This is a genomic window from Streptomyces sp. NPDC096048 (assembly GCF_044763415.1).
Lineage (GTDB): Bacteria > Actinomycetota > Actinomycetes > Streptomycetales > Streptomycetaceae > Streptomyces.
On sequence record NZ_JBIWGG010000001.1, the window covers coordinates 800,246 to 912,396 of the forward strand.

Annotated in this window: 103 protein-coding genes, 2 tRNA genes and 3 pseudogenes (2 of these 108 running past the window's edge); 58 read left to right on the top strand and 50 right to left on the bottom strand. The window is 71.5% G+C overall.

Annotated features, from left to right (window positions below):
- From ACIQ6R_RS03830 to ACIQ6R_RS03840, 3 genes are all read left to right on the top strand, one after another.
- On the top strand, positions 1–620 hold the 3' portion of the coding sequence (locus ACIQ6R_RS03830) for a zinc-binding dehydrogenase (protein ID WP_404218498.1). The gene continues 346 nt to the left of window position 1, outside the view; only the last 620 of its 966 coding nucleotides appear in the window; the start codon falls outside the window, past its left edge; the stop codon is at positions 618–620.
- An 81-nt stretch (positions 621–701) separates the two neighbouring features.
- Complete coding sequence (locus ACIQ6R_RS03835; RefSeq protein ID WP_121749540.1) at positions 702–911, top strand: helix-turn-helix domain-containing protein; 210 nt, start codon at positions 702–704, stop codon at positions 909–911.
- Positions 911–1,477, top strand: coding sequence for a Clp protease N-terminal domain-containing protein (locus ACIQ6R_RS03840; protein ID WP_404218500.1), 567 nt, complete (start codon positions 911–913; stop codon positions 1,475–1,477). The genes ACIQ6R_RS03835 and ACIQ6R_RS03840 overlap by 1 nt, the downstream gene beginning before the upstream one ends.
- Positions 1,478–1,543: 66 nt before the next feature.
- On the opposite strand, the gene ACIQ6R_RS03845 is transcribed toward ACIQ6R_RS03840, so the two are convergent.
- Together ACIQ6R_RS03845 and ACIQ6R_RS03850 are read right to left on the bottom strand one after the other, a co-directional pair.
- Positions 1,544–2,611, bottom strand: coding sequence for a helix-turn-helix transcriptional regulator (locus tag ACIQ6R_RS03845; RefSeq protein WP_404218502.1), 1,068 nt, complete (start codon positions 2,609–2,611; stop codon positions 1,544–1,546).
- Position 2,612: 1 nt separating this feature from the next.
- A complete protein-coding gene (locus ACIQ6R_RS03850) occupies positions 2,613–3,563 on the bottom strand; it encodes a DUF4097 family beta strand repeat-containing protein (RefSeq protein ID WP_404218504.1) in 951 nt (316 codons plus the stop codon).
- 136 nt (positions 3,564–3,699) lie between these two features.
- Between ACIQ6R_RS03850 and ACIQ6R_RS03855 the strand changes: the two genes are divergently transcribed.
- Positions 3,700–4,512: a hypothetical protein gene (locus tag ACIQ6R_RS03855; RefSeq protein WP_404170290.1), complete on the top strand. Its 813-nt coding sequence runs from the start codon at positions 3,700–3,702 to the stop codon at positions 4,510–4,512.
- Between the two features lie 311 nt (positions 4,513–4,823).
- Here the strand turns inward: ACIQ6R_RS03855 and ACIQ6R_RS03860 are convergent, their stop codons facing one another.
- From ACIQ6R_RS03860 to ACIQ6R_RS03880, 5 genes are all read right to left on the bottom strand, one after another.
- On the bottom strand, positions 4,824–5,009 hold the full coding sequence (locus tag ACIQ6R_RS03860) for a DUF6104 family protein (RefSeq protein ID WP_010061466.1): 186 nt from the start codon (positions 5,007–5,009) through the stop codon (positions 4,824–4,826).
- Between the two features lie 165 nt (positions 5,010–5,174).
- A complete protein-coding gene (locus ACIQ6R_RS03865) occupies positions 5,175–9,005 on the bottom strand; it encodes a multifunctional oxoglutarate decarboxylase/oxoglutarate dehydrogenase thiamine pyrophosphate-binding subunit/dihydrolipoyllysine-residue succinyltransferase subunit (RefSeq protein WP_404218506.1) in 3,831 nt (1,276 codons plus the stop codon).
- A 283-nt stretch (positions 9,006–9,288) separates the two neighbouring features.
- On the bottom strand, positions 9,289–10,413 hold the full coding sequence (locus tag ACIQ6R_RS03870) for a sensor histidine kinase (protein ID WP_404170296.1): 1,125 nt from the start codon (positions 10,411–10,413) through the stop codon (positions 9,289–9,291).
- A complete protein-coding gene (locus tag ACIQ6R_RS03875) occupies positions 10,410–11,150 on the bottom strand; it encodes a response regulator transcription factor (protein ID WP_404170299.1) in 741 nt (246 codons plus the stop codon). The genes ACIQ6R_RS03870 and ACIQ6R_RS03875 overlap by 4 nt, the downstream gene beginning before the upstream one ends.
- Before the next feature lie 113 nt (positions 11,151–11,263).
- Positions 11,264–11,962, bottom strand: coding sequence for a spermidine synthase (locus ACIQ6R_RS03880; RefSeq protein ID WP_404218508.1), 699 nt, complete (start codon positions 11,960–11,962; stop codon positions 11,264–11,266).
- A gap of 188 nt (positions 11,963–12,150) precedes the next feature.
- Here ACIQ6R_RS03880 and lon point away from each other — a divergent pair, with 188 nt between their 5' ends.
- Complete coding sequence (gene lon / locus ACIQ6R_RS03885; protein WP_404170305.1) at positions 12,151–14,574, top strand: endopeptidase La; 2,424 nt, start codon at positions 12,151–12,153, stop codon at positions 14,572–14,574.
- Between the two features lie 79 nt (positions 14,575–14,653).
- Here the strand turns inward: lon and ACIQ6R_RS03890 are convergent, their stop codons facing one another.
- Positions 14,654–15,481: a lysozyme gene (locus tag ACIQ6R_RS03890; RefSeq protein ID WP_404170308.1), complete on the bottom strand. Its 828-nt coding sequence runs from the start codon at positions 15,479–15,481 to the stop codon at positions 14,654–14,656.
- 239 nt (positions 15,482–15,720) lie between these two features.
- On the opposite strand from ACIQ6R_RS03890, the gene ACIQ6R_RS03895 reads away from it, so the two are divergent.
- Positions 15,721–16,215, top strand: a complete 495-nt coding sequence (locus ACIQ6R_RS03895) for a MarR family winged helix-turn-helix transcriptional regulator (protein WP_404170310.1) — start codon at positions 15,721–15,723, stop codon at positions 16,213–16,215.
- A gap of 112 nt (positions 16,216–16,327) precedes the next feature.
- Here the strand turns inward: ACIQ6R_RS03895 and ACIQ6R_RS03900 are convergent, their stop codons facing one another.
- Positions 16,328–17,119: a protein phosphatase 2C domain-containing protein gene (locus tag ACIQ6R_RS03900; protein WP_404218510.1), complete on the bottom strand. Its 792-nt coding sequence runs from the start codon at positions 17,117–17,119 to the stop codon at positions 16,328–16,330.
- A gap of 440 nt (positions 17,120–17,559) precedes the next feature.
- Between ACIQ6R_RS03900 and ACIQ6R_RS03905 the strand changes: the two genes are divergently transcribed.
- Genes ACIQ6R_RS03905 through ACIQ6R_RS03925 form a run of 5 tightly spaced genes read left to right on the top strand, consistent with a single transcriptional unit; the run spans position 17,560 to position 23,450 of the window.
- Complete coding sequence (locus ACIQ6R_RS03905) at positions 17,560–20,607, top strand: nitrate- and nitrite sensing domain-containing protein (protein ID WP_404218512.1); 3,048 nt, start codon at positions 17,560–17,562, stop codon at positions 20,605–20,607.
- Entirely contained in the window at positions 20,604–21,113 is a 510-nt protein-coding gene (locus ACIQ6R_RS03910) for a roadblock/LC7 domain-containing protein (protein WP_404170318.1), read from the top strand. Before ACIQ6R_RS03905 ends, ACIQ6R_RS03910 begins: the two co-directional genes overlap by 4 nt.
- Positions 21,110–21,550: a DUF742 domain-containing protein gene (locus ACIQ6R_RS03915; protein WP_375910784.1), complete on the top strand. Its 441-nt coding sequence runs from the start codon at positions 21,110–21,112 to the stop codon at positions 21,548–21,550. The genes ACIQ6R_RS03910 and ACIQ6R_RS03915 overlap by 4 nt, the downstream gene beginning before the upstream one ends.
- Positions 21,531–22,172: a GTP-binding protein gene (locus ACIQ6R_RS03920; RefSeq protein ID WP_404170321.1), complete on the top strand. Its 642-nt coding sequence runs from the start codon at positions 21,531–21,533 to the stop codon at positions 22,170–22,172. Before ACIQ6R_RS03915 ends, ACIQ6R_RS03920 begins: the two co-directional genes overlap by 20 nt.
- Positions 22,173–22,187: 15 nt before the next feature.
- Positions 22,188–23,450, top strand: coding sequence for a styrene monooxygenase/indole monooxygenase family protein (locus tag ACIQ6R_RS03925; protein WP_404170324.1), 1,263 nt, complete (start codon positions 22,188–22,190; stop codon positions 23,448–23,450).
- On the opposite strand, the gene ACIQ6R_RS03930 is transcribed toward ACIQ6R_RS03925, so the two are convergent.
- From ACIQ6R_RS03930 to ACIQ6R_RS03975, 10 genes are all read right to left on the bottom strand, one after another.
- Entirely contained in the window at positions 23,414–24,571 is a 1,158-nt protein-coding gene (locus ACIQ6R_RS03930; protein WP_404218515.1) for an NlpC/P60 family protein, read from the bottom strand. The two genes, ACIQ6R_RS03925 and ACIQ6R_RS03930, sit on opposite strands and share 37 nt — an antisense overlap.
- Before the next feature lie 103 nt (positions 24,572–24,674).
- Positions 24,675–25,001 carry a hypothetical protein gene (locus ACIQ6R_RS03935; RefSeq protein ID WP_404218518.1) on the bottom strand — a complete coding sequence of 109 codons (327 nt, stop codon included), beginning with the start codon at positions 24,999–25,001 and terminating at the stop codon, positions 24,675–24,677.
- A gap of 73 nt (positions 25,002–25,074) precedes the next feature.
- Complete coding sequence (locus tag ACIQ6R_RS03940) at positions 25,075–25,728, bottom strand: TetR/AcrR family transcriptional regulator (protein WP_404218520.1); 654 nt, start codon at positions 25,726–25,728, stop codon at positions 25,075–25,077.
- A gap of 62 nt (positions 25,729–25,790) precedes the next feature.
- On the bottom strand, positions 25,791–26,729 hold the full coding sequence (locus ACIQ6R_RS03945) for a diiron oxygenase (RefSeq protein ID WP_404170336.1): 939 nt from the start codon (positions 26,727–26,729) through the stop codon (positions 25,791–25,793).
- A gap of 311 nt (positions 26,730–27,040) precedes the next feature.
- Positions 27,041–28,498 (bottom strand): penicillin-binding transpeptidase domain-containing protein, encoded by a 1,458-nt coding sequence (locus ACIQ6R_RS03950; protein ID WP_404218522.1) that lies wholly within the window; start codon positions 28,496–28,498, stop codon positions 27,041–27,043.
- A 16-nt stretch (positions 28,499–28,514) separates the two neighbouring features.
- The gene (locus ACIQ6R_RS03955) at positions 28,515–29,897 is read right to left on the bottom strand and encodes an FtsW/RodA/SpoVE family cell cycle protein (RefSeq protein ID WP_404170342.1); all 1,383 of its coding nucleotides are present in this window, start codon (positions 29,895–29,897) and stop codon (positions 28,515–28,517) included.
- Between the two features lie 43 nt (positions 29,898–29,940).
- A complete protein-coding gene (locus ACIQ6R_RS03960) occupies positions 29,941–30,390 on the bottom strand; it encodes an SH3 domain-containing protein (RefSeq protein ID WP_404170344.1) in 450 nt (149 codons plus the stop codon).
- A gap of 119 nt (positions 30,391–30,509) precedes the next feature.
- A complete protein-coding gene (locus ACIQ6R_RS03965) occupies positions 30,510–31,754 on the bottom strand; it encodes an ATP-binding protein (protein WP_404218524.1) in 1,245 nt (414 codons plus the stop codon).
- The gene (locus ACIQ6R_RS03970) at positions 31,751–32,563 is read right to left on the bottom strand and encodes a hypothetical protein (protein WP_404218526.1); all 813 of its coding nucleotides are present in this window, start codon (positions 32,561–32,563) and stop codon (positions 31,751–31,753) included. Before ACIQ6R_RS03970 ends, ACIQ6R_RS03965 begins: the two co-directional genes overlap by 4 nt.
- 98 nt (positions 32,564–32,661) lie before the next feature.
- On the bottom strand, positions 32,662–33,168 hold the full coding sequence (locus ACIQ6R_RS03975) for a dual specificity protein phosphatase family protein (RefSeq protein ID WP_404218528.1): 507 nt from the start codon (positions 33,166–33,168) through the stop codon (positions 32,662–32,664).
- Between the two features lie 108 nt (positions 33,169–33,276).
- On the opposite strand from ACIQ6R_RS03975, the gene ACIQ6R_RS03980 reads away from it, so the two are divergent.
- Positions 33,277–34,080: a nuclease-related domain-containing protein gene (locus ACIQ6R_RS03980; RefSeq protein WP_404218530.1), complete on the top strand. Its 804-nt coding sequence runs from the start codon at positions 33,277–33,279 to the stop codon at positions 34,078–34,080.
- 15 nt (positions 34,081–34,095) lie between these two features.
- On the opposite strand, the gene ligD is transcribed toward ACIQ6R_RS03980, so the two are convergent.
- Positions 34,096–34,977: a non-homologous end-joining DNA ligase gene (ligD, locus tag ACIQ6R_RS03985; RefSeq protein WP_404170357.1), complete on the bottom strand. Its 882-nt coding sequence runs from the start codon at positions 34,975–34,977 to the stop codon at positions 34,096–34,098.
- A gap of 77 nt (positions 34,978–35,054) precedes the next feature.
- Here ligD and ACIQ6R_RS03990 point away from each other — a divergent pair, with 77 nt between their 5' ends.
- Positions 35,055–36,197, top strand: coding sequence for a Ku protein (locus ACIQ6R_RS03990; protein ID WP_404218532.1), 1,143 nt, complete (start codon positions 35,055–35,057; stop codon positions 36,195–36,197).
- 121 nt (positions 36,198–36,318) lie between these two features.
- Here ACIQ6R_RS03990 and ACIQ6R_RS03995 read toward each other — a convergent pair whose 3' ends face one another.
- Positions 36,319–36,924 (bottom strand): hypothetical protein, encoded by a 606-nt coding sequence (locus ACIQ6R_RS03995; protein ID WP_404218534.1) that lies wholly within the window; start codon positions 36,922–36,924, stop codon positions 36,319–36,321.
- An 88-nt stretch (positions 36,925–37,012) separates the two neighbouring features.
- Positions 37,013–37,528, bottom strand: coding sequence for a nitroreductase family deazaflavin-dependent oxidoreductase (locus ACIQ6R_RS04000; RefSeq protein ID WP_404170366.1), 516 nt, complete (start codon positions 37,526–37,528; stop codon positions 37,013–37,015).
- Between the two features lie 176 nt (positions 37,529–37,704).
- Between ACIQ6R_RS04000 and ACIQ6R_RS04005 the strand changes: the two genes are divergently transcribed.
- On the top strand, positions 37,705–38,241 hold the full coding sequence (locus ACIQ6R_RS04005; protein ID WP_404170369.1) for a MarR family winged helix-turn-helix transcriptional regulator: 537 nt from the start codon (positions 37,705–37,707) through the stop codon (positions 38,239–38,241).
- Between the two features lie 12 nt (positions 38,242–38,253).
- Here the strand turns inward: ACIQ6R_RS04005 and ACIQ6R_RS04010 are convergent, their stop codons facing one another.
- The 10 genes from ACIQ6R_RS04010 to ACIQ6R_RS04055 form a co-directional block, all read right to left on the bottom strand.
- Entirely contained in the window at positions 38,254–39,000 is a 747-nt protein-coding gene (locus tag ACIQ6R_RS04010; RefSeq protein ID WP_375910728.1) for a DUF4142 domain-containing protein, read from the bottom strand.
- Between the two features lie 220 nt (positions 39,001–39,220).
- Complete coding sequence (locus tag ACIQ6R_RS04015) at positions 39,221–39,655, bottom strand: PPOX class F420-dependent oxidoreductase (RefSeq protein ID WP_404218536.1); 435 nt, start codon at positions 39,653–39,655, stop codon at positions 39,221–39,223.
- Positions 39,656–39,759: 104 nt separating this feature from the next.
- Positions 39,760–40,686: a DUF3152 domain-containing protein gene (locus tag ACIQ6R_RS04020; protein WP_404218538.1), complete on the bottom strand. Its 927-nt coding sequence runs from the start codon at positions 40,684–40,686 to the stop codon at positions 39,760–39,762.
- 273 nt (positions 40,687–40,959) lie between these two features.
- On the bottom strand, positions 40,960–41,295 hold the full coding sequence (locus ACIQ6R_RS04025) for a TcmI family type II polyketide cyclase (RefSeq protein WP_055417864.1): 336 nt from the start codon (positions 41,293–41,295) through the stop codon (positions 40,960–40,962).
- A 125-nt stretch (positions 41,296–41,420) separates the two neighbouring features.
- Positions 41,421–41,900: an SRPBCC family protein gene (locus ACIQ6R_RS04030; RefSeq protein ID WP_404170378.1), complete on the bottom strand. Its 480-nt coding sequence runs from the start codon at positions 41,898–41,900 to the stop codon at positions 41,421–41,423.
- 1 nt (position 41,901) lies between these two features.
- Positions 41,902–42,171, bottom strand: a complete 270-nt coding sequence (locus tag ACIQ6R_RS04035) for an acyl carrier protein (RefSeq protein ID WP_404170379.1) — start codon at positions 42,169–42,171, stop codon at positions 41,902–41,904.
- A gap of 74 nt (positions 42,172–42,245) precedes the next feature.
- On the bottom strand, positions 42,246–43,529 hold the full coding sequence (locus ACIQ6R_RS04040; protein WP_404218541.1) for a ketosynthase chain-length factor: 1,284 nt from the start codon (positions 43,527–43,529) through the stop codon (positions 42,246–42,248).
- Positions 43,526–44,797 (bottom strand): beta-ketoacyl-[acyl-carrier-protein] synthase family protein, encoded by a 1,272-nt coding sequence (locus tag ACIQ6R_RS04045; protein ID WP_404170384.1) that lies wholly within the window; start codon positions 44,795–44,797, stop codon positions 43,526–43,528. Before ACIQ6R_RS04045 ends, ACIQ6R_RS04040 begins: the two co-directional genes overlap by 4 nt.
- Positions 44,794–45,261: a cupin domain-containing protein gene (locus tag ACIQ6R_RS04050; protein ID WP_404170387.1), complete on the bottom strand. Its 468-nt coding sequence runs from the start codon at positions 45,259–45,261 to the stop codon at positions 44,794–44,796. The genes ACIQ6R_RS04045 and ACIQ6R_RS04050 overlap by 4 nt, the downstream gene beginning before the upstream one ends.
- A gap of 181 nt (positions 45,262–45,442) precedes the next feature.
- Positions 45,443–46,675, bottom strand: a complete 1,233-nt coding sequence (locus ACIQ6R_RS04055; RefSeq protein ID WP_404218543.1) for a SchA/CurD-like domain-containing protein — start codon at positions 46,673–46,675, stop codon at positions 45,443–45,445.
- A gap of 265 nt (positions 46,676–46,940) precedes the next feature.
- Here ACIQ6R_RS04055 and ACIQ6R_RS04060 point away from each other — a divergent pair, with 265 nt between their 5' ends.
- A complete protein-coding gene (locus ACIQ6R_RS04060) occupies positions 46,941–48,719 on the top strand; it encodes an FAD-dependent oxidoreductase (protein WP_404218546.1) in 1,779 nt (592 codons plus the stop codon).
- Between the two features lie 118 nt (positions 48,720–48,837).
- Positions 48,838–49,677, top strand: a complete 840-nt coding sequence (locus ACIQ6R_RS04065; RefSeq protein WP_404218548.1) for a patatin-like phospholipase family protein — start codon at positions 48,838–48,840, stop codon at positions 49,675–49,677.
- A gap of 118 nt (positions 49,678–49,795) precedes the next feature.
- On the opposite strand, the gene ACIQ6R_RS04070 is transcribed toward ACIQ6R_RS04065, so the two are convergent.
- A tRNA-OTHER gene (locus tag ACIQ6R_RS04070) sits at positions 49,796–49,865 on the bottom strand.
- Between the two features lie 108 nt (positions 49,866–49,973).
- Here ACIQ6R_RS04070 and ACIQ6R_RS04075 point away from each other — a divergent pair.
- Positions 49,974–50,903: a phosphotransferase enzyme family protein gene (locus tag ACIQ6R_RS04075; RefSeq protein WP_404218550.1), complete on the top strand. Its 930-nt coding sequence runs from the start codon at positions 49,974–49,976 to the stop codon at positions 50,901–50,903.
- A gap of 48 nt (positions 50,904–50,951) precedes the next feature.
- On the opposite strand, the gene ACIQ6R_RS04080 is transcribed toward ACIQ6R_RS04075, so the two are convergent.
- Positions 50,952–52,196 carry a hypothetical protein gene (locus tag ACIQ6R_RS04080; RefSeq protein WP_404218552.1) on the bottom strand — a complete coding sequence of 415 codons (1,245 nt, stop codon included), beginning with the start codon at positions 52,194–52,196 and terminating at the stop codon, positions 50,952–50,954.
- A 414-nt stretch (positions 52,197–52,610) separates the two neighbouring features.
- Between ACIQ6R_RS04080 and ACIQ6R_RS04085 the strand changes: the two genes are divergently transcribed.
- From ACIQ6R_RS04085 to ACIQ6R_RS04095, 3 genes are read left to right on the top strand one after another with little or no spacing between them, the layout of a single operon-like run.
- A complete protein-coding gene (locus tag ACIQ6R_RS04085; protein ID WP_404218554.1) occupies positions 52,611–53,138 on the top strand; it encodes a bifunctional DNA primase/polymerase in 528 nt (175 codons plus the stop codon).
- The gene (locus ACIQ6R_RS04090) at positions 53,138–53,458 is read left to right on the top strand and encodes a hypothetical protein (protein ID WP_404218556.1); all 321 of its coding nucleotides are present in this window, start codon (positions 53,138–53,140) and stop codon (positions 53,456–53,458) included. Before ACIQ6R_RS04085 ends, ACIQ6R_RS04090 begins: the two co-directional genes overlap by 1 nt.
- Positions 53,459–53,462: 4 nt before the next feature.
- A complete protein-coding gene (locus ACIQ6R_RS04095) occupies positions 53,463–53,783 on the top strand; it encodes a hypothetical protein (protein ID WP_404218558.1) in 321 nt (106 codons plus the stop codon).
- 381 nt (positions 53,784–54,164) lie between these two features.
- On the opposite strand, the gene ACIQ6R_RS04100 is transcribed toward ACIQ6R_RS04095, so the two are convergent.
- The gene (locus ACIQ6R_RS04100; RefSeq protein WP_404218560.1) at positions 54,165–55,412 is read right to left on the bottom strand and encodes a hypothetical protein; all 1,248 of its coding nucleotides are present in this window, start codon (positions 55,410–55,412) and stop codon (positions 54,165–54,167) included.
- A 402-nt stretch (positions 55,413–55,814) separates the two neighbouring features.
- Here ACIQ6R_RS04100 and ACIQ6R_RS04105 point away from each other — a divergent pair.
- A pseudogene (locus ACIQ6R_RS04105) lies at positions 55,815–56,504 on the top strand (tyrosine-type recombinase/integrase); the annotation flags it as partial.
- A 259-nt stretch (positions 56,505–56,763) separates the two neighbouring features.
- Here ACIQ6R_RS04105 and ACIQ6R_RS04110 read toward each other — a convergent pair.
- Positions 56,764–56,835 (bottom strand) — tRNA-Arg (locus ACIQ6R_RS04110).
- Between the two features lie 190 nt (positions 56,836–57,025).
- Between ACIQ6R_RS04110 and ACIQ6R_RS04115 the strand changes: the two genes are divergently transcribed.
- The 26 genes from ACIQ6R_RS04115 to ACIQ6R_RS04240 all read left to right on the top strand — a co-directional run bounded on the left by ACIQ6R_RS04115 (position 57,026) and on the right by ACIQ6R_RS04240 (position 85,312).
- Entirely contained in the window at positions 57,026–57,505 is a 480-nt protein-coding gene (locus ACIQ6R_RS04115; RefSeq protein ID WP_404218562.1) for a response regulator, read from the top strand.
- A 151-nt stretch (positions 57,506–57,656) separates the two neighbouring features.
- Positions 57,657–58,769, top strand: a complete 1,113-nt coding sequence (nrtL, locus tag ACIQ6R_RS04120) for an ArgS-related anticodon-binding protein NrtL (RefSeq protein ID WP_404218564.1) — start codon at positions 57,657–57,659, stop codon at positions 58,767–58,769.
- An 18-nt stretch (positions 58,770–58,787) separates the two neighbouring features.
- Complete coding sequence (lysA, locus tag ACIQ6R_RS04125) at positions 58,788–60,179, top strand: diaminopimelate decarboxylase (RefSeq protein WP_404218566.1); 1,392 nt, start codon at positions 58,788–58,790, stop codon at positions 60,177–60,179.
- Between the two features lie 213 nt (positions 60,180–60,392).
- Complete coding sequence (locus ACIQ6R_RS04130) at positions 60,393–61,685, top strand: homoserine dehydrogenase (protein WP_193776523.1); 1,293 nt, start codon at positions 60,393–60,395, stop codon at positions 61,683–61,685.
- Between the two features lie 6 nt (positions 61,686–61,691).
- Positions 61,692–62,750 carry a threonine synthase gene (thrC, locus tag ACIQ6R_RS04135; RefSeq protein WP_404170455.1) on the top strand — a complete coding sequence of 353 codons (1,059 nt, stop codon included), beginning with the start codon at positions 61,692–61,694 and terminating at the stop codon, positions 62,748–62,750.
- Between the two features lie 285 nt (positions 62,751–63,035).
- Positions 63,036–63,965, top strand: a complete 930-nt coding sequence (gene thrB / locus ACIQ6R_RS04140; protein ID WP_404170457.1) for a homoserine kinase — start codon at positions 63,036–63,038, stop codon at positions 63,963–63,965.
- Between the two features lie 419 nt (positions 63,966–64,384).
- Entirely contained in the window at positions 64,385–66,484 is a 2,100-nt protein-coding gene (rho, locus tag ACIQ6R_RS04145) for a transcription termination factor Rho (RefSeq protein WP_404218568.1), read from the top strand.
- A gap of 207 nt (positions 66,485–66,691) precedes the next feature.
- Complete coding sequence (locus ACIQ6R_RS04150) at positions 66,692–68,476, top strand: trypsin-like serine protease (RefSeq protein ID WP_404218570.1); 1,785 nt, start codon at positions 66,692–66,694, stop codon at positions 68,474–68,476.
- A 343-nt stretch (positions 68,477–68,819) separates the two neighbouring features.
- Entirely contained in the window at positions 68,820–69,968 is a 1,149-nt protein-coding gene (locus tag ACIQ6R_RS04155; protein ID WP_404218572.1) for an LCP family protein, read from the top strand.
- Positions 69,969–70,092: 124 nt separating this feature from the next.
- Positions 70,093–70,317 (top strand): 50S ribosomal protein L31, encoded by a 225-nt coding sequence (rpmE, locus tag ACIQ6R_RS04160; protein ID WP_003973638.1) that lies wholly within the window; start codon positions 70,093–70,095, stop codon positions 70,315–70,317.
- A gap of 111 nt (positions 70,318–70,428) precedes the next feature.
- Complete coding sequence (gene prfA / locus ACIQ6R_RS04165; RefSeq protein ID WP_386316729.1) at positions 70,429–71,505, top strand: peptide chain release factor 1; 1,077 nt, start codon at positions 70,429–70,431, stop codon at positions 71,503–71,505.
- A gap of 102 nt (positions 71,506–71,607) precedes the next feature.
- Positions 71,608–72,447, top strand: coding sequence for a peptide chain release factor N(5)-glutamine methyltransferase (gene prmC, locus ACIQ6R_RS04170; RefSeq protein WP_386316731.1), 840 nt, complete (start codon positions 71,608–71,610; stop codon positions 72,445–72,447).
- A 49-nt stretch (positions 72,448–72,496) separates the two neighbouring features.
- Complete coding sequence (locus tag ACIQ6R_RS04175; RefSeq protein ID WP_404170469.1) at positions 72,497–73,144, top strand: L-threonylcarbamoyladenylate synthase; 648 nt, start codon at positions 72,497–72,499, stop codon at positions 73,142–73,144.
- Positions 73,141–73,821 carry a protein-tyrosine-phosphatase gene (locus ACIQ6R_RS04180; RefSeq protein WP_404170472.1) on the top strand — a complete coding sequence of 227 codons (681 nt, stop codon included), beginning with the start codon at positions 73,141–73,143 and terminating at the stop codon, positions 73,819–73,821. The genes ACIQ6R_RS04175 and ACIQ6R_RS04180 overlap by 4 nt, the downstream gene beginning before the upstream one ends.
- 81 nt (positions 73,822–73,902) lie before the next feature.
- Positions 73,903–75,159: a serine hydroxymethyltransferase gene (gene glyA, locus ACIQ6R_RS04185; protein WP_404218574.1), complete on the top strand. Its 1,257-nt coding sequence runs from the start codon at positions 73,903–73,905 to the stop codon at positions 75,157–75,159.
- Between the two features lie 130 nt (positions 75,160–75,289).
- Positions 75,290–76,612 (top strand): MraY family glycosyltransferase, encoded by a 1,323-nt coding sequence (locus ACIQ6R_RS04190; RefSeq protein WP_404218576.1) that lies wholly within the window; start codon positions 75,290–75,292, stop codon positions 76,610–76,612.
- Between the two features lie 289 nt (positions 76,613–76,901).
- Positions 76,902–77,336, top strand: a complete 435-nt coding sequence (locus ACIQ6R_RS04195; protein WP_376675126.1) for a hypothetical protein — start codon at positions 76,902–76,904, stop codon at positions 77,334–77,336.
- A gap of 210 nt (positions 77,337–77,546) precedes the next feature.
- Entirely contained in the window at positions 77,547–78,386 is an 840-nt protein-coding gene (atpB, locus tag ACIQ6R_RS04200) for a F0F1 ATP synthase subunit A (protein WP_375914501.1), read from the top strand.
- A gap of 75 nt (positions 78,387–78,461) precedes the next feature.
- Complete coding sequence (gene atpE / locus ACIQ6R_RS04205; protein WP_030545783.1) at positions 78,462–78,686, top strand: ATP synthase F0 subunit C; 225 nt, start codon at positions 78,462–78,464, stop codon at positions 78,684–78,686.
- A 38-nt stretch (positions 78,687–78,724) separates the two neighbouring features.
- The gene (locus ACIQ6R_RS04210; protein ID WP_375914505.1) at positions 78,725–79,285 is read left to right on the top strand and encodes a F0F1 ATP synthase subunit B; all 561 of its coding nucleotides are present in this window, start codon (positions 78,725–78,727) and stop codon (positions 79,283–79,285) included.
- The gene (locus ACIQ6R_RS04215) at positions 79,282–80,097 is read left to right on the top strand and encodes a F0F1 ATP synthase subunit delta (RefSeq protein WP_404170481.1); all 816 of its coding nucleotides are present in this window, start codon (positions 79,282–79,284) and stop codon (positions 80,095–80,097) included. The genes ACIQ6R_RS04210 and ACIQ6R_RS04215 overlap by 4 nt, the downstream gene beginning before the upstream one ends.
- A 155-nt stretch (positions 80,098–80,252) precedes the next feature.
- Positions 80,253–81,842 carry a F0F1 ATP synthase subunit alpha gene (atpA, locus tag ACIQ6R_RS04220; RefSeq protein WP_404170483.1) on the top strand — a complete coding sequence of 530 codons (1,590 nt, stop codon included), beginning with the start codon at positions 80,253–80,255 and terminating at the stop codon, positions 81,840–81,842.
- 21 nt (positions 81,843–81,863) lie between these two features.
- Positions 81,864–82,781 (top strand): F0F1 ATP synthase subunit gamma, encoded by a 918-nt coding sequence (locus ACIQ6R_RS04225; protein ID WP_404170486.1) that lies wholly within the window; start codon positions 81,864–81,866, stop codon positions 82,779–82,781.
- Positions 82,781–84,217 carry a F0F1 ATP synthase subunit beta gene (atpD, locus tag ACIQ6R_RS04230; protein ID WP_404170489.1) on the top strand — a complete coding sequence of 479 codons (1,437 nt, stop codon included), beginning with the start codon at positions 82,781–82,783 and terminating at the stop codon, positions 84,215–84,217. The genes ACIQ6R_RS04225 and atpD overlap by 1 nt, the downstream gene beginning before the upstream one ends.
- A 130-nt stretch (positions 84,218–84,347) precedes the next feature.
- The gene (locus ACIQ6R_RS04235) at positions 84,348–84,722 is read left to right on the top strand and encodes a F0F1 ATP synthase subunit epsilon (RefSeq protein ID WP_404170492.1); all 375 of its coding nucleotides are present in this window, start codon (positions 84,348–84,350) and stop codon (positions 84,720–84,722) included.
- A gap of 143 nt (positions 84,723–84,865) precedes the next feature.
- Positions 84,866–85,312 (top strand): DUF2550 domain-containing protein, encoded by a 447-nt coding sequence (locus ACIQ6R_RS04240; RefSeq protein WP_310871210.1) that lies wholly within the window; start codon positions 84,866–84,868, stop codon positions 85,310–85,312.
- Positions 85,313–85,347: 35 nt separating this feature from the next.
- Here the strand turns inward: ACIQ6R_RS04240 and ACIQ6R_RS04245 are convergent, their stop codons facing one another.
- From ACIQ6R_RS04245 to ACIQ6R_RS04255, 3 genes are all read right to left on the bottom strand, one after another.
- Complete coding sequence (locus ACIQ6R_RS04245; RefSeq protein ID WP_404218578.1) at positions 85,348–87,174, bottom strand: glycosyl hydrolase family 18 protein; 1,827 nt, start codon at positions 87,172–87,174, stop codon at positions 85,348–85,350.
- Between the two features lie 133 nt (positions 87,175–87,307).
- Positions 87,308–87,949 carry a response regulator gene (locus ACIQ6R_RS04250; RefSeq protein WP_404170497.1) on the bottom strand — a complete coding sequence of 214 codons (642 nt, stop codon included), beginning with the start codon at positions 87,947–87,949 and terminating at the stop codon, positions 87,308–87,310.
- The gene (locus ACIQ6R_RS04255) at positions 87,946–89,142 is read right to left on the bottom strand and encodes a sensor histidine kinase (protein WP_404218580.1); all 1,197 of its coding nucleotides are present in this window, start codon (positions 89,140–89,142) and stop codon (positions 87,946–87,948) included. The genes ACIQ6R_RS04250 and ACIQ6R_RS04255 overlap by 4 nt, the downstream gene beginning before the upstream one ends.
- Before the next feature lie 152 nt (positions 89,143–89,294).
- Here ACIQ6R_RS04255 and ACIQ6R_RS04260 point away from each other — a divergent pair, with 152 nt between their 5' ends.
- Both ACIQ6R_RS04260 and ACIQ6R_RS04265 read left to right on the top strand, forming a co-directional pair.
- A complete protein-coding gene (locus ACIQ6R_RS04260; protein WP_404170503.1) occupies positions 89,295–89,882 on the top strand; it encodes a hypothetical protein in 588 nt (195 codons plus the stop codon).
- Entirely contained in the window at positions 89,879–90,070 is a 192-nt protein-coding gene (locus ACIQ6R_RS04265; protein WP_404170506.1) for a DUF5708 family protein, read from the top strand. The genes ACIQ6R_RS04260 and ACIQ6R_RS04265 overlap by 4 nt, the downstream gene beginning before the upstream one ends.
- Here the strand turns inward: ACIQ6R_RS04265 and ACIQ6R_RS04270 are convergent.
- Positions 90,067–90,639 carry a cob(I)yrinic acid a,c-diamide adenosyltransferase gene (locus ACIQ6R_RS04270; RefSeq protein ID WP_404170509.1) on the bottom strand — a complete coding sequence of 191 codons (573 nt, stop codon included), beginning with the start codon at positions 90,637–90,639 and terminating at the stop codon, positions 90,067–90,069. The two genes, ACIQ6R_RS04265 and ACIQ6R_RS04270, sit on opposite strands and share 4 nt — an antisense overlap.
- 16 nt (positions 90,640–90,655) lie before the next feature.
- A pseudogene (locus ACIQ6R_RS04275) lies at positions 90,656–90,823 on the bottom strand (ABC transporter permease); the annotation flags it as partial.
- Between ACIQ6R_RS04275 and ACIQ6R_RS04280 the strand changes: the two are divergent.
- The 4 genes and pseudogenes from ACIQ6R_RS04280 to ACIQ6R_RS04295 all read left to right on the top strand — a co-directional run.
- Positions 90,821–90,946: pseudogene (locus tag ACIQ6R_RS04280) on the top strand (TetR/AcrR family transcriptional regulator); the annotation flags it as partial. The pseudogenes ACIQ6R_RS04275 and ACIQ6R_RS04280 overlap by 3 nt on opposite strands.
- Before the next feature lie 136 nt (positions 90,947–91,082).
- The gene (locus ACIQ6R_RS04285) at positions 91,083–91,931 is read left to right on the top strand and encodes a 3-hydroxyacyl-CoA dehydrogenase family protein (RefSeq protein WP_404170512.1); all 849 of its coding nucleotides are present in this window, start codon (positions 91,083–91,085) and stop codon (positions 91,929–91,931) included.
- A gap of 172 nt (positions 91,932–92,103) precedes the next feature.
- A complete protein-coding gene (locus tag ACIQ6R_RS04290; protein WP_003973611.1) occupies positions 92,104–92,427 on the top strand; it encodes an STAS domain-containing protein in 324 nt (107 codons plus the stop codon).
- Between the two features lie 279 nt (positions 92,428–92,706).
- Positions 92,707–95,367, top strand: a complete 2,661-nt coding sequence (locus ACIQ6R_RS04295; protein WP_404218582.1) for an ATP-binding protein — start codon at positions 92,707–92,709, stop codon at positions 95,365–95,367.
- Between the two features lie 88 nt (positions 95,368–95,455).
- On the opposite strand, the gene nucS is transcribed toward ACIQ6R_RS04295, so the two are convergent.
- Positions 95,456–96,127: an endonuclease NucS gene (nucS, locus tag ACIQ6R_RS04300; protein ID WP_375914539.1), complete on the bottom strand. Its 672-nt coding sequence runs from the start codon at positions 96,125–96,127 to the stop codon at positions 95,456–95,458.
- A gap of 279 nt (positions 96,128–96,406) precedes the next feature.
- On the opposite strand from nucS, the gene ACIQ6R_RS04305 reads away from it, so the two are divergent.
- On the top strand, positions 96,407–96,799 hold the full coding sequence (locus tag ACIQ6R_RS04305) for an SCO5389 family protein (RefSeq protein ID WP_055421911.1): 393 nt from the start codon (positions 96,407–96,409) through the stop codon (positions 96,797–96,799).
- A gap of 79 nt (positions 96,800–96,878) precedes the next feature.
- Here the strand turns inward: ACIQ6R_RS04305 and ACIQ6R_RS04310 are convergent, their stop codons facing one another.
- Entirely contained in the window at positions 96,879–97,907 is a 1,029-nt protein-coding gene (locus ACIQ6R_RS04310) for an LLM class flavin-dependent oxidoreductase (protein ID WP_404218584.1), read from the bottom strand.
- Between the two features lie 255 nt (positions 97,908–98,162).
- Between ACIQ6R_RS04310 and ACIQ6R_RS04315 the strand changes: the two genes are divergently transcribed.
- A complete protein-coding gene (locus ACIQ6R_RS04315) occupies positions 98,163–98,495 on the top strand; it encodes an ATP/GTP-binding protein (protein ID WP_404170520.1) in 333 nt (110 codons plus the stop codon).
- A 6-nt stretch (positions 98,496–98,501) separates the two neighbouring features.
- Here ACIQ6R_RS04315 and ACIQ6R_RS04320 read toward each other — a convergent pair whose 3' ends face one another.
- The 7 genes from ACIQ6R_RS04320 to mce form a co-directional block, all read right to left on the bottom strand.
- Positions 98,502–99,371 (bottom strand): ABC transporter permease, encoded by an 870-nt coding sequence (locus ACIQ6R_RS04320; protein WP_404170523.1) that lies wholly within the window; start codon positions 99,369–99,371, stop codon positions 98,502–98,504.
- The gene (locus ACIQ6R_RS04325; RefSeq protein WP_404218586.1) at positions 99,368–100,654 is read right to left on the bottom strand and encodes an ABC transporter ATP-binding protein; all 1,287 of its coding nucleotides are present in this window, start codon (positions 100,652–100,654) and stop codon (positions 99,368–99,370) included. The genes ACIQ6R_RS04320 and ACIQ6R_RS04325 overlap by 4 nt, the downstream gene beginning before the upstream one ends.
- Before the next feature lie 141 nt (positions 100,655–100,795).
- Entirely contained in the window at positions 100,796–101,572 is a 777-nt protein-coding gene (locus tag ACIQ6R_RS04330; protein WP_404170529.1) for an ABC transporter permease, read from the bottom strand.
- Complete coding sequence (locus ACIQ6R_RS04335) at positions 101,569–102,558, bottom strand: ABC transporter ATP-binding protein (RefSeq protein ID WP_404218588.1); 990 nt, start codon at positions 102,556–102,558, stop codon at positions 101,569–101,571. The genes ACIQ6R_RS04330 and ACIQ6R_RS04335 overlap by 4 nt, the downstream gene beginning before the upstream one ends.
- A gap of 96 nt (positions 102,559–102,654) precedes the next feature.
- Positions 102,655–103,590 (bottom strand): cellulose-binding protein, encoded by a 936-nt coding sequence (locus ACIQ6R_RS04340; RefSeq protein WP_121749238.1) that lies wholly within the window; start codon positions 103,588–103,590, stop codon positions 102,655–102,657.
- Between the two features lie 207 nt (positions 103,591–103,797).
- Positions 103,798–107,781: a polarized growth protein Scy gene (gene scy, locus ACIQ6R_RS04345; protein ID WP_404170535.1), complete on the bottom strand. Its 3,984-nt coding sequence runs from the start codon at positions 107,779–107,781 to the stop codon at positions 103,798–103,800.
- 234 nt (positions 107,782–108,015) lie between these two features.
- Positions 108,016–108,456, bottom strand: a complete 441-nt coding sequence (gene mce / locus ACIQ6R_RS04350) for a methylmalonyl-CoA epimerase (RefSeq protein WP_382812958.1) — start codon at positions 108,454–108,456, stop codon at positions 108,016–108,018.
- A 149-nt stretch (positions 108,457–108,605) separates the two neighbouring features.
- Between mce and ACIQ6R_RS04355 the strand changes: the two genes are divergently transcribed.
- The 3 genes from ACIQ6R_RS04355 to ACIQ6R_RS04365 all read left to right on the top strand — a co-directional run.
- Entirely contained in the window at positions 108,606–109,829 is a 1,224-nt protein-coding gene (locus ACIQ6R_RS04355) for an acetyl-CoA C-acetyltransferase (RefSeq protein WP_404170538.1), read from the top strand.
- Positions 109,830–109,884: 55 nt separating this feature from the next.
- Positions 109,885–110,841, top strand: coding sequence for a methylmalonyl Co-A mutase-associated GTPase MeaB (meaB, locus tag ACIQ6R_RS04360; protein ID WP_404170541.1), 957 nt, complete (start codon positions 109,885–109,887; stop codon positions 110,839–110,841).
- A gap of 158 nt (positions 110,842–110,999) precedes the next feature.
- Positions 111,000–112,151, top strand: the 5' portion of a protein-coding gene (locus tag ACIQ6R_RS04365) for an MFS transporter (protein ID WP_404218590.1). 147 nt of this gene lie beyond the right edge of the window; only the first 1,152 of its 1,299 coding nucleotides appear in the window; it begins with the start codon at positions 111,000–111,002; the stop codon falls past the right edge of the window.

Sequence of the window (112,151 nt, forward strand, 5' to 3'; positions counted from 1 at the left end):
CCTGGAACATCCTGCCCAAGCCGAAGGAACTGTCCTTCGAGGAGGCGGCCTGTCTGCCGACCGCCTGGCTGACGGCGTACCGGATGCTGTTCACCAACGCCGGGGTGCGTCCGGGGGACTCGGTGCTGGTGCAGGGCGCCGGCGGCGGGGTCGCCACGGCAGCGATCGTGCTGGGCAAGGCGGCGGGACTGCGGGTCTTCGCCACCAGCCGGGACGAGGCCAAGCGGAAGCGCGCCCTGGAGCTGGGCGCCGTGGAGGCCGTCGAGCCGGGCGCGCGGCTGCCGCAGCGGGTCGACGCCGTCATCGAGACCGTGGGCGCCGCGACCTGGTCCCACTCGGTGAAGTCGCTGCGGCCGGGCGGCACGCTCGTCATCTCCGGCGCCACCAGCGGCGACCGGCCCTCGCACGCGGAGCTGACCCGGGTCTTCTTCCTGGAGCTCAAGATCGTCGGATCCACGATGGGTACCAAGGACGAGCTGGAGGACCTGCTGTCCTTCTGCGCGGCGGCCGGTGTGCGTCCCGTCATCGACGAGGTGCTTCCGATGGACCGGGCCCGCGAGGGCTTCGAGCGGATGGCCTCCGGAGGACTGTTCGGCAAGATCGTGCTCGCCGGTTCCTGACGCGTCCCCGCGTGCCTCCGACACCCCGGAGTGTGTCAACTGTGGTTGACGCACTCCGGGGTGTCAACCTATGTTGACTTCATGAGCGAAGCAACCGATCTCGCCGCGCGTGCCGGTGATCGCGACCCTCGGGTCGGGCTGCGGGCCGTCGCCGCGCTGCGGATGCTGCTGGAGCAGCTGGAGGCGGTGCAGGTGCGCAGCGCGCGCAATCAGGGGTGGTCGTGGCAGGAGATCGCCACGGAACTCGGAGTCAGCAGGCAGGCCGTGCACAAGAAGTACGGGAGGCATTGATGTTCGAGCGATTCACGAAGGACGCCCGGGCCGTGGTGCAGGGGGCGGTCGAGCACGCCGAAGGGGCGCGGGCGCAGACCGTCGACGCCGAGCACCTGCTCCTCGCCCTGCTGGACCGTGAGGGCAGCCGCGCCTCCTTCGCGCTGTCGGCGCTCGGGGTCGGGGAACGCGAGGACGCGGTACGGCGGGCACTGGCGGAGGCGCGACGCCGTGCCGGGCTGACGCGGGCCGAGACCGACGCCCTCGCCGGGCTGGGGATCGACGTCTCCGAGATCGTCGCCCGGGTGGAGGAGGCTCACGGCGTCGGCGCTATGTCCGGGGAACGGACCGGCAAGCGTTGGTGGTCCGGGCAGCACCGCAGCTTCGGCAAGGGCGCCAAGGAGGTGCTGGAGCTGGCCCTGCGGGCCGCCGTCGCCCGGCGCGACCGGAGTATCGGGGACGAGCACATCCTGCTCGCCCTCACCGTCCGTCCCGGTGTGCCCGCCGAGGTGCTCGCCGACCACGGGGTGACCCACGAGTCGCTGACCAGGGTGCTGGGCGGCGGTGCGGGGGAGGCCTGCGCCTGACCTGCGCGGCCTCGCCCCCCGGCCGGGCGTTTGCGGTGCTGGGCCGGGGGAGCCGCGCGCGAGGGCTCAGGCCTTCGGGGTGCGCAGTATCGCCCCGATGTGCGCCGCCGCGGTCGACAGCTGGAGGCGGGCGTCGCGGAGCTGGTCGGCGGTGACGCCGTGGTCCCGGGCCGCGTCGCGGATGTCGTCCCGGAAGCGGTCGAGCAGCCGGTCCAGGTCTCGCGCCGGGTCGCCGGTGGCCTCCGCGGCGTCCTCGTGGGCCCAGGCCGGTGCGTAACCGGCCGGGAAGTCCTCGGGGGTGGCGGAGTACTCGGGCCGGTGGGCGGACTTCTCGGCGTCGGTGCGGCCGAAGCCCCAGTCCTTGCCGAACTCCTTTCCGAAGTCCTTCCCGAAGTCGCCGACCTCCTTGGCCAGTTCGCTCAGGCCCTCGCGCAGACCTGTCGGCCAGTCGCCCCGCGCGAAGTGGTCCTGCACCTGTTCCTGGACCCGCTGGGCGATGCGCTGCACCTCCTCCTGCGCCTGCACCCGGGCCCGCTCCTGGGCCTCCTTGGCCTGGCGCCGGGCCCGCTGGGCCTCCTCGCGGGCGCGGCGGCTCTCGTCCTTGGCGCGGCGGGCCTGCTCCTTCCACTCCTGCTTGACGCGCCGCATCTCCTCCTTGGCGGCGCGCCAGGCCTCCTTGTCGTCGGCGTCAGCGGTGCCGGTGGCGGAGCCGCTGCCCTCGTCGTGCGCTCCCGCGCCGGTGCCCCGATGGGCCGCGCTGGCCGCGGCCCGCATCTCCCGGCGCAGATCGCCCGCGGCACCGCGCACGTCGGCCCGGATCTCGGCGGCGAGTTCGGCGACCGACTCCCGGATCTCCAGCTCCAGATCGGCCAGTTCACCACTGCGGTCGGACAGCTCGGCGCGGCCGGCGTCCGTGATGGCGTACACCTTGCGGCCGCCTTCGGTGGTGTGGGTGACCAGGCCCTCGGCCTCCAGCTTGGCCAGGCGCGGGTACACCGTGCCCGCCGACGGCGCGTACAGGCCCTGGAAACGCTCTTCGAGGAGCCGGATCACCTCGTAGCCGTGGCGCGGGGCCTCGTCCAGGAGCTTGAGGAGGTAGAGACGGAGGCGGCCGTGGGCGAAGACGGGGGACATGTCAGAGCACCTTCTTGTCGGTCGTGCCGTCGGCCGGGGCGCCGGCGGCGCCGTGGTCCCGGCCGGAAGCGGAATTGTCCCCCGAGTCGTCCTGAGCGTCGCCCGCCGGGCCGGTGCTCCGCGGTTCCCGCTCCCACGGTGTGTCCTGCGCCGCCGGACGGCGCAGCAGGGCGATCGAGCCGGAGACCGTCGTGGCCTTCAGGCGGCCGTTGCCCGCGCCGAGCCGGCCGGTGATCCGCTTGGCGCCCCACTGGCCGCCCACCCGGAGGTCCTCGAAGGCGCTGGAGACGGTGCCGCTGGCCGTGTTCGCCTCCACCTCCGCGTCGGCCGGCTGGGGCAGCCGGATGGCGATCTCACCCGAGACGCTGGTCAGGCTGATGTCGGTGGGCCCGCCGGCGGAGTCCAGGTCGACGATCATCGAACCGCTCACCGAGTCGGCCCGGACGGACGAGCCCGCCTCGACCACCGTCAGGTCGCCGGAGACGGAGTTGAAGCGCAGGTCTCCGGTGAGGGCCTGCGCCTCCACGTTCCCGGAGACGGTGTCGGCGCGGACCGGGCCCGCGAGGCTCACCAGTGTGGTGTCGCCGGAGACGCCCCTCACCTCGGCGCGCCCGTCGAGCCCGGAGACCACGGCCGCGGCGCTGACCACGCCCACCTCCAGGCGGGTGCCCGTCGGCACGGCCAGGGAGACCACCGCGCTGCGGCGCCAGCCCTTGCGGTCGAGCCACTTGAGGAAGCCCTTCCAGGGCAGGTCCTCGTAGGCCACCGTGAGCACGCCGTCCTGGTGGGTCACGACCAGGGGCGGCCCCTCGATCTCCGAGACCTCCAGGCGGGCGGAACCCTCGTCCGTGCCCACGACGTTCACTGTTCCATTGACGATGCGTACGTGGAGCTCGCTCACGGACTCGTCGAAGGTGAGTTTCCTGGGCTCCGCGACGGACCACTCGGACATGGTGAGACCTCCTCGACCGAACGCGCCATATCGCGTCCTCCGTGATTCACGATATATCGCGGGCGCGGAAAGTCAAGACACCCGTTCTGGTGACCAGTGATCGGCCGAAGGGGCTGAATTGCCCTAGCTTGAGAGCATGTCGACGGAAGAGTCCGTGTCCGATCCCGCTGCCGGTGCGCTGCTGCTGTGCCGCGCGGAGCCGGACTCCGTCGCCGCCGTCGCCCCGCTGCTGGGCGAACGCATGCCGCTGGTCCGCGCCGGCGAGGAGTGGAGCGTGCTCGTTCCGGAGGGCAGGCCCTGGCGGCACGGCGACGAACCGGTCGACCGCGTACTCACGGGCTGGGCCGGGGCCCTCGCCGTCGGCGCCCCGTGGCCCGTACTCGCCCTGTGGTGGGACGCCGACCGGGCCGGTTACACCCTCGCGTCCGGATTCCGCCGCCCTGTCGGCTACGTGTGGCTCGCGGGCGGCACCCCGGCCGGCGAGGACGAGGCGATGCGGACCTTCGCGGCCCGCCTGGGTCTGGACCCGGTCCTGGACGTCCAGTCGCTGGACCGGCTGACGAAGCCGGACCCGGGGGCCGACGCCCGTACCAGGCTGCGCGGACTGCTCGCGGTTCTCACGCGTGCGGGGGTCGCGCTCCCCGCCGGACTCGACCCCGGCGAACCCGCCGACCGCCTTGGCGCGGCCGCCCGCGCCCTGCCCGACGCCCGGCGGACCGAGGCCGCCGGACGCCACCCCACCGCCGACGAGAGCCGACTCGCCCCCTGGATGCCCTGGGTGGGCGGCCCCGGCGCCCGCGCCCTGGCCGCGGCCCAGATGGCGGCCGGCCTGTCGCTCACCGCCTGGGGCCTGCGACACCGTGCCGGCGGCTGGACCACCGCGGGGGCGCTGCTGGTCGCGCACGGCGCGCTGGGGGTGACGTACGGGCTGGCACGGCGGCGGCCGTGACAGCGCGGGAGCCGAAGCGGCGCGCCCTCTCCGAAGCGGCACGCCCTCTCCGAAGCGGCGCGCCCCCTTCGCAGTGGCGCGCCCTCTCCGAAGCGGCGCGCCCCCTTCGCAGTGGCGCGCCCCCTCCGCGGGGGCGTGCCACTCCGTAAGGGCCGTGGCGGTGCGCTCCTGGGGGCCGCGCCAGTCCGTGCGGGCCGTGGTGGTGCGCCCCCGAGGGCCGTGCGCCACTCCGTACGAGCCGCGGTGGCGCGCCCCCGCGCCCCCCGTGGCCGTGACAGCCCCGGAGCCGAGGTGGCGCGCCCCCGGTGGAACTACTCGTCCTCGTCGTCCTCGTCGTCCAGCCGCGCCAGCCACGTCGCCAGCCGCTCCACCGGTACCTCGAAGTCCGGGTTCAGGTCGACGAAGGTCCGCAGCTGCTCGGCGAGCCACTCGAAGGTGACCTCCTCCTCGCCGCGCCGCTTCTCCAGTTCCTCGATGCCGCGGTCGGTGAAGTACAACGTGCTCTCCGTCGGATGGTCGGTCGGGCCGGGTGGGCCGGACAGGGTCGGATGCTGCGGAAACCGCTGGTCCCAGGATAGGCAGGCCCAGCACGCCGAGGGCCCGCCCCCCGGTCTCCCGGGGGGCGGGCCCTCAGACGTCGGGCCGTCAGGCCGTTCGGAGGCTCAGGCCTCGAACACCTCACGCACCAGCTGCTCCTGCTCGGCCTGGTGCCGCTTGGCGGAACCGACGGCCGGGGACGAGCCGTGCGGACGCGAGATGCGACGCAGGCGCTCGCCGTGCGGGACGTCGGCGCCGACCGCCAGGTCCAGGTGGTCGATCAGGTTGAGCGCGATGAACGGCCAGGCACCCTGGTTCGCCGGCTCCTCCTGGGTCCACAGGTACTTCTCGGCGTTCGGGTACTTGGCGATCTCCGCCTGGAGCTCGGCACCCGGCAGCGGGTACAGGCGCTCGATGCGGATGATGGCCGTGTCCGTGATGCCGCGCTTCTTCCGCTCGGCGTCCAGGTCGTAGTAGACCTTGCCGGCGCAGAAGACGACCTTCCTGACCGCGGCCGCGTCGACCGAGTCGTCGCCGATGACCGGGCGGAACTGGCCCGTCGTGAACTCCTCCGCCTTCGACGCCGCGGCCTTGAGGCGCAGCATCGACTTCGGGGTGAAGACGACCAGCGGCTTGTGGTGCGGGTTGTGCACCTGCCACCGCAGGAGGTGGAAGTAGTTCGACGGCAGGGTCGGCATCGCGACCGTCATGTTGTTCTGCGCGCAGAGCTGCAGGAAGCGCTCCGGGCGGGCCGAGGAGTGGTCCGGGCCCTGGCCCTCGTAGCCGTGCGGGAGCAGGAGCGTCACGCCGCTCGTCTGGTTCCACTTCTGCTCGGCCGACGAGATGAACTCGTCCACGACCGTCTGGGCGCCGTTGACGAAGTCGCCGAACTGCGCCTCCCACATCACCAGCGCGTCGGGGCGGGCCAGCGAGTAGCCGTACTCGAAGCCCATCACCGCGTACTCGGAGAGCAGGGAGTTGTAGACGTTGTACCGGGCCTGGTCCTCGGACAGGTACAGCAGCGGCGTGAACTCGTCGCCGGTCTCGCGGTTGATGAGCACCGCGTGCCGCTGGCCGAAGGTGCCGCGCTGCGAGTCCTGGCCGGACAGCCGGACCGGGACGCCCTCCAGGAGCAGCGAGCCGACGGCGAGGGTCTCGCCCATGCCCCAGTCGATCGTGCCGTCCTCGACCATCGCCGCCCGGCGCTGCAGCTGCGGCAGCAGCCGCGGGTGCACGGTGACGTGGTCGGGGATGTTGACCTGGGACTCGGCGATCCGCTTGACGGTCTCGGCGGTGACCGCGGTGTTCACGGCGACCGGGAACTCGGCCTGCGGGTCCGAGGGCTCCGCGGCGGACGGCTGCGAAGCGGCCTCGCGGACCTCGGTGAAGACCTTCTCCAGCTGGCCCTGGTAGTCCTGCAGCGCCTGCTCGGCCTCTTCCAGGGTGATGTCGCCGCGACCGATGAGGGACTCGGTGTACAGCTTGCGCACCGAGCGCTTCTTGTCGATCAGGTCGTACATCAGCGGCTGGGTGAAGGCCGGGTTGTCGGTCTCGTTGTGACCGCGGCGGCGGTAGCAGATGAGGTCGATCACCACGTCCTTGTTGAACGCCTGGCGGAACTCGAAGGCCAGCCGCGCCACGCGGACGCAGGCCTCCGGGTCGTCGCCGTTCACGTGGAAGATCGGGGCCTCGATCATGCGGGCCACGTCCGTCGCGTACATGGAGGAACGCGACGACTCCGGGGCGGCGGTGAAGCCGACCTGGTTGTTGATGACGACGTGGACCGTGCCGCCGGTGCGGTAACCGCGCAGCTGCGACATGTTCAGGGTCTCGGCCACCACGCCCTGGCCCGCGAAGGCCGCGTCGCCGTGGATCGCCACCGGCAGGACGGTGAAGTCCGTGCCGCCCTTGTTGATGATGTCCTGCTTGGCGCGGGCGACGCCCTCGACGATCGGGTCGACCGCCTCCAGGTGGGAGGGGTTCGCCACCAGCGAGACCTTGATCTGCTCGCCGTCCAGGCCGGTGAAGGTGCCCTCGGCGCCCAGGTGGTACTTCACGTCACCGGAGCCGTGCATCGACTTCGGGTCGAGGTTGCCCTCGAACTCGCGGAAGATCTGCGCGTACGACTTGCCGACGACGTTGGCCAGCACGTTCAGCCGGCCGCGGTGGGCCATGCCGATGACGACCTCGTCCAGGCGGGACTCGGCCGCCGAGTCGATGACCGCGTCCAGCAGCGGGATGACGGACTCGCCGCCCTCCAGGGAGAAGCGCTTCTGGCCGACGTACTTGGTCTGGAGGAACGTCTCGAACGCCTCGGCGGCGTTCAGGCGGCGCAGGATGCGCAGCTGCTCCTCGCGCTCCGGCTTGGTGTGCGAGCGCTCGATGCGGTCCTGGATCCACTTGCGCTGCTTCGGGTCCTGGATGTGCATGAACTCGACGCCGGTGGTGCGGCAGTACGAGTCGCGCAGCACGCCGAGGATGTCGCGCAGCTTCATCAGGGACTTGCCGGCGAAGCCGCCGACCGCGAACTCGCGCTCCAGGTCCCACAGGGTGAGCCCGTGCTCGGTGATGTCCAGGTCGGGGTGCTTGCGCTGCTGGTACTCCAGCGGGTCGGTGTCGGCCATGACGTGGCCACGGACCCGGTAGGAGTGGATCAGCTCGAAGACACGGGCGGCCTTGGTGACGTCGTCGTCGTGCGAGGCGTCGATGTCCTTGAGCCAGCGGACCGGCTCGTAGGGGATGCGCAGCGCCTCGAAGATCTCGTCGTAGAAGCCGTTCTCGCCGAGGAGCAGGTTGGCGACCTGGCGCAGGAACTCGCCGGAGGCGGCGCCCTGGATGACCCGGTGGTCGTAGGTCGACGTGAGCGTCATGACCTTCGAGATGCCGAGCTTGTTCAGGGTGTCCTGGCTGGTGCCCTGGAACTCCGCCGGGTAGTCCATCGAGCCGACGCCCATGATGACGGCCTGGCCGGGCATCAGGCGCGGCACCGAGTGGACGGTGCCGAGGCCGCCCGGGTTGGTCAGGGAGACCGTGACGCCGGAGAAGTCGTCCATCGTCAGCTTGCCGTCGCGGGCGCGGCGGACGATGTCCTCGTAGGCCTGCCAGAACTCGAAGAAGTTCAGCGTCTCGGCCTTCTTGATCGCCGCGACGACCAGCTGGCGGTCGCCGTTGGGCTTGACCAGGTCGATGGCGAGGCCGAGGTTGACGTGGGCCGGCTTGATGAGCGTCGGCTTGCCGTCCTTCTCGCCGAACGCGTAGTTCATCGTCGGCATGGCCTTGATGGCCTGCACCATCGCGTAGCCGATCAGGTGCGTGAAGGAGATCTTCCCGCCCCGGGCGCGCTTGAGGTGGTTGTTGATGACGATGCGGTTGTCGAACAGCAGCTTCACCGGGACCGCGCGCACGGACGTGGCCGTGGGCAGCTCCAGCGAGGCGTTCATGTTCTTCGCGACCGCGGCGGCCGGGCCGCGCAGCGTCACCATCTCGGGGCCCGCGGGCCCCTCCGTGGCGGTGGCGTCCTTGGCGGGCGCGGCGGCCTTCGCCTGCGGCTTGGCGGCGGGCTTGGCCGGGGCCGGCTCGGCGGCCGGAGCCGCCGGGGCGGCAGCGGCGGGCTGCGCGGCCGGCCTCGCGGGTGCGGCGGCCGGCTGGGAAGCCGGCTGGGCCGGGGCGGGAGCCTGCTGCTGCGCCCGCGGCGCGGGGGCGGCCTGGGGCGCGCTTCCGGAGTCCGTGCTCGCGGCACCGGAGGCGGACTGGGCCGCGGCCGCTCCTGGCTTGTAGTCGGCGAAGAAGTCCCACCAGGCTCGGTCAACGGAATTCGGATCCTGGAGGTACTGCTGATAGATCTCGTCGACGAGCCATTCATTGGCACCGAACGCGGCCGCGGGGTTCTTGCCCGCGTTGCCCGCTTGGTCGGTGTCGGTCGAGATGCTCGAGTTACTGGGGGACTGTGGCGACACGGCGAGAACCGCCCTCTTCCGCTTCTTCACAAGATGGTGGACAGCGGGAATCAAGGCTACGCCTCCTGGACCCGGAAGGTCAGACCGGGCCCGTTCATCGTCGCGTAAGTCACATCGCGGACCGCGTTTCGGCGCTGGAAATGGCGGGAAACAAGCGAGGTTCTGCTGTGCGTGGGAAGGGGAGACCGGGACCCGGCGCGGAGAAAACGCGGGCCTGTGCCTGATCACACGTGTCCGCCAGCGCGGACGCAGTGGATCTTGACGCTCCGCTTCGAACCCTACGTCAACTCGACGCCGACGGCAGGCCCGGAAGGGTGATCAGGATTCGGCAGCCCCGCTCGGATTCGGCCACGCCGATCCGGCCGCCGTGCAGATCCACCGCCCAGCGTGCGATCGCCAGGCCGAGCCCGGTGCCGCCGTCGCTGCCCGGACCGTGCGGCCGGGACACCGAACCCCGGTTGAACCGCTCGAACACCCGGCGCCACTCCGAACGCGGAATGCCGGGGCCCTCGTCGAGAACCTCCAGCTCCAGCGACTCCGGCAGCTCCCCGCGCCGCGCCCTGACCGTCACCCGGCCGTGCGGCGGGCTGTGCTTGACCGCGTTGTCGATGAGGTTGGCGACGACCTGGTGGATGCGCTCGGGGTCGGCGTGCGCGGTCAGCTCCGGCGGGAAGACGTCGAGGGCCAGATGCACGTCGGTGCGGGTGTGGTTGCCGGAGCCGGACGCGAGGCCCGCGCGCGCCGAAGCGACCATGTTGGCCTCCTTCAGTACGCCGGACAGGTACGGCCACACCTCGAAGCGCCGCTTGCGCAGCGGTATGACGCCGTTGTCCAGGCGGGAGAGGTCCAGCAGCGTCTCCACCAGCCGGCCGAGCCGCTCGGTCTGCCCGAGCGCCGTGCGCATGGTCTCCGGGTCGGCCTCGGTGACGCCGTCGACGATGTTCTCCAGCACCGCGCGCAGGCCCGCGATCGGGGTGCGCAGCTCGTGCGAGACGTTCGCCACCAGCTCCTTGCGCTGGAGGTCCTGGGCCTCCAGGTCGTCGGCCATGCGGTTGATGGTGACGGCCAGGTCGCCCAGCTCGTCGCGGCGGTTCTCGCGCACCCGGCGCGTGTAGTCGCCGTGCGAGATGGACCGGGCCACCGCGTTCATCTCGTCCAGCGGCGCGGTCAGCGAGTGCGCCACGAACTGCGTGATCAGCAGCGTGGCGATCATCGAGAAGACCGTGATGAAGCGCAGCTCCGTCTTGGTGTGCACCGCTATCACCGAGAGACCGGTGGTGATCAGCACCGACGTGACGACCAGCGCGCCCAGCTTGGTCTTGATCGAGAACGGGCGTACGCCGCCCCAGGGTTCCCCGGTGCTCCGGGGGCCGGGGCTCCTCCGTGCGGCCTCCCGTCCTCGGCTCATGGCGCAGGTGTCTCCAGCGCGTAGCCCACGCCGTGCACCGTGCGGATGCGCTCGGCCCCGATCTTGCGGCGGAGCGCCTTGATGTGGCTGTCCACGGTCCGGGTGCCGGAGGCGTCCGCCCAGTCCCACACCTCGGCCAGCAGCTGCTCACGGGAGAGCACCGCGCGCGGGGTGTTCGCCAGGCAGACCAGCAGGTCGAACTCGGTGGGGGTGAGGTGCACGTCCTCGCTGCGCACCCGCACCCGGCGCTGCGCGTGGTCGATCTCCAGTTCGCCGAGGCGGAGGATGCCGCTGCGCGGCGTGGAGGCGGCCACCACGGCCCGCTCCACCCGGCGCAGCAGCACGTGCACGCGCGCCGCCAGCTCGCGCATGGAGAACGGCTTGGTCATGTAGTCGTCGGCGCCCACGCCGAGCCCGACCAGCATGTCCGTCTCGTCGTCGCGCGCGGTGAGCATCATCACCGGCACCGGGCGCTGGGCCTGGACGCGCCGGCAGACCTCAAGACCGTCGAAGCCCGGCAGCATGATGTCGAGGATCAGCAGGTCGGGCTGCCAGGCCTCGGCGGTGTCGACCGCGGACGGACCGTCACCCGCCGTCTGCACCAGGAACCCCTCGGCGCGCAGGCGGGTCGCGATGGCGTCCACGATCGTCTGGTCGTCCTCGACCACCAGCACCCGTCGCTGTGCGCCCGGAGTAGCCGTCGCCGTGCCGTTGTGGGAGGTCTGTGTCTGCTCCATCGCCCGCCCCTGAAGTGTGCTTTCCGGAATCCGTGGGGTGATCCCATGGCTGCGCTTGACGCTTGAATGATCCGCGTCAGAGCAGCAGCGTACGGGGAGTCGCCGCGCCTTTGCTATCCAGGCCCGACGCCGAGGTGGACGACGTCCGGAACGCCCCGGGCAACGGGGATCTCTTCGGTACGCACCTGCTGGAACCCGGCATTACGCAAGGTTTCTTCGAATTCCGGAGAGGGCTGCGCAGACCATACGGCAAGCACCCCGCCGGGCCTCAACAACCGTGCGCAGCCCGCCAGTCCGGCCGGCGCGTACAGCCCGTCGTTGCCCTCGGTGACGGTCCAGCCGGGGCCGTTGTCGATGTCGAGGCAGAGCGCGTCGTACGTGTCGGATGTCTCATTGACGTATTCCAGGAGATCCGCTTCCACGATCCTCGTGCGCGGATCGGCCAGCGCTCCGCCGGACAGCGCGGCCAGCGGTCCGTCCCGGTGCCAGTCGATGACGGCGCGCTCGCGCTCGACGACCGCGATCCGGCCCCAGCGAGGGTCGGCGGCCGCGTGTGCGAGCGAGAAGCCGACGCCGAGGCCGCCGATGAGCAGGTGGGGCGCGCTCCGTCCGCCGGAGGCGGTGAGCGCTTCGGCCGCCGCGTCGACCAGCCGCCGCTCCGAACGCCCGTCGGAGGTGTCCATCAGGAAGCAGCCGTTCGCGATGATCTGCAGCAGTGCCCCGTGCCGGCGCAGGACGACCTCGCCGTGCGGGCCCTCGCGACGGTCCAGTACTTCGGGGATGTCGTAGGAGTCGTGGGATGTGGTGGGCATCGGCCCATCCTGGCAGGGAATGCCGGAGCGTCCGGCCGTGCTCCCGCATGGGGGCCGCAGCGCCTCCGCCGTCGCCGCCGCCCTCGCCTCCGCTCTTGATCGCTCAGAGCGAACACCCCCCGGGGAACAATCGAGGGCTCCCTTACATTGAGTCGATGTAACTCAACTTGACTGCCGAAGGGGAGATCATGGCTGCTGAGTCCGAAGCCTTCACACCGCTCACCCTGCCCGTGCTGCCGCTCGATGACGAAGTGGTCCTGCCCGGCATGGTCGTCCCCCTGGACCTGAGCGACGCCGAGGTGCGGGCCGCGGTGGAGGCCGCCCAGGCCGCTGCCAGGTCCGAGCCCGGCAAGCCCCGGGTCCTGCTCGTCCCGCGCGTCGACGGCACCTACGCCGGGACCGGCGTCCTCGGCACGGTCGAGCAGGTCGGCCGCCTCGCCGACGGAGACCCGGGCGCCCTGATCCGCGGCCGGCACCGGGTGAGCATCGGCGCCGGCACCACCGGCCCCGGCGCCGCGCTGTGGGTCGAGGGCTCCCGCGTCGACGAGACCGTGCCCGAGCCGCTGCCCGGCCAGGTCGCCGAGCTGGTGAAGGAGTACAAGGCGCTGGCCACCGCCTGGCTGCGCAAGCGCGGCGCCTGGCAGGTCGTCGACCGCGTCCAGGCCATCGACGACGTCTCCGCGCTCGCCGACAACTCCGGCTACTCCCCCTTCCTCACCACCGAGCAGAAGGTCGAGCTGCTGGAGACCGCCGACCCGGTCGCCCGCCTCAGGCTGGCCGCCCAGCAGCTGCGGGACCACCTCGCCGAGCAGGACGTCGCCGAGACCATCGCCAAGGACGTCCAGGAGGGCGTCGACAAGCAGCAGCGGGAGTTCCTGCTGCGCCGTCAGCTCGAAGCCGTGCGCAAGGAGCTGCGCGAGCTGAACGGCGAACAGGAGGGCGAGGAGTCCGACGACTACCGCGCCCGCGTCGAGGCCGCCGACCTGCCCGAGAAGGTCCGCGAGGCCGCCCTCAAGGAGGTCGACAAGCTGGAGCGGTCCTCCGACCAGTCGCCCGAGGGCTCCTGGATCCGCACCTGGCTCGACACGGTTCTGGAGATGCCGTGGAGCGAGCGCACCGAGGACGCCTACGACATCCAGGGCGCCCAGGCCGTGCTCGACGCCGAGCACGCGGGCCTGGAGGACGTGAAGGAGCGCATCACCGAGTACCTCGCCGTGCGCAAGCGGCGCGGCGACCGGGGTCTCGGCGTCGTGGGCGGCCGGCGCGGCGGTGCCGTACTGGCCCTGGTGGGCCCGCCCGGCGTCGGCAAGACCTCGCTCGGCGAGTCCGTCGCCCACGCGATGGGCCGGAAGTTCGTCCGCGTCGCCCTCGGCGGCGTCCGCGACGAGGCCGAGATCCGCGGCCACCGGCGTACGTACGTCGGCGCGCTGCCCGGCCGGATCGTGCGGGCGATCAAGGAGGCCGGGTCCATGAACCCGGTCGTGCTCCTCGACGAGATCGACAAGGTGGGCTCCGACTTCCGGGGCGACCCGGCCGCCGCACTGCTCGAAGTCCTCGACCCGGCGCAGAACCACACCTTCCGGGACCACTACCTGGAGGTCGAGCTGGACCTGTCCGACGTCGTGTTCCTCGCCACGGCCAACGTCCTGGAAGCCATCCCGGAGGCCCTGCTCGACCGCATGGAGCTGGTCCGCCTCGACGGCTACACCGAGGACGAGAAGATCGTCATCGCCCGTGACCACCTGCTCCCGCGCCAGCTGGAGCGCGCCGGGCTCGGCGAGGACGAGGTCACGGTCGACGAGGGCGCGCTGCGCAAGCTGGCCGGCGAGTACACCCGCGAGGCGGGCGTGCGCACCCTGGAGCGGTCGATCGCCCGGCTGCTGCGCAAGGTGGCGGCCCAGCACGAACTGGGCGAGCGGGAGCTGCCCTTCACCGTCACCGAGGGCGAGCTGCGCGCCCTGATCGGCCGGCCGCACCACGTGCCCGAGTCGGCCCAGGACCCGGCCGAGCGCCGCACCTCGGTGCCCGGCGTGGCCACGGGCCTCGCGGTCACCGGCGCCGGCGGTGACGTGCTGTACGTCGAGGCGTCGCTGGCCGACCCGGAGACGGGCGCGGCGGGACTGACCCTGACCGGTCAGCTGGGCGACGTGATGAAGGAGTCGGCGCAGATCGCGCTGAGCTTCCTGCGCAGTCGCGGTGCCGAGCTGGAGCTGCCGGTGGCCGACCTGAAGGACCGGGGCGTGCACATCCACTTCCCGGCGGGCGCGGTCCCCAAGGACGGTCCGAGCGCCGGCATCACGATGACCACGGCGCTGGCCTCCCTGCTCTCCGGGCGGCTGGTCCGCACCGACGTGGCGATGACCGGCGAGGTCTCGCTGACCGGCCGCGTGCTGCCGATCGGCGGGGTCAAGCAGAAGCTGCTCGCGGCGCACCGGGCGGGCGTCACCACGGTGATCATCCCCAAGCGCAACGAGCCCGACCTGGACGACGTCCCGGCGGAGGTGCTGGACAAGCTCGACGTCCACGCCGTCACCGACGTCCGCCAGGTCCTGGAACTGGCGCTCGCACCGGCGACGAACGGTGCGGAGTCGGAGGTTCCGGTCGCGGCGTGACGGACGAAGGCCGGACGAGGCGAAGGCCCGGGTCCCGTGAGGGAGGCCCGGGCCTTCGCCCGTAGAAATAGGGGGACCGTCAGCCGTTCGCGAGTGCCCGGACGCGGTCCAGGGCCCCGTTGAACTTGTTGTGGTCCCCGACCGTCGGCCCGGACGAGGTGTACTGCCACATCGTGTAGAAGCCCCAGCCGGCCGGCAGCGTGCCCACCGTCGAGGCGTACCGGGCGATCCACAGCGGGTTGTTGGCCGCGAAGCCGCCGTAGTTGCCGGTGCACTGGGTCCACCAGCTGGTGGCCGTGTAGATCACGGCGTCGCGGCCGGTGCGCGCCTTGTAGGTGTTCAGGAAGTCGCGGATCCAGGAGACCATCTGGCTCTGCGTCTTGCCGTAGCAGGTCGCCCCGTACGGGTTCCACTCGATGTCCAGCGCGCCCGGCAGGGTCTTGCCGTCGCGGGACCAGCCGCCGCCGTGGTCGACGAAGTAGTTGGCCTGGGCGGCGCCGCTCGTCGTGTCCGGGGTGGCGAAGTGGTAGGCGCCGCGGATCATGCCGACGTTGTACGAGCCGTTGTACTGCTGGGCGAAGTAGGGGTTGGTGTAGTACGTCCCCTCGGTTGCCTTGACGTAGGCCCACTTGACCCCGCTGTTCCACAGGGTCGACCAGGCGACGTTGCCCTGGTGGCCGGAGACGTCGACGCCCTCCGTCTGGGTGGCGTCGCCCGGGACGGGGGTGCCGTGCCGCCCGTCGTGCTCGACGACGCCCATACCCATGTGGGCGGAGCCGCGCGGTGGGATGTCGGCGGCCGACGACGCGTGGGCGGGGAGGGTGGCTACCAGGGAGAACGCGGCGAGCAGGATCCCGGTGACGGCGAAGCGCCGCTTGCGGGCCGAGCCGGATCTGTGCACGGGCATGACGTGCCTCCGATGGTTCGGTGGTGCTCGGTGGGGGATGCGCGAGTGGGGAGAACCCGTGAGTGGCGTGAGCATGCCATTCGCGGGTCCGGTGAAGACGCTACGCACGTAGAACGAGGGGTGGGAAGAGGGTCCGGAGTCTGCCGTTGGTCTAAGCCTGCGAAATACTTGCCGAGCTGCGGTGATGACGGCCCGTGGCGGAAACTTTCAGGACCGGGAAAATCGAGGCAGGGGCTGACGTGCACGAAGGCGGGAACGGCGGCGGTCGCGGAGTCGAATTCGACGCGTCCGGCAGTGGTGTGAACCAACCGGAGTTCCTGGCGCTGGAGCGGGAGTTGACGGTCCTGCTCCGGCGTGCACGGGCCAACCAGGGCGAGATGGCCCGCGAGGTTCACCCCGACCTGGAGTCGTCGGCGTACGGCCTTCTCGTGCGGCTCGGCGAGTGCGGCGGACAGCGCGCCACGGAGCTCGCCGCCTACATCGGCGTCGGCAAGGCGACGATGTCCCGCCAGCTGCGCGCCCTGGAGGACCTCGGCCTCGTCGCCCGTGAACCCGACCCCGCCGACGGCCGCGCCTGGCTGGTCACCCTGACCCCGGAGGGCCAGACGCGCGTCAGCCGGGTGCGGGAGGCACGCCGCGCACGGTACGCCGGCCGGCTCGCCGACTGGGACCCGCGCGAGGTCACGGAACTCGCCCGGCTGCTGCGGCAACTGAACCGGGGGATGGAGAGGTAGGACAGCGGCTCACGGCGTTCAGGGTTCCGCGTACGCCGGTGTCAGGGCTCCCTGTGCGGCGGCGTTCAGGGTTCCGCGTACACCGGTGTCAGGGCTCCCTGTGCAGCGGCGTTCAGAGTTCCGCGTACACCACCGTCGCGTCGTCGTGCACCTTGGCGCGCCCCAGGAACGCCCGGGCACCCGCGGCGTCCGCCCGCTCCAACTCCCGCACCCGGTCCACCAGCGCCTGCGCGCCCTGCTTGCGCACCAGCGCGAGGCAGTCCGTCCAGTCGCCCTCCCGGAACGTCTCCACCCACCGCGCCGCCCCGTCCGTCAGCGCTGCCAGCGTCCGCACCTCGCCGCGCGGCAGCACGCCCGTCACCGCCCGAGCCGCCACCGCCGGGTCGGCCGCGGCCGTGAAGAAGCCGCCCTCCTTGTTGCGGAGGTCGGCGTCGATCATCGCGTCCGTGGCCAGGGCCGACCGGGGCAGCCGGGCCAGCCGGTCGTCCAGGACCGCCGCGACCGTGCCGTCGGGGGCCTCCACCAGCAGGGCCGAGTCCGACAGGACCAGGTACTCGACGGCGGTGGGGGACCAGCGGGCCAGGACCACGGTTGCCTGTGGGGTTCGTGGGTGAGAAAGGTCACAGGTTTCCGCGTGTGCCGCCGAGGTACGAGCGAGGGCGCGGGACAAGGCTTCGGCGAGGGGGATATCCGGCAGTGAAACGGTCAGTTCGGTCAGAGCGCCACCGAGGCGCGCGGTGAACCAGGGCACGGAATGCAGACACCCCGTCGCACCCCGCGGCGGTGTCACGCCGTCCAGTACGACGAGCGAACCACCCTGTCCCGAGGCCGGTAGTCCGACACTCGCGAAGTCCTCGTTGGGGTGGTCGGTGAGGCCGGGTTCCGAGACGAGTTCCGTGCGCATCCAGCCAGTCTGCACGACCTCTTCACGGCATCCACAAAAGGCCGGCAGGTGCCTCGGGATCGACGCAGGGGCGCAGGTCAGGCGCCGGTTTTGGGCTGGAATTCGGCACTCCGGCAACGCGTGGCGGCACATAGTGCCACCGCCCGTCGCAGACGTCCAACCGACGCGCCGCGCAGGCGCGTCGCACGAGCCGGGGGAACTTGCTCCCCAACTCCCGTCCGGGGTTCACTCCTTCGGGTGGCGGGTCGGATGATGCGCGCCCACCGCCCACTGGCACTGGGAGGGTCGGGATCCGGTGGGGTGCCTGCCCCGCTCACGCGGTCTCCCCGTCCGACGCGCGGTCGGCGGCCGAGGAGCAGTCCAGAGCGTGGCGGAGGGTGCACGCGCCGACCGGCCAGTTGACGGAGCGCCACCCGGGCCCACGGGTACACGAGTCAGGAATGCGAGCACCGGTGCAGAAGACGCGGCCTCGTCGCACAGGCAAGCAGACGGCCCCCGCGGGGAGCGCGGAGCGCAGCCCCGGCACCTCCATCCCGGAGCCGCCCCAGGTCCCCGTCGGCAAGGGCCGTCCGACCCACGTACGCAACCGCCTCATCGCCGCCGTGGCGGTCGTGGCCGCCGCCATCGCCGGGGCCGGAGCCCCGTCGGTCGTGGCCGCCTCCGGGCAACTGCACGACTCCCAGGAACTGGTGACGCTCGCCGAGCAGACCCAGGGCGCGCTGACCCTCGCCCACTCCCTCGCCGACGAGCGGGACGAGGTCACCCCTTACATCGCCGCCGGCCGCCCCGAGTCCAAGGCGCCCTCCGAGCAGCGCAGCGCCCGCGTCGACCGTCAGGTGGAGGAACTGCGCGCCGACACCGACACGCCGGCCTCCCTGCGCGAGGACCTCGACGCCGTCGCGGCACTGCGCCGCGCGGCGCTCACCGGCAAGAGCACCGCTCTCCAGGCGCACGAGGCGTACTCGGAGGCGATCACCGAACTCCACGCCCTCGCCGAGGAGCTGGCCGAGCGGATGCCGCCCCGCGCGGGCGCCGGCGCCTACGCCCTGGCGGAACTGGACACCGCCGTCCAGCAGGCCGCCGCCACCCGCGGTCTGCTGCTCGCGGCCCTGAACGTGCCGAGCAGCACCGAGACGGTCATCGACCCGGTCACGGGCCTGCCGACCGAGACGACCACGTCCTCGGACGCCGACGCCAAGCAGCGCGACGAACTCGCCGCCGCCGCCCAGCAGGCCCGAGTGCGCTCGGACGCCGCCCTCGCCGACTTCCGCGAGGGCGCGCCCAAGGAGGCGCGCGGCAGCTTCGACGCCACGGTCGCGGGTCCCGAGGTCAACTCCGCCGACAAGTACCTCGCCGGTCTCACGGACGAGCCGACGCTCTCCGACGACGACCTCGGCACCAGCACCAAGAGGCTGGACGCCGCGCTGTCCGCCCGCGTCGACGCCATGCGGGGCGCCGAGTCCGCCCTCTACGAGAAGCGCACCACGGCTCTGGAGAAGCTGCGCGACGACGACGTCACCGCGCTGGAGATCCGGATCGCCGCCCTCGGCGCCCTGATCCTGCTGGCCGTCGGCGTCGCCACCGCCATGGCCCGCACCCTCACCCGCCCGCTCTCGGTGCTGCGCCGCGGCTCGGCCCGGCTCGCCGGAGCGGAGGACCCGACGGCCGAGGAGCCCGTCGCCTTCACCGGCCGCAACGACGAGTTCGCCCAGGTCGTCCGCTCCGTCAACGCCCTGCACACGCACGCCGCCACGCTCGCCGACCGCGTCAACACGCTGGAGGCCGACCGTAAGCACCTCGTCGGCCAGCGGCAGAAGATGGCCGACGCCCGCGAGGAACTGCGCGCCGAACTCGCCGAGTCCGCCGCCCAGCTGGAGGTCGTGCGCAAGAGCATCGGCTCCACCTTCGTCAACCTCGCGCTGCGCACCCTCGGCCTGGTCGAGCGGCAACTCGCGGTCATCGAGAGCCTGGAGGAGCGGGAGCAGGACCCGGACCGCCTCTCCACGCTCTTCAAGCTCGACCACTTCGCCACGGTCATGCGCCGGCACAGCGAGAACCTCCTCGTCCTCGCCGGTACCGAGCACGTCCAGCACAGCGCCGGACCGGTACCGCTGGTCGACGTGGTCCGGGCCGCGGTCAGCGAGATCGAGCGGTACGAGCGCGTCCGTATCGCCGCGCTGCCGCCGCACGCGCACGTGGCCGGGTTCGCCGCCGACGACCTCTCCCACCTGCTCGCGGAGCTGATGGAGAACGCCACCTCCTTCTCGCCGCCGGACCTGCCCGTCGAGATCTCCGGCTGGCTGCTGGAGAACGGTGAGGTGATGCTCTCCGTCCAGGACGAGGGCATCGGCATGGCCACCGAGCGGCTCCAGCGGCTCAACGCCCGCCTCACCGACTTCGACCCGGAGGCGCCCTACGACCAGGAGGGCGAGGACGGTCTCGGGCTCGGCCTGTACGTCGTGGCCCGGCTCGCCCACCGGCACGGGGCGCGCGTGCGGCTGCGCGAGCAGAAGCAGGGCGGTGTCGCGGCCGTCGTGGTCCTCCCGAGCACCCTGCTCGCGGCGGCCCCGCCGGCCGCACTCGCCCCGACCGTTCCGATGTCCGACGGCACGGGCTCCTTCTCCCTGCCGGGCGCCGACGCGGAGGCCAACTCCAACGTCCTGCACGGCCGCGCGGAGAAGGGCACGCGAGAGGGCGCCGACCCGCTGGTCGCCTCGGCGGAACAGGCCGTACGGCGCGCTGAGGCCGACGCGGCGGGGCGCGAGGAGACGGCTCCGCAAGAGGCTCTGGAGACCACCCCGGCTCCGGCCCCGGCACCGGCCCCGGCTCCGGAGGCGGAGGCGGAGACGGAGCAGGCACGGGAAGACAGCCTGGCCTCGGGCTCGGGCTCGGGCTCGGGCTCGGGCTCGGACCCGGAGTCCGTCCCGGACCCGGAGGGCGCCCAGTCGTCCCTCCCGGGCCGCGACCTCCCCGACGACAGCACGATGGCCCTCCTGCTGCCGGTCCGGACCCCGGCGCCGGAGGAGTCCACGCCGGAGCCGGCCCCGCAGGAGCCCACCGCGCCCGGACTCCCCGGACAGCGCACCGCCGGCCCCTACGCCATCGGCCCCGACACCCACGACCGCACCCCGGACGAGGGCACCGCGCGGGCCGAGGAATCCGGTACCACCGCAACCACCGAGACCACCGGGACCACTGAGACGACCGGGCCGGCCGAGACCGCCGAGCCCGTCACCGAAAAGGGCCTGCCCAAGCGGACCCCGAAGCTCAGCACACCCGCGGCGGCCTCACGGCCGCGCACGGCGGGTTCCGTCGACGCCGACGCACTCCGCCGCCGCCTGGGGGGATTCCGCCGGGGGGCGGAGGCCGGCCGCCGCGACGTCGAGGCGGAGATCGCCGACCGGACCGCTCGGACCGAGGCGCCGACCGGCGCAGCAGGGACAACCGAAGAAGCCACGGGGGGCACTGTCGAGGAGGCAAGTAGTTGACCGCGCCCAGTACCTTCGGACTCAGCAGTGAAGCCCGCAATCTGCACTGGCTGCTGACCAACCTGGTCGATGAGGTGCCCGGCATCCTCTCGGTCGCGGTGGTCTCCTCCGACGGCCTCCTGCTGCTCTCCTCCGACCAGGACCGCAACGACGCGGCTCGCGACGCCCAGGCCGTGCGCCGTACCGGCCCGCGTGGTTCCGCCGCCGATCTCGCCACCGTCGTCTCCGGCGTCGGCAGCCTCACCATCGGCGCCGCCCGGCTGATGGACTTCGGCAACGTGAAGCACACGATGGTCGCCATGGACGAGGGCAGCCTGTTCGTGATGTCGATCAGCGACGGCTCGCTGCTCGGCGTGCACGGCTCCGCGGACGCCGACATGAGCGTCATCGCGTACCACATGGCGCTCTTCGTCGGCCGCGCCGGCCATGTCCTGACCCCCGAACTCCGCAGCGAGCTGCGGAAATCCCTGGAGACCGAGTCGACCTCGACGGGGAGTACCCGATGAGCAGCAGCCCCAGGAAATCCCCGAAGAACCTCCCCGTACGCGGTGCCGACCGCAAGCCCGCCCGCGTACGCCCCTACTCGCTCACCGGCGGCCGCACCCGCTTCGGCCACGTCCTGCTCGTCGAGACGTTCGTCGGCGCCACGGCCGGCACCGCCGCGCTGGAAGCCGCCGAGGAGCGCAAGGAACTGACGAACGGCTCCCTCACCTCCCGCGTGATGCCGGAGATGCGGGCCATCGTCGAACTGTGCCGCCGTATGCGTACGGTGGCCGAGATCGCCGCGTTGCTGAAGATGCCGCTCGGCGTGGTCCGCGTGCTCCTCAGCGACCTGGCGGACCAGGGAAAGATCCGTGTGTACGGCACCGGAACCGGCCACGGCACAGGCCGCCCGGACCGCGCTCTGCTCGAAAGGGTGCTCAGTGGACTCCGTCGTCTCTGACGCCGCCGCCTACGGCGTCTCCCCACTCGTCGACCCCGACGAGCCCATGCAGCCCTGGCAGACGGACGGCACCCGTGCGCCCATAGCCACGAAGATCGTGGTGGCGGGTGGTTTCGGTGTCGGCAAGACCACGCTGGTCACCGCCGTCTCGGAGATCACGCCTCTGCAGACCGAGGCGCTGATGACCGAGGCGAGCGAGGAGACCGACGATCTCACCGCCACCCCGGGCAAGCTCACCACCACCGTGGCCATGGACTTCGGCCGCATCACGCTCGACGACGATCTGGTGCTCTACCTGTTCGGCACGCCGGGCCAGCAGCGGTTCTGGTTCATGTGGGACGACCTGGTGCGCGGCGCGATCGGCGCCGTCGTGCTGGCCGACACCCGCCGTCTGAAGGACTGTTTCCCGGCCCTGGACTACTTCGAGAGCTGCGGACTGCCGTACGTCGTCGCCGTGAACCACTTCGACGGCAGTGAGCTGTTCGAGGCGGAGGACGTGCGGGAGGCGTTGACGATCCCCGCGCACATACCTGTAATGATCATGGATGCGCGCCGCCGGATCTCGGCCATCGAGACCCTCTTGTCCCTCGTGGGCCACGCGCTCGACGAAACCCCCGAGTAGGAGACGGAACACCGCATGCGGAAGATACTCGTCGTCGGAGCCGGCCAGTCCGGCCTCCAGCTCGCCCTCGGCCTCCAGTCGCACGGCTACGAGGTCACCCTGATGTCCAACCGGACCGCGGACGAGATCCGCACCGGCCGGGTGATGTCGACGCAGTGCATGTTCCACACGGCACTCCAGCACGAGCGCGATCTCCAGCTGAACTTCTGGGAGTCCCAGGCCCCGAAGATCGAGGGACTCGGCGTCTCGGTGGCGGCCCCCGGCTCCTTCGACCCGGGCCCCTCGCAGCGCGCGATCGACTGGCTGGGGCGCCTCGACGGCATCGCGCAGTCGGTCGACCAGCGGGTGAAGATGGCCGGCTGGATGGAGACCTTCGCGCAGCGCGGCGGCCAACTGGTCATCCACGGCGCGGCCGTCGGCGATCTGGACTACTTCTCCCGCGCCTACGACCTCGTGCTCGTCTCGGCGGGCAAGGGCGAGCTGGTCCAGATGTTCGGCCGCGACGCCTCCCGCTCCCCGTACAGCGAGCCGCAGCGCGCCCTCGCCGTCGCCTACGTCCACGGGATGGGCCCGCGCCCGGAGCACCCGGAGACGGAGGCCGTCCGCTGCAACCTGGTCCCGGGCGTCGGCGAGATGTTCATCATGCCGACCTTCACCACCTCGGGCCGTGCCGACATCCTGTTCTGGGAGGGCATACCCGGCGGCCCGCTGGACGCCTTCAAGGACGTCAAGGACCCGGCGGAGCACCTCTCCCTGACCCTGGAACTCATGGAGAGGTTCCTCCCCTGGGAGTACGCGCGGGCCACCAAGGTCGAACTGACCGACGCCGGCGGCACCCTCGCCGGCCGTTACGCCCCCACCGTCCGCCACCCCATCGGCCGCCTGCCCGGCGGCGGCCTGGTCCTCGGCGTGGCCGACGTGGTCGTCGCCAACGACCCGATCACCGGCCAGGGCTCCAACTCCGCCTCCAAGTGCGCCGCCTCCTACCTCGCCTCCATCCTGGAGCGGGGGGAGGAGGAGTTCGACGAGGCCTGGATGCAGCAGACCTTCGACCGCTACTGGGAGACGGCCCAGCACGTCACCAAGTGGACGAACGCCATGCTCGCCCCGCCGCCGGAGCACATCCTGAACCTGATCGGCGCCGCCGGCCAGCTCCAGCCCGTCGCCGACCGCTTCGCCAACGGCTTCAACGACCCGGCCGACTTCGAGAACTTCTTCTACGACCCGGCGAAGACCGAGGGCTACCTGATGGAGGTCTCGGGCGCGGCCGGCGCGTAGGCGTCCGCGTACCCCGCGTCGGACCCGTCCGTCGCCCCCTCGGGGAGCTTCGGTGGCGTGTACCGCCGCAGAGGCTCCCCGCCGGGGTCGGGCCGTACGGCGCCCAGGACCGGGTTGGCCGTGATCGGTGACACCTTGACCTCGGCGCCGGGGCGCGGTGCCTGGACGACCATTCCGTCGCCGAGGTACATCGCCACATGGGTGGCCTCGGGGAAGTACACGACCAGGTCACCGGGGCGCAGCTCGCCCAGCGGGACGTGGTCCAGCCGCGCCCACTGCTCCTGGCTGGTCCGCGGGATCGGCGTCCCGGCCCGGCCCCAGGCCACCGAGGTCAGGCCCGAGCAGTCGTACGACGCGGGGCCCTCCGCGCCCCACTCGTACGGCTTCCCGAGCTGCTCCACCGCGAAGCGCACCGCGCGGTCGCCCTCGGCGGAGGGCTTGCCGTCGTCGCCGAGCGCCCCGGAGGCCATGAACCGCTCCTGCTCCTCGGCGATCCCGCTCGTCTCGAACTCCGCCAGCGCGGCCAGCTCTTCGGGGGTGAGCGAGGCGAGGAGTTCCTCGACGGCGTGCAGCCGGTCGCGGACGTCGTCGCGCTCCTCCTCCTGCCGCTTCGCGAGGGCGACCTGCTCGTCCAGGGCCTTGCGCGCCCGCCCCGCCAGCTCGTCGGCCTTCTTCTCGACGCCGGTCAGGCGGCCCACCGTATCGGCCCGCTCCCGGGCCAGCCGCCCGATCACGTGCCCCTGGTCGAGGGCGTGCCGCGGGTCGCGGGCCAGCAGCAGCCGCAGATAGGGGGAGAGGTCGCCGCTGTTCCGGTACTGCTGCCGGGCCAGTCGTCCCGCCGCGCCGCGGCTGTCGTGCAGGGACAGCCGGGTCCGGGCCAGTTCGGCGTCCAGCCGTCGCACCTCGGCCCGCTGCTCCTTCAGCCGCTCCTCGGTGCCGTTGTAGGTCTCGGTGGCCTTCTCCGCCTCCCGGTACAGCCGCTGAAGATCCGTCAGCAGCTCGGCCACGGAGCGTTCGCCGCCGGCGTCGGGCTCGGGTTCGGCCGCGGCGGGTACGGGCGACAGGACGATCCCGGCCGCCACCGCCGCCGTACACACCAGACGCAGAAGCCTTCCTGACACGCCATCACCTCCCGGGCGGGGCGGCGGGTCCGCTCCGCACGGTGAGCATGTGACGTGTTCCGGGGCTCCGCGCGCCGAGTGTGCGCGGTTCGGCGCAACGGGGTCACCCGTGGGCGTCGTCCGGCTTGCCACCCGGCGTGGCGTCTGGATCGGGGGCGGGCCCGGGGTCCGGCCTGGACCAGGGCCACTTCCGCCCGCTGCCCTTGCGGCCCTCGGCGTCGTGGACGTACTTCCAGCGGGCGAACCGCAGCCCGCCCCGGGCGTCGCCCCGGGGCACCCTCCGGTACACGAGCACGGTGGGCGGGCCGCCGTCCGGGCCCGGTACGGGGATGCGGTACGTCTTCGGCGGGTGCCCGGTCATGCCGACCAGCACGGGCAGCACCCGCCCGTCCATCGGGCCGCCCTCGAAGGGGGTGTCTTCGCTCTTCACGGCACCAGTGTCAGCGATCCGGGCACCGGTGTCAGATCTCCCGGCACCGTTGTCGGGCGCCCCCGCACCGGTGTCAGACGTCCACCGCCAGCGCCTCGACCAGCGTCGCGGTCTGCGGGTCACGGCGGGCGGTGACGGTCAGCACGGCGAGGAACTGATCGACGAGCCAGTCCCGCAGCTCGTCGACGGGCGGCTGCTTGTCCTCGTCCAGCCAGATCAGCGAGGCCGCCTCGACCGCGGTGATCCACATCCGGACGGTCATCCGCAGCCGCGGGCCGGGCCCGGCGACGTCCAGGTGGCTCATGATGTGCTCGGCGGCGGCCCGGCGCACGCCGTCCACGATGGAGGAGGTCCGGGAGGTCTCCGCCACGCTGCCGCCGCGCAGCAGGGCGCTGAAGCCGGTGTCGTGCTGGTCGACGAAGGTGAGGTAGCGGTCCAGGGCGCGGGAGAGCCGGGCCAGCAGCGGGCCCTCGCGGGGCTCGTCGAAGCACAGCCGCAGCTCGTCGGCGGCCGACCTGAGCGCGGCCTCGTACAGCTGCTGCTTGCCGCCGGGGAAGTACCGGTACACCAGCGGCCGCGAGACCCCGGCCTGCTCCGCCACGTCGTCCAGGGAGACCTCCTCCGGCGGCCGGTTGGCGAAGAGGGCGAGCGCCGCGTCGAGCAACTGGACGCGGCGCTCCTCGACACTGAGCCGGCGGTAGGCGGGGGTGGGGGCCTGCGGGGTCATGAACCGCAGCGTAACCCGCACACCCCCGCGGCCTCCTACGCGAGCGGACCGGACCGTCCCGTCTACGCCAGCAGCCCCGATGACCTCCACAGTTTCCGGCCGACGCCCCGCAGCACGCCGATGTCGTCCAGGAAGTCGGTGAGGCGCTTCGCGCCGGTCTGCATGATCTCCTTGCGGTGGCCGCTGGCCTTCACCTGGGCCAGGGCCTCGCGCCTGTCCAGGCCGACGTTCGTGTACACCTCGGGGTTGATGAAGGCGATGGAGAAGACGCGGGCGAACTCGCCGGAGGTGATCCGGGTGAACTCCTGCGACCACTTCGGGGCCGTCACCATCTGGCGGCGCAGCTCCTCGCGGGCGTAGCGCACGTGGCGGGCCTCCTCCACGACGTGGATGCGCGTGACCCCCCGGATCAGCGGCTGGACCCGCTCGTCGGGGAAGGTCAGCCGCTGCATCCAGTCCAGGACCTCCTCGCCGAGCAGCGTGGCGGTGAAGGAGCCGGGCGTGGTGGAGATCGTCTTGAACAGGCGCCCCAGGTGCTGGTGGACCGGGCTCACCGGGTACCACGGCGTCTCCCCGCGGGATATCAGCCGGGCGAACATCTTCGAGTGCCGGCACTCGTCCTCGATCTCGGTCAGCGCGTAGCGCACGTGCGCGCTCGTGGCGGCCTTGTCGTAGATGTGCCGCACCAGCAGCTGCATGAGGATCAGCTCGAACCAGATGCCGAGCGAGGCGAGCGCCGCGGCCTCGTGCTGGGAGAGGGCGATGCGCTGCTCCTCGCTCATCCGCTTCCACAGCGGGGTGTCGTACAGCGACACCAGCTCCGGCGGCCAGAACCACTTGCCGTCCTCGAAGGGCGCGTCCCAGTCCAGCTCCTTGTCCGGGTCGAAGGAGTGCTTGGCGGAAGAGTCGAGCAGCCGTTCGGCCACCTGCTCCCGGTCCTTGAGCAGGCCGAGCGCGTCGCGCAGGCCCTCGAGCGCGTCGGCTTCCGTCAGGGTCGTCATGGCTGTCCCACCTCGTCGTACGGTTCGGGTTACCCGCGGTCACTCACTCACTTCGTCTTATGAGACTGCGTGTCAGCAAGCTCGTCAATCCCCTGCGCACGACTTGTTGACCGTGAGTAAAGAAGTGGGAGGCGCTCAGGTCCCCGGACCGAGCGGCCCGGCCCCTCCGGCACCTCGCCCGTCACCGGCACCGCCGTCCCCGCCGGGCACGACGTCCGCGGCGTGAACGCGTACGGCGTCGGCCGCGTCGGCGGTCGCGTTCACCGGGTCGAGCGTTGCCCGGCGTCGAGCGCGTCCTTGGTGCCCCCGGCTCAGGACTTGAGCACCGCCTCCATCACCGCCCGTGCGATCGGCGCCGCCAGCCCGCCCCCGCTGATGTCCTCGCGGTCCGCCGCCGAGCCCTCCACCACCACCGCGACCGCGACCTTCGGCTCCAGGTCGCCGTCACCCTGAGCCCACGAGACGAACCACGCGTACGGCGTCCCCGAGTTGCCGACGCCGTGCTGGGCCGTGCCGGTCTTGCCGCCGACGGTGGCGCCGCGGATCGCGGCGTTCGCACCGGTGCCCTTCTCCACCACGCCGGTCATCAGCTCCTTGAGCCGCGCCGCCGTCGAGGGGCGCATCGCCTCCCGGGTGGGCCGCGCGCCGGCGGTCGCCACCAGGCTGCCGCCCGCCCGCATCGTCCGTTCCACCAGGTACGGCGAGCGCACCTGGCCGCCGTTGGCCACCGCCGCCGCGACCATCGCCATCTGGAGCGGAGTCGCCCGCGTGTTGTACTGCCCGATCGACGACAGCCCCAGCTGCGCCCGGTCCACCGAGGCGTCGAAGGTGCTCCGCGAGACGGCGAAGGGGATGCGCAGTCCGTCGTCGTTGAAGCCGAAGGCCTCCGCGGTGGCCGCCATGTCCCGCACGCCCACGTCCACGCCGAGCTTGGCGAACACTGTGTTGCAGGACCACTCGAACGCCTCCCGCAGCGAGGCGTCCCGGCAGCCGTCGGCCTCGTTCGTCAGCCGGGTACGTGTCCCGGGGAGCGTGTACGGGTCGGGGGAGCGGGTCGGCGCGTCGAGGTCCCGGATCACGCCCGCGTCCAGCGCCGCCGCCGCGGTGAGCACCTTGAAGGTGGAACCCGGTGGGTAGGTCCGGCGCACCGCCCGGTTCAGCATCGGCTTGTCGGGGTCGCCGTTCAGCCGGTCCCAGGTCCGGGTGGCGTCCGCGCTGTTCCCGGAGAGCAGCTGGGGGTCGTACGACGGCGTGGAGGCCAGCGCCAGGATCCGGCCGGTCGACGGTTCGATCGCCGCCACCGCCCCCTTGCGCCGGCCCAGCCCCTCGAACGCCGCCCGCTGCGCGGCCCCGTCGATCGTCGTCACGACGTCGCCGCCCGGATTGTGGACCCCGGTGACGTCGTTCCAGAGGGGGAGCGGCGCGAGCATCGGGTCGGTGCCGGACAGCAGGCCGTCCTCGGCGTGCTCCAGCAGGGTCGTCCCGTACGCCTGCGAGGCGAAGCCGGTGATCGGCGCGTACAACGGACCTTCCTGGTAGGTCCGTTCGAAGCGCAGGTGTTCGCCGGTGTCCCGGGAGCCGGTGACCGGCTCGCCGCCGACCAGGATGTCGCCGCGCGGCTGCTGGTAGCGGGCGATGTCCGGGCGGCGGTTGGCCGGGTTGTCGTCGTACTCCGGGGCCTGGACGATCTGCACCCGGGCGGCGTTCACCAGCAGGGCGACCAGCAGCAGGGCGCAGAAGGCGGCGGCGTGCCGGATGTGCCGGGTCACCGGAGCTGCTCGGCTCTCACGGCGCCACCCGCCCGTCGGCCCGGCCGGCCTGGCTGCGGGCCGCGTGGCTCACCCGGATCAGCAGCGCGACGATGGCCCAGTTGGTGACGACCGAGGAGCCGCCCTGGGCCAGGAAGGGCATCGCCATGCCGGTCAGCGGAATCAGGCCGGTCACCCCGCCCGCGATGACGAACACCTGGAGCGCCACGATCGAGGAGAGGCCGACCGCGAGCAGCCGGCCGAAGGGATCGCGCGCGGCGAGGCCCGCCCGGTAGCCGCGCTCCACCAGCAGCGCGTACAGCAGGAAGATCGCGGTCAGGCCGAGGAAGCCCAGCTCCTCGCCCGCGGTCGCCAGGATGAAGTCGGACTTGACGGCGAATCCGATCAGGACCGAGTGGCCGAGGCCCAGGCCCGTCCCGGTCACCCCGCCCGCGGCGAAGGCGAACAGCGACTGGGCCAGCTGGTTGGGTCCCCGGCCCGCCTCGATCGACGCGAAGGGGTGCAGCCAGTCCTCCACCCTGCTGTGCACGTGCGGCTCCAGCCAGCCCACGGCGACCGCGCCCAGCGAGGCCAGCAGCAGGCCGACGGCGATCCAGCCGGTGCGGCCGGTGGCGACGTAGAGGAGGACCACGAACAGGCCGAAGAACAGCAGCGAGGTGCCGAGGTCGCGCTCCAGGACCAGGACGCCGACGCTGACCAGCCACACCGCCACGATCGGGCCGAGGACGCGGCCGGTGGGCAGCTGGAGCCGCCACAGGCGGCGGCCCGCGTACGCCAGTGCGCCGCGATTGGCGGCCAGGTAGGCGGCGAAGAACACCGCGAGCAGCACCTTGGCGAACTCGCCGGGCTGGATGGAGAAGCCCTCGACCCGGATCCAGATGCGGGCGCCGTTCACGGCCGGGAAGAAGATCGGCACGGTGAGCAGGGCGAGCGCGGCGGCGACGCAGACGTACGCGTAGCGCTGGAGCACGCGGTGGTCGCGCAGGAGCAGGACGACCACGATGAACAGTCCGACGCCCAGCGTCGACCACACCAGCTGGGTGGGGGCGGCCCGGTCGCCCGGCGTCTCCAGGTCGAGCCGGTAGATCAGCACCAGGCCGAGGCCGTTGAGCAGCACCCCGATGGGCAGCAGGAGTGGGTCGGCCCAGGGGGCGCGCAGCCGTACCGCCAGATGGGCGAGGAGCGCGAGCACCCCGAGCCCGGCGCCGTAACCGGCGGCGCCGGGCGGGAGGGTGCCGTGCTGGGCGAGGCCGACGTTGCAGTAGCCGAACACCGACAGCAGGACGGCCATGAGGATCAGCGTGAGTTCGACGCCACGGCGCCGGGGGAGACGGGGGACGGGAGCGGGCGCGTCCGCCTGTGCCACGGTGATTCCGGTTCCGGTTCCGGCCTTGGTCATGTCCGGAACTTACCTAAATGGTGTGGTGTGTGAGTCGTCCGCATCAGCACCAGCGCGGCGCGGGGCCGATGTTGTCGATGTAGCGGGCCGCGCCCCAGGCCCAGGTGCCGTCCGTGAGGAGGTACCAGAGGGGATTGCCCTTGACCTTGTCGCCGGGGGTCTTGCAGTAGATGCGGACGGTCTCGCCCCGGTGGGCGTACCGGATGACCTCTCCGCCGCGCGTCGGCGACGTGCGCAGGGGCAGCCGGTCGGCGGTGACGACGCCCCGGTAGCTGCCCTGCTCCTGGCGGCCGTCGTGCCCGCCGCCCCACGCGTCGCCGCCGTTGCCTCCGGAGGCGGTGGCGCTGCCGGAACCGGAGTTCCCGCCGCCCCACTCGTCGTTCGCGACGGCGGGCGTGACGGCGACGGCGGTGGCGAGCGCGCCGGCGGCGACGGCGGTGGCGAGGCCGCGCAGGAGTGGCGAGCGCGGGGAGTGTGCGGACAGCAGGGACATGGGAGTTCCTCCCGGGAGCGAACGGGTCTTCAGGTGACTGATCGCCACATTAGGAGCGCCCGGCACGCACCGCCCGCCGCACTGAGCCATCGGGGCACCGGCCTGCCGTCCGGGACCGGTCAGGGCTGCTGAGGCAGGGTCAGGGTCGCCAGCGCCCCGCCGTCCGGCGGATTGGTGAACTCCAGCCGCGCGCCGAGCACCTCCGCCTGCCCCAGGGCGATCGTCAGCCCGAGGCCGTGCCCCTTCGTCCCGCCCTCGGTGCGGAACCGCTGCGGCCCGTGGGCGAGAAGGTACTCCGGATAGCCGTCCCCGTGGTCCCGTACGGTGATCACCGGCCCGTCCACGGTCAGCACCACCGGTGCCCGCCCGTGCCGGTGCGCGTTCGCGACCAGGTTCCCGAGCACCCGCTCCAGTCGCCGCCGGTCGGTCTCCACCCGCGCGTCCCGTACGAGGTCGACACGCGTGTCGGTGCCGGAGCCCCGGACGACCCGCCCGGCCAGCGCGCCGAGCGCCTCCGGATCCACCTCCAGCCGCTCCCGCCCGCTCTCCAGCCGGGAGATCTCCAGCAGGTCCTCGGTGAGCGTGCGCAGGGCGGCCACCCGGTCCCGCACCAGCTCGGTCGGCCGGCCCGGCGGCAGCAGCTCCGCCGCCGCGTGCAGGCCGGTGAGCGGAGTGCGCAGCTCGTGCGCCACGTCCGCGGTGAACCGCTGCTCCGCGAGCAGCTTGCCCTGCAACGACGACGCCATGGAGTCCAGCGCGGCGGCGACCGAGGCCACCTCGTCCTGCGGGCGCGTCGGATCCTGCGCACGGGCATCGCCGACCCGCGCGTCGAGGTCGCCCGCGCTGATCCGCCGCGCCACACGCGCCGTCGCGTGCAGCCGCCGCGTCACCCGTGTCACCGCGAACGCGCCCACCAGCAGCGTCGCCCCGATCGCCAGCGCCGAGGACCACACGATCGCGCCGTCCAGGCCGTCGATGGTGCGCTCCCCCTGGGAGTGGTCGACCCGCACCGCGAGCGCCCGGCCGCCGTCGGCGGGGCCCGCCGCCCACATCGTGGGGCGCCCGTCGTGGTCGGCGACCATGGTGCCGCGCCGGCCCGAGACGGCCAGGTCCCGCAGCCGCTCCGGCAGCCCCGGCGGATCGACGCCGGCGCCCCGCCGCAGCGGGTCCCCGGCCTGGTACGCCTCCGTCGCCTCCCCCAGCCGGGACAGGGCGACGTCGCGGGCCTGGCCCACGGTCTGGTTGGTGACCGAGACGTGCACCAGGACGCCGAGCAGCGCGGCGAGCGCGCAGCACATCACGGTGATGAAGACGGCGGCCCGCACCGCGAGCGGGCCGGTCCACCGGGGGAGGGCGAGTCTCACCGGGCGCTCGCCGACGGGGACGCGGACCGGGACGCCGACGGGAGCGTGGACGGTGACAGGGATTCGGACGGCGACGGGGAGGCGGACGGACGTTTCGTGTGCTTTCCGCCGTCGTCCGTGCGCAGCATCTCGTCGCTGGTGAGGAGCATGGCCCGCTGGTCGGAGTCCCACGTCCACTGGAGCCGGTACTCGTAGCCGGCGACCTCCGAAGGCGACCGGACGATCACCGTCCGCCCGGCCAGCTCGACCGCGCTCACCGCGTCGTCGTAGGACATGACCCGCACCAGCCGGTCCTTGTCGACCGTGTAGACACGGACGGCGGTCAGCTTCTCGGGCAGCAGCCGGAAGCCCAGGGTCATCTCGGGGCGCCCGTCGCCGGTCAGGTCGCGGTAGTACGGCCTGAGCACCGGGCACCGGTCGCGCTCACCGTCCGAGCGGTCCGGGCCGCAGTCCGCCATCCGGCGGGCCGTCTCGCGGTACGGAGCCCTGTCGCCCTCGTAGTCGTCCGGGTGCGCGGTGATCTCGGCCCGTACGGCGGCCACCGGGTCGGCCTCGCGGATGTCGCCGTCGGGTACGGCGACGCCTTTGACGACCTCGTTGTCCACCTCGCCGATGTCGTAGGCCGGACTCGACGCCGGCGTCAGGTCGGGCCAGAGCCGGGCCGGGCTGTGGGCGGCGGGTGTCGCGCCCGCGCTCCGCAGCCCGCCCGCGTCGCCGCAGGCGGTCAGCGTTCCGGCCGCCGCCGTCGCCAGGAGCAGCGCGAGGGCGGCGGGGACGCGGACGGGGTGCCCGCGGCGGCTCGGGAGCACTGCACTCCTGGGGGTCGGTCATCAGGTGATCGGCATCGGTGATCCGGTACACCTTATTCGGACGGAAGTCCATTTTGTGCGTGCGGAGGCGTGCCGGGCTACTCGGCGAGCTCCTCCAGCAGCCGCGCGGTGACCAGGCCGGTCCGCAGGTACTCCACGAACAGGTCGTTGTGCAGCGCCCACGGCGAGCGCCGGGACCGGATCAGCCGGACCGCCTCCTCGGCGGTGCCGCCCCGGCGCATCAACGTGTGGGCGACGACGAGACCGGAGCGGTTGTACCCGTGGTAACAGCGGACGAGGACCTTCCGGCCCTCGTCCAGCGCCTCGCCCGCGGCCTCCGCCAGCCGGATCACCCCCGCGAGCTGCGTCCCGTCGAGGGGGCCGTCGGGGATCGGCCACACATGGTGCTCGACGCCTTCGTCCGGCCCGTGTCCGGGCAGTCGCAGCAGGGTCTGCACCAGATCGAACTCGTCCCGGACGACGGCGGACTCCCGCCTGCCGACCGGCCCCTGGAACTCGTGCCCGCCCATCCACAGGCCCGGCACGATCTCGTCCCACGGCCTGCCCGGAGCCGGGACGTCCGGTCCCTTCCCACGGGTACGCAACGGTGCCTCCCCAACCCGCCCGAGGGCCTGCCCAACTCCTCCCCAAGGTAGCCGGGTTCTTGCCCCCGCAGCACCCCGCCTGTTCCCATGGTCGTGGGGTGATGGTGCATGGACGGACTGCGCGTCATACCGACCTGGCGGCACGGTCAGGAGCGGCTGTACGTCTGCCTCCCGGACGGCGGGAACGTCGCCTGGTACGACCGTGAGGCGGCCCGGGTCAACCTGCTGAGCGACGACCGCGAGGACGAGGTCCTCGAAGCGCTGGGTCCCTTCCTCACCGGCCCGGTCACGGTCGGCCCGCCCCCGGTCCCGACCCCCGCCGAGCTGGCCCGGCTCTCCCTCCACCCGGACGACGACCTCGCCCCCAACCGGCCCGGCGAGGCGCTCCTGGTCGACCTGGAACGCGATCCCGGCCCGGCGCACCGGCTGCGGCCCGACCCGCGGCGCCGGGCGCTGGCGGCCGAGCAGGCGACGGGGGCGGCCCTCGACCGCCTCGACGGCGCCGGCTGGCACACCCTGCACTCCGTCCCGCTGCCCGGCGGCGACCGCGTCCACCACCTGCTGATCGGCCCCGGCGGTCTCTTCGCCCTCCACGTGCTGCCCGCCCGCAGGCAGCGGGCCCACATCACCGACCCCCTGGTCGCGCTGGGCCGCCGCGAGCCGTTTCCCCTGCTGCGCCGGGTCCGCGCCGACGCCGGCCGGGCCTCCTACGCCCTGACGGCCGAGGTGCACCCCGTCCTCGTCCTCGTCGACCCGGCGAACGTGACCGTCACCGCCCCGCCCCGCTCGGTCCGCGTGCTCACGGACGCGGAGCTGCCGGACCTGGCCCGCCTGGGCGGGATGCTGAAACCGGCGGACGTGGAAGCCCTGCACTCCATGGCCCGCGACCGCGCCACCTGGACGCGCGTCTAGGGGGTGCCGTCCGGATCAGGGCAGAGCTGCCGTCCGCCGCCGCTCGAACAGCGGCGCCAGCAGGTCGCCGTGGTCCCGCACCCGCCGACCGACGTCCTCCGCCCGGAAGACGAACTGCTCCGCCCGCCGGCACCCGGCCACCTCGTCCCACGTCACCGGCGTGGAGACCGCCGGTACGGACCGGGCCCGCATCGTGTACGGGGCGGCCGTGGTCTTGCGGGCCGCGTTCTGGCTCCAGTCGACGAACACCTTCCCCGGCCGCAGGCTGCGCGTCATCCGGTGCACCACCAGCCGCGGCAGGGCCCGCTCGGCCTCCATCGCCAGCGTCTTCGCGTACGCCGACACCCGCTCCGACGACGACCCCCGCACCCCCGCCAGCAGATGGAGCCCCTTCGCCCCGGACGTCTTGGCGTACGCCTCGATCCCGTCAGCCGCCAGCCGCTCCCGCAGCCACAGGGCGACCTCGCAGCAGTGCACGACGGTCGCGGGCGGCCCGGGGTCCAGGTCGAACACCAGCCGGTCGGCCTCGTCGGGGTCGCCCGCCGTCCACTGGTGCGTGTGGAACTCGGTCACCAGGTTCGCCGCCCACATCAGGGACGCCAGGTCCTGCACCAGCACCATCCGCGCCGGGCCCTCCGACCGGGGCACCTCGGCCGTGGTGACCCAGTCGGGCGTACCCGGCGGCACGTTCTTGGTGAAGAACACCTGGCCGTCCGGACCGTCCGGATACCGCAGGAAGGACACCGGCCGGTCCCGCAGGTGCGGCAGCAGCACCTCCGCGGTCGTCGCGTAGTAGTGCAGCAGCTCGCCCTTGGTGAGGCCGGTCGCGGGATACAGCACCTTGTCCAGGTTGCTGAGGGCGACCCGTCGCCCCTCCACCTCTGTGATAGGCGCCATACCATGAGAATCTCACGAAACACTGACAAACCGCCCGACGGTCATCCGGCAGTCGACCGACAGGAAGGGTGCTGCACGTGCGATCCATCTGGAACGGCGCCATCTCCTTCGGCCTGGTCAGCATCCCCATCAAGCTGGTGAACGCGACCGAGAACCACTCGGTCTCCTTCCGCCAGATCCACACGGAGGACGGCGGCCGCATCCGCTACCGCAAGGTCTGCGAGCTGGAGGACCGCGAGGTCGGCCAGGACGAGATCGGCAAGGCCTACGAGGACGCCGACGGCTCGATGATCCCGATCACCGACGAGGACCTGTCCCACCTGCCGATCCCGACCGCACGGACGATCGAGATCGTGGCCTTCGTGCCCGAGGAGCGCATCGACCCGCTCCAGATGGGTTCCGCGTACTACCTCGCGGCGAGCGGCGCGCCCGCCGCCAAGCCGTACACGCTGCTGCGCGAGGCGCTCAAGCGCAGCAACCGGGTCGCCATCGCCAAGTTCGCCCTGCGCGGCCGTGAGCGCCTCGGCATGCTCCGGGTCGTCGGCGACGCCATCGCGATGCACGGCCTGCTGTGGCCGGACGAGGTGCGCGCCCCCGAGGGCGTCGCCCCGGACGCCGGTGTCACCGTCCGCGACCAGGAGCTGGACCTCGCGGACGCCCTGATGGACACGCTCGGCGAGATCGACCTGGACGACCTGCACGACGAGTACCGCGAGGCGCTGGAGGAGGTCATCGCCGCGAAGGCCGCCGGCGAGACGCCCCCGGAGACCCGTGAGGAGGCCGCGCCCGGGAAGGTGCTGGACCTGATGGCCGCGCTGGAGAGCAGCGTGCGGGCGGCGCGGGAGTCCCGGGGCGGGGAAGGCGCCGGGCCGGCCGAGGAGGCCGAGGTCAGAACCCTGCCGCAGCGCAGCACGTCGTCCCGGCGGACCCCCAAGGAGACCGGCGGCAAGAAGTCGACCTCGACGGCCGCGAAGCAGACGGCGGCGAAGAAGACGGAGGCGAAGAAGTCGACGGCCTCCGCCGCCGGGAAGTCGACGGCCAAGTCGACGGCCAAGTCGACGGCCAAGACGACGGCGAAGTCCGCGGGGACCGCGAAGAAGACGGCGGCCAAGAGCACTGCCAAGAAGACGACCGGCAAGAGCGAGCCCGCCAGGAGCACCGCCAGGAGCACCACCAAGAGCACCGCCAAGAAGACGCCACCGCGGAAGCGCAGCGCCTGACGCCACCCGGCACGAGCGGAGAGCGGCGCCGCTCGGTGTTCGCGGTCGCGTGTGGGGAGGGGGCGCGCTCAGCCCGCCCGCGTGGGCGCGGAGTCCGGCGGGTGCGCGCCGAACGGGTCCTTCAGTTGACGGTCCAGGAGGAGGACGCCCGGGGAACGGCGGACGGGGTGGGTTCGAAGACCGCGGGGCTCGCGTCGCCCGAGGCCGTCGGTGCGAGAGAGGCGGCGGTGGGCAGGACGGGGCTCTCCAGGAGGGGGCTCTCCTCCAGGTGCTGCCCGATCGTCTCGGCCGGTCCGCCGCCCGGGGTGCCGGTGCCGGTGGACAGCTGCGACCACGCCGTCAGGGCGAGGGCGACCGCGGCGGCCGTGCCGATCACCCGGCCGACCCGCCGGACCCGGGCACGGCCGTCCAGCGCACGCCAGGCCGGGCCGGTCCATGGATCCTCCGGGTGCCACAGGTCGCCGACCACGCCGGACGGCCGGCCCGCGAGTGTGTCCGCGTCCGTGTGCGTGTCCGTGCCGTCCGGGGGTCCGGGGCGCCAACCGGGCGCCCGGTCCCGCGCGGCGGGTTCCCTGAGGGCACAGGCGCGGATGGCGCGCTCGTCGTCCTCCAGGAACTGCCGCCAGACGTGCTCCGGCACGGACGGCGTACCGCCGGGCTGCTCCGGCTGCTCCGGCTGATCCGGCTGTTCAGGTGTCGCGCCGCTGCCCGGCCCGGAAGCGGTCATGATCCCGCTCTTCCTCTCTTCGTCGCCCCGTACGGCGGCTGGTCCTGCCGCCCTCCTCCGCCCGCCACCGATCCCCGGGGCCCGGTGTTCACGGCTGGCGGTCTCCGTCGGCCGCGACCAGCCGAACGAACGGGATGGCCCGTCCGGCCTCACGGAACGACGCCTCGCCGCCGTCCACCGCCAATCCCATGAACGCGCAAAGACGCCGGGCCGTTCCCGGGTGCCGCCGGGCGTACTCCGCCATGATCCCGGCGCCCTCCTCGGCGGGCAGGAAGTGGGCGGTGACGGCGTGGTGACGGTTGCCGAACTGGATGACCGTCTTGGGCTGCTGACGGAGGTTCCGGTACCAGTCCGCCTTCGGGCCGAAGCCGGAGGCGATGGTCCAACTGGGCTCACAGGGTGCGGCGGAGTCGTAGGAGACCACTTCGAGCACGACCCGGCGATCACGGCCGCTGTTCCGGCCGGTGTGGTGCAGCAGAAGCAGCCGCTTGCCGAAAAGGGGGCCGAGTCCCCCGCGGAAGAGGAGGATCGGCAGCCGTGCGGCGATGCGCCGCAGGCCGGTGGGCGGCCGGGGCCGGCGGGGTGTCGGGTCCGTGCGTGTCATTTACCACCCTCCTGGTTCGGGACTTGGCCTCCACCTTTGCACAGGGAAAAGATGGACGGGCGGTGGCCGCTCTCCTTCCGCCCCGTCCCGGTCGCCGGACGGCCGGGACGGCGGCCGGGCCTTCCGCCTTTCGATCAGGTGAGTGAGCAGGGACTTCGACGCGGTAGAAAGGACACATGCCGGAGCGTGAGATGCCCGTCGGGGGCCTGGACGATGTCGACGCGGTCACCAGGGCCGTGCTGGCCGCGTCGCGACTGCTGGTGGCCGTCTCCGCGCGGTCGCTCGCCGAGGTGGAGGAAAGGGTGACGCTGCCCCAGTTCCGGATGCTGATGGTGCTCTCCACCAGAGGCGCGACCAAGCTCGTCGCGCTCGCCGACCACCTCCAGGTCGCCCCGTCGACGGCGATGCGCATGGTCGACCGGCTGATCTCGGCCGGGCTCGCCGACCGGCAGACCAACCCCGACAACCGGCGCGAAACCCTGCTCCGGCTCACCGACGAGGGCCGGAGCACCGTCGCGAACGTCAGCGCCCGGCGCCGCGCCGAGGTCGCCGCGATCGTCGAACGGCTCGCGCCGGGCCAGCGGGCGGCGCTGATCGAGGCGCTCACCGCCTTCAGCGAGGCGGGCGGCGAACCCCTCGCTCCGGCGCCGGACGACCCTCAGCCGCATCCGCTCGGCTGGGCCGCGGACGTCACCGCGACCCGGGACGCCTGACGCGTTCGGCGGTCACGGGGCCGCCGGCGAGGGGGTGGGCGTCGGGGAGGCCGTGTTCACGTTCAGGTCGGGCCGCGGCTTGAGCACCAGCACCCGCTCGCCCGGCTGCGGCGGGGGCGGGGTGACCTTCTCCCTCGGCAGCTTCGCCGGGCCGGTCTGCTGGAAGGTGACCTGGTCGTACTCGACGAGCCCGGTCTTCTCCAACACCGTGATGTGGTCCAGGACGGTGTCGTTGGCCAGGTCGGCCAGCTGGCGCACCAGCGTGTTCTTCGTGGTGGCCCGGATCTTGGCGATCGCCGGGAAGATCTGGCCGTGGGTCACCCGCATGATGTTGACCGCCGACGAGTCGAACTCCTTGCCGCTCTTGGCGTCCACCGTCGCCACGAAGTCCTCCTGTTGCGGGGAGGCCCGGTTGGGCAGCGTGATGCCCAGCTCCGGGGAGATCTCGCGGCACATCGCGTCGAGCCCGGCGTGGCCGACGACCAGGTGCTCGCCGGCCGTCTTCATCGCCTTCGACGTACCGCGCTCCATCACGATCTCGCCCAGCGGGTACTCCCACAGCCCGGCGGCCCGGACCTTGACCACGAAGTCGCGGTCGGCCTCGGTGAGCGGCCCGAACCTGGTGCTCGCGATGACCCGGTCCTGGTTGCCGTCGGCCTTGTCCAGACCGAGCATGGCCGGGAAGGCCAGCGCGGTGAGGGTCAGGGTCATCGCACCGAACAGGACGACGACTCCGATCCTGCTGCGGGACAGGCGCATGATGCCTCCAGGGGCGACGCGAGCGACTCGCGCTCGACTGACTCGGCGTCTCGACACGTACTCGACGTCTCGACACGTACTCGATATCTCGGCACGTACGCGACGTCTCGACACGTACTCGTTGTCTCGACTCGTACTCGTTCACCAGGAGGTACGGAAACGGCGGGCGGATCTATCACCGCGGGGGCACAAATCTCGCGGCCCGCCCCACCGCGCCCGTTCAGCCGATGTCGGCCCCGTACACGCGCTCCACCGTCATCGTGAGCAGCACCCGGCGGTCGGACACCATCGTCGTCCGGTACTCGTCCCAGTCCGGGTGCTCCCCGGCGGCGGCGCGGTAGTACTCCACCAGCGCCTCGACCTCCGGTCCGTTCGGGTCGACGCCCGGCCCGGTGAGGGTCGCGACGCCCTCGGCGGTGGCCCAGGACCTGCCGTCCGGGGCGGTCACCTCCAGAGTGGCCCGCGGGTCCCGGCGCAGGTTCGCCGTCTTGGCCAGTCCCTCGCGGGTCGAGACGCGGATGACGTCGGCCTCCGGGTCGTAGGCGGGCATGACGGGGGAGAGCTGCGGGCGGCCGTCCGACTTGATCGTCGCGAGTACGCCGAGCCGGCTCTCCGCCAGCAGGGCACGGGGGTCGAAACGCGGAGTGGTGGTCATGGGCCGATCATCACCCCTGGCCCCGCCGGCTGTCCCGCGAACCGTCCGCCGAACCTTCCCGCCGGGTGCTCGTCCGAGGGCTCTCGGGAGCCCCGACCGAGTGCTCAGGAGACCGAGGGCCCGCCCAGGTACTCGCCGTCGCGGTCGTAGGGCCAGGCGTTGGCGACGCACCCCTTGAGACCCTTGATCTGCTGCATCATCGCCGGGGCCGGCAGCCCGGGGCCGGGGCAGGTCTCGTGGCCGTGGCCGATGCGGTGGCCGACCTCGTGGTTGACGATCAGCGCCCGGTAGTCGCCGATCGGGCCGTCGAACTCCGGGGAGCCCAGGACCCAGCGCTTCAGGTTCACCACGACGTCCGTGCCGACCGCGCAGTTCACCTCGCCCCGGGTACGCAGGCCGTAGGCGCCGCAGATCTCGTCGACGGTGCCCGGCGTGGCGATCTTCACCACGAAGTCGTACGACCCCGAGCTGACCAGCCGGAAGGAGTTGGTCCCGTCCGTGGTCCAGCCGCGGCGGTCGGCGAGCACGTCGGATATCTCGGCGGCGGCGGCGCTCGGCCGGATGTCGATGCCCTCCTCGACCAGGACCTTGTACCGGCGTACGCGACTGCCGGTGCCCACGGTCGTGCCGTCGGCCTCGGCGGTGACGAAGGTACCGGGGCCGGTCGCCGGAATGGCGATGGTGGAGGGAGAGGGAGAGGACGAAGGCGAAGGCGAGGCCTTCGCCGACGGCGACGCGGAAGGGCTCGGCGACACGGACGGCGTCCCGCCGGCGGCGCCGGGGCCGGCCGTGCCCTCGGCGGCGTCCAGGGCGTCGGCGACATCGGCCACCTGGTCGTCCGTCACCGGGGGCCGGGCGTCCCGCCAGTACGCGACGGCGGCGCCCGCCGCGAGCAGTACGGCCCCGAAGGTCAGACCGACCAGGACGACGCGGGCGGGACCCCGGCGGCTCCGTCTCCGGGCGCGGGACCTGCGTCCGGCACCGTCCGGCACGGCTCTCCGGCTGGACCGGCGGGCTGTGGATCGGCCCACGACGTGCGTCCTCTCTGCTGGTCGGCGGGGCGCGCACAGTGGGTTCCTGTGTGCTTTTGTGCCCCCAAGATCAAAGCGGAAGGACGTGCGAGAACGTCACAGGACCCCACGTGGGGCTTCTCACGCAGGCGTTCGGTTACTGGTGTACAACCCTTCGGCGCCCTTGACTGTCCGCGAGCCGCGAGCCGCAGGCCTGTCGTACCCGCACACCCGCGTCGGGGCCGCCCAGCTTTCGTTGGGCGGCCCCGACGCGGTGGGGGAGACGACGGGCCGTCAGCCGGCGGCGGTCCGCTCCCAGCGGTAGAAGCAGCGCGCCATCGCGTCCTTCGGACCGCGCCAGGTCGCCGGGTCGTACGCCGAGACGTACGGTTCGAGCCGCTCGCTGACCTGGCGGAACTCCGGATGCCCGGTCAGCCTGCCGATGGTGGGGGCCGGGTCCTCGTCGCTCTCGATGAGGTGCAGGTACACGCCGTCACCGAACTCGAAGAGACTGCGCCGGTTGACGCCCACCAGGTGCGGCAGCTCGCCGCTGTCGGACTCGGCGAACACCTTCGCGATGTCCGGCGCCGCGCCCGGTGCCATCCGGGCGACGATCAGGGTGTGGTGCATGGGGAGCTGCCCTCCGTGGGTGTCGTTCGGTCCGGCGTTGTCGTTCGGCCCGCGTTGTCGTTCGGCCTGCGGTGCCGTTCGGTCCGCGGTGCCGTTCGGTCCGCGGTGTCCGTCGGCCCGCGGTGTCAGTCGGCGAGCACCGAGGCGGTCCGGCGCTCGCCCGCGGCCTGCTCGATCCGGTCCCGGATCAGGGCCATCTGCGTACGCGAGTTGCGGTTGATGTTGTCCGTCATCCAGGCGTCGTCCACGGGCGCGTCCGGCTTCATCGCGAAGTCCTGGATCCAGCGCATCCGCGTGCCGTCGGCGGTCTCGGCGTACTCCCAGACGATGTTCATGTACTGGAAGGGGCCGGTCTCGACCCGGTGGGCGCGCACGGTGCGGGTCGTCGGGTCGGCGACGCGCTCGGAGACCCAGCTCCACACCTTGCCGTCCGCGTCCGGGTGCATGGTGAGCCGGAACGTGACGCGGTCGCCGTCGCGGTCGAGCACGTCCACGGAGGCGTACTCGCTGAACAGCCGGGGCCAGTTGTCGATGTCGTTGGTCATGTCCCAGACCAGCTCCATCGGCGCGGCGATGCTGATCTCGTTGTCGGTGTGGCCTGCCATGTCACACTCCCGTCTTCAGGGCGCCGTTGATCAGCGCGAGGAAATCCGCGGGCGTCTTGCAGCGCTCGGCCTGCTCCGGCAGGCCCAGCCCGTAGCGCTTCTCCAGCTCGGCCACGATGCCCAGCAGGCCGAGGGAGTCCAGGCCGAACGTGTCGAAGCCCTCGTCGGCCTGCTGCTGGAGGGTGACCGGGTCGACGTGCACGCCGGCGGTGCGCTTCATCAGCGCGGCCAGCTCTTCGACGGTCACCTGGTAGTCCAGTTGGTCGGTCATGGGTGTCCTCCTTGACTCGGGTCGGCGCTCGCCCGGAAGCGGCGCTCGGTCGGGGTCGGCGTGGGTCGGGTCGGTCATCGGTCCGCGGGCGGTGCGGCGTCGCCCTGCCGCAGGACGAGCGCCGAGTTGGAGCCCATGAGGCCGCGGCCGAGGATCAGGGCCGTGCGCGGCTCGGCGGGGCGGGCCCGGCCGGCCACCACGTCCAGGTCGTGGCACACGTCGATCACGTGCGGGGTGGGCGGGATCAGCCCGTGCTCCATGGCCAGCACCGCCGTCGCCACGTCCAGCACCGGCGCCGCGCAGTACGCCCGCCCGGTGCCGGTCTTGGGCGCGGTCACCGGCACGCGCCGCGCGTGCGGTCCGAGCGCGTCGGCGAGGGCCAGGGCCTCGGCCCGGTCGGCCTCCGGGACGCCGAGGGCGTCCGCGAACACCACGTCGACCTCCTCGGGCCGGCAGCCCGCCTCGGCCAGCGCGCCCTCGATCGCGTGGGCCAGCCCCTGACGGGACTCCGCCCAGCGGGACGGGCCGGTGAAGGTCGCCGCGTGCCCGGCCACCGTCGCCCGCACCTCCGCCCCGCGGTCCCGGGCCGCCTCCGCCTCCTCCACCACGAGTACGGCACCGCCCTCGGCCGGCGCGAACCCGCAGGCCGCGCCGGTGAACGGGCGGTAGGCGCGGTCGGCTTCGGTGGCCCGGCTCAGCTCCGGGTAGCCCAGCTGGCAGACGATCGAGTACGGGGCGAGCGGCGCCTCCGTCGCGCCGCAGACCACCGTGTCGGTGCCGTTCCGTACGGCCAGCGCGGCATGCGCCAGGGCGTCCAGGCCGCCCGCCTCGTCGGCGGCGACGACCCCGCAGGGGCCCTTGAAGTCGTTGCGGATGGAGATCTGGCCGGTGCTGGCCGCGTAGAACCAGGCGATCGACTGGTACGGGCCGACGTGCCGCGACCCCTGGCCCCACAGGTTCTGCAGCTCCCGCTGCCCGAACTCGCCACCGCCCGAGCCCGCGGCGGTGACCACACCGACCGAGTACGGCGACTCGACGTCGGCGCGGCCGAAACGGGCGTCGTCCAAGGCAAGCTGGGTGGCGGTCAGGGCAAAGTGCGTGAACCGGTCGGTCTGGACGAGGTAACGCCCCTCGACCGTCTCGGCCGCGTCGAAGCCGCGCACCTCGCCCGCGATCCGCAAGGGCATGTGCTCGCAGCCCTCCCGGGTGACGGGCCCGAGGCTGCTGGTGCCGTCCGCGGCCGCCTTCCAGAACGCCTCGACCCCGATCCCGTGCGGGGACACCACGCCCAGTCCGGTGACGACGGCACGCCTGCCACCGTCCTGTCGACGGTGCCTGGCCCGGTGTGGCCCGCTCATCGCAGCCCTCCTTCGGAACCGCTCAGTACGACGGCGGACTGGAATCCGCCGAAGCCGCTGCCCACCGACAGCACGTGCCGCAGCGTCCGCTCCCGTGCCTCGCGCGGCACGTAGTCCAGATCGCACTCGGGGTCGGGGGTCGTGTAGTTGGCCGTGGGCGGCACCACCTGGTGGGCCATCGCCAGCACGCACGCGGCCAGCTCTATCGAGCCGATCGCACCGAGCGAGTGGCCGACCATGGACTTGATCGAGCTCATCGGGGTCGCATAGGCGTGCTCGCCCAGCGAGCGTTTGACGGCCGCGGTCTCGTGCCGGTCGTTCTGCTGGGTGCCGGAGCCGTGGGCGTTCACGTAGTCGATGGCGGAACCGTCCAGCTCCGCCATGTCGAGCGCGGTGTCGATGGCCCGCGCCATCTCCAGGCCCTCCTTGGTGAGCCCGGTCATGTGGTACGCGTTGCCGAACGTCGCGTAGCCGGAGATCTCGCAGTACACGTCCGCGCCACGGGCCCGGGCGTGCTCCAGGTCCTCCAGGACCAGCACCGCGGCGCCCTCGCCCATGACGAAGCCGTTGCGGTCGGCGTCGAAGGGGCGGGAGGCGTGCGCGGGGTCATCGTTGTTGGGCGAGGTCGCCTTGATCGCGTCGAAGCAGGCCATGGTGATCGGCGATATCGGCGAGTCCGCCGCGCCCGCCAGGCACACGTCGACGCGTCCCTCGGCGACGGCGTGGTAGGCGTACCCCACCGCGTCCAGACCGGACGTGCACCCGGTGGACACCGTCTGCACCGGCCCGTGCACGCCGAACTCCTCGGCCACGGCCGACGACAGCGTCGCCGGGGTGAAGGCGCGCTCCAGGTGCGGCTCGGCGCGCCGGTCGTCCACGTCCCACCGCGAGCCGCGCTCGCTGACGAGAACGTAGTCGCGCTCCAGCCGGGTGGTGCCGCCGACCGCCGTGCCGAGCGTGGCGCCGGCCCGCCAGGGGTCCTCCCGCGCCATGTCGAGGTTCGCGTCCCGTACCGCCTCGGCGGCGGCGACGAGCGCGAACTGCACGTACCGGTCACTGCGCTGGACCGTGGCGAGGTCCAGCCCGTGCTCCAGCGGCTCGAAGTCGCACTCGGCGGCGATCTGCGAACGCAGCCCGGCCGGGTCGAACAGGGAGATGCGGCGCGTCGCCGTACGGCCGTCGGACAGCAGGCCCCAGAACTGAGGCACGCCGATCCCGCCCGGGGCGACGACGCCTATGCCCGTGACGGCCACCCGTCGCCGGGTCATGACACCGCCTCGGCCGCCGTGGCGGTGCGCTCGTGCCCGGCGCATCCCGCGTGGTCACCCTGGGGGAGGGCGTTGCCCGCCGCGTCCTCGGTGTCGACGTGGCCGAGCTCCGGCCGCGGGGCCAGCGGCCCCAGGTGGAAGACGAGGCGCGCCTCGACGTCACCGACGTTGCGGAAGCGGTGGCGCATGTCCTGCGGGATCAGCAGCCCCTGCCCGGTGGCGAGGGAGTGCGGCACCCCGTCCAGATCCACCTCGAGGCCGCCCTCGGTGACGTACACGAACTCCTCGGAGTACGGGTGGTAGTGCTCGGCGATACGGTCGCCGGGCTGCACGATGGCCACGCCCATGAAGCCACTGGTCGACCCGGCGGTGGTGGGCGTGAGAAGCGCGCGGAGGTCTCCGCCACGGCGGCGGTTCGGCGCGATGTCGCCGAGGGAGACGATGCGTACCTGCTGGTCTGTCATGTCTTTCACTCCGGGGTGACGGGAGGCGGTGGGGAGATCGGGAGACCCGCGCGGACCGGGGGCACGGCGTCGGGCACGGCGTCGGGCCCGGCAGGCCGCTCGGTTCGGCCGTGTGCTTCGGGGTGTTTCCGTGTGCTTCGGGGTGCTTCGGGTGTGTGGTGCGGGTCCGTGGTCGCGTGGGTCAGGAGGCGGGCGAGCGCCGGTCGGTCAGGGGCGTCATACGGGCCCGCGCGAGCAGCTGCGACAGCGCCCGGGCATCCGTCAGCGGCCCCTCGACCCCGAGGGCGGCGGCGTCCAGCAGCCGCACGGCCACGGCGACCCCGGCGGCTCCGGAGGCGTCGGCGGACACCTGGAGGCCCAGCACGAACGCCGGTGCGTCGTCCGGGTCACCGGCCACGTCGACGAGCCGTACGACGAGGTCGTCGCGGTGGAAGACGGTGGCGGCGAGGACCGGACTGTCCGCGGCGTGCGTGGCGGACGCGTCCTGGCGGGCCAGCAGCCGGGCCAGTTCCGGGCCGGCGCCGGTCCGCACCGGGTAGAGCAGCGCGAGTCGCTGTGTGCGCGCGTCGGCCTGCCCGCGGGACGTCGCGTGGTGGACGGCGGGCATGGCGGCCCGGGTGAAGAACCGCCGGGCGGAGTGCGGGTCCCGAAGGTCCCGGTCCTGCTCCAGATACGGGTTCAGCGCCTCCTCGACGGCCCGCACCCCGGGCTGCCGGGCGACGTGGCGCAGCGCGGCCTGAAGGTCGCCCCGCACCTCGACAGCGCGTACGACCCGGTTGCCGTGCAGGAAGAGAGAGGTGCGCAACAGCCGCGTGGAGTCGTCGACACGGGCCTCCGGCGACGCGTAGTCGGACAGCAGCCGGGCGACCTCGTCCTCGCTGCCGGGCCGTACGGTGAAGGTCAGGGCGTGGCGTACGACGTTGCTCCCGATCCGGGGAGCGGACCGCAGCGGCTCGGCGGGCGACGCGGAAGAGGCGGGTTCGCCGGCGGTCTCCCGGAGGACGCTGTAGCGCAGGGACCGGGTGTCGCGGACGCAGTCCTGCAAGGGCTCGACGGTGTCCAGGTGCTCGTCGCTGTTGACCCAGGCCAGAAAGGGCGCCGCGCTTTCCCACTCACTGGTGAGGAGCCACTGGGTGGGGTTCTCCAGGGACTGGCACAGCTGATCGCTGACGTGTCCCGGTACGGCGGCGACCCGGTCGCGGATGCGCTCGTAGGCGTCCAGGAACTCCTGCTGCATTCCGTCGTGGACATCCAGCATCAGGACGACCCGCACACGGGATCCGTCGAACGCGGATATCGACACGCCGCCCGCGTCCGTGGACACGGCGGCCGACGCCGCCGCGGTGTCCGTCGCGTCCGTGGCCAGGGCATCCGCCGACACGGCATCCGTCGCTACGACGGGAGAGACCGTCATCCGGCCCACCTCTTCTCCGGGGATCTTCCTCGTGGACTGGGGGGCGATCGTCGCGGCGCGCGCCAGGCCGGCGGGGTTGCGACGGTCGCGTAAGCACGATCGTGAGCCGTGCCCGCGGGGACCGCGAACCAGGAGGGTTAAGCGGGTGAAGCCTGAGCCGCCGCGGGCCTCGGCGGGCCGCACGGGGCATGCATGAAGGCCCGGCGCACACCTGCCGCGGGGCGAGTCACGCGACGCCGGCCCGACATACGGAGGACGAACGACAATGAACGAAAGAGCCGACCGGTCCGGCGCAGCCGCCCCCGGGGGCGGGACCCACCGCGTCCCGGTCCTCATCGTCGGCGGATCCCTGGTGGGCCTGTCCACCTCGGTGTTCCTGGGCCGGCTGGGCGTCCGGCACACCCTGGTGGAGCGCCACGCCGGCACCTCCATCCACCCCCGCGGGCGAGGCAACAACGTCCGCACGATGGAGATCTTCCGGGTGGCCGGCACCGAGCCGGACATCCGCAGGGCCGCCGCCACCCTGGCCGACAACCACGGCATCCTGCAGACGCCCACACTGGTCGGCGACGCGGGGGAGTGGCTGTTCAAGCAGATCGACGCGGGAGGCGGACTGGCCCGCTTCAGCCCCAGCTCCTGGTGCCTGTGCAGCCAGAACGACCTGGAACCCGAGCTCCTCACCCACGCCACCGACCTCGGCGGCGACCTGCGCTTCGGCACCGAACTGCTCTCCTTCGAGGCCGACACCGACGGCGTCACGGCCATCGTCAAGAGCCGGGAGACCGGCGAGCACACCACCATCCGCGCGGACTACCTGGTCGCGGCCGACGGCCCCCGCAGCCCCGTCCGCGAGCAACTCGGCATCGGTCAGAGCGGCCCCGGCGACCTCTTCCACAACATCAGCATCACCTTCCGCTCCCGGCGCCTCGCCGACGTCGTGGGCGACCGCCGCTTCATCGTCTGCTACCTGACCAGCGAGGACGCGGACGGTGCCCTCCTCCCCGTGGACAACCGCGAGAACTGGGTCTTCCACGCCCCCTGGCACCCCGAACAGGGCGAAACCGTCGAGGACTTCACCGACGAGCGGTGCGTCGCCCACATCCGCCGCGCGATCGGCGACCCGGACCTCGACATCGAGATCACCGGCAGGGCCCCCTGGCACGCCGCCCAGCGCGTCGCCCGCAGCTACCGCTCCGGCCGCGTCCTCCTGGCCGGCGACTCGGCCCACGAGATGTCCCCCACCGGCGCCTTCGGCTCCAACACCGGCATCCAGGACGCCCACAACCTCGCCTGGAAACTCGCCGCGGTGCTGGAGGGCTGGGCGGGCGACGGCCTCCTGGACACCTACGACACAGAACGCCGCCCGGTCGCGGAGGCCACCAGCGCCCGAGCCGCGGCCCGCTCGGTGGAACACAGCCACCCGGGCTTCGCACCACCCCCGGGGCCCGGCGGCGAATTCGGCGGCCCGCGCCGAGGCCGCGGCGGCGCTCTTGGTGGCGGCGCTCCCGCTGGTGACACTCCTGGTGCCGGCGCCCCCGGAGGCGGCGGCCCGCAGCGCGGCATCCTCAACGTCGCCCTCGGCTACCGCTACCCCCAGGGCGCGGTCGTCGGCGCCGACCCAGGAGCGCCGGTCGTACCGGAGAGCCTGGACCTCACGGGCGCCCCCGGCAGCCGGGCCCCTCACCTCTGGCTCCGCCGGGCCGGTGACGACGCCGCTCGCGCCGTCTCCACCCTGGACCTCTACGAGGACTCCCTGGTCCTGCTCAGCGACGCGGCACAGCCCACCGGTTGGCACGAGGCGGCGACGCACCTCGCGGCCGACATGCGGGTCCCGCTGAAGTCGTACCGCGTAGGCGGGACACCGGAGGCCGACCTGACCCCGGCCGACGACGACACCGACTGGGCGAGGGCTCACGGAGTGACCCGCGGCGGCGCGGTCCTGGTCCGCCCCGACGGCTTCGTGGCGTGGCGCTCCCCGGGCCCGGCCCCGGACCCGGAGTCGATGCTGCGCCAAGTCGTGAGGACGGTCCTGGCACGAACGTGACATGACAGCCCCACCCGACCCACCACCAAACGTGGACCACTCCCCGCTTACCTGCTAGCGTCTCGCTACGACGAACCGGGGAGTGGTCCCCGTTACTGGTTGCCAGGGAGGGGCGAGCATGGCGGACAAGGCGCTGGTGCTGGGCGGAGGAGGCCTGACCGCCTACGCGTGGCAGATCGGCGTACTGGCGGGACTGGCCGACGCCGGAGTGGACCTCGGCGACGCCGACGTCCTCGCCGGCACGTCGGCGGGCTCACTGCTGGCGCTGGAGCTGGCCAACGGGTCGGCCCCGGCCGACCTGTACGCGGAGCAGGTGGAGCGCAAACGGGCCATGCTGGACGTGGACTTCACCCTGGCGATGACGGTCAAGTACCTCTGGGCCGCACTGGGTTCACGCGATCCGAGGACGGTGGTCAAACGCATCGGCCGACTGGCCCTCACCGTGCGCGACGTCCCGGAGACCGAGGTCTTCGAAGCCATAGGCCCTCAGCTCCCGACCCACACATGGCCTCGAAAACCCGTACGCCTCTTCGCCGTCGACGCCCTCACCGGCGAACCGACGGCCTTCACCGCCGACAGCGACGTCGACCTGCTGCACGCCATGTCGGCCACCTGCGCACTGCCACCCCTCTTCCCCCCGATCACCATCGGCAAGGGCCGCTGGATGGACGGCGGCGTACGCTCCACGACCAACGCCGACCTGGTCGACGACTGCGCGCGGGTCGTCGTACTGGCGCCCATCCCCAAGGCGGCGGGCGCGAGCCCGAGCGCGGTGACCCAGGTGCGCACCCTCACCGCGAACGGCACCCGAGCCACCCTCCTGACCCCCGACCGCCAGGCCCGCCGCGCCTTCGGCCGCAACCCCCTGGACGCCGGCCGCATCCCGGGCGCGGCCCGGGAGGGACTACGGCAGGGCACGGCACATGCGGACCACATCAGGACGGCCTGGCACGCCTGAAACGCCCCGACCGGTGAACTGCAACCCGCACCGGGGCAGGCACACACCGGCACATACGCGAAGACCCCGGCCTCAGCGTTTCCGCTGCTGACGGGGTCTTTGGGCACCTCATACAGGGTGCCCCCGGCAGGATTCGAACCTGCGCACACGGCTCCGGAGGCCAGGCGAGCACGAGGGGTGACGGGAGCGCTGACCTGCGGGGGAGCCTCCTTTCAGTTGAAGCCCGAGCAAGATCATCACGCCTCTATTACGTGGGCGGCCTGTCAGGCGGTGGGTCCGGGCCGTATCGTCGAAGCATGATCTCGGGCAGCAGCGGGGGAGCGGGCGGCAACAGCGCGGAGTTCACCGCGGAGACACTGGCCCCCGTCCTTCGAGAGGCCTGCTCGTCGGCCGGACTCGACTCTAGTGAAGCCGAGTTGCTGCGCCTGGGGTCGAACGCGGTGTACCGCCTGCCCTCGTCACGCGTCATCGTGCGTATCGCACGTGATCCGGCGGTTCGCGCGGAGATGGACCGGGCGGTGAAGGTGGCACGCTGGCTCGAGACGGAGAGCTTCCCGGCCACGCGCGTGCCGGCGCGTGTTGCTCAGCCGCTAGTCGTCAGCGGCCGAGTGGTGACCTTCTGGGAGAGCGTCCAGGAGAACGAGCAGTACGCCACCGTCGGCGAGCTGGCCGACCTGCTGCGCCGCCTTCACTGGCTCGAAGAGCCGGAGTCCCTCGGCCTGCCGGATTTCGATCCGCTGGCCAAGCTGACGGCGTCCCTCGAAGGACTGGACGGCATCGCGGGGGAGGACCGCGAGTTCCTGGAGTCGCGAGCGGCTCGGCTCGCCAAGGATTACGACCGACTGGACTTCGTTCTCCCCTTCGGGATGATCCACGGAGACGCCAACATCGGGAACGTCCTTCGCCACCGGGACGGCCACGCGGTCTTCATCGACCTGGATGGCCTCACACTCGCCCCACGCGAGTGGGACCTGATCCTGACGGCGCTCTACTACGACCGCTACGGCTGGCACTCGAAAGCGGAGTACGCGGAGTTCGTCCACCGGTACGGCTTCGACCTGATGAACTGGCCTGGCTACGAGATCTTGGCCGACCTGCGAGAGCTGATGATGGTGGCGTGGCTCGGCCACCAGGTCGCTACCAGTGAGCGCTCCGCGGATGAGTTCGGCCGGCGTCTGCGCGCTCTACGGACGGGCGGAAGTCGGAAGGACTGGCGGCCCTTCTGAGGGGCGTTGCCGGTCCGGGTGACTGCCTGCCTGCTGTCCAGCGTCTCTTCAGGCGCTGGCCACTCTGCCCGTCGCCTGCCACAGCCGGTGCTCCGCTGCTACCTCGTGGAAGTCCTGGGTGGCTGTGCTTTCCACCCGGGAGAGGTTCTGCCCGAACTCGGCGAGATAGCTGACGCACCGGGCCGACTTGAGCTGTTCCCCCATGTCGAGCGCATCGAGGGCCACGCGGCACGCCTCTTCGACGTCCCCGGCTCGTAGGTGGGCGTCGGCGAGGACCATGGTTGCGAAGAAGTCGCTGCGCACGTGGCTGCCGCTCATCGCGTTCTCGGCATGGGTTACCGCATGGCGAGCCCTGTTGACATCACGGAAGCAGTGGGCGGCCTCCGCGGCAAGCTCTGCCGCGTCGAAGTAGCTGATCCATTCCGGCTCGTCTCCGCTGTTCCGGCTCTCAAGGGCCCTGGTCGCAGCGCTCAGCGAAGCCTCGCAGGCGGCGACATCGCCGGTACGGGCGAGGGCGCGGGCTTCCATCGCATGGAACTGAGCCCGCAACGTCGGCGTGGCCACGGCGGAAATGCCCATGAGCGCCGCACGGGCGAGAGTGGCGGCCTGGGTGTACCGGCCCAGAAACGTCGCCTGATGACTCATCGCTGACAGGATGCTGCCCGCCAACCGGCGGTCGTTGGCGTCCTGGGCGAGTCGGAGTGCCTGGAGAAAATACCGCTGGGCGAGCCCATGGTGACAGGCGTCGTACGACATCCAACCAGCCAGCAGGGTGGCTTCCGCGACGGTGGAGAAGAGGGCTCGGCCTACCTGCTCGGTGTACCGGCCGCGCAGCAGTGGCGCCACGTCGTTGCTGAGGTACTGGATCACCGAGTGCCGCGCGTGGTCTCCGCCGAACTGGTCGTCGAGCTGAGCGAACATGTCGGCTGTGGTCTTGACGGCGGTCACGTCACGGAGACCGACCCGTGTTCCCTCGGTGCGTGGGCGAGGGATGCCCGGCTCCGGCGCGACCAGCCACCGCAAGGAAGCCTCGTTCCACGCCGGTTCGGACGGCTCCGCCGAGATCAGAGGATCGTACTGGTTGAGATCCGCACGCCACAGTTGGCTGACCGTCTGAATGGCGTCGTCCGGGCTGGCGGGATACGCAGCGTCGAGTACAGGAGCGTCCTTCGCTTCTCCGACACTCAGACCCAGCTCCGCCGCACCCACCGCGAAGACATCGCAGAGCAGGGGACCATAGAAGTCGTCCGGCGAGCTGTGGCCGTTCTCCCAACTGGCAATGCGGCGCTTCACGCTGGTGTCCGATGGCAACTGATGCCCACGTTGCCCGGCTACTCGACGCAGTTCCCTGACCAGCCGCGGCTGGCTCCAGCCCCGACTGGTGCGAGCCTCTCGTAAGCGGACACTGGTCGGCTTCATGGAGACGTGACCCTTCACTCCCGTGCGCATGCGCCGGCGTGGCAACTCGGCCTGTCCGACCGAATGTACGCGCTGGTGATCGCTTCTTGCAGGCAGTAATCGGAGATCGTTTGCACCTGCCGACCTGACGGGGGATGACGTGACGTGTGTGGATGTGTCATCCCCCGTCACCCCTCGTCATCTGCCCAGGCCACGTACCGGGCCATGAGTCTGGAAGCACGGCGGCATCGGGCCGCAAGGTACTCCGACTGAGGGTGAGACGACGTGCAAAGGATGACCAGGCGCGGCATGGAATGGCTGTCCGAAGCCACGGACGACCCGGCCCTGCGCCGGGAGATCTGGGCGGACGATCCCCGCAGGCCCAGTCTGGTGCCGACCGGCCGCCTCTTCGACGTGCTGAGCGTGGAAGAGCGTCTCGGGCTGGAGATGTTCGACCGTCTCCAGCGCAGCGGAATGCCTTTCGGGCCATCGGTCGCCGATCGCAAGGCCCAACGGGTCGGCTTCTTCCTCGGCTCGGACAGCCGCGAGACCTTCACGTTCTACCTCGGACGGGAAACGTCGTCTCCACCGCCGTTCCGCTACCTCGGCGACGGCAGTGCGGTCGTCGTACCCGGCCCCACTCCTCTGTCCGACGACCGCTACCAGTGGCTCCGCGCCCCCACGCGCCGACCGGAGACAAACCCCCTGCGCCCGGTCGCTCTCGCAACCGCGTTGGTTGCGTCTGGAGAACTCCTCGCCAGGATCGATCGCTTCGACGAGATGTACCCGACCCCGTACGAGGCTGTCGCTGCCCTTCCCGAGGAGACGGACCGCTGATGCCGAACGAGCCGACCGACGGCCGCGACGCTGCCGCGTGGTCGCCCCTCGACAGTGACGGCTGGTACGCGGCCCGAAACGCGACCACCGCCTTGCGGGACGCCCTCGTCCGCGCGGGCCTGGAACGGGACTTACCCTACCTGCGCGCCGAGTTGAACGCTTTCGGACACGGCCTCGTCGAGCTGGGCCGGGTGTCCCCTGAGACGGCCGAACGCCTCGCGGAACTCCTTCGCCTGGCGTTGGCGAACGGATTCGGCAGAGACCGCACCGGCATCGACCTTGCCCCAACCACCGTCCAAGAACCCAAGGAAAGGAACTGACACGATGACCGATCGGCGAGGAGTGGTGGCCAAGCGAGCGGAGAACTTAGCTCCTGACGTGCCCTACGTCCGCGGTTGGAACACAGCCCGGCGAGGTGCCGGCGCCCTGGCCGATCAGCTTGTGCTCCTCGGGCTCGACTCCGACTTCCCCGGCCTGGTGGCGGACGTGAACGTCGCCGGTGACGGACTGGTGCACCTCGGGACCGTCCGGCCTGAAGCGGCCGAATTGCTCGCGGGCCTGATCGCGGCAGGACTGCAAGCAGAGTTGCGTGGCGTGGGTGCCGGAACGCCTCCGACCACTCGCCGGGAGACACCTGCGGCCTGATCCGCTCCCTGAACATAGTTGACCGTGGTCTGAGCGTGCTCCCGCGATTAACAGTTCTGGGCCCTATACGGCAATCTTCTACGACTGGTGCCGTATGGGGCCCATCGCTATCCGAACCACATGGTCGGTCTGCCGCTCGGCTGGGACCGGCGCCCCAGCGCCGCAGCCCGGACGAACGGCAGACCGATGGGTGACATCAGCTTGGGAATCACCAGCTTTCCAGTACCCAATGGACCGCTGACCAGCCGTGCCCGGGGCGCTCCGCGTGACTCCCTCATCGCCTCGTTGACCGTCAATGTCTGTCGACAGTGACACGGAGGCGCGGTCTGCTACTCGGTACGAGAAGGCTGCCGTGGGGAACCGCTGAGCGTTCCCCACGTGCTAGCGGCTCCCCCATCGCAGGAAGAAGGCGAAGTAGGGGTCGGAGATGTAAAGGGTGGCGAGTTCCTTATCGAAGTCGACGACAGGTTCGCCCTCAAGGTCTTTCTTGGCGATCTTCGACATGGCTTCGAGGACTCGAATCACCTGGCCTCGTTGAGGGATGTCGCTTGCAAGGATTTCGCGAATGGCAGCCCGGATCTCTTCATATGTGAGTGCGACCTTGGGGCCAGTGTGCGAGATCGCCTCTAGGATCACTCCGTAGATGTCTTTTTCGAGTCCACTCTTGAGCTTCCGAGCTTGCCTGTCGGTTCGCTGCCGTGGGCCTCTGGCAAGCAAGTCAAAGGCTGTCTTGGAAGTCATTGAAGATCGCTGACTGAAGAATTCGTTCCACTCGGGCGCTGCGAGTTCAACAGGGTGATCTTGTTTGTCGCGAAACCCATTCTTTTTGCATAGCTGGAGGCAGAAGTCCTGCATCAAATGAGGGCTTGCGAAACTTTCGCGCGCCAGGCGATCGCTGAGTTCAAAACCCTTGTCCTTGAAGTCTAGGGCGGCGAATCCCTGGCGAGCGATCCCGAGAAGTTCTTCTTCGGACCAGAATCCGACCTCGACCTGTTGTACTCGCCCCGTCATTTCCTTCTCAACGCGAACCACGTCGTAGGCCCGGTGGGGGACTGCGATGACAATGACGCGAAGCCCGTTAAAGACGAGGTCCTTAATTGCCCTGACGATCTCTAGCTGCACTTCTTGGGGAATGTAGTGGAAGTCGTCGATTACGATCGGCTCCAGCAGGCCGTTGATGGCCTCGCGTACCTGATTGGAAACGTGGCGAGAGCGGGTAAATTTACTCCCCTTGGTATCGCCAACAATTTCTTTACGTTCGAACATTCCCTTCAGTCCGCCCAAGCCGAAGCCGCCTTGTCGCGTCCTCCACTCTTCATCCTTTACGTCAGTCGAATGCTCGACATCCGTAAATAGGTCGAGCTTATCTGCGAGCGTTTCCCAGAAGTCGTTGATTGACGTGATCGATCCACCGGAGAGCCAGAACGCATCCGACTCAGGTATCACGTTGCGAACCAGCACTGTCTTTCCAGTTTTGGTTGGCCCGGACACGGAAAGGATCTTGAAACCCTCGTCAAGGTAGTCCCGCAGTTCCTCTTCAAGGTTCCTTGTGGACCGAGGGTTGTACGTGATCGTGGGAAGCCCGCCGGCCACGAACACATGAGCAACGCGAAGGTTAGGCGACGACATGGCGTAAGGCTATAGCCAAGGCCGTTGTTCACGCTGGCGGTTCCGACAAGGTCGGCGGAGCGGCTTTGGCCGGTGGCCTGCCCGGTTTGGGGTCGAGCATGATCAGGGGGCCGTACGCTGGTCGGCAACTCGGGCAGGCTGTGATCCTGCCCGCAATTTGAACGAGTGGCCCCCTGGTCTTGCTCGACGCGGGACCCGAACCGGGGAGGTGGCTAAAGCCGTGGAGCTGACCGCCCCCGCCACAGCGGACTTCTTCCCCACCATGGTGCTCGCTCCAGCCGCGCGACCGGCGTAGCCGGGGCCAGAGCGGGCCGAAGGCAGGATCGTCAGGCCCCGGCGGTGAGCCGGGGAGCGCGCGGCGAGCGGAGCGAGCCGCCTTGATGACGTAGAGAATGCGGTGCGGAGGTTGACCGCCGAGTGGTGGTGAACCCGCGGCAGGCTCGGGAACTGCTGACCGCGCTCACCTACGTGGGCGGCTACGAGCGGGCGAGCGGTCGACGCCTGCGGGCCTTCTTCGGGCGCCTGTACTACGCGGCCATGCGGCCGGGCGAGGCGCTCGGCCTTCGCCGCTCCGACTGCACGCTGCCGGTGAAAGGCTGGGGCCGCATCGAACTGGCGGAGACACGTCCCACGGCCGGTAAGGCTTGGACCGACTCGGGCGAGGCGCATGACCGACGCGGACTGAAGCAGCGGTCCCAGGGCGAGGTACGCATCGTGCCGATTCCGCCGCCGCTCGTGCGGTTGCTCCGCGACCACCTGAAGGAGTTCGGTACCGCGGAGGACGGGCGGCTGTTCGCCAGTGAGCGGGGCAACGTGATCGCGGCCTCGTCGTACTCGCGAGCCTGGAAGCAAGCCCGTGAACTGGCGCTCGTCCCGCATCATGTGTCCTCGGTCATGGCATTCCGACCGTACGACCTCCGACACGCGGGCGTCTCCCAGTGGCTCAACTCGGGAGTGCCGGCACCGGAGGTCGCCGCTCGCGCGGGCCACTCGGTGGACGTCCTCCTGAAGATCTACGCCAAGTGCATCGACGGCCAGGAGCAAGAGATGAACGACCGGATCATGCAAGGGCTCGGGGAGGACGACGCCTAGGGACGCCTGGAGCCGACGCGCGACACAATCAACCCACGGAAGCCCCGGAGAGATCCGGGGTTTCCGCCTGTCCGCAGAGCCATTCCGAGAGCCTGCGGCAGACCCGCTGACCTGCTGCGAAGCACTCCAAGATCAACACGCCATTACAACGTGATCACTGACCAACGACTGCTTCCGGCCGCGTCTGCCTGCACATACGCGAAGACCCCGTTCTCAGCGTTTCCGCTGGTGACGGGGTCTCGGGCACACTTGCACAGTGTGCCCCCGGCAGGATTCGAACCTGCGCACACGGCTCCGGAGGCCGTTGCTCTATCCCCTGAGCTACGGGGGCGTGTCGGTCGCGGTCGGTGTTGCTCGCGGCGACGGGTAGAACACTACCAGCTCCCCCGGAGTGGTCATGAACGGGTTTTCGCGGGTCGTGCCGCCTCCCGGGCCCTCGGCCGAGGGGGCGTTGTCCCCCGCACGGGGTGGAAGTGGGGAAAACCCGGACGCGGTGGCCGGTCCGGACCTACTCTCGAGTTGTGCCTAGGGCGTCTGGCCGGGTTCTTGTTGTGGACGACAACAAGGTCATCCGGCAGCTGATCAGGGTCAATCTCGAGCTGGAGGGCTTCGAGGTCGTGACCGCGGCCGATGGTGCCGAGTGTCTTGATGTCGTCCATCAGGCGCGGCCCGACGTCGTCACGCTGGATGTGGTCATGCCCCGGCTGGACGGGCTCAGAACCGCCGCCCGGCTGCGTGCCGACCCGCGTACCCGGGACCTTCCGCTCGCCATCGTCAGTGCCTGTACGCAGTACGAGGTCGATGCCGGGTTCGCTGCCGGGGTCGACGCCTTCCTCTCCAAGCCCTTCGAGCCCGCCGAGCTCGTCGGCCTCGTGCGGCAGTTGGTCGAGCGGAGGGACGGCGGAGTCGGTGGGGGGAGCGAGGGGGCGGGGTCGGCCTCGGCTTTCCGGCCCGGCGTCCTCGGGTTCGCCGGGGAGAGCGAATCGCCTGCTCAGGCATAGTCGGCCGGGTGGTCGGTGCGAGGTCGGCACGAGACGCCACCACGTGAGTGGTCCGCCTTGTGGGCCCGCGCCCGCGCGGTTTCCGTCCATATCCCGGGACTGCCACAAACCGGTTCGCCTACCCACCCCCCTCCTCCCATACGCTTGACCCGTGACCCCCGTAGAGCTCTCCCGCACCGTGCTGCACGCGGTGCGTCGCGCTGTCGACGCGGGTGAGCTGAAGGTGACCGTTCCGGCGCGGGCCGTGGTCGCTCCGCCGGGGCCCGGAGGGTGCGGGGACTACGCCACCGGCATCGCCCTCCAGCTCGCCCGGCCGGCCGGGCAGCCGCCCCGCCGGGTCGCCGAGGTGCTGCGGCCGTATCTGGTGGATGCCGACGGCATCACGGACGTCGTCCTCACCGGGCCGGGGTTCCTCAACATCAGCCTCCACGGCACCGCGCCCGCCGACCTCGTCGCGGAGATCCTGCGGCACGGGCCCCGGTACGGGTACGCCGACGGGCTCGGAGCAGGGAGCGGCCGTGTCGTGCGGCTGCACTGCCCCCACGACCTTCGTGCGGTCGTCGTCGCCGAGGCCGCCGCGCGCATCCTGCGCTCGCAGGGTGCCCTCGTCCGCACCAGCTGTGTCGCTCCGCCCGAGCCCGAGTGGGCCGCCATCCTCGGCGTACGCGTCGACGCGGCCGGTCCGGCGCCCGCGGAGCTGCCGGTCGACGTCCGGCCCGTACCCGCCCCTGCCGACCCGCTGCCTCTCGGTCGCGACGCCGGTCGCTGGGCGCTGCTGCACCCAGCCGCCCACGATCGGCCCCGGATCGGCGACGAGCACCTCGTCCAGCGTGAGGGCAATCCGCTCTTCCGCGTGCGGTACGCCCACGCCCGCGCCCGCGCCCTCTCGCGCAACGCCGCCGATCTCGGCTTCGTCCCCGAACCCGGTCCCGTGTCCGGCACGGCGCGAAACGGCACGGCGCAGGACAGTGCAGCGCAGCACGGCACGGCGCAGGACGGCACGGTGCGGGATCTTCTCGTCGCCCTCGCCGACCACCCCCGCGTCCTCGCCGCCGCGGCGGAGCACCGCGCCCCCGACCGGCTCGCCCGGCACCTCGTCACCGTCGCCGACGCCGCGCTGCCCTTCCTGCCGACCGTGCTGCCGCGTGGCGGGGAGAAACCCTCGGCCGCCCACCGTGCCCGGCTGGCCCTCGCCGAAGCCGTCGGGGCGGTGCTGGCCGGCGGCCTGTCCCTCCTCGGTATCGACGCACCCGACCACCTCTGAGAGAGCACAGAAGACGCCATGAGCCGTTCCGCACACCCCGCCGGGCCCCGTCACGCCGACGTCCTCCCCGAGGGGCACTACTCCGCCCCGCCCGCCGACCTCAACGCCCTCGACCCCAAGGTCTGGGCCCAGACCGTCGAGCGGGACGCCGACGGAGTCGTCACCGTCGGCGGGATGGCCGTCACGCGGCTCGCCGAGGAGTACGGCACCCCCGCGTACGTCCTCGACGAGGCCGACTTCCGGGCCCGGGCGCGGGCCTGGCGTACCGCCTTCGGGGCGGATGCCGACGTCTTCTACGCGGGCAAGGCCTTCCTGTCGCGCGCGGTCGTGCGGTGGCTGGACGAGGAGGGGCTGAACCTCGACGTGTGCTCGGGGGGCGAGCTGGCCACCGCGCTCTCCGCCGGGATGCCCGCCGACCGCATCGCCTTCCACGGCAACAACAAGTCGCCGGAGGAGATCGAGCGGGCCGTGCGCGCCGGGGTCGGGCGGATCGTGCTCGACTCCTTCCAGGAGATCGTGCGGGTCGCCCACATCGCCCAGTCGCTGGGCACCCGGCAGCGCGTGCAGATCCGGATCACCGTCGGGGTCGAGGCGCACACGCACGAGTTCATCGCCACGGCTCACGAGGACCAGAAGTTCGGGATTCCGCTGGCCGGCGGGCAGGCGGCGGAGGCCGTGCGGCGGGCGCTCCGGCTGGACGGGCTCGAGGTCATCGGGATCCACTCGCACATCGGCTCGCAGATCTTCGACATGTCGGGGTTCGAGGTCGCCGCCCACCGGGTGGTCGGGCTCCTCAAGGACATCCGCGACGAGCACGGCGTCGAGCTGCCCGAGATCGACCTCGGCGGCGGGCTCGGGATCGCGTACACGAGTGACGACGACCCCCGTGAGCCGCACGAGATCGCCAAGGCGCTGACCGAGATCGTGACGCGGGAGTGCGAGGGCGCGCGGCTGCGTACGCCTCGCATCTCCGTCGAGCCGGGGCGCGCCATCGCCGGGCCCACCGCCTTCACGCTCTACGAGGTCGGCACCGTCAAGCCGCTCGACGGGCTGCGTACGTACGTCTCCGTCGACGGCGGCATGTCGGACAACATCCGCACCGCGCTGTACGACGCCGAGTACAGCGTCGCCCTCGTCTCCCGCGCCTCCGACGCCGAGTCCATGCTCGTACGCGTCGTCGGCAAGCACTGCGAGAGCGGGGACATCGTGGTCAAGGACGCCTTCCTGCCGGGCGACCTGGCGCCCGGTGACCTCATCGCCGTACCGGCGACCGGGGCGTACTGCCGTTCCATGGCCAGCAACTACAACCACGTGCCGCGTCCGCCCGTCGTCGCCGTACGGGACGGCGAGGCGCGGGTCATCGTGCGGCGGGAGACCGAGGAGGATCTGCTGCGTCTCGACGTCGGATGAGGTCGGGGTCGGGGTCGGGGTCGGGGGCGGCGGGGGCGAGGCCCGGCGGCGGCCATGGCGGTCACCGGACGTCCGTCCCGGGGACGCAAGATCTTTCGTCTTCCGGCCCTGCGGAAATGAAATAAACGTCTCACGATCCGGACGAAAGGCAGAAAATCCCGTCCGGTGCGTGAGACTGGTCCAACCGTAGACGGTATGAGGAAACGAGGTCGGATGATGCGTACGCGTCCGCTGAAGGTGGCGCTGCTGGGCTGTGGAGTGGTCGGCTCAGAGGTGGCGCGCATCATGACGACGCACGCCGACGACCTCGCCGCCCGGATCGGGGCCCCGGTGGAGCTCGCGGGCGTGGCCGTACGGCGGCCCGACCGGGTGCGGGAGGGGATCGATCCCGACCTCGTGACCACCGACGCCACCGCCCTGGTCAAACGCGGGGACATCGACGTCGTGGTCGAGGTCATCGGCGGTATCGAGCCCGCCCGGACCCTCATCACCACCGCCTTCGAGCACGGCGCCTCCGTCGTCTCCGCGAACAAGGCGCTCCTCGCCCAGGACGGCGCCGCGCTGCACGCCGCGGCGGACGCGAACGGCAAGGACCTGTACTACGAGGCCGCCGTGGCCGGCGCCATTCCGCTGATCCGGCCGCTGCGCGAGTCCCTCGCCGGCGACAAGGTCAACCGGGTGCTCGGCATCGTCAACGGGACGACCAACTTCATCCTCGACGCCATGGACACCACCGGTGCCGGCTACCAGGAAGCGCTCGACGAGGCCACCGCCCTCGGGTACGCGGAGGCCGACCCGACCGCCGACGTCGAAGGGTTCGACGCCGCCGCCAAGGCCGCCATCCTCGCCGGGATCGCCTTCCACACGCGCGTGCGCCTCGACGACGTGTACCGCGAGGGCATGACCGAGGTCACCGCCGCCGACTTCGCCTCCGCCAAGGAGATGGGCTGCACCATCAAGCTCCTCGCCATCTGCGAGCGGGCCGCGGACGGCGCGTCGGTCACCGCGCGCGTGCACCCCGCGATGATCCCGCTCAGCCACCCGCTGGCGAACGTGCGCGGGGCCTACAACGCGGTCTTCGTCGAGTCCGACGCCGCCGGGCAGCTCATGTTCTACGGGCCCGGCGCCGGCGGCTCGCCGACCGCGTCCGCCGTGCTCGGCGACCTCGTCGCCGTCTGCCGCAACCGGATCGGCGGCGCGACCGGACCCGGCGAGTCCGCGTACGCGGCGCTGCCCGTCTCGCCGATGGGCGACGTCGTCACGCGCTACCACATCAGCCTCGACGTGGCCGACAAACCGGGCGTGCTCGCCCAGGTCGCGACCGTGTTCGCGGAGCACGGTGTCTCCATCGACACCGTGCGGCAGTCCGGCAAGGACGGCGAGGCCTCCCTCGTCGTCGTCACCCACCGCGCGTCCGACGCCGCCCTCGGCGGTACGGTCGAGGCGCTGCGCAAGCTCGACACCGTGCGGGGTGTCGCCAGCATCATGCGGGTTGAAGGAGAGTAACCAGCAATGACCCACCAGTGGCGCGGAATCATCGAGGAGTACCGGGACAGGCTGCCCGTCTCCGACAGCACGCCCGTCGTGACGCTCCGCGAGGGCGGCACGCCGCTCGTGCCCGCGCAGGTGCTCTCCGAGCGCACGGGCTGCGAGGTCCACCTCAAGGTGGAGGGTGCGAACCCGACCGGGTCCTTCAAGGACCGCGGCATGACCATGGCCATCAGCAAGGCCAAGGAGGAGGGTGCGCAGGCCGTCATCTGCGCGTCCACGGGCAACACGTCCGCGAGTGCCGCCGCGTACGGGGTGCGGGCCGGGATGGTCTCCGCCGTCCTCGTGCCGCAGGGCAAGATCGCGCTGGGCAAGATGGGCCAGGCCCTCGTGCACGGCGCGAAGATCCTCCAGGTCGACGGCAACTTCGACGACTGCCTCACGCTCGCCCGCGCGCTCAGCGACAACTACCCCGTGGCGCTGGTCAATTCGGTCAACCCGGTGCGTATCGAGGGGCAGAAGACGGCCGCGTTCGAGATCGTGGACATGCTCGGCGACGCGCCCGACATCCACGTCCTGCCGGTCGGCAACGCGGGCAACATCACCGCGTACTGGAAGGGCTACAGGGAGTACGCCGCCGACAAGGTCAGCACGAAGGCGCCGCGCATGTGGGGGTTCCAGGCCTCCGGCAGCGCCCCGATCGTGCGCGGCGAGGTCGTCAAGGACCCGTCGACCATCGCCACCGCCATCCGCATCGGCAACCCCGCCTCGTGGGACTTCGCGCTCGCCGCGCGGGACGAGTCCGGCGGCGCCATCGACGAGGTGACGGACCGTGAGATCCTGCGCGCCTACCGGCTGTTGGCCTCCCAGGAGGGCGTCTTCGTGGAGCCCGCGTCCGCCGCGTCGGTGGCCGGTCTGCTGAAGGCCGCCGAGCAGGGCAAGGTCGACCCGGGGCAGCGGATCGTGTGCACCGTCACCGGCAACGGACTGAAGGACCCCGACTGGGCCGTCGCCGGCGCCCCGCAGCCGGTCACCGTCCCGGTCGACGCGGCGACGGCGGCCGAGCGGCTCGGACTGATCTGAGTCCGCGCCACTCCCACCGGCGTACGAGGGCGTAAGCGACGTCCAGCCGGGAAAGTCATTTATGGGGGGTGCACAGGGGGCTTACGACACGCATCGTGCGCCTCCTGTGCGCCCTATGTCGCCACAGAACCTTCCTTCGATAGGCTGTACCCGAACCCGCCTGCCGCATATGCCGCTCAGCCGCGCCGGCAGCGGCGGCCACCGAGGGTTCCGTACGTCATCGGATGTCAGTCGTCGAATGTCATTCGACAAAAACCCACGCAGCTCAAGGAGAGTCATCAAGCGATGGCCGGTCCAGCGTTCCGCGCCGCCGCCGTCCGGGTGCGCGTCCCCGCCACCAGCGCCAATCTCGGCCCGGGCTTCGACGCCCTCGGGCTCGCGCTGGGCTTGTACGACGACGTGGTCGTCCGGGTGGCCGACTCAGGGCTGCACATCGACATCGCGGGCGAGGGCAGCGAGACGCTGCCGCGCGACGAGAAACACCTCCTCGTCCGCTCCCTGCGCACCGCCTTCGACCTCCTGGGCGGACAGCCCCGCGGCCTGGAGATCGTCTGCGCCAACCGCATCCCGCACGGCCGCGGCCTCGGCTCCTCCTCCGCCGCCATCTGCGCCGGCATCGTCGCCGCACGCGCGGTGACCATAGGCGGCGAGGCCCGCCTCGACGACGCCGCGCTGCTCGACCTCGCCACCGAGATCGAGGGCCACCCGGACAACGTGGCGGCCTGTCTGCTCGGCGGTTTCACCCTGTCCTGGATGGAGTCGGGCGCCGCCCGGGCGATCAGGATGGAGCCCTCCGATTCCATCGTTCCGGTGGTTTTCGTGCCCGGGAAACCGGTACTGACGCAGACCGCGCGAGGACTGCTCCCGCGCAGCGTCCCGCACGTCGACGCCGCCGCCAACGCCGGCCGCGCCGCACTGCTCGTCGAGGCGCTCACCAGGCGCCCCGAGCTGCTGCTGCCGGCCACCGAGGACCGCCTGCACCAGGAGTACCGCGCCCCGGCCATGCCGGAGAGCGCGGCACTGGTGGAACGGCTGCGCGGCGACGGCATCCCCGCGGTGATCTCGGGAGCCGGGCCCACGGTGATGGCACTGGCCGACGCCGACACGGCCGACAAGGTCGAGGCGCTGGCCGGGACGGACTGGGCGGCCAACCGGCTCAGCCTGGACCAGCAGGGCGCGAGCGTCCTGCCGCTGGCAACCACCGGCGACATTTAGACGCGGACGGTTGCCGGATTTCGAGAGGGGGAATGTTTGTTGGATCCGGTAGTGTTAATCTCAAGTCTGCACCCGACCCCACCATGGCGAGGTGCCTCGTGTCCCCGTCCGGGACAGACATTCTTCCGGGAGCCCCCCAAGCCGCATTGTGTGCTGGATGTCGTACGTGATCAGTAGATCTGTACGGCCGACACGGACACTGAGCGGCCCGCCGGGCACGTTTCGGAGCCGGTGCGACCACGCCGCATGACACAGACACTGGGTGCCACGGCTAGGGGAAGCGCCATCACCAGATATCTCTTCCGCCGTTCAGGCGGACCACCGCCCCGGCACGGTTCACACAGCAAGGACCGATGCCGGACAGCACAACCGGTCGCCGAGCCAGACAGGCCGACGTCCGCTCCAGGGAAGGACCCTTCGTGAGCGACACCACCGATCTGATGGGCGCACGTGTCGAGGAGACCGCTGCCGCGCCCTCCACGGACGCCTCCGCGCCTGCCGCCGGTGCCGGCTCCCGGCGGCGCCGCGGTACCGGCCTCGAGGGCATGGTGCTGGCCGAGCTGCAGCAGGTCGCATCCGGCCTCGGCATCAGGGGCACCGCGCGGATGCGCAAGAGCCAGCTGATCGAGGTCATCAAGGAGGCGCAGGCCGGGGGCGGAGCCCCCGCCAAGGCCGCGCCCGCCGCTGCGGACGCCGCCGGCGAGACCAAGCCGAAGCGCCGCAGCACCTCCCGGTCCCGTACGGGCGACGAGGCCCCCGCCGAGAAGGCGGAGAAGGCCGGCAAGGCCGAGAAGAAGGCCGACAAGACGGCCGCCGACAAGGCCGCCGCCCAGCAGCAGATCGACATCCCCGGCCAGCCGTCGCCCAAGGTCGCGCCCTCGGCCGACCAGGCCGGCGCTCCCGCCGACGACGCCCCCTCCGAGCGCCGTCGTCGCCGGGCCACCGCCGACGCGGGCAGCCCGTCCGCCGCCACCGAGACGGTGGCCGTCGAGACGAAGAGTGAGCCGAAGGCCGATTCCTCCGCCCAGCAGCAGTCGCAGGGCCACCAGCAGGGCCAGGGCGACGCCCGTTCCGACGGTGAGGGCGGCGAGGGCCGCCGCCGCGACCGTCGTGACCGCGGCGACCGCGACCGTGACCGTGGTGGTGACCGTGACCGCGGCGACCGCGGCCGCGACCGCGACCGCCGGGGCAAGGGCGACGACCAGCAGAACCAGGGCGGCGGTCAGCAGCGCCGGCAGCAGGGCGGCGGGCAGGACCGTCAGCAGCAGGACGACGACGATTTCGAGGGCGGCCGTCGCGGCCGTCGCGGCCGCTACCGGGACCGCCGTGGTCGCCGTGGGCGCGACGACATCCAGCAGGAGCCGCAGATCAACGAGGACGACGTCCTCATCCCGGTCGCCGGCATCCTCGACATCCTCGACAACTACGCGTTCATCCGGACCTCCGGCTACCTGCCCGGTCCCAACGACGTGTACGTCTCCCTCGCCCAGGTCCGCAAGAACGGCCTGCGCAAGGGCGACCACCTCACCGGTGCCGTGCGCCAGCCCAAGGAGGGCGAGCGCCGCGAGAAGTTCAACGCGCTGGTGCGCCTGGACTCCGTCAACGGCATGGCGCCCGAACACGGCCGCGGACGGCCGGAGTTCAACAAGCTCACGCCGCTGTACCCGCAGGACCGCCTCCGCCTGGAGACGGACCCCGGCGTCCTCACCACCCGCATCATCGACCTCGTCGCGCCCATCGGTAAGGGGCAGCGCGGTCTGATCGTGGCCCCGCCGAAGACCGGCAAGACCATGATCATGCAGGCGATCGCCAACGCGATCACGCACAACAACCCCGAGTGCCACCTGATGGTCGTCCTGGTCGACGAGCGTCCGGAAGAGGTCACCGACATGCAGCGGTCGGTGAAGGGCGAGGTCATCTCCTCGACCTTCGACCGTCCGGCCGAGGACCACACCACGGTCGCCGAGCTGGCCATCGAGCGCGCCAAGCGCCTGGTGGAGCTGGGTCACGACGTGGTCGTCCTGCTCGACTCGATCACCCGTCTGGGCCGTGCGTACAACCTCGCCGCCCCGGCCTCCGGCCGCATCCTGTCCGGTGGTGTCGACTCGACCGCCCTGTACCCGCCGAAGCGCTTCTTCGGTGCGGCCCGCAACATCGAGGACGGCGGCTCGCTGACCATCCTCGCCACCGCCCTGGTGGACACCGGGTCCCGCATGGACGAGGTCATCTTCGAGGAGTTCAAGGGCACCGGCAACGCCGAGCTCAAGCTCGACCGGAAGCTCGCCGACAAGCGCATCTTCCCGGCGGTGGACGTCGACGCGTCCGGCACCCGCAAGGAAGAGATCCTGCTCGGCAGCGACGAGCTCGCCATCACCTGGAAGCTGCGCCGGGTGCTGCACGCCCTCGACCAGCAGCAGGCGATCGAGCTGCTCCTCGACAAGATGAAGCAGACCAAGTCGAACGCCGAGTTCCTGATGCAGATCCAGAAGACGACTCCGGCGCCCGGCAACGGCGACTGAGTCGCAGCCGCCCCACTCCGGCGCGGACCGAAGTCCCGCCCCGTCACACAGGTGACGGGGCGGGACTTCCGCCTTGTAGGATCAGCGCACTGCGGTGGGGGGGAACGTATTTTCGGATGCGCCCACGGGGCGATTCGTGCTGCCTTCACGGGCCTGCGCCCGACGGCTCTTCTCTCCTGCGAGCAGCCACATCGACAGGAGACCTGAGTGACATCCACTCCTCGAAGAGCCCGCCTGGCTTTTCCCGCGGCCACGGCCGCACTCGCCCTGTCGGGCGCGGTCCTCGCGGCCGCCCCCGCCCAGGCGACCGGCACGACCCCGGCCCCGCCCCAGCCGACCGTCACCGAGCAGCCCGCGCCCTCCCGCGCCGAGCTGCTGCGGCGGATCCAGGGCTCCGGGGCCGCGCTGGAGGGCGACACCGCCACCGCTCCCGGGCAGCCGAAGCCCACGCCGAGCGCCGAGGACCCGTCCCGCACCGTCGACCCGAAGATCATCGGCGGCAAGGACGCGACCATCTCCGAGGCGCCGTGGATGGTGCAGCTGCACTACTACGACGACAAGGGCACCACGGGCACCGCCGACGACGAGGGCTACTTCTGCGGCGGCACCCTGGTGGCCCCGGCGAAGGTCCTCACCGCCGCGCACTGCGTGTACGGCCTGGACTGGGCGGCGAACGGAGTGATCGTCGCCGGCACGGCCAAGCTGCCGGAGGGCAACGACCTGCACGGCGGCCGGGTCGCCGGCGTGTGGCGCCAGTGGGTCAACCCCACGTACAAGCCGAGCACCATCGCGGGCGGCGACCTCGCGGTGCTGACGCTGACCGAGGCGCTGCCGTACAAGACGCTCCGGCCGACGTCGAGCGGCGACACCGCCTCCTACGCCAACGGCACCCCGGCGACGGTGTACGGCTGGGGGCGCACCAGCTCCACCAGCCAGGACATCTCGCCGATGCTGAAGAAGGCGACCGTGCCGATGCGGTCGGACGCCACCTGCACCTCGTACTGGGGCTCCGACTTCGTGGCCGGCCAGATGGCCTGCGCCGGCAACCCGGCCGCCGGACAGGACGCCGGCACGGTCTCCCCGTGCAACGGGGACTCCGGCGGCCCGCTGGTGGTCAACGGCCGGATCGCCGGGGTCGTGTCCTGGGGCGTCAAGGACTGCGTCGCGTCGGGTGCCTACGGCGTCTACGCCAAGACCCGCTCCTACGTCGGCGAGGTCAACGCGCGCGTCGACGACACCGACCTCGACTTCGACGGTCTCGCGGACCTCTTCGTCCGCACGCCCGGTGGCAAGGCCTACGAGTACTACTCGCTCGGCAACCGGTGGCCCTACCTGGGCGGTCGCGTCGAGCTGGGCGACTGGAGCGGGCTGAGCCTGGTGCGCCAGGCCGACCTGGACCGCGACTTCTACCAGGACTACCTGTACCGCACCCCGGACGGCGTGCTGTACACCTTCGCGTTCAACGGCGACGACCGCTACGAGTCGATCCGGGTCGGCGGCGGCTGGAACGTCATGAAGGACATCCGCGTCCCGGGCGACCTGTCCGGTGACGCCCTGCCCGACCTGGTCGCCAAGGACAAGTACGGCGTCCTGTGGCTCTACCCGGGCAAGGGCAACGGGCTCTTCGGCACCCGCGTCCGGATCGGCGGCGGCTGGTCCGCGTACACGATCACCGGCAAGGGCGACTACAACCGCGACGGCAGGTCCGACCTGCTGGCGCGGGACGGCTCCGGTGTTCTGTGGCTGTACCCGGGCACCGGCAAGGCCTCCCCGGCGCTCGGCGCCCGGAGCAGGGTCGGCGGCGGCTGGTCCGTGTACAACGCCTTCGCCACCGCCGGTGACGTCACCGGCGACGGCAGGCCCGACCTGCTGGCCCGGGACAAGTCCGGGGTGCTGTGGATGTACAAGGGCACCGGTGGGACGGGTTCGGCGACGTTCCAGACCCGCAGCAGGGTCGGCGGCGGCTGGGGGGCGTTCAACCTCTTCGGCTGATCCCGCCGGGACCGCCCGATTCCGTGCCAGGGGCCGCCTCCGTCCAGGGGGCGGCCCCGCGCGTTGCGATCTTCACCACATGAGCCGGTGCCGCCCCGGTCCGTGGGTACTCGGGCGCGTGCCCGCGGACACCCAGGTCAAGGCCGCGAGTACGCCCACGCCGAGTACGTTCCGTGACCATTTCCCCACCCGGCCGCCACAGACCGTTGTGCAACCCTGTCCCGAGTTCCGCCGTCTCAGCTACGGAGGGACGATGGTGAGGTACCGGCGGAAATCCGCCGGAGCCGACCGACCCGACCCTGAGCGCAGGGGGTAACCGACCGGACGAACACCCGAGGAGCACATGTCCGCCGAGAGCACGCCGGATCCCGCGATACCCGGCCCCGGGGAGTCCCGCACCGCCGACTCCCGCCGCCGGGGCAAGGGCCGCCGCCGCAGGCCCCGCGCCAAGCGGCGCAAGGCACTGCTCGTCGCGGCCTGGAGCGCCGCGGGCATCGTCGTCCTGGGCGGCACCGGAGCCGGAGTCCTGTTCTTCAAGCTCAACGGCAACCTCACGAGCGTCGACATCGACCAGGTCCTCGGGGCCGACCGGCCCGAGAAGGCCGACAACGGCTCCGAGAACATCCTCGTCCTGGGCTCGGACACCCGCTCCGGAGGCAACAAGAAGCTCGGCGGCGGCGCCGACGACGGCACCGCCCGCTCCGACACGGCGATGATCGTGCACGTCTACCAGGGCCACAAGAAGGCCAGCGTCGTCTCCATCCCGCGCGACACCCTCATCGACCGCCCCGAGTGCACCGACACCGACGGCGGCGAGCACCCCGCCGCCGACGACGTGATGTTCAACTCCGCCTACGCCACCGGCGGCGGCGCCTGCGCCGTGAAGACCGTCGAGTCGATCAGCGGCCTGCGCATGGACCACTACCTGGAGGTCGATTTCAGCGGCTTCCAGCGGCTCATCGACGACCTCGGCGGCGTCGACGTCACCACCACCGAGGCGATCAAGGACCCCGACAGCCACCTCGACCTGCCGGCCGGCACCCACACGCTCGACGGCGAGCAGGCCCTCGGCCTGGTCCGCACCCGGCACGGCGTCGGCGACGGCTCCGACCTCGGCCGCATCCAGCTCCAGCAGGCCTTCGTCAAGGCCCTGGTCGACCAGGTCAAGGACATCGGCCTGCTCGGCAACCCCAAGAAGCTGTACGACGTCGCCGACACCGCCACCAAGACCATCACCACCGACTCCGACCTCGGCTCGGTGAACTCCCTGATGTCCTTCGCGAGCGGCCTCAAGGGCATCGGCGCGGCCAACATGAACATGGTCACCTTGCCGGTCGTGTACGACCCGGCGGACCCCAACCGGGTCCTGCTGGAGGAGGCCAAGGCGGACCAGGTCTGGAAGGCACTGAAGAACGACGAGCCGATCCCCGGGAGCGCCACCGAGGGTACGGCGACCGGCGGGGCCAAGGGCGTCGTGAACGCCGCGGAATAGATGACGGCGGCCCCCGGTTTTGGGAGTAGACCCCAGTCCTGGCAGACTGGTACGTCGGCCCCGGTTCACGCTCCCGCATCCCGCGGCAGCGACCCGGCGCCCTCCCGGAACAGTAGGAGACACCTTGAAGCGCGACATCCACCCCGAGTACGTCGAGACGCAGGTCAGCTGCACCTGTGGCGCGTCGTTCACCACCCGCAGCACCATCGAGTCCGGCACCATCCGGGCCGAGGTCTGCTCCGAGTGCCACCCGTTCTACACGGGCAAGCAGAAGATCCTCGACACCGGTGGCCGCGTGGCCCGCTTCGAGGCCCGCTTCGGCAAGGCTTCCGCCGGCTCCAAGAAGTAGCGAGCCCCCAATCGCCGGTCCACGGCCGCGCCCCCAGCCGGGGGAGCGCCGGGACCGGCGTTTTTGGTCGCCCGCCGCCTTCCCCTTCCCAAGCAGTAGCAGGAGCCCAAGATGTTCGAGGCCGTCGAGGAACTCGTCGCCGAGCACGCCGACCTGGAGAAGAAGCTCGCCGACCCGTCGGTCCACTCCGACCAGGCCAACGCGCGCAAGCTGAACAAGCGATACGCCGAGCTCACCCCGATCGTCGCCACGTACCGCTCCTGGAAGCAGACGGGCGACGACATGGAGACCGCGCGCGAGCTGGCCGCCGACGACCCGGACTTCGCCGCCGAGGTCAAGGAACTGGACAAGCAGCGCGACGAGCTCACCGAGAAGCTCCGCCTCCTGCTCGTCCCGCGCGACCCCAGCGACGACAAGGACGTCATCCTCGAGGTCAAGGCGGGCGCGGGCGGCGACGAGTCGGCGCTCTTCGCCGGGGACCTGCTGCGCATGTACCTGCGCTACGCCGAGCGGGTCGGCTGGAAGACCGAGATCATCGACTCCACCGAGTCCGAGCTGGGCGGCTACAAGGACGTCCAGGTCGCCGTGAAGACCAAGGGCGGCCAGGGCGCCACTGAGCCCGGACAGGGCGTCTGGGCGCGGCTGAAGTACGAGGGCGGGGTGCACCGCGTGCAGCGGGTGCCCGCGACCGAGTCCCAGGGCCGTATCCACACCTCCGCGGCCGGCGTGCTCGTCACGCCCGAGGCCGAGGAGATCGACGTCGAGATCAACCCCAACGACCTGCGCATCGACGTCTACCGGTCCTCCGGACCCGGCGGCCAGTCCGTCAACACCACCGACTCCGCGGTGCGCATCACGCACATTCCGACCGGAGTCGTCGCCTCCTGCCAGAACGAGAAGAGTCAGCTGCAGAACAAGGAGCAGGCGATGCGTATCCTGCGCTCCAGGCTGCTCGCGGCGGCACAGGAGGAGGCGGAGAAGGAGGCCGCGGACGCCCGGCGCAGCCAGGTCCGCACCGTCGACCGCTCCGAGAAGATCCGTACGTACAACTACCCGGAGAACCGCATCTCGGACCATCGCGTCGGCTTCAAGGCGTACAACCTGGACCAGGTCCTGGACGGCGACCTCGACCCGGTGATCCAGGCCTGCGTCGACGCGGACTCGGCGGCCAAGCTCGCCGCCGCCTAGGCCTCGCAGCCGCATCCGTACGCCCATACCGGACGAACAGCTCAGCCCCGGAGGACCAGCGTGGCGCAACTTCACGGGGGGCGACCCCCGAACCCCCGCAGTGTGCTGCTCGCGGAGGTGGCCCAGGCCACCCAGCGGCTGGCCGACGCCGGCGTGCCCTCGCCGCGCACCGACGCGGAGGAACTCGCCGCGTATCTGCACGGCGTCAAGCGGGGCGAGCTGCACACCGTGCCGGACGCGGACTTCGACGCCCGGTACTGGGAGGTCGTCGCCCGCCGTGAGGCGCGCGAGCCGCTCCAGCACATCACCGGCCGCGCCTACTTCCGCTACCTGGAGCTCCAGGTCGGCCCCGGCGTCTTCGTGCCCCGCCCCGAGACCGAGTCGGTCGTCGGCTGGGCCATAGACGCCGTGCGCGCCATGGACGTCGTCGAGCCCTGCATCGTCGACCTGTGCACCGGCTCGGGCGCCATCGCGCTCGCCCTCGCCCAGGAGGTGCCGCGCTCGCGCGTGTACGCCGTGGAGCTGTCCGAGGACGCCCTCAAGTGGACGCGGAAGAACATGGAGGGGTCCAGGGTCGAGCTGCGCCAGGGTGACGCCCTGACGGCCTTCCCGGACCTCGACGGCCAGGTCGACCTGGTCGTCTCCAACCCGCCGTACATCCCGCTCACGGAGTGGGAGTACGTCGCTCCCGAGGCCCGCGACCACGATCCCCAGCTGGCCCTGTTCTCCGGCGAGGACGGCCTCGACCTGATCCGCGGACTGGAACGCACCGCGCACCGCCTGCTGCGCCCCGGCGGCGTGGTCGTCGTCGAGCACGCCGACACCCAGGGCGGCCAGGTGCCGTGGATCTTCACCGAGGAGCGGGGCTGGGCCGACGCGGCCGACCACCCCGACCTCAACAACCGCCCCCGCTTCGCGACGGCCCGCAAGGCGCTGCCGTGAGCACCACCCCGACTTCGACCCCGCAGTACGTGTACGAGGAGGCCCGCTGATGGCACGGCGATACGACACCAACGACGCGACCGACCGTGTGACCGGTCTGCGCGAGGCCGCGTCCGCCGTCCGCCGTGGCGAGCTCGTGGTGCTGCCGACGGACACGGTGTACGGCATCGGCGCCGACGCGTTCTCCTCGGAGGCCGTCGCCGACCTGCTGGACGCCAAGGGCCGGGGCCGCAACATGCCCACGCCCGTCCTCATCGGCTCCCCGAACACCCTGCACGGCCTGGTCACCGACTTCTCCGAGCTGGCCTGGGAGCTGGTCGACGCCTTCTGGCCGGGCGCCCTGACGCTGGTCGCCAAGCACCAGCCGTCCCTCCAGTGGGACCTCGGCGACACCCGCGGCACGGTCGCCGTCCGCATGCCGCTGCACCCCGTCGCCATCGAACTGCTCACCGAGTTCGGCCCCATGGCCGTCTCCTCCGCCAACCTCACCGGCCACCCGGCGCCGGAGGACTGCGACGCCGCCCAGCAGATGCTCGGCGACTCCGTCTCCGTCTACCTCGACGGCGGCCCCACCCCCGGCAACGTCCCGTCGTCCATCGTCGACGTGACCCGCGAGGTGCCCCTGCTGCTGCGCGCGGGCGCGTTGTCGGCCGAGGATCTGCGCAAGGTGGTACCCGACCTCGAGGTGGCGAATTGACGGCCCCTGGGACGGGGCGTGGCATAGGCAACGGGGAACGCGCCGCGGAGATCACGACGACGTTCGTCGGCCTGCCGCGCGACAGCTTCCGCATCCTCCACGTCAGCACCGGCAACGTCTGCCGCTCGCCCATCACCGAGCGGCTGACCCGGCATTTCGTGAAGGAGCGGCTCGGCGTGCTGGGCGGCGGCCTCATCGTGGAGAGCGCGGGCACCTGGGGCCACGAGGGCGCGCCCATGGAGACCAACGCGGAGACGGTCCTCGCCGATTTCGGCGCCGACGCGGCCGGCTTCACCGGGCGTGAGCTGCTGGACGAGCACGTGATCCGCGCGGACCTGGTGCTGACCGCGACGCGGGACCACCGCGCCCAGGTCATCTCCATGGGGCACTCGGCGGGGCTGCGCACCTTCACCCTCAAGGAGTTCACCCGCCTGGTGAACGCCATCGACCCGGCCACGCTGCCCTCCCTGGACGAGGGCTTGGTCGCGCGTGCGCGTGCCCTGGTGCGCGCGGCGGCGGCTCTACGCGGGTGGCTGCTGGCGCCGACGGCCGAGGCGGACGAGGTGTACGACCCGTACGGGGCGCCGCTGCCGTTCTTCCGGTCGATCGGGGACGAGATACACCAGGCGCTGGATCCCGTGGTGACGGCGCTCACGGGGGTACCCACGAGGACGTGAGGGGCGCGACGGCCGAGCGCACCGCCGGTGCCGGGCCTACATTGGTCGTACGTCACCGTCGACGCACGCCCGGAGCGCATCATGTCGGTCACCCACGACGTCCTTGAGGCCGATGACAGCACGCTGGGGGTCCTGCTGCGCCAGGACCCCCAGCTGGCCGAGATCCTGCTCGCCGAACGCCGCCGGCAGTCGACGACCCTCCAGCTGATCGCCGCCGAGAACTTCACGTCCCCCGCCGTGCTGGCCGCCCTCGGCTCCCCGCTGGCCAACAAGTACGCCGAGGGCTACCCGGGCGCCCGGCACCACGGGGGCTGCGAGATCGTCGACGTCGCCGAGCGGCTCGCCGTGGAGCGGGCTCAGGACCTGTTCGGCGCCGAGCACGCCAACGTGCAGTCCCACTCCGGCTCCTCCGCCGTCCTGGCCGCCTACGCCGCCCTGCTGCGCCCCGGCGACACCGTCCTCGCCCTCGGCCTGCCGTACGGCGGCCACCTCACCCACGGCTCGCCGGCGAACTTCTCCGGCCGCTGGTTCGACTTCGTCGGCTACGGGGTGGACGCGGAGACCGGGCTCGTCGACCACGACCAGGTGCGCACCCTGGCCCGTACGCACCGGCCCAAGGCGATCGTGTGCGGCTCGATCGCCTACCCCCGCAACCTCGACTACGCCTTCTTCCGCGACGTCGCCGACGAGGTGGGCGCCTACCTCGTCGCGGACGCCGCCCACCCGATCGGTCTGGTCGCCGGGGGAGCGGCGCCCAGCCCGGTGCCGTACGCCGACGTCGTGTGCGCCACCACGCACAAGGTGCTGCGCGGGCCGCGCGGCGGCATGCTCCTGTGCGGGGGCGAACTGGCCGAGCGGGTCGACCGGGCCGTCTTCCCGTTCACCCAGGGCGGCGCGCAGATGCACACCATCGCTGCCAAGGCGGTCGCGTTCGGCGAGGCGGCGACGCCGGGGTACGCGGCGTACGCCCATCAGGTGATCGCCAACGCCCGCACCCTCGCGGCCCACCTGGCCGCCGAGGGACTGGTCGTCACCACCGGCGGCACCGACACCCACCTGATCACCGCCGACCCCGCCCCGCTGGGCGTCGACGGGAGGACCGCGCGGGGCCGGCTCGCGGCGGCCGGGATCGTCCTGGACTGCTGCGCGCTGCCGCACGCCGACGCCCGCGGACTGCGCCTGGGCACGGCGGCCCTCACCACGCAGGGGATGGGGGAGCGGGAGATGCGGGCGGTGGCCACCCTGCTCGCGGAGGTGCTCCGGGGCGGCACGGACGCCGCCGCGGCGCGGGACGACGTACGGGATCTGGTCACGGAATTTCCGCCGTACCCGGACTGAGGCGGGGTAGGCGCACACGGATGCACAGCCACACGTGCAACCATCGTCGCTACCCGGAAGTCCCCAACCATATGCGCGCATCGCTAGGGTGGTGGGCCGGGAATGGCCAGCGAGACCTGTGGGGAAGCCCGTGCGTGAATACCTGCTGACGCTCTGCGTCACGGCCGCGGTGACGTATCTGCTGACAGGGCCGGTACGTAAGTTCGCGATCGTGGCGGGGGCGATGCCGGAGATCCGGGCACGCGACGTGCACCGGGAGCCCACTCCGCGCCTCGGCGGGATCGCGATGTTCTTCGGACTGTGCGCGGGCCTGCTGGTCGCCGACCACCTCACCAACCTCAGTGAGGTCTTCGAGAAGTCCAACGAGCCGCGCGCGCTGCTCTCCGGAGCCGCCCTGATCTGGCTGATCGGCGTCCTGGACGACAAGTTCGAGATCGACGCCCTGATCAAGCTGGGCGGGCAGATGATCGCCGCCGGCGTGATGGTGGTGCAGGGTCTGACGATCCTGTGGATCCCCGTCCCGGGCTTCGGCAACGTCGCGCTGACCCAGGGGCAGGGCACCCTGCTGACGGTGGCGCTGGTCGTCATCACCATCAACGCGGTCAACTTCGTGGACGGCCTCGACGGTCTCGCGGCCGGCATGGTGTGCATCGCGGCGGCGGCGTTCTTCATGTACGCCTACCGGATCTGGTACTCGTACGGCATCGAGGCCGCGGCGCCCGCCTCGCTGTTCGCGGCCATCCTGATGGGCATGTGCCTGGGCTTCCTGCCGCACAACATGCACCCCGCCCGGATCTTCATGGGCGACTCGGGGTCGATGCTGATCGGCCTGGTGCTGGCGGCGGGCGCGATCTCGGTGACGGGGCAGGTGGACCCGGACGCGATGCGGCTGTTCTCCGGCTCCGAGCGCAACACCGTGCACCAGATGGTGCCCGTCTACATCCCGCTGCTGATGCCGCTGACCATCATCGCCATCCCGGCCGCCGACCTGATCCTGGCGATCGTCCGGCGCACCTGGCGCGGCCAGTCGCCGTTCGCCGCGGACCGGGGTCACCTGCACCACCGGCTGCTGGAGATCGGCCACTCGCACAGCCGCGCGGTGCTGATCATGTACTTCTTCTCGGCGCTGATCGCGTTCGGCGCGCTCGCCTACTCCGTGAACGCCGCTTCCATGTGGATCGTGCTGAGCGTCGTCTTCCTCAGCGCGATCGGCCTGGTCCTGCTCCTGCTGCCGCGCTTCACTCCACGCGCCCCGCGCTGGGCCGAGCGCTTCGTGCCGCCCCGCTACCGCCGCCGCGGGGCGATGGCCGTCGAGGCCGAGCCCGCCGTGGTGGGCAGCGAGGCGGACGAGACGGACGAGCGCGTCCCGGTCGCCGCGGGAGTTTCCGGCACATCGGGCGTATCGGGCGCCAATGGGGCTACCGCCATCGGCCCCCGCTCGCGCGCAAGGTAAGAATCTGACTAGAGCATTGCCAACTCGTGGGGGAATGAAGCGCCCCATTACCAGACAAATGGGTCCGGTAATTGCACAGACGCGCACTGTCACTCTCATGTGTGACAGCAAGCACACCGGCAGGTAAAGAGCTCATCAAATAGTTTGTGATACGGTTCACGAGAACCCCCGGGTAGAGCCTAAGGACCGCAGTGCGACGGTCTCTTGGGCGCGAAGACCCCGTTCGGCCCGGGACTACGCTCGTCCATGACGACACCTGCCCCCTGTGTGTGAAAGCGGAGTTGCCGCCATGCCGTCCAATGACGTCCGGATCCTGCTTCAGGCTGCCGTGCCCACGGCTGCCGTCGGCGCTGTTGCCGCCGTCGTCAGTGCCGTGGTCGCCGGCGGCAAGGGCGCGGTCGGTGCCGTCGTCGCGACAGCGGTGGCGATGCTCTTCATGGGGATCGGTCTCTACGTCCTGCAGCGCACCGCCAAATCGCTTCCGCACCTTTTCCAGGCGATGGGCCTGATGCTCTACGCGGCACAGATCCTGCTGCTGTTCGTCTTCCTCGCCGCGTTCAAGAACACCACGTTGTTCAACCCCCGGTCCTTCGCGATCACCCTGGTCGTCGTCACCCTCGCGTGGATCGCCGCGCAGACGCGCGCCCACATGAAGGCCAAGATTCTCTACGTCGAACCCGACTCGTCGAGCGAAAAGCCCGAAAAGACGGGCCACTCGTCGTGAGGGGTAGGGCCGGGATAAAGAGGCATGTGAAGTCCTGCTATCGTCCGGTGCCAACTGCGGCATCGCGGGCGCGGGCATCCCAGCTGACGCCTGCACAATCGCGAGGCGAGATGCCCCACAGCCGCCCCCACACCCGTAACACCAGTCCCGTGCCGAACTGCGGCCCCGTGCCGCGCCGACACAACGAGGTTGCCGTACCCATGCGCCACGATGAAGGAGCCCGCGGTGAGTGCTGACCCGACGCAGGTGCTCGCCTTCGAGACCGACTGCCACATTTTCGACGGATGTGGCTTCCCGGCTCCCGGCCTGCACTCGTTCCTCTTCGAGCCGCTCTGGGGCAACGCAGACGGCAACGGCATGTACTTCAACAAGCCGATGCTCCTGGCCCTGCTCGGCTCGATCATCATCGTGGGCTTCTTCTGGGCCGCGTTCGGCAAGCCGAAGGTCGTCCCGGGCAAGCTCCAGATGGTCGCCGAGGCCGGCTACGACTTCATCCGTCGTGGCGTCGTCTACGAGACCATCGGCAAGAAGGAAGGAGAGAAGTACGTTCCGCTGATCGTCACTCTCTTCTTCTTCGTCTGGATGATGAACCTCTGGTCGATCATTCCGGTCGCCCAGTTCCCGGTGACCTCGATCATCGCCTACCCGATGGTCCTGGCCCTGATCGTCTACGTCCTGTGGGTCTCGCTCACCTTCAAGCGCCACGGCTTCGTCGGCTTCTTCAAGAACGTCACCGGTTACGACAAGTCGCTCGGCGCGGTGCTGCCGCTGTCGATGACCATCGAGTTCTTCTCGAACCTGCTGGTCCGCCCCTTCACGCACGCCGTCCGGCTCTTCGCGAACATGTTCGCGGGCCACACGCTGCTGCTCCTCTTCACGATCGCCAGCTGGTACCTGCTGAACGGCATCGGCATCGCCTACGCGGGCGTCTCGTTCGTGATGACGATCATCATGACGGCCTTCGAGCTCTTCATCCAGGCCGTGCAGGCGTACGTGTTCGTGCTGCTGACCTGCACCTACATCCAGGGCGCGCTCGCCGAGCACCACTGAGCCCGTCCCGCCTCGTACCCCCCAGCCGTCCGGTGGCCAACCCCCACCGGTCCGTAAAGAAAAGGAAGAACTGGCATGTCCCAGACCCTTGCTGCCGTCGAAGGTTCGCTCAGCTCCGTCGGTTACGGCCTGGCCGCCATTGGCCCCGGCGTCGGCGTCGGCATCATCTTCGGTAACGGCACCCAGGCCCTCGCCCGTCAGCCCGAGGCTGCCGGCCTCATCCGCGCCAACCAGATCCTGGGCTTCGCCTTCTGTGAGGCGCTCGCCCTGATCGGTCTCGTCATGCCGTTCGTCTACTAAGACGAGCACTGACGACCGACCCGACGAAAGGCACTGATGTGAACTCCGCCCTGGTTTTCCTGGCGGCTGAGGGTGAGAAGGAGAATCCCCTCATCCCGCCGTGGCCGGAAGTTGTCATCGGCCTCATCGCTTTCGTCATCGTCTTCGGCTTCCTCGCCAAGAAGCTGCTCCCGAACATCAACAAGGTTCTGGAAGAGCGTCGCGAGGCCATCGAGGGCGGTATCGAGAAGGCCGAGGCCGCGCAGACCGAGGCCCAGAGCGTCCTTGAGCAGTACAAGGCCCAGCTCGCCGAGGCCCGGCACGAGGCCGCGCGCCTGCGCCAGGAGGCGCAGGAGCAGGGCGCCACGCTCATCGCCGAGATGCGCGCGGAAGGCCAGCGGCAGCGTGAGGAGATCATCGCCGCCGGTCACGCCCAGATCCAGGCCGACCGCAAGGCCGCCGCGTCCGCGCTGCGCCAGGACGTCGGACAGCTGGCCACTCAGCTGGCCGGCAAGCTCGTCGGCGAGTCCCTCGAGGACCACGCCCGGCAGAGCCGCGTCATCGACCGCTTCCTGGACGAGCTGGACGACAAGGCGACGAAGGCCGAGGCGACCCGATGAACGGAGCGAGCCGCGAGGCCCTTGCCGCCGCACGTGAGCGTCTCGACGCGCTGACGGACTCCACGTCCGTGGACGCCGGCTCGCTCGCCGACGAGCTGGCCGCCGTCACCGCGCTGCTCCACCGCGAGGTGTCGTTGCGTCGGGTCCTCACCGACCCGGCGCAGGCCGGCGAGGCCAAGGCCGAACTCGCCCAGCGCCTCCTCGGTACCCAGGTCAGCGGTCCCGCCGCCGACCTGGTGGCCGGCATGGTGCGCTCCCGCTGGTCGCAGTCGCGCGACCTGGTGGACGCGCTGGAGGAGCTGGCGAACACCGCCGACCTCACCGCCGCGCAGAAGGCGGGCCGGCTCGACAACGTCGAGGACGAGCTGTTCCGGTTCGGCCGGATCGTCTCCTCGAACACCGAGCTGCGCGCCGCGCTGACCAACCGCTCGGCCACCACCTCGGCCAAGGGCGAGCTGCTGCGCAGCCTGCTCGGCGGCCGGGCGGACGTGACCACCGAGCGTCTGGTGACGCGCCTTGTCACCGTGCCGCGGGGACGTAGCCTGGAGTCGGGACTCGAATCCCTGTCCAGGCTCGCCGCCGACCGGCGGGACCGGATGGTCGCCGTCGTCACCTCGGCGGTGCCGCTGAGCGACACGCAGAAGCGGCGCCTCGGCGCGGCCCTCGCGAAGATCTACGGCCGCCCGATGCACCTCAACCTCGACGTGGACCCCGAGGTCCTCGGCGGGATGCGGGTGCAGGTCGGTGACGAGGTCATCAACGGCTCCATCGCGGACCGCCTGGAGGACGCCGGCCGCCGCATGGCGAGCTGACGCTCCGCGCCACAACAGCACAACAAGCAGTACGTACTTACGACGGCCCTGGTTGGGCCGTGCAGAGGATTCACCTCTTTTTGGGGGGAGTCCCCGACTCGTGGAATACCCCCCAAGTGAAACTTCGGGCCCAACAAGGAGAGCAGGGAACTCAGATGGCGGAGCTCACGATCCGGCCGGAGGAGATCCGGGACGCGCTGGAGAACTTCGTCCAGTCGTACAAGCCGGACGCGGCCTCGCGCGAGGAGGTCGGTACGGTCACCCTTGCCGGCGACGGCATCGCGAAGGTCGAGGGTCTCCCCTCGGCCATGGCCAACGAACTGCTGAAGTTCGAGGACGGCACCCTCGGCCTCGCCCTCAACCTCGAGGAGCGCGAGATCGGTTGCGTCGTCCTCGGTGAGTTCAGCGGTATCGAGGAGGGCCAGCCGGTCACCCGCACCGGCGAGGTCCTGTCGGTCGCCGTGGGCGAGGGCTACCTCGGCCGTGTCGTCGACCCCCTCGGCAACCCGATCGACGGCCTCGGCGAGATCGAGACGGAGGGCCGCCGCGCCCTCGAACTGCAGGCCCCCACGGTCATGCAGCGCAAGTCGGTGCACGAGCCGATGGAGACGGGCTACAAGGCCGTCGACGCCATGACCCCGATCGGCCGTGGTCAGCGTCAGCTGGTCATCGGCGACCGCCAGACCGGCAAGACCGCGCTGGCCGTCGACACGATCATCAACCAGCGTGACAACTGGCGCACCGGCGACCCGAGCAAGCAGGTCCGCTGCATCTACGTCGCCATCGGCCAGAAGGGCTCGACGATCGCGTCGGTCCGCGGCGCGCTGGAGGAGAACGGCGCGCTGGAGTACACGACCATCGTGGCCGCCCCGGCGTCCGACCCGGCCGGCTTCAAGTACCTGGCGCCGTACACCGGCTCGGCCATCGGCCAGCAGTGGATGTACGAGGGCAAGCACGTCCTGATCATCTTCGACGACCTGTCGAAGCAGGCCGACGCCTACCGCGCCGTGTCGCTGCTGCTGCGCCGCCCGCCGGGCCGCGAGGCCTACCCCGGTGACGTCTTCTACCTGCACTCCCGTCTGCTGGAGCGCTGCGCGAAGCTCTCCGACGCCGAGGGCGCCGGTTCGATGACGGGTCTGCCGATCGTCGAGACCAAGGCCAACGACGTGTCGGCGTTCATTCCGACCAACGTCATCTCCATCACCGACGGCCAGTGCTTCCTGGAGTCCGACCTGTTCAACGCCGGTCAGCGTCCGGCCCTGAACGTCGGTATCTCGGTCTCCCGTGTCGGTGGCTCCGCCCAGCACAAGGCCATGCGGCAGGTCTCCGGCCGACTGCGCGTGGACCTCGCCCAGTTCCGTGAGCTGGAGGCGTTCGCCGCCTTCGGTTCCGACCTGGACGCCGCGTCGAAGGCGCAGCTGGAGCGCGGTCAGCGCATGGTCGAGCTGCTGAAGCAGGACCAGTACCAGCCGATGGCCGTCGAGGACCAGGTCGTCTCCGTCTGGGCCGGCACCACCGGCAAGATGGACGAGGTGCCGGTCGCCGACATCCGCCGCTTCGAGAAGGAGCTTCTCGAGTACCTGCACCGCCAGGAGCAGGGCCTCATGACCTCCATCCGCGAGGGGGCCAAGATGTCCGACGACACTCTGCAGGCCATCGCCGAGGCGATCACCGCGTTCAAGAAGCAGTTCGAGACCTCGGACGGCAAGCTGCTCGGCGAGGACGCCCCGTCCGCCGCCAAGTGACGTAAGGAAGGGACCTGACTCATGGGAGCCCAGCTCCGGGTCTACAAGCGTCGCATCCGATCCGTCACCGCGACCAAGAAGATCACCAAGGCGATGGAGATGATCGCCGCCTCGCGCGTCGTCAAGGCGCAGCGCAAGGTGGCGGCCTCCACGCCGTACGCGCAGGAACTGACCCGCGCGGTCACGGCGGTCGGAACCGGGTCGAACACGAAGCACCCGCTCACCACGGAGGCGGACAACCCGACCCGTGCCGCGGTCCTGCTCCTCACGAGCGACCGCGGTCTGGCCGGCGCCTTCAACTCCAACGCCATCAAGGCGGCGGAGCAGCTGACCGAGCGCCTCGAGCGCGAGGGCAGGCAGGTCGACACGTACATCGTCGGCCGGCGCGGTCTCGCCCACTACAACTTCCGCGAGCGCAAGGTCGCGGAGTCGTTCGCGGGCTTCACCGACGAGCCCTCGTACGCGGACGCCAAGAAGGTCGCGGCGCCGCTGATCGAGGCCATCGAGAAGGAGACGGCGGAGGGCGGCGTGGACGAGCTCCACATCGTCTACACCGAGTTCGTCTCGATGATGACGCAGACGGCGGTCGACTCCCGGCTGCTGCCGCTGAGTCTCGACGAGGTGGCTCAGGAGTCGGCGACGAAGGACGAGATCCTTCCGCTGTACGACTTCGAGCCGTCGGCGGAGGACGTCCTCGACGCCCTGCTGCCGCGCTACGTCGAGAGCCGCATCTACAACGCGCTGCTGCAGTCGGCCGCCTCCAAGCACGCCGCCACGCGGCGCGCGATGAAGTCGGCCACCGACAACGCGGGCGAGCTGATCAACACGCTCTCCCGTCTTGCCAACGCGGCCCGCCAGGCCGAAATCACCCAGGAAATCAGCGAGATCGTCGGTGGCGCCAGTGCCCTGGCCGACGCGAACGCGGGGAGTGACAACTAATGACCACCACTGTTGAGACCGCGACGGCCACGGGCCGCGTCGCCCGGGTCATCGGTCCGGTCGTCGACGTGGAGTTCCCCGTCGACGCGATGCCGGAGATCTACAACGCCCTCCACGTCGAGGTCGCCGACCCGGCGCAGGCGGGCGAGCTGAAGACGCTGACCCTGGAGGTCGCCCAGCACCTGGGTGACGGCCTGGTCCGCACCATCTCCATGCAGCCCACCGACGGCCTGGTCCGCCAGGCCCCGGTGACCGACACGGGCACGGCCATCTCCGTCCCCGTCGGCGACTTCACCAAGGGCAAGGTGTTCAACACCCTCGGTGAGGTGCTGAACGTCGACGAGACCTACACCGGTGAGCGCTGGCCGATCCACCGCAAGGCGCCGAACTTCGACGAGCTCGAGTCGAAGACCGAGATGTTCGAGACCGGCGTCAAGGTCATCGACCTGCTGACCCCGTACGTCAAGGGCGGCAAGATCGGTCTGTTCGGCGGCGCCGGCGTCGGCAAGACGGTGCTCATCCAGGAGATGATCTACCGCGTCGCCAACAACCACGACGGTGTCTCCGTGTTCGCCGGTGTCGGTGAGCGCACCCGTGAGGGCAACGACCTCATCGACGAGATGAGCGAGTCCGGCGTCATCGACAAGACCGCGCTGGTCTTCGGCCAGATGGACGAGCCGCCGGGCACCCGTCTGCGCGTCGCGCTGGCCGGCCTGACCATGGCCGAGTACTTCCGTGACGTCCAGAAGCAGGACGTGCTGTTCTTCATCGACAACATCTTCCGCTTCACCCAGGCGGGCTCCGAGGTGTCGACCCTGCTCGGCCGTATGCCCTCCGCGGTGGGTTACCAGCCGAACCTGGCCGACGAGATGGGTCTCCTCCAGGAGCGCATCACCTCGACCCGTGGTCACTCGATCACCTCGATGCAGGCGATCTACGTCCCCGCGGACGACCTGACCGACCCGGCCCCGGCCACCACCTTCGCCCACCTCGACGCGACGACGGTGCTCTCCCGTCCGATCTCCGAGAAGGGCATCTACCCGGCCGTGGACCCGCTGGACTCGACGTCCCGCATCCTCGACCCGCGGTACATCGCGGCGGACCACTACCAGGCCGCGATGCGCGTGAAGAGCATCCTGCAGAAGTACAAGGACCTGCAGGACATCATCGCGATCCTCGGTATCGACGAGCTCGGCGAGGAGGACAAGCTCGTCGTCCACCGTGCCCGTCGCGTGGAGCGCTTCCTGTCCCAGAACACCCACGTCGCCAAGCAGTTCACCGGCGTCGACGGGTCGGACGTCCCGCTGGACGAGTCGATCGCGGCCTTCAACGCGATCTGCGACGGCGAGTACGACCACTTCCCGGAGCAGGCGTTCTTCATGTGCGGTGGCATCGAGGACCTGAAGAACAACGCCAAGGAGCTCGGCGTCTCCTGAGCCTCGTGCTCATCGTGAGCCCCAGGGCTCACACCGGAGGGGGCGGGCGCGTCCCGCCCCCTCCGGCACGCCTATTAGACTTGTAACCAACACCCGGCTCTCCGGCCGGGTGGTGACCCGAGGAGCCACCTTGGCTGCTGATCTGCACGTCGCGCTGGTCGCGGCCGACCGAGAGGTCTGGTCCGGCGAGGCCACCCTGGTCGTCGCGCGCACCACGTCCGGCGACATCGGCGTCATGCCCGGTCACCAGCCGCTGCTCGGTGTGCTGGAGTCGGGCCCGGTGACCATTCGTACGAGTGAGGGTGGGACGGTCGTCGCCGCGGTGCACGGCGGTTTCATCTCGTTCGCGGACAACAAGCTGTCGCTGCTGGCCGAGATCGCCGAGCTGTCGGACGAGATCGATGTCCAGCGCGCGGAGCGGGAGCTCGAGCGGGCGAAGGCGGAGGGCGACGCCCACGCCGAGCGTCGCGCGGACGTCCGACTGCGCGCGGCGGCGGGACGCTGATCCACAGCACTGTGCGATAGCGTCGTGCCATGACGTCACTCAGCCGCGGCTGGGACCGGAGCCTCTCCGGACCCGGCCGCGGCTGAGGCAGATCCGGGTGTTTTTTCCGTTCCGTTACCTAGGAGACGAGGAGGTCGGTGTCGATGGCCCTCGCTCTGACTGTGTGCGGAATTGTCGTCGCCCTGGTGGTGATCGCGCTCTTCGTCTTCGGGCTGCGCCGCCGGCTGATCCAGCGATCGGGCGGTACCTTCGACTGCTCCCTGCGCTGGGACGCCCCCAAGGAGGGCGACGGAGCCGGCAAGGGCTGGTCCTACGGAGTGGCCCGCTACAACGGCGACCGGGTCGAGTGGTACCGCGTCTTCTCGTACTCCCCCCGCCCGCGCCGCGTCCTGGAGCGCTCCGCGATCGAGGTGGCCGGCCGCCGCGTCCCGGACGGCGAGGAGGAGCTGGCGCTGCTCTCGGACGCCGTCGTGCTCGCCTGTCTCCATCGGGGCACGCGGCTCGAACTGGCGATGAGCGAAGACGCGCTGACCGGATTTCTCGCGTGGCTCGAGGCAGCCCCGCCCGGACAGCGCGTCAACGTCGCTTAGGCCCCTAGGCCCCTAGGCCCCTAGGCCCTTGGGAATTACTTCAGCCCGCTGTCGATGGCGCTCACCAGCTCGCCGTTCGCGGTGTCGCCGCTGAACTCCCAGAAGAAGGCGCCGCCCAGCTTCTGCTGCTCGGCCCAGTCCATCTTGGACTTGACGGTGGCCGGGGTGTCGTAGGACCACCAGTTGCTGCCGCAGTGCGCGTACGCGGTGCCGGCGACGGTGCCGGTGGCCGGGCAGCTGTTCCTGAGGACCTTGTAGTCCTCGATGCCCGCCTCGTACGTTCCGGTCGCCGGGCCGGTCGCGGTGCCGCCGGGCGCGGACTGGGTGACGCCGGTCCAGCCGCGGCCGTAGAAGCCGATGCCGAGGAGCAGCTTGTCGGCCGGCACGCCCGCGGCCTTGAACTTCGCGATCGCCTCGGCGGAGTTGAAGCCCTGCTGCGGGATGCCGTCGTACGAGGTCAGCGGCGAGTGCGGAGCGGTCGGGCCGTTCTTCGCCCAGGCGCCGAAGAAGTCGTACGTCATCACGTTGTACCAGTCGATGTACTGAGCGGCGGTGCCGTAGTCGGCCGCTTCGATCTTGCCACCGTCGGAGGCGTCGGCGGTGACGGCGGCGGTGACCAGGTCGTCGCCGAACTCGGCGCGCATGGCCTTCATCATGGTGCTGAAGGCGTTCGGCGCGCTGGTCGTGTCACAGCTGAGACCGCAGGCGTTCGGGTACTCCCAGTCCAGGTCGATGCCGTCGAAGACATCGGCCCAGCGCGGGTCCTCGACCAGGTCGTGGCAGGACTTCGCGAAGGCGGCGGGGTTCTTCACCGCGTCGGGGAATCCGCCGGACCAGGTCCAGCCGCCGAAGGAGAACAGCACCTTGATGTGCGGGTACTCCGCCTTCAGCTTGCGCAGCTGGTTGAAGTTGCCGCGCAGCGGCTGGTCCCAGGTGTCGGCGACGCCGTCGACGGACTGGTCGGCGGTGTACGCCTTGTCGTAGTCGGCGTAGGCGTCACCGATGGTGCACTTGCCGCCCTGGACGTTGCCGAAGGCGTAGTTGATGTGCGTGATCTTCTCGGCGGAGCCGGAGGTGACCAGGTTCTTCACGTGGTAGTTGCGCCCGTAGACGCCCCAGTTGGTGAAGTAGCCGAGCTTGACCTCTTCGCCCGGCTGCGGGCCGGGGCCGCCGCCGTCGCCGGTGGTGGTGACCTTCACCGCGCCGCTGACCGGACCGGTCTGGTCGGCGGTGTCACGGGCCTGGACGGTGTAGGAGTAGTCGGTGCCGGCGCTGAGGCCGGTGTTGGTGTAGGTGGTGCCGGTGACCGTGGCGACCTTGGCGCCGTCGCGCAGGACGTCGTAGTTCTTGATGCCCTTGTCGTCGGTCGCCGCCGACCAGGACAGTTTCACCGAGGTGTCGGTGATGCCCGAGGCGGTGGGTGTCCCGGGCGCGGAGGGTGCCTCGTCGCCGGGGACGGAGGAGCCGTCGCAGCTGCCGCCGTTGAGCTTGCAGTTGGACGGGGAGCCGGGGCCGCTGCCGTTGAAGCCGAAGGAGACCGACGCCCCGGGGGCGAGGGTGCCGTTCCAGCCGACGTTCTTGGCGGTCCAGTGGTCACCGGAGTTGGTGACCGTGGCGTCCCAGGCGGAGGTGACCTTGGTGCCGGAGGGGAAGTCCCACTCGACGTTCCAGGAGTTGATGGTGGTGGTGCCGGTGTTCTTCACGGTCCACTTGCCGCCGAAGCCGGTGCCCCAGTCCGAGGTCTTGGCGAAGGTGGCCGTCGCGCTGGTGGCCGCCTGGGCGGGACTCGCGAGGCCGACCAATCCGGCGAGGGGAAGCGCCAGGGTCGCGACGAGCGCCGCGGCTTTGTGTCTGAAGCGCATGTGCGCCTCCTTTGTGGGGATGTTGTTGTGGGCATGACTGAGCCTCATGCTCGCAGTGCCGCGAGAATAGAAAGGTCTGGACCATAGGTCAATAGGTCTGGACCAGTGCTACGGCCTGTAGTTGAGAGGGGAACTAGATCCCCAACTCCTGCGCGAGCACCGCGGCTTGCACCCGGCTGCGCAGCGCCAGCTTCCCCAGCAGGCGGCTGACGTGCGTCTTCACCGTGGCTTCCGCCATGTCCAGCCGCTCGGCGATCGCCGCGTTGGACAGCCCCTCGCCGAGACAGGACAGCACCTCGCGCTCGCGCCGGGTGAGGTCCTCCAGCACCGACGGATCGGCGGTCGGCTCCCGGACCGGCCGCGCGGCGAACTCGGCGATCAGCCGCCGGGTGACGGCCGGGGCGACGATCCCCTCACCGCCCGCCACCGTGCGCACGGCCGCGAGGAGGTCCCTCGCCTCCGTGTTCTTCAGCAGGAACCCGGCGGCCCCCGCCCGCAGCGCCCCGAAGACGTACTCGTCCAGGTCGAAGGTGGTCAGTACGAGCACGTCGGCGAGGTGCTCGGCGACCACCCGCCGGGTCGCCGACACCCCGTCCAGCCGGGGCATCTGAACGTCCATCAGCACCACGTCCGGCCGCAGCTCCCGGGCCAGCGCCACCGCCTGCTCGCCGTCCGCCGCCTCCCCGACCACCTCGATGTCCGGGGCGCTGCCCAGGATCAGCACCAGTCCGGCGCGGACGGCGGACTGGTCCTCGGCGACGAGGACGCGGATCATGCGGGACCTCCTTCGGTCAGGGGCAGGGTGGCGCGTACGGTCCAGATCTTGCCGCCCGTCGGGCCGGGATCCGCCACCGGCCCGGCCTCGAACACGCCGTGCAGCAGCGCGGCCCGCTCCCGCATGCCGACGAGACCGGCACCCGAGCCCGGGGCGCGCGGGGCCTCCCGGTCGCCGTACGGGCTGGTCACCAGGACGCACAGCACGTCGTCGTGCCGGGTGAGCACGACGCGTACCGTCCCCTCCGAGGCGTGCTTGAGCGCGTTGGTGAGCGACTCCTGCACGATCCGGTACGCGGCCAGTTCGACCGGCGCGGGAAGGCCCTCGCCGGACACCGTCTCGAGGGTGACGTCGAGGCCGTTGGCGCGGGCGCCGTCCACCAGCGCGCCGAGGCCGTCGAGCGTGGGGGAGGCGGCCGGCTCGGTGTCCCCGCCGTCGTCCCGCAGGATGCCGATCAGGCGACGCATCTCGGCCAGTCCCTCGACGCTGTTCTCGCGGATGACGCCGAGCGCCTGCCGGGTGGTGGCCGGGTCGTCCAGGGAGAGCGCGGCCGTGGAGTGGATGGCGATCGCGGAGAGGTGGTTGGCGACCATGTCGTGCAGCTCGCGCGCCATCCGGGAGCGTTCCGCGGTCACCGCCTGGACCCGGTCCATCTCGGCCAGCAGCGCGGTCTGCTCGGCACGCAGCAGGGCGGCGTCGGCGGCCTCGCGGTGGTTGCGCACGATCAGGCCGGTGGAGGCGGGCGCGAACGACACCACACCGACGGCGACACCGATCAGCAGCGCCTCGGGCACCCGCCACACCGCGAACGGCACCAGCGTCGCCGCCACGGTGAGCAGCCCGGTGATCCACGGGATGCGGCGGGCCGAGGCGGGCGGGCCGTACAGCACGGCCGCGTACATCAGGTCGGTGTACATGATCACCGTGACCAGGCTGCCCTGCGTGAGCGTGTCCCCGATCAGCGCTGCGGTGCCGATCAGCAGGCCGGTGCGCGGCGCGGCCCGGCGCAGCAGCTCGCAGCCCGCGACGACGGCGAGCGGGACCAGCAGCGGCCAGCGGCCGTCGAACAGCACGATCGGGTCGTCGGCGGGCCGCACGCCCAGGCCGATGCCCCACAGCAGCAGCCCGCCGAGCAGACCGGCCGACGCGGCGTACACGTCGAAGCGGCGCGGGCGGGGGAGTCGTACGGCCATGCCACCATCCAACACGCCCCGCGCCCCGCCCGCCTGACCCCGGGGGACGGTCCGGCACTGCATCTTTCGATGTACCGGAGGTTCGTCACCGGCGACGACGAACGAGGCGGATTCCGACGGGAGCCTGGAAGGGTGAACGAAGGGAGCACGTCATGGTCGTCGCGTTGATCATCGCCTGTGAGGTCGGCTTCTGGGTGCTGCTGGCGCTCGGACTCGCCGCCCGCTACCTGTTGAAATGGCGGCGCACCAGCGTGTTCCTGCTGCTGTGCGAGCCCGTCCTGGAACTGGTGCTGTTCGCCGCGACGGCGATCGACCTCAAGAACGGCGCCGCGCCGGGCTGGGAGCACGGCCTGGCGGCGCTGTACATCGGCTACACGGTCGCGTACGGCCACTACACGATCCGCTGGCTCGACGGCCACGCCGCCCACCGACTGGGCGGCGGCCCGCCCCCGGTGAAGCCTCCGCGCTACGGCAGGGCGCGGGCCGCCCACGAGGGCCGGCTGTGGCTGCGCACCCTGCTGGGCGCGGCCGTGGCGTGCGCGCTGCTCCAGGGCGCGGTCTGGTACGTCGGCGACGGAGACGTGTCGTCGCTGCGGGCCTTCCAGTGGGTGGCCGTCAGGGTCGCCGCCATCCACGGCCTGGTGGCCCTCGGATACCTGATCTGGCCGAAGAAGGACCCGGCGGGAACGCCGGAGGGCACGGCCGGGCATCGGCCGGAGAAGGAAGGAGCGCACCGATGAGGTACCTGCCGGAGCGGAACCTGTGGGAGGGCGGCGCCACCTTCGTGGTCGGCCTCGCCCTCTGGCTCTTCGCCGGGGACGTGGAGGTCCCCGTCGTCGACCTGCCGAAGGTCGGGATCGTGATGATGTGCGTCGGCGGCGCGCAGACCGCGTGGAGCCTGTTCCGGTCGGCGCGCCGACAGGCCTAGCGCTCCCCGCCCGGCACCCACAGCACGTCCCCGACCTCCTTGTTGGCCACGCGGGCGAGGATGAAGAGCAGGTCCGAGAGGCGGTTCAGGTAGGTCGCGGTGAGCGGGTTCATCGTCTCGCCGTGCACCTCCAGCGCCGCCCACGTGGAGCGCTCGGCCCGCCGGACCACCGTGCACGCCTGGTGCAGCAGGGCGGCGCCGGGCGTGCCGCCGGGCAGGATGAAGGAGCGGAGCTTCTCCACCTCGGCGAGGAAGCGGTCGCAGTCCGCCTCCAGCTTGTCGACGTAGAACTGCTCGACCCGCAGCGGCGGGTACTCCGGGTTCTCCACCACCGGCGTCGACAGGTCGGCGCCGACGTCGAACAGGTCGTTCTGGACGCGGACGAGGACCTCGACGACCTCCTCGTGCAGGCCGCCGAGGGCGATCGCCGTGCCGATCACCGCGTTCGCCTCGTTGGCGTCGGCGTACGCGGAGATCCGGAGGTCGGTCTTGGGGACCCGGCTCATGTCGCCGAGGGCGGTGGTGCCCTGGTCGCCGGTCCGGGTGTAGATGCGCGTCAGGTTGACCATGGGGCCAGGGTAGTGAGGCTCCGGCGGTACGGAACACGCGTGTGCCCACCGTCACGGCCGGCGCGGTGAAGGCGACGGCGGCCAGGACGCCGTACCGCATGTGCGCCGTCGCGTGGCCGCCGACGCACGCCTCCCGTACCGCGTCGACCGGATGGCGGAACGGCATCAGGTGCGAGAGTGAATCGGACAGCGCGAGCTCGCGGGCGGGAAACCGTCGGAGGTCTCCCGCGACGTCCCGCTGCTGGACGAAACGGAGGAGCTGTTGAGCGAGAAGGTGCCCAACTACGCCGTACGGGGAGCGGGCTGACACCCGAACGGCAGCCCTCGGTGTGATGTCCGTCATCTGAGACGTGACGCGCGTTACTAACCGGTCACACAGCCCCTCACGCCCGCTAATCTCCGGCCGAGAGAAGAGAAACAGCGCGTATCAGGGGAGTCGCACAGTGGCACGGAAGCTCGCCGTCATCGGAGCCGGTCTCATGGGGTCCGGAATCGCCCAGGTCTCCGCCCAGGCGGGCTGGGACGTCGTCCTGCGCGATGTCACCGACGAGGCGTTGCGGCGCGGCACCGACGGCATCAGGGCCTCGTACGACAAGTTCGTCGCCAAGGGCAAGCTCGCCGCCGACGACGCCGAGGCAGCCCTCGCGCGCATCACCGCGACCACCGACCTGGACGCCGTCGCCGACGCGGACGTCGTCGTCGAGGCCGTCTTCGAGAAGCTGGAAGTCAAGCACGAGATCTTCCGCGCCCTCGACAAGCTGGTGAAGGACGAGGCGATCCTCGCGTCCAACACCTCCGCCATCCCGATCACCAAGATCGCGGCCGTGACGGAGCGCCCCGAGCGGGTCGTCGGCGCCCACTTCTTCTCGCCGGTCCCGATGATGCAGCTGTGCGAGCTGGTGCGCGGCTACAAGACCAGCGACGAAACGCTCGCCGCCGCACGGGAGTTCGCCGAGTCGACCGGCAAGACCTGCATCGTCGTCAACCGCGACGTCGCCGGCTTCGTGACCACCCGCCTCATCTCCGCCCTCGTCGTCGAGGCCGCGAAGCTGTACGAGTCGGGCGTCGCCACCGCCGAGGACATCGACCTCGCCTGCAAGCTGGGCTTCGGCCACGCCATGGGACCGCTGGCCACCGCCGACCTGACGGGCGTCGACATCCTGCTGCACGCCACCGGCAACATCTACACCGAGTCCCAGGACGAGAAGTTCGCCCCGCCGGAGCTGATGCGCCGGATGGTGGACGCCGGTGACATCGGCCGCAAGAGCGGGCAGGGCTTCTACAAGCACTGAGGTCGCATCGGCCCCGGGAAACGTCACACGCCGGGGTGAATTCGGTATCGGTTCGCTTACAGGCGGCAACCTCCGATCGTTTCGGCCAGTCAGAGGTTGCAACACCTGATATCGCCGAGAGACCACAACGAAGAAACGAAGAGACGACAAAGACGCACGCCGGGGAGCGTATATGCACATCAGGGGCGACCACGTCGAGCTGGTCGTCGGGGGCCGCCTCGACGTCCGCAGCGCGGCGGACGCCCGTACGGTCCTGCACTCGGCCGTCGACGACGGAGTCGGCGACCTGGTGCTGGACCTGTCCGAACTGGACTCCTGGGACGCCACCGGACTCGGCGTGATCATGGGGGCCCACCGGCGGGCCGGACGCTGCGGCCGGCGGCTGGTGCTGCGCGGCGTACCACCGCAGATGCAGCGCCTGCTGGTGGCCACCCGGCTGCACCGGATCCTGGCCATCGAGGGCGGCATCGGCGTGGAGACCCTGCCCAGGGTGTGATGCCGCGGGCCGGTGTGACCCGGTGGACCGGGGAGACCCGGACACCGCCCGGCGAAACGCCCGACGCGCGCAATCCTCACGAGACTGTGACGTCTCGGACGGGTCGGTACCCCGGACTGTCGGAGATACTGAGCGAAGGTTTAGGGTCTGGCTGCCCGCCATCTTGCGAACCCATCTGGCGGGCCCGGACCAGAAGCGACAGCGCGGTGTGCGGCAAGGCCGGGAGAGGGTGGTCCCGACCGGGGCCCTGCACACGACGCTTTTGGGGGGCTTGAACCTATGGACCCGAACAACCGGGGACCCGAGGAGCACGGCCGAGACGGCGGCCACCAGGCGCCGCGCCCACGCCCGCCCAGGGACCCCCTGACCACCGACTTCGGACAGCACGCGCCCGCGCTCGCCCGCACGGTGCAGCTGGTGTCCGGCGACTTCCTGCTCACCGTCAATCCCGTGGACGGCAGTGAGATCGAGGTCTGCCCGCCGGGGGAGCGGCCCGCCCGGCCCGAGAAGCTCACCGCGGCCGAACGCGCCGAGGCGGAGCGCGCCGCGAGGCCGCCCCTGCCGCCGGGGCCGGTCCGGACCGTGCTCGGCCTGCTGGCCCGCGAGGACGAACGCGAACGCCTGGTGCGGCTGCTCGCCCGCGGCCGTTCCGTCCGCCTCACCGGCCCCGCCGGCTCCGGCCGCACCAGCCTCCTCGACATCGTCGCCGAGGACTGCGCGGGCCTCGCACCCGACGGCGTCGTGCGGCTCAGCGGCTTCCGCCGCACGGCCGACGACCTTCTGTACGACCTCTTCCACGCCGTCCACCGCGCGCCCCTGCACCGCCCGGACCGGGAGGAACTGCTCGGCCGACTGAGGGAGGTCGGCGCGGTCGTCGTCCTGGACGACGTCGAGTTCGGCGGCACCGCCCTCGACGAGCTGCTGGACGCCACCCCCGAGTGCGCCTTCCTCATCGGCGCGACCCCGGACGTGCCCGCGCCCTTGGCCGACTCGGCCGTCGAGGAGGTCTTCCTCACCGGCCTGGACCGCTCGGACGGCGTGGAGCTGCTGGAGCGCGCCGCCGGCCGGTCCCTCACCGAGGAGGAGGCCAACTGGGCCGGCGACCTCTGGTTCGAGTCCGAGGGTCTGCCGCTGCGCTTCGTCCAGGCCGGTGCCCTGCTGCGCCGGCGCGACCGGCAGCGGGCGGGTGCCGACGCCGTCGACGAGTTCGGTGTCTTCGTCGACGCCCGTCCGGCCGACGACGCGCCCTACGACGCCGCCGAGGCCGACGACGTACCCCTGCCGTCCCTCGGTGAGGCCGCCGCGCCCGCGCCACTGCTCGCCTCCCGGCTCAGCGCCTCCGCCCGCACCACCCTGGAGTTCGCCGTCGCGCTCGGCGGCGAGGTGCCGCACCAGGCGCATCTGCCCGCGCTGGTCGGCGACACCCACGCGGACGCCGCCCTCGGCGAGCTGACCGACTGCGGACTGGTCTCGCCGGTCGGCTCCCGCTACCGGCTCGCCGCCGGGGTCCTCACCCAGCTGGAGAGCGCCGGCTACGCCGACGACGTACGCGAACGGGCCCTGGCCGCCGCCCAGCACTACGCCTGGTGGGCCGGGCACCCCTCGGTCACCCCGGAGCGGGTCTGCTCCGAGGCGGACGCCGTGCTGGCCGCCCTGGCCGTGCTGGGGCCGGCGACAACCCCGCCGGCGGACGACGAGGAGAGCCCCGCCGTCCAGCTGGCCCGCACCGCGGCACCGGCGTTCGCCGCCGGACTGCACTGGAGCGCCTGGGAACGGGCGCTGCGTTCCGGCACCGAGGCCTCCCGGCTCGCCGGTGACGTCGCGGAACAGGCCTACTTCCATCACGAGCTCGGCGTCCTCGCGCTGTGCGAGGGACACCTCGACCGGGCCCGCGCCGAGCTGGAGGCCTCCATCGGGCTGCGCGGCGCGCTCTCCGACAAGCGCGGCGCCGTCGCGGGCCGCCGTGCCCTCGCGCTGGTCGCCGACCGGAGCGGGGACACCCCCGGGCTCGGCACCGGCGCGGGCGCGTTCGGCGGAGCGGGGGCCGTCGCCGGACTCGGCGTCGCGGGCCTCGGCCCGACCGCGGGGGAGGAGGTGCCCGACGCCCGCAACGAGGAGTCGGCGTCACCGCCCGCGGGCGTACCCGCGCCCTTCCCGCCCCTCCAGCCGCTCCCGCTCCCGCAGTCGCCGACCCTGGTCACCAGCCGGGAAGCGGGCGCCGGGCCGTCCCGCAGGGCGGGCGTCGGCATCAAGGGCTTCGCACGGCGCAATCTCGTCGCCGCCGGGGCGGGTGCGCTGCTCGTCGCCGTGCTCGGCACGGTGGTGACCCTCGGCGCCACGTCGGAGAACGACGCCGGCGATCCGTCGGACCAGGTCGGTGTCAACCCGTCGGCCAGCCAGGGTGTCGACGACGGCAGCCTGGGCGCGGACCGGCCGTCCGACGACGGCGCGAACCCGGGAGACACCGGCCGGCCCACCGACCCCGGTCCGGACGGCACCGTCGGCACGTCGGACGACCCGACGCCGAGCGAGTCGGCCGGCCCGTCGGACGGCCCGAGCAGCCCGGGCAGCACCGGTGAGCCCGGCGACAGCGAGAGCCCGGACGACCCGGGCTCGCCGGACGAGTCGAGCAAGCCGCCGACCTCGCCCTCGACGAAGCCGACGACGCCGAGGCCCACGGACACCGAGCCGACCGATCCCGGTACGCCGACCGAGACCGAGGAGCCCACCACACCCGCGCCCACCGAGACGGAGACGACGCCGCCGCCGTCGACCCCGGAGACGTCCGACACGGCCAGCGGCCCCGGCGCGCCCCCCACCACCGCCAGCTCCCCCGCGGGCACCGCGACCGCCTCGCAGAGCAGCACCGCGACCAGCGGCACGGGCACCGGCACGGGGACGCCGGGCGGCTCGAGCCCGGCGACGGGTCAGATCATCTGACGCGCCCGGGCCGAGCACGGGACACAGCGCGGGAGGGCCGGGTCCGCACACGGACCCGGCCCTCCCGTACGTCGTATGTGACGCCCGCTCAGAACAACCGCAGCTTGTCGTCCTCGATGCCCCGCATGGCGTTGTAGTCCAGCACCTGGCAGCCGATGCCGCGGTCCGTGGCGAGCACGCGGGCCTGCGGCTTGATCTCCTGGGCGGCGAAGACGCCGCGCACCGGGGCGAGATGGGGGTCGCGGTTCAACAGCTCCAGGTAGCGCGTGAGCTGCTCCACGCCGTCGATCTCGCCGCGCCGCTTGATCTCGACCGCTACGGTCCGGCCCTCGGCGTCCCGGCACAGGATGTCGACGGGGCCGATGGCGGTCATGTACTCGCGGCGGATGAGCGTGTAGCCCTCGCCCAGCGTCTCGATACGGTCGGCGAGCAGCTCCTGGAGGTGCGCTTCCACGCCGTCCTTGATCAGGCCCGGATCGACGCCCAGCTCGTGCGAGGAGTCGTGGAGGACCTCCTCCATCGTGATGATGAGCTTCTCGCCCGCCTTGTTGACGACGGTCCAGACGCCCTCCTCCTCGCCCGTGCCCTCCTTCAGGGTGCAGGGCGGCGACATCCAGTTGAGGGGCTTGTAGGCCCGGTCGTCGGCGTGGATCGAGACGCTGCCGTCAGCCTTGACCAGGATCAGCCGGGGGGCCGAGGGCAGGTGGGCGGTGAGCCGCCCGGCGTAGTCGACGGAGCAGCGGGCAATGACGAGACGCATGGTCGGCAACGCTACTCGACGTGCCGGGCCCGGCGCGATTCGCCCGTGCCCCGGCGGTCCGGGGTGCTGTCCCACTTCTCCCATTGGCCCCGTCTTGCGCACTGGCCGATTGTGCGCCTACCGGATGGTGCCCATATGGGCATTCTCCTGGTGCGGTCTCGATCGGTTGCTTACGGTATTGAACGGGAGGTCGCGAGGTGTGTACTCAGCGTGTTCGAAATCGCGCTCCCGTCAACTGTCCGGCAACCCCTGCCAGTCGGGGGTGCGAGAGGAGAACCCATGTCGCTCGACGTCTCACCGGCCCTACTCGAACAGGCCGAGCGAGGCGAGGTCGACGAAGCAGCCTTCGTCGACTGCGTCCGGACTTCCCTGCCTTACGCATGGGAGATGGTCAGCTCCCTGGTGGCACAGCTGAAGGTCGACGGCGGAGCGTTCGCCGACAACCAGACGCCCCCGCCGGACGAGCAGGCGCGCGGCCAGCTGCTGCGTGCGCTGGCGAGTGACGCCATACGCGGTGCACTGCAGCGGCACTTCGGGGTGCGGCTGGCCTTCCAGAACTGCCACCGGGTGGCGGTGTTCCCGTTGGACTCCTCTGTCGACGAGAAGCTGACCCGCTTCACCTCGGTACGCAGCCAGGTGCTGAACCAGTCGCCCGAGTTCCGCGACTGCTGACGCCACGGTCGTCCGCTTGCCGTTCCGTACGCGGGAGGTGCAGTTCTGTACCGGAGCGGCAAGCGCCCCGCCCGCTGCCTCAGGGGAGCTGGGGGAGGACCTCGGCGCCGAGCCGCCGTACGTTCTCCTCGGTCGCCGCGAGGTCTCCGGACCCCTCGACGAGCAGGGCGAAGCGGTGGATGCCGGTCCGCTCGCCGGTCGCCGCGAGCCGGTCCGCGCACAGCCGGGGCGGGCCCACCGGGTGCAGTCCGCAGAGCAGTTCGGTGTACGCGTGCGGGTCGCGCATCTGCCGGGCGCGGCCGTCCACCGTGACGTGGGCGCCCAGGCCCTGACGCAGCCAGCCGGGCATCGCCTTGAGCAGGGTCTCCGCCGCGTCGACGCGCCGGTCCGCGATCTGGCACACGCCGGCCGAGACATGGGCCGCGCCGTGGATCTCCGCCGCCGGCCGGCCGGCCGCGCGTGCGTGCTGCCGCCACAGGGCGACCATCTCGGCCTTCTCCTCGTCCCCGACGTGCATCCCGAGCAGCATCGGCAGCCCACGCTCGGCCGCCATGCGCACGCTCGCCGGGGACGTGCAGGCGACGACGACCTCGGGGCCCGCGCCCTCCGTCAGGGACTCCGACGGGCGCGGGACGACGGGCACCTCGCGGAACCGGAAGCGTTCGCCGCGGGCGCCGACGGCCGGTTCGCGCAGCCAGCGGACCAGCAGATCGAGTGACTCCGGGAAGCCCTTCTCGTACGCCTCCAGGCCGGCGCCGAAGACCTCGAGGTCCACCCACGGGCCGCCCCGGCCCACGCCCAGCGAGAACCGGCCGCCGCTCGTGACGTGGAGCAGCGCGGCCTGCTCGCCGAGGGTCACGGGGTGGGTGGTGGGCAGCACGCTGACCGCGGTGCCGACCCGGATGCGGCGGGTACGGCCCAGCAGCAGTGCGGCCAGGGTCACGGCCGACGGACACGTGCCGTACGGCACGAAGTGGTGTTCGGCCAGCCAGACCGTGTCCAGCCCCGCCTCCTCGGCGGCCTCGGCGGAGCGGACCGCGCGATGCAGCGCCTCCCCCTGGCCCTGGCCCGGGAACTGGGCGCCCAACACGAAACTTCCTACACGCATTGCTCTTCCTGCTTCCTCGGCTCCGACCCGGAGCTCCCCCACAGGGCATAACCGTCTGACACGTGCCGAGGACACGGCCGGGCGGAGAGATTTGCGGATTGTCTGCAGAATCAGCCGTTGTGGAGGGCCGGTGGCGGCCCCCGCGACGGCTCCGTACGGGGGAGATGCGGCGGTTGGCGACGTACGCGTACCCCTGTCCGTGCCGCGTAGGCTGGACGCCGCCCGTATTCCCTGTATAGCTCCGTGAGGTGTCCTGTGTCCCCGCGTCGCAACCGACCCAAGGGAGCCGGTTCGTCCGGCCGGAGCGCCGAGGACGACGGCTCCGGCCGCTACGGCGGCTGGCAGTCGTCGGAGAGCTGGCAGGGCGAGGCCTGGAGCGTACGGCACGTGGCGGGCGCGAGCGCGCAGGGGAAGTCGTACCGCTGCCCGGGCTGCGACCAGTTGATCCCGGACGGTGTCCCGCACGTGGTGGCCTGGCCGGCGCACTCGGGCGTCGACGAGCGCCGGCACTGGCACAAGTCCTGCTGGAACGCGAAGGACCGCCGCACCACGCGGGTGCAGCGGTCCCGTAACGCGCCGAGGTTCTGAGCCGTCCTACACGTCCCGCTTCTCCAGCAGCGCGAACGCGCCGGCGAACGCGGCGGCCGTCACGCCGAGCATGATCCACAGCGGGTCCCAGCCGGACGGGCCGGAATCGCTGAGCGAGTTGGCGTAGAAGATGCTCATCTGGTTGGGGATCGAGTACTCGAACAGTGCCTGCTGCACGTCCTTCAGCGATTCCGAGAACATGAACAGCGCGATCACCAGCGGGGCGAGCAGGAGCCCGATCATGATCGTGATGGCGCCCGCCGAGTGGCGGATGACCGAGCCGATGGCCAGCGAGAGCAGCCCGAGCAGCGCCACGTACAGAGAGACGCCGACGGTGCCCTTGAACCACTCCGCGCCGCTGGGGTCCGAGGCGCCGTTGCCCTCCAGCATGGCCACGTGCAGCAGGCCGATGAGGGAGACGGACACCAGCGTCACCACGAAGGCCACCACGAAGAACACGATCCCCTTGGCGGCGAGGACGCGGCCGCGGCTGGGGCAGGCGGTCATCGTGGTCCGCACCATGCCGGTGCCGTACTCCGAGGCGGTGGTCAGCACGCCGAGGGTGATGAGGCAGATGCAGCCGAGCAGCAGGCCGAAGAAGCCGAGGCTGAGCGCGGGCTCGCCGGCCAGGTCGGACGAGGAACTCGCCACCACCAGGCCGGTCAGCAGGCCGATGCCGACGACCAGCAGGACGAACACGCCCAGCGTCCACATCGTCGAGCGCACCGACTTGATCTTCGTCCACTCGGAGGCGAGCGCGTGCCCGAGGTGCGTGCGCACCACCGGGATCGGTGACGTGTACGTGGGGTACGGCGACCCGGGCGCCGCCTGCCAGTCGGGTGCGGCCTGCTGCGTCGGGGGCTGGGGCGTGCTCATCGGGCGTCCTCGGGCTTGCTCGGGTCGGTGACGGGCGCGGAGGTGGGAGTGGGCGAGGGGGCGGCGCCGGGCGGCGCGGGGACCGGAGCGGGCGCCTGCGGGGCCGGCGGGGCCTGCTGTGCCTGCGGGGGCTGCTGTGCCGCGTACGGGTTGGCGGGCTGCCTGCCCGGCGCCGCACCGGGCGCGGCCGGGGCGCCGTACGGTCCCGCCGGGGCCTGGCCCGGCGCGCCCTGGGGCACGGGGAAGGGCTGACCGCCCTGCTGGGGCGGCGGCGGGGCGTACCAGCCGGGCTGGCCCTGTCCGGGCACCGGCATCGGCGGCTGCGCGCCGGGCGGCAGCGGCTGCTGGAGCCCGGCCTTCTGGTCGGCGGTCGACCGGTAGTCGACGGCGCCCTGGGTCATCCGCATGTAGGCCTCCTCCAGCGAGGCCTGGTGCGGCGACAGCTCCCACAGCCGTACGTCGCTGCCGTGCGCGATGTCGCTGATCCGGGGGAGCGGCAGCCCGGTCACCCGGAGCGCGCCGTCCTGCTCGGACATGACGTGCCCGCCCGCCTCGGTCAGCGCGGACGTCAGCTTCTCGCGCAGCTGCGGCTCGCTGTCCGGCGTCCGCACGCGCGCGAAGTCGGCGGAGTTGGCCGAGATGAAGTCCTTCACGCTCATGTCGGACAGCAGCTGGCCGCGCCCGATGACGATCAGGTGGTCGGCGGTCAGCGCCATCTCGCTCATCAGGTGCGAGGAGACGAAGACGGTACGGCCCTCCGCCGCGAGCGCCTTCATCAGGTTGCGCACCCAGTGGATGCCCTCGGGGTCGAGGCCGTTGACCGGCTCGTCGAACAGCAGCACCTGGGGGTCGCCGAGCAGCGCGGCGGCGATGCCGAGCCGCTGGCCCATGCCGAGGGAGAAGCCCTTGGAACGCCGCCTGGCCACGTCCTGGAGGCCGACCACGCCGAGCACCTCGTCCACGCGCCGGGCCGGGATGCCCGACAGCTGGGCCAGGCTCAGCAGGTGGTTGCGGGCGGCCCGGCCGCCGTGCACCGCCTTGGCGTCGAGCAGCGCGCCGACCTGGCGGGCGGCGTTGGGGAGCTTGCGGTAGGGGTGGCCGCCGATGGTCACGTGCCCGGCGGTGGGGTTGTCCAGGCCGAGGATCATGCGCATCGTCGTCGACTTGCCCGAGCCGTTGGGCCCGAGGAAGCCGGTGACGGCGCCGGGCCGCACCTGGAAGGAGAGGTTGTACACAGCGGTCTTGTCGCCGTAGCGCTTGGTCAGGCCGACAGCCTCGATCATGCTCCGCACCCATCGGAAGGTTCAGGACAGCAGGGCACACGCCCCCGTAAGGGTTAGGAGGATATCGAGACGCTGACGGTTCCGTTCAAGCCCGGGCAAAATCCGGGCTCGGACGGAACACCTCCAGCGTCTGCCCGGTCCTCAGGCGTCCCGCCTCTTCAGCACAACGTACCCGCCGACGAGGGCCGCGATCACCCACAGTGCCATGATCCCGAGGCCGCCCCACGGGCCGTAGGGGACGTCGTCGTCGATCGGCGCGACCACCTGCATGATCTTGCTGCCGGCCTGGTCGGGCAGGAACCGGCCGACCTTCTCCGTCGCCGGGACGTTGCCCAGGATGTTGGAGATCAGGAAGAAGAAGGGCATCAGGATGCCCAGCGACAGCATCGGCGAGCGCAGCATCGCGGCGACGCCCATCGAGAACATCGCGATGAGCGTCATGTACAGGCCGCCGCCGATGACCGCGCGCAGCACGCCCGGATCGCCGATCGACGCCTTGAGATCGCCGAGCATCGCCTGTCCGAGGAAGAAGGTGGCGAAGCTGGTGACCAGGCTCACGACGAGGGCGAGTGCGGTGGCCACCGCGATCTTGCTGAACAGGAAGGTGCCGCGTCGCGGGACGGCGGCCAGCGAGGTGCGGATCATGCCGGAGCTGTACTCGTTCGCCACCACCAGCACCCCGAACACGATCATCGCCAGCTGGCCGAGGCTCGTCCCGGCGAAGCTGATGAAGGTCGGGTCGAAGGTGAGCTGGTCCTGCTCGCTCATGTTGCCGAACTCGCTCTTCGACAGCGCCGAGATCAGCATGCCGAGGGCGATGGTGACGACCACGGCGAGGCCCAGCGTCCACACCGTGGACGCGACCGACCGGATCTTGGTCCACTCGGACCGTACGACCTGTGTCGCCGCCATGCTCATCCCTTCCTCCAGTCGCTGCCCCACTGCTGCTGCCCCTGCTGTCCCTGCTGCTGTTGTGGCGGCACCGCACCGGGCGGCTGCCCGTCGTGCGCGTGGTACTCCACGGACTCCGCGGTCAGCTGCATGAACGCCTCCTCCAGCGAGGCACGCTGCGGGCTCAGCTCGTGCAGCACGATCTGGTGCCGCGCCGCCAGCTCCCCGATCGCCTCCGACTTGTCGCCGTCCACCTCCAGCACCTCGGACCCGGTCTCCACGACCGTGATGCCGTCCCCGTGCAGTACGTCGAGCAGCCGCTCGCGCTGCGGAGTGCGGATCCGGACGTAGCTGCGCGAGTTCTCCGCGATGAACTCGGCCATCGAGGTGTCCGCCAGCAGCCTGCCCTGGCCGATGACCACGAGATGGTCCGCCGTCAGCGCCATCTCGCTCATCAGGTGGGAGGAGACGAAGACCGTACGGCCCTGGGAGGCCAGCGTCTTCATCAGGTTGCGGATCCAGTGGATGCCCTCGGGGTCGAGGCCGTTGACCGGCTCGTCGAACATCAGGATCCGCGGGTCGCCGAGCAGCGCGCCGGCGATGCCGAGCCGCTGGCCCATGCCGAGGGAGAAACCCTTGGTCTTCTTCCGGGCGACCGCCGAGAGCCCGACGGTGTCCAGCACCTCGCGCACCCGGGTCGCCGGAATGCCGTTGCTCTGCGCGAGGCAGAGCAGGTGGTTGTAGGCGCTGCGCCCCCCGTGCCAGGCCTTGGCCTCCAGCAGCGCGCCGATGTACGTCAGTGGGTCCTTGAGCTGGTCGTAGTGCTTGCCGTCGATCCGGACGTCCCCGGCGGTGGGCCGGTCCAGGCCCAGCACCATCCGCATGGTGGTCGACTTGCCCGCGCCGTTCGGTCCGAGGAAACCCGTGATGATGCCGGGTCTGACGGTGAAGGAGAGATTGTTGACCGCCACCTTCTCGCCGTACCGCTTGGTCAGCCCCTCGAGCTCGATCATGGCGCCCACGCTAGAACGGGACGAAGCCCTCTGCCACCCCAGTGACAGAAGGCTTCGACTTTGTTCCCTACTTGTTCGGCCGGCGCAGGCCCGGGGTCAGCGGGACTGCTGGGCCGGCACCCCGCGGGAGACCGGCTCGTCCTCGGCCGGCGTGCCGGCGGCGGCCACCGCGGCGCCCGTGAGGGTCGCCAGCATCTCACGCACGTTGGTCAGCTGCGCGTTGATGGAGTCGCGGCGGTTGGTGAGGGCCGCGAGCTCGCGCTCCGATTCCGAACGGATCCGGTCCGCCTTGGCGTTGGCGTCGGCCACGATGTCCTCGGCCTGGCGCTGCGCCGTCTCGACGGTCTGGCGGGCGCGGCGCTCGGCGTCCGTGCGCAGCTTCTCCGCCTCCAGGCGAAGCTGCTCCGCGCGGTGCTCGATCTCCGCGAGGCGCTTCTCGGCCTTGGCCTGACGGGAGGCCAGGTCGCGCTCGGACTGCTCGCGGCGCTTGGCGAGGTTCGTCTCGAAGTCGGCGGCGGCCTGCGCGGCCTTGGCGCGGGTCTCCTCGAAGAGGGCGTCCGCCTCCTCGCGCTTGGACTGCGCGTCCTTCTGCGCCTCGGAACGCAGCTGCGAGGCGTCGCTCTTGGCCTTCTCGACGATCCGGACGCCCTCGTCCTCGGACTTGGCCTTGCGCTCGGCGGCGTACGACTCCGCGTCGTTGCGCACCTGCTGGGCCGCCGACTCGGCGAGCTCGCGGTGCTGCTCGGCCGCGCGCCGAGCCTCCTCGCGCAGGTCCTTCGCCTCTTCCTCGGCGAGCCGCAGGATCTTCTCGACCCGGGCGCCGAGACCGGCGTACGACGGCTCGGCGTCGTTGACCTGGGCCTGGGCGTTCTGGGTCTCGAGGTGGAGCTCCTCGATGCGCTTTTCCAGAGCGGTGATGCGGGCGAGAGCGCTGTCACGGTCGGAGACGAGCTTGGAGATACGTTCGTCCACCTGAGCGCGGTCGTACCCACGCCGCACAAGCTCGAAGCCGTAGGGGGAAGTGTCGCTCATGGGGTTCCTGTCGAAAGAGACCGGTGAGGTGATAGAGGGAATCCTAGGCGCCAATGCGGTGTGTCATCGAGCGGATGCACGTTTGATACGGAGAATGACACCTCTTTTGGGTGGCCGGCCCACGGATGGCTTGCCAAAGTTCTGGTCAAGGGTGTTGCCAGGGAACAGGTCAAAGATCTCCAGTGCACATCGAATCCGCCCCGGGCGCTAGCCGTCTGACGACTTGCCACCCGAACGTGGGGCGCCCACCGTGGCACCGGCCTTGACCCCGTTGTCCTTGCCGCCGCCCGTCGGTGCCTCGAAGGACTCCAGCGCTTCCAGCACGTCCTGCACCCGGGAGATCTCCGCGTTGATGTCCTCGCGGCGACGCACCAGGGTCTCCAGCTCGCGCTTGCCCTCGTCGACCGTGCGCCGGGCCTCCCGGACCGCCTCGGCCTTGATCTCCTCGGCCTCCCGGACCAACGAAACCTTCTTCTGCTCGGCCTCCTTGAGCAGCCCCTCCGCCTTCTTGACGGCGGCGATGCGCACCTTGCCGGCCTCGGAGTTGGCCTCCGACACCAGCTCCTTGGCCTTCGCCTCCGCCTTGGCGAGCTGTTCCTCGGCGGCCTTGATGAGCGCGTCGCAGCGGTCGCCGGCCGACTTCATCGTCTCGGCGGCCTCGCGGCGGGCCCGCTCGTGCAGTTCCTCGATCTCGGAGGTGAGCCGCTCGCGCAGCTCCTCCGCGCGCTCCCTTATGGCGGTCGCGTCCCGGCGGGCGCCGACCAGCAGCTCGTCCGCGTCCGTACGGGCCTTCTCCACCCGGGTGTTGCCCTCGACCGTCGCCTGCGCGACGATCCGCTCGGCCTCCGTGCGGGCCGCGCCGACCATCGTGTCGGCCTGCGACTCGGCGTCCGCGGTGGTCTTCTGGGCCTGCTGCTGGGCCTCGGTGAGCAGCTTGTCGGCCTCGGCCGTGGTCTCCGTGATGAGCGTGTCGACCTGCTCGGCCGCCTCCGAGCGCCGCTTGTTGGCGTCCTTGCGGGCCTCGTCGAGGGTGCGCTCGGCCTCCTCGCGGGCGGCCGTGGTGACCCGCTCGGCCTCCGCCGCCGCCTCGGCCCGGACGCGCTCCGCCTCGGTGCGGACGCGCTCGGCGTGCTGCTGCGCGGAGCCGACCGTCTCGGCGGCCTCGGCCCGCAGCCGCTCCGCCTCGCCGGTGGCGTCCGAGACCAGCTGCTCGGCCCGGGCGCTCGCCTCGGACCTGACCCGGTCGGCCTCGGCGACCGTCTCGGTCCGCAGCCGCTCGGCCTCCTCGGCCGCCGCCGCCTGAACGCGCTCCGCCTCGTTCGCCGCCTCGGTGCGGACGCGCTCCGCCTCCGCGACCGTCTCCGTCCGGATCCGGTCGGTCTCGGCCGCGGTCTCCGTGGTGAGCCGCTCCGCCTCGGAGCGCGCCTCGGTGATCAGGGTGTCCGCCTGCGTCGCCGCGTCGGACCGGATGCGGTTGGCGTCCTCGCGGGCGTCCGCCCGGGTACGCGACGCGGACTGCTCGGCCTCGGCGATGGTGTCGGAGGCCTCCGTGCGCACCCGCTGGGCGTGCTCGGAGACGTCCGTACGGATCCGCTCGGCCTCCGTGATGGCCTCGGACACCGTCCGCTCGGCCAGCGCCTTGGCGGCCTCCGTCTCCTCCTGCGCCTCGCGCCGCAGCCGCCCGGAGTCCTCGCTCGCCCGCTCCCGCTCCGCGTAGGCGTCGGCGCGGACCCGGTCCGCCTCCTCCTCGGCCTCGCGCCGGGTGCGCTCCGCCGCGTGCTCGGCGGCGCTGCGCAGTCCGGTGATCTCCTCCTGGGCCTGCTCGTGCAGCCCGGCGACCGAGTCCCGTACCTGCGTCGCGTGCTGCTCGGCGGCCGACACCATCTCGGTCGCGCGCCGGTCGGCCTCCTCGACCAGCCGGGTCGCCTCGGCCTGGGCCTCCTCCACGCGGTTGCGCGCGGAGGCCAGCAGCTCCTCGCTCTGCTCGCGGGCCCGCTCGCGCTCCTGGTCCGCCTCCTGCCGGGCGTCGCCGAGCAGTTCCTCGGCCTCGCGGCGGCGCCGGGCGGCCTCCTCCTGCGCGGCGGCCAGCGCCTCGGACGCCTCGGCGGCGATGCGCTCGGCGGCGGTCTGCGCCTCCGCCCGCACCCGGTCGGCGCTCTCCTGGGCCTCCGACTTCAGGCGCTCCGCCTCGCCGGCGGCCTCCGACCGCAGGCGTACGGCGACGTTCTCGGCCTCCGCGCGGGAGGCGGAGGCGTCCGCGGCGGCCTCCGTGCGCAGCCGCTCGGCCTCCGTCTCGGCCTGCTGCTGGAGCGTACGGATCCGCTCCGCCGCCTCCGTGCGCAGCCGCTCGCTCTCCTCGGCCGCCTCGCGGCGGATGCGCTCGCCCTCCTCGCGGGCCCCGGCCAGCGCCTCCTCGGCGGCGGTGCGGCGCTCCTCCGCCTCGGTGTGCAGCCGCGTCAGCTCCTCGGCGGCCTCCGCCTGCCGGGCCTCGACGGCGCGCTCGGTCTCCTCGCGCAGCTCGCGGGCGGCCCGCTCGGCCTCCGCCTGGAGCTCCTCGGCGCGCTCGGCGGCCTCCGCGCGGTGCCGCTCGGCCTCGGCGCGGGTGCGCTCCAGCGTCTCCTCGGCCTGCCGGCGCAGGGTCGTCGCCCGCTCGATGGCCTCGGTGCGGACCTTCTCGCTGTCCGCCGTCGCGGTCTGCCGCAGCTCGTCGGCGTCGGCCTTGGCCTTGGCGAGCAGCTCCTCGGCGGTCTTCGCCGCCTCCTCGATCTGCGCCACGGCCTCCTTGCGGGCCTCCGCGCGGATCTTCTCGCCCTCGGCGACGGCGTCGGCGCGCAGCTGCTCGGCCTCGCCGCGCAGCCGGCGCGCCTCCTCCTGGAGCTCGACCGTCTTGGCGCGGTACTCCTTGGTGTCGTCCTTCGCCGCGCCCTTGAGCTGCTCGGCGATGTCGTGCGCCTCGGCGCGCAGCCGGTCCGCCTCGGCCTCGGCCTCGGTGCGGATCCGCTCGGCCTCCTCGGTGGCGGCCTTCGTGGTCCGCTTGGCGTCCTCGGACGCCTTGTTCAGCACGTCCTCGGCGGTCTTGGCCGCCTTGGAGAGCTGGGTGGCCGACTCCTCGGCGGTGAGCGTACGGGCCTTCTCGGCGGCCTCGGCGACGATCTTCTCGGCCTCGGCGCGGGCGTCCGCGACGAGCTGCTCGGCCTCGGTCCTGGTGGACTCGGCGTCCTTGGTGGCCTCGCCGACCAGCCGGGCGACCTGCTCCTTGGCGGTGCGGGTGCGCTGCTCGTTGGTCTGCTCCGCGCTCGCGAGGGCCTTGGCCGCGGACTCCTTGGCCTCGGCGACCACCTTCTCGGCCTCGGCCTGCGCCTTGCGCAGCGCCTCCTCGGCCTCGGACATCCGCTGCTCGGCGGCCCGGCTCAGCTCCTGGACCTGGCGGCGGGTGGACTCCGACTCGGTGGCGGTGGAGGTGCGCAACTGCTCGGCGTGGTCGGTGGCCTCCTGCGCCTGCGTGGAGGCGGCGGTCAGCAGCCGCTCGGCGTCGGCGCGGGCGCGGCGCAGGATCTGCTCGGCCTCGGCGCGGGCGCTCTCGGCGTCGTCCTGCAGCCGCCGGCGGGCCTCGGAGGTGAGCCGCTCCGCCTCCGCGCGGGCCGCGGCCATGGCCTGCTCGGCCTCGGCACGGGACTCGTCGAGCAGCCGGCGGGCCTGCTGCTCGGTGCGGGCACGCAGCTGCTCCGCCCAGGCCACGTTCTCGTTGACGTGCGACTCGACGGTCTGCCGGCGCTCGGCCAGCTCCTGGTCCAGCTGCTGGCGGCGGGTCACCGCCTCCTGATGCAGCTCGGCCTGGAGCCGGGCGGCCTGCTCGGCGTGCTCCTGGAGGATGCGCTGCGTCTGCGCGCGGGCCTGGCTCAGCTCCCGCTCGGCGTCCGAGCGCAGCTGGTCGGCCTGCGTCTGCGCGTTGCGCAGCAACTGCTCGGCCTGGTACCCGATGTCGCCGCCGTCGAAGGCGGGCCGGGACATGATGGTGCGCCGCGCCTCGTGCAACTTGGCGCGCAGCACCTCGACCTGGTAGCCGAGGTCCTCGGCGTGCTGGATCGCCTTTTCCCGCTCGGTCTTCAGCCGCTTCATCTCGGCCTCGAACCGAGAGAGGTGGTCGACGTCAGCCGCCGGCTCTCGCTCCTGGCTCTCGTAGCCCCGCACTGCGCGGTCCCATCCGTCCCCTGGTCGCGAATCTTCCCGAACGAGCTCCGTCCGTCCGCCGAACGGGGCCCCCGGGGAATGGTGTCAGATCAACGGCGGAGCATGCGCTTCTGCCCCGGCGTTCGCCCCCCGAAACACGACCCCGGCGGTCCCGCCCACCACTGACGGCAGGACCGGGTCACCCTGGACTGAGCGGCGACCGCACCCAACCCTACCGGCCCATATGTACGAGAGTCAGTGCTCAGGTGACTCAACGGCCGCCGAAGTGACCAGTTCTGTCAGTACGCCATGGCAGTCCTTGGGGTGCAGGAAGGTGATCCGCGACCCCATGGAACCGCGCCGGGGCTCGTCGTACAGAACGCGTACGCCCTTCTCCCGGATGTCCGCGGCGTCCGCGTCCACGTCCGCCGTACCGAACGCGATGTGGTGGACGCCCTCGCCGTTCTTGGCGAGCCACTTCCCGACCGCGGAGTCCTCCCGGGTCGGCTCGAGGAGCTGGAGGTACGAGGCCCCGCCGTCCGACGTATCGTTGATCTTGAGCATGGCCTCACGCACGCCCTGCTCCTCGTTGACCTCGGTGTGGAACACCTCGAAGCCGTAGGTGGCACGGTAGAACTCGACGGTCGTGTCGAGGTCGTGGCAGGCGATTCCGATGTGGTCGATTCGCGTCAGCATGGATTCAGTGCAGCGCTCCGGAGGTGGTTACGCAACGTGCGCGCGATCACACCGACCGCCGGGTGACGGGCGGGATACCGCTCAGTACATTCGAGTAAACCCTCGTTCACTCCTCGGCCTGTGCGGGCCGGAAAAGGGGATCGCAGCTCATGTCTTCCGGAATCTCTGAAACCGCAGGAACGAACGGCACGACCTCCGTCATCGTCGCGGGTGCCCGCACCCCGATGGGGCGGCTCCTCGGCTCGCTGAAGTCCTTCTCCGGCGCCGACCTCGGCGGCTTCGCGATCAAGGCCGCCCTCGACCGCGCGGGGATCGGCGGCGACCAGGTCCAGTACGTGATCATGGGCCAGGTGCTCCAGGCCGGCGCCGGGCAGATCCCGGCCCGCCAGGCCGCCGTCAAGGCCGGCATCCCCATGAACGTCCCGGCGCTCACGATCAACAAGGTCTGCCTCTCCGGTCTCGACGCCATCGCGCTCGCCGACCAGCTCATTCGCGCCGGTGAATTCGACGTGGTCGTGGCAGGCGGCCAGGAGTCCATGACCAACGCCCCGCACCTGCTGCCGAAGTCCCGCGAGGGCTACAAGTACGGCGCGGTCCAGATGATCGACGCCATGGCGTACGACGGTCTGACCGACTCCTTCGAGGGCGTCGCCATGGGCGAGTCCACCGAGAAGCACAACACCCGCCTCGGCATCGAGCGCGCCGTCCAGGACGAGATCGCCGCCCTGTCCCACCAGCGCGCCGCCGCCGCCCAGAAGAACGGCGTCTACGAGGCCGAGATCACCCCGGTCGAGATCCCGCAGCGCAAGGGCGACCCGGTGCTGTTCAGCAAGGACGAGGGCATCCGCGGCGACACCACCGCCGAGTCGCTCGGCAAGCTGCGCCCGGCGTTCAGCAAGGACGGCACGATCACCGCGGGCTCCGCCTCGCAGATCTCCGACGGCGCCGCGGCCGTGGTCGTCATGAGCAAGGCGAAGGCCCGGGAACTCGGCCTGGAGTGGATCGCGGAGATCGGCGCCCACGGCAACGTCGCGGGCCCGGACAACTCTTTGCAGTCGCAGCCGTCCAACGCCATCCGGCATGCCCTGAAGAAGGAGGGTCTGGAGGTCGCGGACCTCGACCTCATCGAGATCAACGAGGCTTTCGCGGCCGTCGCCGTGCAGTCAATGAAGGACCTCGGCGTCTCCACCGAAAAGGTGAACGTCAACGGCGGTGCCATTGCCCTGGGCCACCCCATCGGCATGTCCGGCGCCCGGCTCGTGCTGCACCTGGCGCTGGAACTGAAGCGGCGCGGCGGCGGGGTCGGCGCGGCGGCGCTGTGCGGCGGCGGCGGCCAGGGGGACGCGCTGATCGTGCGGGTGCCCAAGGCCTGACTTCGGGTCACCGGGTAACGACTCGGGTGACGACTTCTCACTGAACGGAGCTGTGATGCAGGACGTCTCCACACTGGTGGCCCAGGCCAGGGAAGGCCGACCGCGGGCCGTGGCCAGGCTGATCTCGCTGGTGGAGGGGGCGTCCCCGCAGCTCAGGGAGGTCATGGCGGCCCTGGCGCCGCTCACGGGGAACGCGTACGTGGTCGGCCTCACCGGCTCGCCCGGCGTCGGCAAGTCCACGTCGACGTCGGCGCTCGTGACGGCGTACCGCAAGCAGGGCAGGCGGGTCGGCGTGCTCGCCGTCGACCCGTCCTCCCCCTTCTCCGGCGGCGCCCTGCTCGGCGACCGGGTCCGGATGTCGGAGCACGCGTCCGACCCGGGCGTCTACATCCGCTCGATGGCGACCCGCGGCCACCTCGGCGGCCTCGCCTGGGCGGCCCCGCAGGCGATCCGCGTCCTCGACGCGGCGGGCTGCGACGTGATTCTGGTCGAGACGGTGGGCGTGGGCCAGTCGGAGGTCGAGATCGCCTCCCAGGCCGACACCTCCGTCGTCCTCCTCGCCCCGGGCATGGGCGACGGCATCCAGGCGGCCAAGGCCGGAATCCTGGAGATCGGCGACGTCTACGTCGTCAACAAGGCCGACCGCGACGGCGCGGACGCGACCGCCCGCGAGCTGAACCACATGCTGGGCCTCGGCGAGTCCCGCGGCCCCGGCGACTGGCGTCCGCCCATCGTCAAGACGGTCGCCGCACGCGGCGAGGGCGTCGACGAGGTCGTGGAGGCCCTGGAGAAACACCGCGCGTGGATGGAGGAACGGGACGTCCTGGCCGAACGCCGCCGCACCCGCGCCGCCCGCGAGGTCGAGACGATCGCCGTCACCACCCTGCGCGAACGCATCGGCGACCTGCACGGCGACCGCCGCCTGGGCGCGCTGGCCGAACGCATCGTGGCCGGCGAGCTGGACCCGTACCGCGCGGCCGACGAACTGGTGGCCGGGCTGACGAGCGGCTGACGCCGAAACAGAGAAACCCGGTGCGGCCGCAGCGCCGCGCCGGTACGTTGACCCGCGTGTTCCTCCTCTTGGCCTAGGGCCCGCCCCGCACGCGACCGCCGCACTCGGCCGTCGCGTGCCTCGGCGTCCCCTCGTTGCCTTCATCTGAGGAACCCTCCGTGTCCACGCATGCTCCGCGGCCCTCCTATGCCGCCGTCCTCCGGGTCCCCCATGCCCGCCGTACCTTCGCGGCCGCCCTCGTCGGCCGGCTGTCGTACGGCACGGTCTCCCTCGCCCTGATGCTCTCCCTGACCCGGTCCACCGGGTCGTACGCCGTGGCCGGCACCGTACTGGCGATCTTCGGCGCCACGGGCGTCTTCCTTTCCCCCTACCGCGCGGCCCTCGTCGACCGGCACGGCCCGCGCCGGGCCCTGCTCCCCATGGCCCTGCTCTACGCCGTCCTGCTCTGCGCGCTGGCGGCGGTCTGCCGGCAGCCGGGCACGCCCGCGGCCGTCCTCGCGGTGACCGCCGCGTGCGCGGGCGCCTGCACGCCCCCGCTCGGTCCCACGATGCGCGCCGTGTGGGCCGGGCTGCTGCCCGACCGGGCCATGCTGCGGCGCGCCTACAGCCTGGACGGCGTCGCCGAGGAGCTGCTCTTCGTCTCCGGACCGCTCCTGGTCGGCGTGGTGATCGGGGTCGCCCCGCCGACCGCCGGCGTCGTGCTCAGCGCGCTGCTGGTGGCGGTGGGCACCCTGGCCTTCGTCACGTCACCGGCGGCGGGCGTGCTGCGTCCGGCGGAGCGTGCGAAGGACGACTCCGCGCCGTCCGGCCGAGGGGGAGCGGGGCAGGGGCGTGCCCTGCTCCAACCCGTCGCCGTCGCCGCGGGCGTCGGCATCTCGGTGAGCGCCGTCGACCTCCTCGTCGTCGCCTTCGCGGGGCAGCGCGGCCTCGGCGGCTCCACCGTCGCCTGGGTGCTCGCGGCGCTGTCGGCGGGCAGTGCGGTCGGCGGGCTGCTGAACGGCGCCGTCACCTGGAGCTCGTCCGCCCGTGCCCGGCTCCCGTTCCTCGCGGTCGGCCTCGGTGTCTGCCTGGTCGCCGCGGGCCTCGCGTCCGGCGTCGGCACGCTCGTCGTGGCCGTCGCCTGCGCGGGCCTGTTCGTGGCGCCGGCGCTGACGACGGCCTACGTGATCGCCGACGAGAGCGCGGAGCCCGGCTTCCGGATCCGGGCGGGAGCCTGGTGCAACACGGCGGTGAACGCCGGCGGTGCCGCGGGTGCCGCCGCGGTGGGCCTGCTGGTGGAACGGTTGCCGCTGCCGGTGTGCTTCGCGGTG

Excerpts from the sequence above, each read along its gene's own strand:
- ACIQ6R_RS03835 (WP_121749540.1), top strand. The coding sequence starts at position 702 with ATGAGCGAAGCAACCGATCTCGCCGCGCGTGCCGGTGATCGCGACCCT.
- ACIQ6R_RS03840 (WP_404218500.1), top strand. The coding sequence starts at position 911 with ATGTTCGAGCGATTCACGAAGGACGCCCGGGCCGTGGTGCAGGGGGCG.
- ACIQ6R_RS03845 (WP_404218502.1), bottom strand. The coding sequence starts at position 2,611 with ATGTCCCCCGTCTTCGCCCACGGCCGCCTCCGTCTCTACCTCCTCAAG.
- ACIQ6R_RS03850 (WP_404218504.1), bottom strand. The coding sequence starts at position 3,563 with ATGTCCGAGTGGTCCGTCGCGGAGCCCAGGAAACTCACCTTCGACGAG.
- ACIQ6R_RS03855 (WP_404170290.1), top strand. The coding sequence starts at position 3,700 with ATGTCGACGGAAGAGTCCGTGTCCGATCCCGCTGCCGGTGCGCTGCTG.
- ACIQ6R_RS03870 (WP_404170296.1), bottom strand. The coding sequence starts at position 10,413 with ATGAGCCGAGGACGGGAGGCCGCACGGAGGAGCCCCGGCCCCCGGAGC.
- ACIQ6R_RS03875 (WP_404170299.1), bottom strand. The coding sequence starts at position 11,150 with ATGGAGCAGACACAGACCTCCCACAACGGCACGGCGACGGCTACTCCG.
- ACIQ6R_RS03880 (WP_404218508.1), bottom strand. The coding sequence starts at position 11,962 with ATGCCCACCACATCCCACGACTCCTACGACATCCCCGAAGTACTGGAC.
- lon (WP_404170305.1), top strand. The coding sequence starts at position 12,151 with ATGGCTGCTGAGTCCGAAGCCTTCACACCGCTCACCCTGCCCGTGCTG.
- ACIQ6R_RS03890 (WP_404170308.1), bottom strand. The coding sequence starts at position 15,481 with ATGCCCGTGCACAGATCCGGCTCGGCCCGCAAGCGGCGCTTCGCCGTC.
- ACIQ6R_RS03900 (WP_404218510.1), bottom strand. The coding sequence starts at position 17,119 with ATGCGCACGGAACTCGTCTCGGAACCCGGCCTCACCGACCACCCCAAC.
- ACIQ6R_RS03905 (WP_404218512.1), top strand. The coding sequence starts at position 17,560 with ATGCGAGCACCGGTGCAGAAGACGCGGCCTCGTCGCACAGGCAAGCAG.
- ACIQ6R_RS03915 (WP_375910784.1), top strand. The coding sequence starts at position 21,110 with ATGAGCAGCAGCCCCAGGAAATCCCCGAAGAACCTCCCCGTACGCGGT.
- ACIQ6R_RS03925 (WP_404170324.1), top strand. The coding sequence starts at position 22,188 with ATGCGGAAGATACTCGTCGTCGGAGCCGGCCAGTCCGGCCTCCAGCTC.
- ACIQ6R_RS03940 (WP_404218520.1), bottom strand. The coding sequence starts at position 25,728 with ATGACCCCGCAGGCCCCCACCCCCGCCTACCGCCGGCTCAGTGTCGAG.
- ACIQ6R_RS03945 (WP_404170336.1), bottom strand. The coding sequence starts at position 26,729 with ATGACGACCCTGACGGAAGCCGACGCGCTCGAGGGCCTGCGCGACGCG.
- ACIQ6R_RS03955 (WP_404170342.1), bottom strand. The coding sequence starts at position 29,897 with ATGACCAAGGCCGGAACCGGAACCGGAATCACCGTGGCACAGGCGGAC.
- ACIQ6R_RS03960 (WP_404170344.1), bottom strand. The coding sequence starts at position 30,390 with ATGTCCCTGCTGTCCGCACACTCCCCGCGCTCGCCACTCCTGCGCGGC.
- ACIQ6R_RS03980 (WP_404218530.1), top strand. The coding sequence starts at position 33,277 with ATGGACGGACTGCGCGTCATACCGACCTGGCGGCACGGTCAGGAGCGG.
- ligD (WP_404170357.1), bottom strand. The coding sequence starts at position 34,977 with ATGGCGCCTATCACAGAGGTGGAGGGGCGACGGGTCGCCCTCAGCAAC.
- ACIQ6R_RS03995 (WP_404218534.1), bottom strand. The coding sequence starts at position 36,924 with ATGACCGCTTCCGGGCCGGGCAGCGGCGCGACACCTGAACAGCCGGAT.
- ACIQ6R_RS04000 (WP_404170366.1), bottom strand. The coding sequence starts at position 37,528 with ATGACACGCACGGACCCGACACCCCGCCGGCCCCGGCCGCCCACCGGC.
- ACIQ6R_RS04005 (WP_404170369.1), top strand. The coding sequence starts at position 37,705 with ATGCCGGAGCGTGAGATGCCCGTCGGGGGCCTGGACGATGTCGACGCG.
- ACIQ6R_RS04010 (WP_375910728.1), bottom strand. The coding sequence starts at position 39,000 with ATGCGCCTGTCCCGCAGCAGGATCGGAGTCGTCGTCCTGTTCGGTGCG.
- ACIQ6R_RS04015 (WP_404218536.1), bottom strand. The coding sequence starts at position 39,655 with ATGACCACCACTCCGCGTTTCGACCCCCGTGCCCTGCTGGCGGAGAGC.
- ACIQ6R_RS04025 (WP_055417864.1), bottom strand. The coding sequence starts at position 41,295 with ATGCACCACACCCTGATCGTCGCCCGGATGGCACCGGGCGCGGCGCCG.
- ACIQ6R_RS04030 (WP_404170378.1), bottom strand. The coding sequence starts at position 41,900 with ATGGCAGGCCACACCGACAACGAGATCAGCATCGCCGCGCCGATGGAG.
- ACIQ6R_RS04035 (WP_404170379.1), bottom strand. The coding sequence starts at position 42,171 with ATGACCGACCAACTGGACTACCAGGTGACCGTCGAAGAGCTGGCCGCG.
- ACIQ6R_RS04040 (WP_404218541.1), bottom strand. The coding sequence starts at position 43,529 with ATGAGCGGGCCACACCGGGCCAGGCACCGTCGACAGGACGGTGGCAGG.
- ACIQ6R_RS04045 (WP_404170384.1), bottom strand. The coding sequence starts at position 44,797 with ATGACCCGGCGACGGGTGGCCGTCACGGGCATAGGCGTCGTCGCCCCG.
- ACIQ6R_RS04050 (WP_404170387.1), bottom strand. The coding sequence starts at position 45,261 with ATGACAGACCAGCAGGTACGCATCGTCTCCCTCGGCGACATCGCGCCG.
- ACIQ6R_RS04055 (WP_404218543.1), bottom strand. The coding sequence starts at position 46,675 with ATGACGGTCTCTCCCGTCGTAGCGACGGATGCCGTGTCGGCGGATGCC.
- ACIQ6R_RS04060 (WP_404218546.1), top strand. The coding sequence starts at position 46,941 with ATGAACGAAAGAGCCGACCGGTCCGGCGCAGCCGCCCCCGGGGGCGGG.
- ACIQ6R_RS04065 (WP_404218548.1), top strand. The coding sequence starts at position 48,838 with ATGGCGGACAAGGCGCTGGTGCTGGGCGGAGGAGGCCTGACCGCCTAC.
- ACIQ6R_RS04075 (WP_404218550.1), top strand. The coding sequence starts at position 49,974 with ATGATCTCGGGCAGCAGCGGGGGAGCGGGCGGCAACAGCGCGGAGTTC.
- ACIQ6R_RS04085 (WP_404218554.1), top strand. The coding sequence starts at position 52,611 with ATGGAATGGCTGTCCGAAGCCACGGACGACCCGGCCCTGCGCCGGGAG.
- ACIQ6R_RS04090 (WP_404218556.1), top strand. The coding sequence starts at position 53,138 with ATGCCGAACGAGCCGACCGACGGCCGCGACGCTGCCGCGTGGTCGCCC.
- ACIQ6R_RS04095 (WP_404218558.1), top strand. The coding sequence starts at position 53,463 with ATGACCGATCGGCGAGGAGTGGTGGCCAAGCGAGCGGAGAACTTAGCT.
- ACIQ6R_RS04100 (WP_404218560.1), bottom strand. The coding sequence starts at position 55,412 with ATGTCGTCGCCTAACCTTCGCGTTGCTCATGTGTTCGTGGCCGGCGGG.
- lysA (WP_404218566.1), top strand. The coding sequence starts at position 58,788 with ATGAGCCGTTCCGCACACCCCGCCGGGCCCCGTCACGCCGACGTCCTC.
- ACIQ6R_RS04130 (WP_193776523.1), top strand. The coding sequence starts at position 60,393 with ATGATGCGTACGCGTCCGCTGAAGGTGGCGCTGCTGGGCTGTGGAGTG.
- thrC (WP_404170455.1), top strand. The coding sequence starts at position 61,692 with ATGACCCACCAGTGGCGCGGAATCATCGAGGAGTACCGGGACAGGCTG.
- thrB (WP_404170457.1), top strand. The coding sequence starts at position 63,036 with ATGGCCGGTCCAGCGTTCCGCGCCGCCGCCGTCCGGGTGCGCGTCCCC.
- ACIQ6R_RS04155 (WP_404218572.1), top strand. The coding sequence starts at position 68,820 with ATGTCCGCCGAGAGCACGCCGGATCCCGCGATACCCGGCCCCGGGGAG.
- prfA (WP_386316729.1), top strand. The coding sequence starts at position 70,429 with ATGTTCGAGGCCGTCGAGGAACTCGTCGCCGAGCACGCCGACCTGGAG.
- ACIQ6R_RS04175 (WP_404170469.1), top strand. The coding sequence starts at position 72,497 with ATGGCACGGCGATACGACACCAACGACGCGACCGACCGTGTGACCGGT.
- glyA (WP_404218574.1), top strand. The coding sequence starts at position 73,903 with ATGTCGGTCACCCACGACGTCCTTGAGGCCGATGACAGCACGCTGGGG.
- ACIQ6R_RS04195 (WP_376675126.1), top strand. The coding sequence starts at position 76,902 with ATGCCGTCCAATGACGTCCGGATCCTGCTTCAGGCTGCCGTGCCCACG.
- atpB (WP_375914501.1), top strand. The coding sequence starts at position 77,547 with ATGAAGGAGCCCGCGGTGAGTGCTGACCCGACGCAGGTGCTCGCCTTC.
- atpE (WP_030545783.1), top strand. The coding sequence starts at position 78,462 with ATGTCCCAGACCCTTGCTGCCGTCGAAGGTTCGCTCAGCTCCGTCGGT.
- ACIQ6R_RS04215 (WP_404170481.1), top strand. The coding sequence starts at position 79,282 with ATGAACGGAGCGAGCCGCGAGGCCCTTGCCGCCGCACGTGAGCGTCTC.
- atpA (WP_404170483.1), top strand. The coding sequence starts at position 80,253 with ATGGCGGAGCTCACGATCCGGCCGGAGGAGATCCGGGACGCGCTGGAG.
- ACIQ6R_RS04225 (WP_404170486.1), top strand. The coding sequence starts at position 81,864 with ATGGGAGCCCAGCTCCGGGTCTACAAGCGTCGCATCCGATCCGTCACC.
- atpD (WP_404170489.1), top strand. The coding sequence starts at position 82,781 with ATGACCACCACTGTTGAGACCGCGACGGCCACGGGCCGCGTCGCCCGG.
- ACIQ6R_RS04240 (WP_310871210.1), top strand. The coding sequence starts at position 84,866 with ATGGCCCTCGCTCTGACTGTGTGCGGAATTGTCGTCGCCCTGGTGGTG.
- ACIQ6R_RS04245 (WP_404218578.1), bottom strand. The coding sequence starts at position 87,174 with ATGCGCTTCAGACACAAAGCCGCGGCGCTCGTCGCGACCCTGGCGCTT.
- ACIQ6R_RS04250 (WP_404170497.1), bottom strand. The coding sequence starts at position 87,949 with ATGATCCGCGTCCTCGTCGCCGAGGACCAGTCCGCCGTCCGCGCCGGA.
- ACIQ6R_RS04255 (WP_404218580.1), bottom strand. The coding sequence starts at position 89,142 with ATGGCCGTACGACTCCCCCGCCCGCGCCGCTTCGACGTGTACGCCGCG.
- ACIQ6R_RS04260 (WP_404170503.1), top strand. The coding sequence starts at position 89,295 with ATGGTCGTCGCGTTGATCATCGCCTGTGAGGTCGGCTTCTGGGTGCTG.
- ACIQ6R_RS04265 (WP_404170506.1), top strand. The coding sequence starts at position 89,879 with ATGAGGTACCTGCCGGAGCGGAACCTGTGGGAGGGCGGCGCCACCTTC.
- ACIQ6R_RS04270 (WP_404170509.1), bottom strand. The coding sequence starts at position 90,639 with ATGGTCAACCTGACGCGCATCTACACCCGGACCGGCGACCAGGGCACC.
- ACIQ6R_RS04290 (WP_003973611.1), top strand. The coding sequence starts at position 92,104 with ATGCACATCAGGGGCGACCACGTCGAGCTGGTCGTCGGGGGCCGCCTC.
- ACIQ6R_RS04295 (WP_404218582.1), top strand. The coding sequence starts at position 92,707 with ATGGACCCGAACAACCGGGGACCCGAGGAGCACGGCCGAGACGGCGGC.
- nucS (WP_375914539.1), bottom strand. The coding sequence starts at position 96,127 with ATGCGTCTCGTCATTGCCCGCTGCTCCGTCGACTACGCCGGGCGGCTC.
- ACIQ6R_RS04305 (WP_055421911.1), top strand. The coding sequence starts at position 96,407 with ATGTCGCTCGACGTCTCACCGGCCCTACTCGAACAGGCCGAGCGAGGC.
- ACIQ6R_RS04310 (WP_404218584.1), bottom strand. The coding sequence starts at position 97,907 with ATGCGTGTAGGAAGTTTCGTGTTGGGCGCCCAGTTCCCGGGCCAGGGC.
- ACIQ6R_RS04320 (WP_404170523.1), bottom strand. The coding sequence starts at position 99,371 with ATGAGCACGCCCCAGCCCCCGACGCAGCAGGCCGCACCCGACTGGCAG.
- ACIQ6R_RS04325 (WP_404218586.1), bottom strand. The coding sequence starts at position 100,654 with ATGATCGAGGCTGTCGGCCTGACCAAGCGCTACGGCGACAAGACCGCT.
- ACIQ6R_RS04330 (WP_404170529.1), bottom strand. The coding sequence starts at position 101,572 with ATGAGCATGGCGGCGACACAGGTCGTACGGTCCGAGTGGACCAAGATC.
- ACIQ6R_RS04335 (WP_404218588.1), bottom strand. The coding sequence starts at position 102,558 with ATGATCGAGCTCGAGGGGCTGACCAAGCGGTACGGCGAGAAGGTGGCG.
- ACIQ6R_RS04340 (WP_121749238.1), bottom strand. The coding sequence starts at position 103,590 with ATGAGCGACACTTCCCCCTACGGCTTCGAGCTTGTGCGGCGTGGGTAC.
- mce (WP_382812958.1), bottom strand. The coding sequence starts at position 108,456 with ATGCTGACGCGAATCGACCACATCGGAATCGCCTGCCACGACCTCGAC.
- ACIQ6R_RS04355 (WP_404170538.1), top strand. The coding sequence starts at position 108,606 with ATGTCTTCCGGAATCTCTGAAACCGCAGGAACGAACGGCACGACCTCC.
- meaB (WP_404170541.1), top strand. The coding sequence starts at position 109,885 with ATGCAGGACGTCTCCACACTGGTGGCCCAGGCCAGGGAAGGCCGACCG.